The following is a 115,343-nucleotide window of genomic DNA, read 5'->3' on the forward strand; positions in this document are numbered from 1 at the left end:
AAAGATGTCCCCGCCTTTGTCATGGTTAGTGGCAATCCCGCTGCAGCCCACGGAATGAATTACGAAGGAATGCGCAGAAGGGGGTATGATAAAGAGTTGATACGCACCCTGAAGAACTGCTACAAAATTATTTACCGTCAGGGACTCCGCACTGTTGAGGCCATTGACCGGCTGGAGAGTATGAATCCCGGCCCTGAGGTCCAGTTGCTTATTGATTCCCTGAAGGCCTCTACCCGGGGGATTACCCGCTAACCCATGACTAAGCCTTTAGCTGATCAAAAAAGACCACTTCAAGTGGCAATGGTGGCCGGCGAAGCCTCAGGCGATATATTAGCTGCCGGCCTGATTAAGGAAATCAAACGTCACCACCCTGACGTCCATTGCTATGGCATTGGTGGCCCGCTGATGCAGGGGGAGGGGTTTGATAGCCTGTTTCCCATGGACAGGCTCTCTGTCATGGGACTGGTAGAAGTATTGGGTCGCTTGAAGGAGCTGGTGGGTATCCGACGGCAACTGGGGGATCAGCTGATACAAAACCCACCGGATATCTTTATTGGCATTGACGCCCCTGATTTTAACCTGGGACTGGAAAAACAACTCAAGGCCGCAGGCATTCCCACCACCCACTATGTCAGCCCACAGGTATGGGCATGGCGGGAAGGGCGTTTGAAAAAAATCAAGCGTTCGGTGGATCATATGCTGGCCTTATTGCCTTTTGAGGCCAGTTACTATCAGGGACATGATGTGGATGTTACCTTTGTGGGGCATCCACTGGCGGACAAGGTGGCTTTTTCTCCGGATAAGGGAAAAGCACGACAGTCTTTGTCTATTGCCAGGCAGGGATTGGTTGTCGGTGTGCTTCCTGGTAGCCGGAAGGCAGAAGTGGCCCGCCTGGGTGAACTGTTTTTGACCACGGCGCGGATGCTAAGGAAAGAGGTTCCCAGTGTTCGTTTTATTGTTCCCTGTGCCAATGATAAGCGAAAAGTTCAGCTCCTGCAGATGTTGGAGAACTATAAAGATCTGGATATCACCCTGTTTGATGGCAGGGCATCAGATGTTATGGCAGCATCCGATGCGATCCTGATTGCCTCGGGAACGGCAACCCTTGAAGCCGCTTTGCATAAGCGTCCATTAGTGGTCAGTTATCGTATGAGTGCGCTCACATTTGCCATTGCCAAACGACTGGTTAAGGTTGAGCATGTGGCCTTGCCAAACTTGCTGGCGGGCAGGGAGCTGGTGCCAGAGTTGCTACAGGATGAGGCCACTCCGGAAAACCTGTGTAAGGCCATGCAGCGAGCCCTGTTTGATCAGGCATATCAGAAAGAACTCGTTCATGAGTTTGAAAAGATACATCAACAGCTTAAACGCAATGCCAGTGAGCTGGCCTATGGCGCGGTTAAATCAGTGATAGAGTCTCATCATGCAACAAAGTGCGCTTGATTTTGAGGTTCACTCCCAACAGGTTTTGGTTGCTGGAGTGGATGAAGTGGGCAGAGGTCCCTTATGTGGTCCGGTGGTTGCTGCTGCCGTTATTTTGGATGCCAGTAAACCCATTGAAGGGCTTAATGACTCTAAAAAGCTGTCTGAAAAAAAGCGGGAACAGCTGTTTGATGAGATTTGCCAGAAAAGCCTGGCCTGGTGCATCAGCCGCGCCGAGGTGGAGGAGATTGATCAACTTAATATTCTCCATGCCAGTATGCTGGCTATGCAGCGGGCGGTGCTGGGCCTGAAAGTAAAACCCGGCCTGGCATTGATTGACGGCAATCGTTGTCCTTCCCTGCCCTGTCAGGCTGAGGCCATTGTCAAGGGGGACAGCAAGGTGCCCGAGATTGCTGCCGCCTCTATTCTTGCCAAAGTTGCCAGGGACAGGGAGATGGTGGAAATGGATCTGCAATATCCCGGCTATGGCATTGCAGGTCATAAGGGCTATCCTACTAAAGCGCATCTTGAGGCGTTGAGGAAGCTGGGGCCAACCCCGATTTATCGACGCTCCTTTAAGCCTGTTGCTGTTCTTTTAGGCATGGCCTGATTGTCAATGCATTGTCGTATCGGGTTGGTGGGTGAGGACGACCTGAAGGACAACGATTTTCTGTCATCAGGAGAATAAATAAGGTCAGCTCCCGGTAATCATCTGGATCACTGCTTCCCCTGACTGCTAGAATAAAGAACCTTCAAAACCTATCTCATGGATACCATGTCTGCACGCTTTGTTCATCTGAGACTCCATACTGAATTTTCCCTCAGCGACGGGTTGGTTCGCATTAAGCCGCTGCTTAAGGCGATTACCGAGGCAGGTATGCCTGCGGTGGCGGTAACCGACCAGTCAAACCTGTGCGCACTGGTTAAGTTTTATAATGGTGCCATGGGGGCTGGTATCAAGCCTATTTGCGGTGCAGACCTCTGGGTAACCCACCTGGATGATGACCATGAGCCTACCCGACTGGTTTTGCTGTGTATGGATGAAACCGGTTATCGTAACCTGACCGAGTTGATTTCCCAGGCCTTCCTTGAAAACCAGCACCATGGTAAAGCCATCGTTAAGCGAGAATGGGTAAAAGAAAAATCGGGCGGATTGATCGCCTTGTCCGGTGGTCGGGAAGGCGAAGTGGGGCAGGCCTTGCTGGCGGGTAATGAGCGCATGGCCCATGACAGTCTTGCAGAATGGATGGGGGCTTTTCCTGACCGTTTTTATCTGGAGTTACAGCGAACCCATCGCAGGGGCGATGAGGATTATCTGCACAGTGCGGTGGCACTGGCTGGCGAATACGATTGTCCGGTGGTGGCCACCAATGATGTGATGTTTTTATCCAGGGATGATTTTGAGGCCCATGAAGCAAGGGTTTGCATTGGCGAGGGAGCCGCTCTGGATGATCCCCGCCGGCTTAAGCGTTACTCGGAGGAACAGTACCTCAAGTCTGAAGAGGAAATGCTGGAGCTATTTTCGGATATTCCTGAAGCCATTGAAAACACCGTTGAGATTGCCCGTCGCTGCAATATTGATGTGAGGCTGGGAGAATATTTCCTGCCGGAATTCCCTATTCCTGAAGGGAAAACCATGGATCAGTTTTTCCGGGAGTTTTCCCATGAGGGGCTTACAGAAAGGCTGGCCGTTATCCTGGATAAAAAGGATCCGGAGTATGCCAGCAAAGAAAAAGTCTACAGGGAACGACTGGATTTTGAGCTGAATATTATCCTGCAAATGGGATTCCCCGGTTACTTTCTGATCGTAATGGACTTTATCCAGTGGTCTAAAAATAATGGTATTCCCGTTGGGCCGGGCCGGGGTTCCGGTGCCGGGTCGCTGGTGGCCTATGCCCAAAAGATCACCGATCTTGACCCTATTGAATATGACCTGCTGTTCGAGCGATTTTTGAATCCCGAGCGGGTCTCCATGCCAGACTTTGATGTGGACTTCTGCATGGATGGCCGTGACCAGGTCATTGATTACGTTGCCCGTACCTATGGAAAAGATGCGGTTTCCCAGATTATTACCTTTGGTACTATGGCGGCCAAGGCAGTGGTTCGGGATGTGGCCCGGGTTCAGGGCAAGTCTTATGGCCTGGCCGATAAACTGTCCAAAATGATTCCCTTTGAAATAGGCATGACCCTGAATAAGGCCTATGAACAGGAAGAGATGATCCGGGATTTTCTGGAGCAGGATGAAGAAGCCCGGGAAATCTGGGAAATGGCCCTGAAACTGGAAGGGGTGACCCGAAATGTGGGTAAGCATGCCGGGGGGGTGGTTATTGCCCCCACCAAGCTGACCGACTTTGCCCCGCTCTACTGCGATGAACATGGTCATGGCGTGGTTACCCAGTTTGATAAAAATGATGTTGAGTCCGCCGGTCTGGTGAAATTTGACTTTCTGGGCCTGAGAACCCTGACCATTATTGACTGGGCCCTGAAAATGATTAATCCCCGGCGTCAGCAGCGCGGGGAAGAGCCGCTGGATATCATGCAGATTGACCTGGCGGATTCTGACTCCTACAGCCTACTGAAAAAAGGTGAAACCACTGCCGTTTTTCAGCTGGAATCCCGAGGGATGAAAGACCTCATCAAACGGCTTCTGCCTGACTGTTTTGAGGATATCATCGCATTGGTGGCGCTATTCCGTCCGGGACCACTGCAGTCCGGGATGGTGGACAACTTTATAAACCGAAAACACGGCCGTGAGGAGGTTTCCTACCCTGATCCTCAATACCAGCATGAATGGCTGAAGCCCATCCTTGAGCCTACCTATGGCATTATCCTCTATCAGGAACAGGTCATGCAGATTGCCCAGGAGCTGGCGGGCTATACCCTGGGTGGAGCGGATATGTTACGCCGTGCCATGGGTAAGAAAAAGCCGGAGGAGATGGCCAAGCAGCGGGCTGTATTTGAGGATGGTGCCAAGGACAAAGGGGTTGATGGCCAGCTAGCCATGAAAATCTTTGACCTGGTGGAGAAATTTGCCGGTTATGGCTTTAACAAGTCCCACTCTGCCGCCTATGCCCTGGTCTCCTATCAAACACTCTGGTTAAAGACCCATTATCCTGCCGAATTTATGGCGGCGGTTATGAGCTCTGATATGCAGAACACCGATAAGGTGGTGACCTTTATCGAAGAGTGCCGGAGTATGGGGCTGACCGTTCTGCCTCCCAATGTTAACAGCGGCGAGTATATGTTTGGTGTTAATGACGATGGTCATATTGTTTATGGCCTTGGTGCTATCAAGGGCGTTGGCGAGGGTCCTATTGAAGCCATTGTAGAGGCGCGTTCCAAAGGTGGTGATTTTGCTGACCTGTTTGATTTCTGTGAACGGGTGGATATCAAGCGGGTGAATAAACGGGTTCTGGAAGCGCTTATTCGCTCAGGGGCTGTTGACTTGTTAGGGCCTTGTTCGGGAAGTAATGAGCAACTAGGCAAAAACCGGGCAGTGCTGGAAGCCTGTCAGGGTGAGGCGGTGAAAGCGGCAGAGCAGGCAGCGAAAAGCCTGGATTCAGGCCATGTGGATTTATTTGGTGCTTTGGTTCCTGTTGGCAAGGAAGATGTCTATGAAAAGTATACCGGTATTCATGAGTGGCCGGATAAAGTTCGTTTGCAGGGTGAAAAGGAGACACTGGGCCTTTATCTGACCGGTCACCCCATTGATGAATACGAAGGCGAAATAAAGCACTTTATCCGTAACCGGATCAAGGACCTTCAGCCGGCCCGTGGCGATAGCCAGAATATTGCCGGGTTGGTGGTGGATCTTCGTATCATGAAAAACAAGCGGGGTGATAAAATGGCCTTTATTACCCTGGATGACCGGACTGGTCGAATAGAAGTGTCTGTTTTTGCTGATGCGTTTACAGAATACCAGGCGCTGATTCAAAAGGATGCAGTGCTGGTGGTTGAGGGTGAAGTGAATCATGATGATTACTCCGGTAGTCTGAAAGTTCGAACAAGGAAAATTATGAATCTGGTGGATGCCCGTAGCCATTATGCCCGCAGATTGGTATTGCAGGTGGTTTCAGGGCAGATGGGGCAGCGCTTTACCAGTAAGCTGGGAAGCGTGCTTGGGGAGTATCCGGGACACCTGCCGGTGCAGATTGATTATCAACGGGAAGATGCTGCCGCCAGTCTGATGCTGGGTGAGCAATGGCAGGTGAGTCCCAGTGATGAGTTGGTTCAGAATCTGCGGAAATGGTTGGGTCGTGATTCAGCCAGGGTGGAGTATTTATAGGGGTAATTGTTAAATTTTCCTCTTGTTCCCGGTGTCCCGGGAGTTCCGCAAAACCCTGAAATAGACTCAATGCCGTCATCCTGTACAATCCCTGTACGGGATGACAACGGAGAAAATTCAGGCTTTCGCGACATCCTTTCCCCACTGGGAATACATAAGTGTGTTTCAACCTATTCAATAGCTGTATGGATATTTACAGCCCCTAGTGTGTGTTGCTTAGTTTATTATGACCGGAAAACAAGTGTTTTATTTTATGCCCTTTCCACATCCATAAACCGGAAATAGTCAGTAGCGGAACAATGAAAAACTGGTTAAGCAATGTAAACCATTCCAGTTGCCTCCAGGGAGAATAAATGTAAGTTCCAATGACTACGGCACTTAGTAAATGTAAAACTCTTAAAATATTTCTTTTAACTCTTGTATTCATAGATGGGAGCCTTCCATTCGGGTGTGCTTTTTATTTGATTTTGAAGTGCAAGACCTATCGTATAATAAAAAAAACAAGTAACCGTCGTTTAGTTTCGCTAAGTTTGACGTGTATCAAATAAAGTTTTGCAGACCTTCCATAAGAATACATCGCGCACTTTCTGAAAAGGATTGCATCACTGAGCCTCTCAGTTTTTGTTCAATAGTGTGATTAGAACGTGCAATTATCATTATATCTTTCGAAGGTAATCAAGGCTGATGACCGCTAAAAAAACATTACTGGCTATTTCTGTAGCGTCTATTCTGACCCTTACGGGCTGCTCCAATAATAATGATTCTGACAACAATAATCCCCTGTACGATACCAGCATGCTGAACCCCAAGGGGGAACTGGCGCTTAAATACGATAATGTGTTAAATCGCAGTGGTGATCCCGCCGCTATGAAAGACTTGGATAGTCAGGGTAATATTGCTTACAACCCCCTGTTTGACAAAGGCAGCTGGCATGGTTTTCTATTGCCTGATAGTGCTGATACAGAGGGAGCTTTTACAGGCCCCTCCATTATTGCCGAGGAATATAATGCACTGCTTGGCAAATATATGGATAAGCTAACCCTGACAGATACGGGTTCTGGCAGTGTGTATTCCATGTCTAATGCCACTGAAAAAAAGAAAATTTCGTATCCGGGTGCACTCTATCAGCGCTATGATTTTGGCGATCTGGAAGTGGCCATTGAGTTGCGCTTTGTGGATCAGCGGATCTCCCTGGTTAAGACTACGGTATTAAATAAAACCGGTAATAGTAAACGGCTGACATTTAACTGGTCTGGTGAACTCACAGAAACCTGGTTCCGGCAAAATGGCAAAGATAGCAGTACGGTGACGGAACGTTATGGTGAAGATTTCCGAATCCTGGCTGTTAATGCCGATGGAGTTGATGTTCGTTTAAACCGCCAGCGGGATACCTGGAACCTGCTGACCCAGGAGGGCGCCCGGTTCTTTATCCAGCGCAGCCTGCCCACGGTTGAACAAAGTAATGAAATTCTGGGGTATCAGGCATCATCCGCTCCGATAGCCTTGGGTGCAGGTGGGTCGACTGTGGTCTGGAGTGCACAGTCCTATGTTCATGACCAGAAGGAGTACGACCAAACCAGAATTAAGGTTGATGCTGTGCTGGGCAGTGCAGCGCAGCGCTTTGAGCAATCTGTCGCCCGCTGGGAAGGTTATCTGAACAATGCGCTTACCAATACCGAAGCGGATGAAAAAGAGCAGCGGTTGGCGGTTAAAGCCATTCAGACCCTCCATACTAACTGGCGTTCAGCCTATGGCTTCCTGGAAAAAGACGGTGTAACCCCGTCTTATACAGCGCCCTGGTTTGCGGGGGGGATCTGGCCCTGGGATAGCTGGAAGCATGTTTATGCCCTGGCTCATATTAACCCTGAGTTGGCCATGAATAATGTTCGTGCCATGTTTGATTATCAGGTGACAGATAAAGACCGTATTCGCCCCCAGGATGCCGGCATGTTGATTGATGTGGTATTCCCGAATATTGAGCCTGACCGTAAACTGAAACCGTTTAATAATGACCAGACGCGCCACTTAAAGCATAGGGAGCATTATGACGGCGGTAACTGGAATGAACGAAATACCAAGCCATCGCTGGCGTCCTGGTCAGTATGGGAGGTTTATCAGGGGCTGATTGAGCAGAAGCGGGAAGACGACGCCAGGGCCTGGATTGAGGAGATGTACCCTAAGCTGGTGAGTTATCATCAGTGGTGGTACAAAAACCGTGACCACAATGGCAATGGAATTGTGGAATACGGTGCAACCATGCATCCTGCCCATAATAATGAGCAGGGTGAGCTGAAATTCTCGTTTGAAAGCGACCTGAGTGGTATCAGTAATGAGCTGAAGGCTGATATTGCCAACTTCTGTAAGCAATCAGGTAGCAAATACCAGTGTGCAAGTACCGAATTGTATGAAGATATGGCTGATTGGGGAGAAATGGCAATCCATATCCCTGCTCAGGATGGTGCTGCCTGGGAATCAGGTATGGATAATGCTGCGCGGTTTGGCTTTATATCCGAGGCACAACTAAAAGCTTATGCTGATAAGGCCTATGGGAAAAATGATGTAGAGCACCTTAAAAAAGCCCGTGCTGACTGGACGCCACGATTCTTCCAAAACACCGATGATAAAGGTAATAAGCTGGGTTACTCCATTAATCAGGAATCCGTAGATATCAACTCCTACCTGGCCAGGGAAAAAGAGCTGCTGGCTGATATGGCTACCTTGCTGGGCAAAGACAGTGCTGCTGAACAGTTTAAAGCCGATGCAGATCAGATAAAAAACTATATCAACACTTATATGTATGATAAAGATTCTGGTTTTTATTATGACCTGGAAATAACCGGTGAAAAAAACAGTGCCCTTTATCAGCCAGGATCTGGTAGTGTGCTGTTAACTAAGCGAGGCCGTGGCCCGGAGGGCTGGTCGCCTCTGTTTAACAGGATCGCAACCCCTGAACAGGCGGAAGACGTCAGGGATGTCATGATGAATGAGGAGGAGTTTAACACCAAAGTGCCTTTGGGTACTGCGGCGTTGACGAACCCTGCCTATGGCCCGGATATATACTGGCGTGGTCGTGTCTGGGTGGATCAGGTTTATTTTGGCCTGATGGGTCTTAAAAACTACGGCTATGATCAGGATGCCAATGCCCTGATGGATAAAATCCTGATGAATGCCGAAGGGTTAATGGAAGAGGGTGCCATTCGGGAAAACTACAATCCGGAAACCGGTGCTGTGCAAGGTGCCAGTAACTTTGGCTGGAGCGCTGCCCATTTTTATATGATGTATAAAAATGTTATGCACCCAGTATCAGGTATTTAAAAAATGTCGTATATGCCGGGTAAACTTGTCATGGCGATCGATAGGGCTATTCCAGGCATGTTCTGCTGGTAGGGTAACCACCTTGCCCAGGTGTCCCAGCTCTCCGGCTATGTTGCCAAGGTTGGGCACCGGGTCACCTTTGATTTTGTAGTGGGTGACATATCGAGCTGCTGTTGCTTTTCTCTCTTCACTAATATCCCCTCTCATTGCTTTTCCTAGCTCCGCGCTGGAAAAGCAAATGGCCTCCACTGGATCTTCAAGGCACAGGGCTGCATATTCGGCTTCACCTCCCCCTTTGGAGTGCCCGGATACCTTAAGTTCAAAACCGGTGTAACGTGGATCGGTTTTTATCATATTTTGTACGTGCTGAGTGATTTCTGCGGCTTGTCTATAGCTGTCCGGGGTTTGTCCTAAAAGGGCATTTTTAGCGTTGGCTATCCACTGCCTTAGAGAAAATGCTCCATTGAGCAGGGAGCGTTTGCCCAAACCGCCGGTATGTTCTCCAGATGTGGTGCCACCAAATACCACACGTATTTCCGGAGGGACAGTGCTGGCATTTTGCAGGACATAGGCAGTTAAGCCGGATTTTTTATCAAAGATAAAGCCTTTAGCCCCTTTTGTGGGAATCCCGGCGGCTTTTCCTGCATCTTGAGCCAACTCCCGGGCCGTATCCCAGTAAGCCATGCCGGAAAAAAATTCCGGATCAGCCTCCCTGGCTGATAATGAGGCTTCGGTGATTCTATCGAAGGATCGATGGTATGGGTATGCTGCAAGTTCAGCATCAACGGCGAGCTGTGCTTTCGCATCAATACTTTCTGGTGGTGCTGCGGTTACGGCGTAAGCTTTGGCGGATTGGGGTTTTAAGTGAGGTGTCTGGCTAGCGGGATGTCTTTGAAGTGTTTGAAACCTGCCCTGGATTTTCCCGGGTAGCCCTGTAAATCCGGATTTGAACGATTTAAAGAGTTCCTGGAGTTTATCAGGTTTGGATTTTATGGATTGATTAGAATCGTTAACATTTTTATCGACATTTGTTACCTGATTTTTACTTTAGACATTGTTTGAAAAGTAGTGCTAATAGCTTAAATGTATGGAATGAATGATCTTCTTTTTCTGCTAACTAAGTTGTTATTGTTTCTGACAGGATTTGTGTGATTTACTGACGGATGAATTAATTATAGTCCCCTCGGTGGGGCTTTCATCATACCACCTGCTTTGCGGGTGGTTCTGATTATAAGTAAAAAATGGTAGATAAAGGTGTCTTTATTTGCTTGAGCTTTTTTTATCTGGCTTTGGGATGGTGAGAGTATGAAAATCGAGATTAATAAAAATTACTATGATGGAATGGATTGTGTTTTCGATGCTTCTCAATCCGTGAATGCTTGTGGTTATATGAACGGTAGAAGTTGTTCAGCAGCTAAGAGCGAGGGGCAATCTTTAGATGTTGGTCAAACAGGTAGGAAATGTATAGGTAAACGGAAGTTTTCTGATGTTGAGCCGGTAAGTGGTTGTCGAGAGCCACTACAAAAAGAGAAATGCTTTGAGTTTGAAGGTGGTAGGGATGCTAAAAAAAGAAAGCTAAGTCATAGTGGGGAGGAGCAGCCTGTAGGTGTTGACCAAACAAGGAGGGAGTATGCACGTAAACGACAGTTTTCTGAAGTTGGGGAGGAAAGTGTTTCTTTACCAGCAAATAAAAAGAAGAGAATGGCAGAAAAAGAAGAGAAGAAAGTAGTGGCACCAATAGATAACGAAAGTTCCAGTGAATCGTTATGTGCCAAAACTATCAGGAAAATACAAGAAACATCACCTCTTGCGGGAAATATAGCGAACTCGGCAGCAATTATAATGGAGGCCTTGTGGCATGGTAGAATAAAGCCAAATGCGAGTGATATTGGTAAATATGTTGAAAACTTTGGTCCACTTTCATCTAAGTTGGGGCAGCTGTTTGCTGCCAATGTAAATATCCCATGGGAAAAAAGAAAAGATTTTTTACACCTTTGTAAAAACAATCAACCAGAGAGTTTTGATTATATTGATCAGCAAATTAAACAGGCAGGGAAAGAGCTTGGTTTTGAGGTTGTTTCTATAGAAAAAAACCTATTGGGGTTGGTACTATTGCTCAGGTTCATAAGGCAAAAATAAAAGTATCTGGAGAGGTAAGAGAGTGTGCGATAAAAGTTGTAAGGAATAATATTATAGAAAAATTGGAAAGAGATTATTCCTGGCTTAAGTTTATGTTGAAGGGGGTATATCCTGGTGTGAAGTCAGAGGTTGATGGATTTATGGAATCTGTTATTGGGTTTTATGATAATGCACCGGACTTTGAATCAAGTTTTATGAAAAAGTATTTAAATGATTTTCATGAAAATTTAAAAAAAGAAGCCGACATGAAGCTTGAGTTAGAAAGAATGAATAAATATGGCGAAATGGTTAATTGGGTGAGTGCCGGAAGTGGAAGAACCCCTGATTGGGGGATGGCCTCCAAAAATGTTATGGTCATGGAGTTGGTCAAGGGGGATGTGGTCAGTGATTTGATAGAGAGAGGTGAAGGTGCTAAGGCTTCCAGGGTCTATAAAAAGGCCTGTGGTATATGGAAGGATGTGATTAAAAATAAAGGTCTGTTGCATGGGGATATTCATCCAGGCAATGTAATGGTGGTCGAGAAAAAAGGAGGAGAAGATAGTATAGTGTTTCTTGATTTTGGTTCTGTTATGCCAAATTGTCATAACATAAGTGGAATAGGTGATTTTGTCAGGCTATTAAAAGTGTGGATAGAGTCAGAAAAGAATAAAGGGTTTCCCGGGGTGGCTAGCTTTTCTTCTCGATGTGATTACATTGCTGGTCAATTGGGTGTTTTAGATAAAAGAGATGAAGTGAGTAAAGAAATAAAAAGAAGGTTTGAAAGAGATAGGGATGGGGAAGCATGTGTTAATTATTTGAACGCTCTTTATCATAAAAGTCAGGTTTTATCTCATAACGATAATAGTGAAGGTTCTATTTTGAAAGAGGCTTTTGAATTGTATTTAACCTGCTTTAAGCATCAGCCTGAAATGAGTGAGGAGGGATTGAGACGTGGTTTTATTTATCATTTAGCAGACGCAACCTCCCTTGATTCTTTGGGTGTTCTCTGTGGGTATGGGAAATATAGAGATTTGCTGAGTGAGAGTGAAATTTTAGCGTATATACATTCGGATCAACGGATGTCAGGTAAAGTGTTTTCTTGTTTAATGGAGCATTTTAGTCCTGTTTTCCCATCCGAATATAGTTACTATCTACAATGTAAAGCGAGAATTGATGCGTTTAATGCAAAGGAAATTGAAAATGGCAGCATTAATGTTAGTGGTAGTGAAAAGTCGGTTTCTGTACAACGTGAACGTGAGGAACAACGGTTTAAGCGGCCAATGCCAGAGGATAAAAATTACCTGGATGATTTAAGAAAACGCTATCGTGTTCCACCTATATTTTCAGATAAATTCGTTTGGCTGACATACCTCAATGATACCAAGCCTCCTTATGTAGACCCTGAATACTTAAGGTCAAAAAAGCCTGCTATGACTCAAACTAAAGCCTTACCAGGAAAAGATAAGACTAGAGCTGAAAAAGGGGGTGACTGTTATGGGAAGGGTTTAGTTTCAGAAAAAACAGAGAATTTAGACAGTAAGAAGGGTATAGATACTACCCTGTCAGATTTTAAAAAAAGGCTATCTGCCATTGAAGACAAAATATTCTATCTTCAAGGTGATTTAAGGGATAAGGATACTCTTTTGTCTTTACAAAAAGAATTGGATGAACTCTATACTTGGAGGGTATGGGCAAAAAGCCCGCGTGATGTTACAGGGCGTGCGCGTAACTTGCGATGGAAGATTAAAGTAAGGCTGGACTCGTTGGCTTATTTAAAGCAGGATTCGAAACAGTCTGTGGGAGGGAAAAAACACTATCAGCGTTTTGCAACGGATGACATATCAGCAGTGCAACTTGACGCTTTAATCAATGAAAAGCGAAATAATAGCTATTCTGATGGAACCCGGCTAAAAGCTTTAGAATGGTGGGTTTTGGATCGTGACCGCCGCGGTGCTCGTGCCCAATATTCAGAGTCTCATATTTGTGATTTGTATATTGATTATTTGCAAGGCATATATAATCAAAAGCGAAAAAATAACCTGTTAAAGCTGAGGCATGTTGAAGGTATGTTAGCTAAATACCATGAAGAAAAAAGAAAAACTAAAACTATCCCCTGTAATCATCAGGCAAGGCCATAGTGTGAGTGTACGATAGATAATAAACAGAGGCTGCATGAACCGCTAGCTGGCGGTGCATGCAGGAATGAATTTATATACTCTTTTCAGGCTTATCCAGCGGATCACCGGTTTCTTCATCAAAGTGGTCAGTATGGAACTCATACCAAAGCACGTTGATAATACCGAAAGAGCATGCCAGTAACACACCCAGTATCCAAGTAAAGTACCACATGTTTTCTGGCCTCCCTTAATAAAGTGAATGACTGTTTTCGGATACGTGCTCGGCAGTGACACGCCCCCACATTTTGTAGAAACACCAGATGGTGTAGCCCAGGACAATGGGTACAAACACGGCGGCTACAAAGGTCATGATGGCCAGGGTCATGTAACTGGATGTGGCATCCCATACGGTCAGGCTGACTTCCGGATGGGAGCTGGAAGGCAGAATGAATGGGAACAGGGAGAACCCGGCGGTCATGATGACACCGGCCTGGGTAATGCTGGAGCTGATAAAGGTCAGGGCATGGAAACGGGTTTTTGCCAGCAGAACCACCCCTAAAGCGCCTGCAAAGCCCAGTACCGGAGCAATCAGCATCCATGGGTACTTGCTATAGTTAGCCAGCCAGCGACCGCTTTCAACCATAGCCACTGTTTTAGCCAGCGGGTTTGACGCAGCATTGGGGTCAATCACGCTGGTAATTTCAAAACCGGGAATATTGGCAACCCAGACTCCCGCCAGGGCAAAGGTCACGATGGTAACCACCGCAAACAGACGCGCTGTTTTGGCAGCACGCTCCTGAATGGGAGATCCTGCCCGTAAGGCTTGCCAGGCCGCACCCTGCATATTCAGCATGGCGAGACTGACCACACCGCAGAGCAAGGCAAAGGGGTTGAGCAGGCCAAAGAAAGTGCCGGTAAAACTGGAGCGCATCAGGTTGTCCAGATCAAAACCATAACCCTGGAACAGGTTGCCAAAGGCGACGCCGAATACCAGGGAGGGAACCACACCGCTGGCAAACAGTCCCCAGTCGCAGGCAGCCCGCCAGCGAGGGTCGTCGATTTTGGAGCGGTAATCCAGAGCCATGGGGCGGATAAGCAAGGCAAACAGCACCAGGATCATGGCCCAGTAAAAACCGGAAAAAGCGGTGGCGTAGACCAGTGGCCAGGCGGCAAACATGGCGCCCCCGGCAGTGATCAGCCAGACCTGGTTACCATCCCAGTGCGGGGCAATGGCGTTCACCATAATCCGGCGTTCGCTGTCTGTTTTGCTCATAAAGGGCAACAGGTTGGCGGTACCCAGATCATAGCCGTCAGTAATGGCAAAGCCGATCAGCAATACGCCAACCAGAACCCACCAGATTAATTTGAGAATTTCGTAATCCACAGTAGGCCTCCTTGATTACTGAGTCTGCGCTGCAAGACGGTTGGCTTTTTGTTCAAAGTGGTAGCGCCCGGTATGCAGGCTGCTGGGGCCTTTGCGGGCATATTTCACCATCAGCCAGACTTCGATAATGGCAAAAATACCGTAGAACAGGGTGAAGCCGGCAATACTCAGGTACAGGTCGGTGGCTGTTCTTGAAGAGGCAGACAGGTAAGTGGGCAGGACACCGGAAATGGTCCAGGGCTGCCGGCCAAATTCTGCAACAAACCAGCCTACTTCACTGGCAATAAAGGGCAGGGGCAGTGCCAGCACGCAGAGTTTGAGGAATAGCGGACTCTTGTATTCGATGCGGCGGGCTGTTTTATAGAAAGCAGTAGCCAGTAATAGCAGCATCAGGACACCACAACCCACCATAATCCGGAAGGCAAAGAACAGAGGCCAGACAGTAGGAATGGCGTCTTCCGCAGCCTGGTTGACTTGCTCATCGGTGGCGCTGGGAATGTCATCGGTATAACGGGTCAGCAGGTAACCATAACCTAGGTCATCAGAGACTTCACTGAATGCCCGGCGGTTTTCAGGGGTATCCTGGCCGTTTTTCAGTTTCTGCAGCAGCTCGTAGGCCACCATGCCGCTACGAATGCGATCTTTCCTGATTTCGATCAGATCCTTGATACCCAGTACCTGTTCATCCAGGGAACGGGTAGCGATAATGCCCATGGCGTAGGGAATCTTGATGGCAAAATCAGTACGCTTTTCTTCCTGGTTGGGAATACCAAACAGAGTGAATGCGGCGGGTGCCGGTTCTGTATCCCATTCCGCTTCGATAGCTGCCAGTTTGACTTCCTGGACATCGCCCAGTTCATACCCGGATTCATCGCCAAGAATAATGGTGCAGATGATAGCCGCCAAGCCAAAACCCGCAGCCACAGCAAAAGAGCGTCGGGCAAAGCCGATATCACGGCCTCTCAGCAGATACCATGCACTGATGGATAAAACAAAAATGGCTCCGGTGGTATAGCCTGCGGCCACAGTATGGATAAACTTGACCTGGGCAACGGGGTTAAAGAACAGCTCGGCAAAGCTGGTCATTTCCATGCGCATGGTTTCGAAGTTGAACTCTGCACCGACCGGATTCTGCATCCAGGCATTGGCCACCAGAATCCACAGGGCGGAGAGGTTGGTGCCGATGGCCATTAACCAGGTACAGGTCAGGTGCTGAACCTTGCTCAGGCGATCCCAGCCAAAGAAGAACATACCCACAAAGGTGGATTCCAGGAAAAATGCCATCAGGCCTTCAATGGCAAGAGGCGCACCAAAAATATCACCGACGTAATGGGAGTAGTAGGACCAGTTGGTGCCAAACTGGAATTCCATGGTGAGGCCAGTGGCCACCCCTACTGCAAAGTTAATACCGAAGAGTTTTCCCCAGAAACGGGTCATATCCCTGTACACCTGTTTACCCGTCATGACATAAACTGACTCCATGATAGCCAGCATAAAGGTCATGCCAAGGGTCAGGGGCACAAACAGAAAGTGGTAAAGCGCTGTCACAGCGAACTGGAAGCGCGAGAGGTCAATGATTTCTTCCAGAATCATAATACTCCTCGTGACTTAAAAGGGTGGTGATTGCTGAAATTGGCTGAAAACGTCCTCATTTTCTCCCCCATTCAGCAATTGTACGTACCGGGATGTGATAGTGATCACATCTATATGTGGCACGCATGCCAGGGGGGAGTTATGGAGTTCAGTTGACAGTTATTACAGCTGAGAATTGTTTGCCAGTGAAGTTTAGACTGTTTCAATGCGTAACAATACCGGGGTAAACCGAAGTGTTGATAAATGTCAAATTATGAGTGATGGAAGTGATCAAGGGTGAGCTGGTAATGGTTTTGAATCGTGACCCTCAAGCATCAACTATCGCCTGCACTAGTTGGCCGGTAAACTGATAATAAACAGGGCTCCTCCCAGGGCAGAGTCCTTCACTTCAAGGCTGCCATCATAGTCATCCACGATATCCTTGATAATAGCAAGGCCCAGTCCATGCCCCGGGGTTTTCCGGTCAGCCCTGATACCTCTTTGCATAATCTTATCCTTAAAATCATCAGCGACACCAGGGCCATCATCTTCAACTTTTAAAACCATTAACAGGCCTCCCTTGCTGTTATTGCCAAGATGTAAACTGGTATGGACAACAGAGTTTGATAAACGGAAAGCATTTTCCAGCAGGTTGCCTGCGCACTCAAAAAAATCCTGGCGGTTGATCAGCAGTTCTATATTCTCGTTACAATCGAGATGCCATTGTACGGTACGATTGACCTGAATTCTGGCAAGATTACTACACAGTTTATGCAGAAGAGGTTGTGGCTGAAAGGGTTTGTTACCCAGGCGCTTGCTACCGCTGATCATAGCCCTCTTGAGTTGATACTGGATAATGGCTGACATTTGCTGCAACTGATAGCTGCTGGATTCCATAAATTCCTGTCGTGTATGGGCACCTTCCACTCCCGGGGTTCGTTCAATCAGTAGTTTTAGCACAGCAACAGGGGTTTTCAGGCTGTGGGCTAAATCCGAGAGAGTATTCTTGTAACGATCTTTTTGTTGTCTCTCCCGGTCAAGCAACTGGTTAAACTCTTCTGTTATGCCGCTGACTTCCGCCGGGTGCTTGCTTGATAGGCGGTCTCTGGCACCTTTTTCCAGTTCATTGAGTTCCCGGTCAATGCGCTTTAGGGGGCTGAGTCCCCATGAAATACCGACTGTCATTAGAACCGCTAAAATAACGAGTGCCAGTCCCAACCAGATAACCAGTAGCCAGAATCTGGCTATTTTTTCATCAAATTCAGCCTTGGAGTGGAGAGCAACAAAATAATAATCTTTGATCAGGTATTCAGAGGTATGCTTTACGGCAAAATAGAAAAATTCTTTTTGGTTGACGATCGTAATGCCAAATAAACGATCACCAAAGAGGGGGCTGGAAGGCAGGTTGATGATTTCGCCTATTTTGACATTTTCATCATGGGCACTAATAGTACTCCAAATCAGGTGAAGGTGCTCATCGAGCACTACACCCAGAAGATCAGATTCAATTTCACTGAATTCATCGTTGGGCGTTCTTTCCGGCATGGTGACCTTGCCATGGTTAAATCGGGCTAGTGAAAGAAGGGTGGCAACATCAGACTGCAATTTCTCATATTCTGTATAATAGGCATTTTCCCTGTAGCGCCTGAATAGGGTCAGGCAAAAAAGTATCTCGAATAATAGCAACAGGATCGCGGCTGATGCGATAATCCTAAGTCTTAGTGATGATGGTTTTTGCATGGCAGGACAAAGCAGTATCCCAGACCCCGGCGGGTTTCAATGGCATTGTTGACGTGTGCAGCTTTCAGTTTTTGCCTCAGGCGATTAAGTAACACTTCTATCACGTTGTTATCACGTATCTCTGATTCATCAGGATACATATCATATAGTCGAGCAGGTCCCGTTTGGAAACAATTTCCCCTGCGTTGCGCATGAGATATTCCAGCAGCCGGTATTCATAGGCTGTCAGCGAAACAGGCCTGTCGTTGACTTCCAGTTTATGGGCGGCAATATCCAAAGCAATGGGAGGCGCTTTTATAATTGAGCTGGCATGGCCTGATGAACGTCGAATCAATGCGTTAATCCGCGCCAGCAACTCTTCAAATATAAACGGTTTGGTCAGGTAGTCGTCAGCACCACAGTCCAGGGCATCCACCTTTATTTCCCATTCATCCCTTGCGGTCAGGATCAGGATAGGCTTGGAATAGCCACTTTTTCTCAGGCTGGCCAGTAGTTCCAGGCCATCTTTATCAGGTAGCCCCAGGTCAACAACACACACATCAACGGGGTATTCAAGGGCGTAATACTCGCCTTCAGATGCATTGCAGGTGAGGGTTGTGTTGTGTCCGCTGTTCTTAAAGCGATCTCGAAGTTCTGGGCCAAGGGTCGGGTCATCTTCAACCAGGAGGATATTCATGCAGTTCTAGCCAGTATGGAGAGGCAAGGGCCGCCTTTTGTGAAAAAAAACGGTAGTATAACTGTTCCCGGCCCGTTGGGATATGTGTGATTCCTGATTAGGGGGTACTGAATGTGCACGACAGCCTGTTGTTATGTGGGGGGGGCGACTTGTGATGGTGCGGTTGAATATCTCTGGTATAGAACTATTGGTTGTAATGGTAGGGGAGGTAAAGCTTTATAGAATTTGCCTCCACGCCAGTTAATTCCATTAAAGCGTTAATGAAGCCGGGTTGTATGGGGTACATATAGTCAGGTTGGTTAAGGTATGCAGTGCTGATATCGTATAAGGGAATATATACCCAGTATCCGGTGTAATTCTCTTGTTTGTTGAAAAACTTATAAATTACCACGTGTAATACATCTTCCAGGGCCATAATAATGGATGAAGCTGGAGGCATTTCCCTTTTAAATATTTCTACTAATCGATCTTGTTTCTCGCTGCTTTTTGGCGATTTAGTATTGTAGTTATTTACAGCTTGCATGAACTCCGGATCTACTGTCTGCATCTGTTGGTTGATTTTGAACATTCCTGTTTTATGGTCAACTTCTGCATCATTTAGTGCTGAGAGCTCTTGCTTGAAGGGTTCTATCAAGTCATCCTTTGTTTGTTCCAGGTTAATGAATAATTCCTTTTTAGTGATGGTTAAGCAATAAGCCAGGCATACTTTGCTATATGACCCTGGATAGTGCCTATAATTTTTTATAAAACCAGCGATGGAGGAAAACATAAGCTCCTCAAAGGATAGTGACACCATATGTGAAAAAAGTTTATTACGCACGCCTGCGTCAAAACGGCCTTTATGCATGGATTTTTTGGTTTCATCCCCATTAAAATGAGGGCAGTTAAGCCATGATGACCATTTGGGATAATATTTACCATGCATGATGGCGGCTATTATCGAAGTGGTTGTGACTACTGGTACTAATGTATAAGTATCTAATGTTTTACCTAGTGCCCATCCTACTCCTAGTGCAAAGACAGAAGCCAGTGCAGTTGCTTTTTTTGAGGTGGGGATGAAATTTCTCATCCATGTGCTGTTTTTAGGTAAAATCAAACAGCACTCTTTACATAGCCAATAATCTTTCTCAACGGATGTTTCAAGTGTATCGTACTGTTGGTGACACCTTGGACAGTCCATCTCCATCTCATCTTCAGCCACTGCTATATTGCCAGTGAATATAAGAAAGAGTGCAATAACAGAAAAAGAGAGACAGTAAGTTTTATACATACAAAAAAGATACAATGGCTTGGGAGTAAAAACAGGGTTAGAACGATTCATGGTTGTAAAAGGATTATGATAGGAATGAAGTATGTTGGCGCACATGTGAGTGCTGCGGGTGGTGTAGAAAATGCGCCGGTTAATGCCTATAAACTGGGTGCCACGGCCTTTGCATTGTTTACCAAAAATCAAAGGCAGTGGCAGGCAAAACCTTTGTCAGACAATAATATAGCCCTGTTTAAGGCGCGGTGTGAGCAATATGGCTATAAGCCTGAGCAAATTCTTCCCCATGACAGTTATCTGATTAATCTGGGGCATCCAGAGCCGCAGGCGCTGGAAAAATCCCGCCTTGCTTTTATTGATGAGCTGCAACGATGCATGCAGCTTGGCCTGGATCGCCTGAATTTTCATCCCGGTAGCCATTTACGAAAGATGGATGTGGGTGATTGTCTTGCCCGTATTGCTGAATCCATTAATCTGGCGCTTGATAAAACAGAAGGTGTTATAGCCGTTATTGAAAATACCGCAGGACAGGGGAGCAACCTGGGCTGGCGTTTCGAGGAGTTGGCGGAAATTATTGATCAGGTTGAGGATAAAGACCGGGTAGGCGTATGCCTTGATACCTGTCATACCTTTGTTGCGGGCTATGACTTGAGAACGGCAGAGGCCTGTGAAACAACCTTTGCAGACTTTGATCGTATTGTCGGCTTCAGATACCTGAAGGGCATGCATTTAAATGATTCAAAAGCGGCTTTGGGTTCCAGAAAAGACCGGCATCATAGTCTGGGGCAGGGCGAAATTGGTTGGGATGTTTTCCGCTATATTATGCAGGATGATCGCTTTAACGGCATTCCAATGGTACTTGAAACCATAGACGACACGATTTGGGCAGAAGAAATTCAGGCATTGAGAAAACTGGAATCAATTTAGTAGTAAGTGGGAATAGGGAATGGGGAATGGGGAATAGCAGTTCATACTATTCCCCATCAGCCATCAGCCATCAGCCATCAGCCATCAGCCATCAGCCATCAGCTTGCCTTGGCAATAATATTGTCGGCAGCTTTCTGATAGGTTTCCAGTTTGTTGAAGTTCATGTAGCGGTAGATATCGTCAGCCATGCTGTCAATATTTTGGGCAAAGGTCAGGTACTCAGCAGCAGTGGGTATCTTTCCTAAAATAGCACCCACTGCAGCCAGCTCGGCGGAGCAAAGATAGACGTTGGCCCCATCGCCTAACCGGTTTGGAAAGTTACGGGTGGATGTTGATAGCACTGTTGCTCCGGCATCCACCCGGGCCTGGTTGCCCATGCATAAAGAGCAGCCAGGGATTTCGGTTCGTACACCGGCCCGGCCATAAATATTGTAATAGCCTTCTTCCATCAGTTGCTCCTTATCCATTTTGGTGGGGGGCGACATCCAGAATCGGGTCTTTAATGGCTTGTTGTTTTGTTCCAGTAATTTACCGGCAGCACGGAAATGACCGATATTAGTCATGCAGGAGCCGAGGAAAACTTCATCAATAGTGTCTCCAGCCACATCAGACAATGTTCGTGCATCATCCGGGTCATTGGGGGCGCACAGAATCGGCTCATTAATTTCGCTGAGGTCAATATCGATCACGGCCTTATATTCAGCATCAGTGTCTGCTCTCATCAAGCTAGGGGCTGCCAGCCATTCTTCCATTTTCTTCGCGCGGCGCTCAAGGGTTCTGGGATCGCCATAACCTTCATTGATCATCCAGCGCAGCATGGTGATATTGGATTGCAGGTACTCAGCAACTGATTCTTCTGAAAGGGTGATGGTACAGCCTGCGGCAGAACGTTCGGCAGAGGCATCGGAAAGCTCAAAGGCTTGTTCTACGGTCAGCTCTTCAAGCCCTTCAATTTCAAGAATGCGACCGGAGAATATATTCTTCTTGCCCTTTTTTTCCACTGTGAGCAGACCCTGCTTAATGGCATAGAGCGGAATGGCGTGAACCAGGTCCCTTAAGGTAATACCTGGCTGCATTTGTCCTTTAAACCGCACCAGTACTGATTCCGGCATATCCAGGGGCATCACCCCGGTGGCAGCAGCAAAAGCAACCAGGCCGGAACCTGCCGGGAAGGAAATACCCATTGGGAATCGGGTATGGGAGTCGCCACCGGTACCCACGGTATCAGGCAATAGCATTCTATTGAGCCAGCTATGAATAATGCCGTCACCGGGGCGCAGTGCTACTCCTCCCCGGTTCATAATGAAGTCAGGCAAGGTATGCTGGGTTTCAATATCAACGGGTTTGGGGTAGGCGGCAGTATGACAGAAAGACTGCATCACCAGGTCGGATGAAAAACCAAGACAGGCCAGGTCTTTCAGCTCATCCCGGGTCATGGGCCCCGTCGTATCCTGGGAGCCAACGGTGGTCATTTTGGGTTCACAATATTGGCCAGGGTGAATGCCCTCCACACCACAGGCCCTGCCAACCATCTTCTGGGCCAGGGTAAATCCCTTGTTTGAACCGCTGGTGGCCGCTGGACGACGAAATACCTCTGACGGCTCGAGGTTAAGTGACTCCCGGGCTTTTTCTGTCAGGCCCCGGCCAATAATAAGGTTGATTCGGCCTCCGGCCTGAACCTCATCCAGAAGGACATCAGATTTCAGGGAAAACTCAGAAAGAATATCGCCTTTTTCTGACAGTATCTGGCCATCATAGGGGCGAATCTCAATGATATCCCCCATATTGATTTTTTCTACAGGAGCCTCGAAGACCAGGGCGCCGGCATCTTCCATGGTATTAAAAAAGATGGGAGCTACTTTTTCACCGATACAGATACCGCCGGAGCGCTTGTTGGGTACGCCTGGCATATCATCTCCGAAAAACCACAGTACCGAGTTGGTGGCTGATTTACGGGATGAGCCGGTACCCACCACATCACCCACAAAGGCAACGGGTAGTCCTTTGCCTTTAATGGCTTCTATCTGGCTGATGGGGCCAGTGGTTCCCGGGTCTTCCGGCTTAAGGCCATCACGGGCCATTTTATACATGGCATTGGCATGCAGGGGGATATCTGGCCGGGACCAGGCATCAGGTGCCGGGGACAGGTCATCGGTGTTGGTTTCCCCAGTTACTTTAAAGACGACTGTTTTTATACTGTCAGCGACTTTGTCCCTTGAAGTGAACCATTCGGCATCTGCCCAGGATTGTAAAATAGCTTTCGCATGGTTATTGCCGGCAGAGGCTTTCTCTTCAATATCATGGAAGGCGTCAAAGATTAACAGGGTGTGCTTAAGTTGTTCTGCTGCCAGGGGAGCTAAGCGGTCATTATCCAGTTGTTGAACCAGGGTGGTAATATTGTAGCCACCGTGCATTTTACCCAATAGCTCCAGGGCCTGTTCTTTAGTAATTAATGGGGAAGAGGCATCGCCATTAACGATGGCTGACAGAAACCCTGCCTTGACGTAGGCGGCCTCATCCACGCCAGGTGGAATTCTGTGCTCCAGGAGTTCCAGTAATGTCTGCTCATCACCCGCCGGAGGCTGTTTGAGTAATTCGACCAGCTCAGAAACCTGCTCCGGATTTAGTGGCTTGGGTGGAATTCCGGCGGTAGCACGCTCCTGAACATGTTTTCTGTAGGCTTCTAGCACAAATTATACCCTCATCATCTGTGGCTGGCCTGAACGATCCTTCTTTGAGTTAGCAATATTTTGACTGTTGGTCATTCCAGGCAGTGATAACAGGAAGTGAATGTTCGATATACTTCTTGTTTTGGTTGTGGTGGCATTATAGCGAATAGCAGTATTTAAGTTAAGTAATTGCCGAAATGGCTGGTATTTATCGGGTGAATAGCAGTTTTTTCCAAGCTCTCCTCGTTTTCGGAGAGCATAAAAGAGGCTTTATTCAAGAAACAGGCACAGAGATTTATTTTTTAAAGATATGAAAAAGTTGTGTTCTCTGCGCCTTATATTAAGCACTTTAGGGGCTGTGGTGAAAAGAGTAAAATTCAACTTGTTATGTACAGAGTTGGATTTAGGTTATTTCACAATTTGATAACAGGGTTTGTATTCACTGCCAGGCAGCTTCATTCGACACTGCTTGACAAATGACTCCAGCAGTTTATCCATATACTGCATCAGTTCGGGATCTCCGGTGATTTGATAAGGACCGTGCTTTCTGATGGCTTTAACGCCATCTTCCTTAATATTACCAGACACAATACCAGACATGAGACGTCTTATATTGGCCGCCAGTAAATGGGTAGGCATATCAAGACTGAGTTCAAGGTTTGCCATGTTTTCATGGGTCGGCTCAAAGGGGGATTGAAACTCCCGGTCGATTTCCAGAAGCCAGTTGAAGTAGTAGGCATCCCCGTGTTTTCGTCTGAACCGGGTGACTTTCTCCAGGCCCGTCCGCATGGTTCGAGCCACCTCCACCGGGTTATCTATGATTATTTTATAGCGTTTTCGGGCTTTTTCTCCCAGAGTCTGGCCAATAAAGTGGTCGATTTGCTCAAAATAGGCTTGTGCAGATGCCGGGCCTGTAAATACCAATGGCAGGGGGATATCTTTATTTTTAGGGTGTAAAAGGATTCCCAGGATATACAGAATCTCCTCACAGGTACCGGGGCCGCCAGGGAAAACGACAATGCCATGGCCAAGCCGGACAAAGGCTTCCAGTCGCTTTTCAATGTCAGGCAGAATTACCAGTTCGTTTACAATGGGATTGGGGGATTCTGCTGCAATAATTCCAGGTTCGGTTAAACCGATAAAACGTCCTTTTGATACCCGCTGCTTGGCATGACCAATATACCCTCCTTTCATTGGGCCTTTCATTGCTCCGGGGCCACAGCCTGTACAGATATCCATATACCTCAGACCCAGTTGATAACCGACGGTTTTTGTGTATTCATACTCCTCCCGTGAAATGGAGTGCCCACCCCAACAAACAACAATGTTGGGGGGTTGTTTTATGATAAAAGCGTTGGCATTGCGGAGGATTTCAAATGTCAGGTGGGTAATATCGGTGGAGCGGTTGGTATCAAAGCGGGGGTCATCGGTAATATGAGAAGAAACGTATAAGATATCTCTCAACACTGAAAAAAGGTTTTCCCTGACACCAAGAATCAGCTTTCCACCCACAAAGGCATTGGCTGGCGCATTGAGTAATTCCAGTTTCAGGCCACGGTGTTCCTGAACAATACTGATATCAAAGTCTTGGTAGTCAAGCAGTAGTGCTTCAGCATTATCTCCTTCTTTCTCACAGCTTAGGACAGCCAGGGCACATCGGCGGAATAACCGATGGAGTCCTGTTTTGCTGGTGTCCTGCAGGCGGCTCACTTCCCGGCTTGAAAGCACGCGCATACTGCCAACCGGGTTGACTATTGCTGAAACAACACTCTTTTTACTCATAATGCCTCCAGGGACTTTTTATGTTTTTTACCGGCTATTGGTAGAGTGGTTGCCGGTGGGTTTTATGTATTGATTGTTTTTACCTGTGCTCCGTTTTGATCACTTGTCCTTGATTGTGGTGCAGATGACGTTTTCCTTTGACGCCTCTGTGACTCTTTTGCTTCATTTATCAGAGAGTGTGCGGAGTACCATAGTATTATATAAGTTATTGCTATGAGTTATCAGTCTTGACGAAAATCTAATCATCTGACAAATTTCAACAGATTGTATTGAGAACATTCTCTAATTTATCCCTGCAAAAAATCCCGCTAAAGCACAGCTTTGAGGTAAGTGGTATGCTCACCAAAGAATTATCTGACTACCTGAATAGTGGCTGTGTCCTATATAGCACTAAACGTCATCCGCCTGCTTATAGTGCACAGGAAGTCGCCAGGCAGGTTCATATGCCGGGTCGATGGGTGGCTAAAACTGTTGCTGTAAAGCTTGATGGTGAATTGGCTTTATGCATTATTCCGGCTTCTGAGCGGGTTAACTTCGGTATTCTTGGACTGGTTGCCGGTGCCCGAAGTGTTGAGTTGGCATCAGAGGAGGAGCTATCTGCTTACTTTCCTCATTGTGAGCCAGGAGTTATGCCGGCTTTTGGTAATCTTTATGGGTTATCCGTATTTTTATCGGAGTCCCTTAAGGGGGATCAGCCGTTGGCATTTAGTAGCGATAATGCGTCAGAACGGGTTGTACTATCATGGCTGGATTTTACCAAACTGGTTAAACCAGTGATTTTGTCAGATAGATTACGTAACACCATTGGATAAATTTGCTCATGTTGGGATAGTATGATTCCAAAATATAATAATATGACCGCTTAAGCGGGGAAAAAGGAGGACCATTGGGTGTCTGAAGAATATGTGCTATTAGTTGATGATCATAATCAGGTGGTTGGCACTGCCCCTCGTGGTAAGATGCGGCAGGAAAAGCTGTGTCACAGGGCAGTTTACATATTTGTCTTTAATGGTAAAGGCCAGCTGTTAGTACAAGAAAGAACGCTGAACAAGGATATCTTTCCCGGTTATTTTGATATCACCGCGGGAGGCGTGGTTGCCCAGGGAGAAAGTTATAATCAGGCAGCTTGCCGGGAGCTTGAAGAAGAGCTTGGTATTCGCAAGGTGGAATTGATTCCTCACTTTCATTTTTATTTCCATAGCGATGACTGCCGGGTCTGGGGAAGGGTTTACAGCTGTTGCTATGATGGATCAGTGGTTTTACAGAAAGATGAGGTGGCTAATGTGGTGCTGGAGTCACCGGAGGATATCCTGGAAAATCGATTCAATAGAAATTATACCCCGGATAGTCTGGTGGCTCTTGAGCGTATGATACAGACTCAACAAAGAGGATTTTGAATAGCATGTTTACAGGAATTGTTAAAGGTGTCTTTCCTGTTGCTCATTGAGTTTATGGCAGGCTCTATCTCAATATTGCCTGATTGTAGAGCCTCGGGATTTGATTGAAAAACTAAACTCTCGGTCATTTTTGAAGAACTATAAGGGCTGAATAATATTCTCATACTCTTTGGTAAGTTTATCAAGTACATGAGAGCAGGTTAGATTATCTTCGCTTTTTGTAGTGTATGGGTAGATATCTATTTGCTGTAAGCCAATGATGGTGAACATATCAGAAGCAACTGTTGCGGTTCTGAGCCTAGTACCTGATCCTTGATCAGATGTAACAGCTATGCCTCTTTTTATGTCCAGCGAATCAGGTTCGTCAAATCCACCTGCCGCAATTTCAGAAGGACCATCGGTTTCTATTGCATGGTCAGATAGTCTTTCACCTCTGATGATAGCGATGAAAACGGTAATTTTATTTTCTGGATGGTTATGGAATGATTTGTTGAATGCGGCTTGAAAATGTTCTTCTCCTCTTCGGTCATAAGGCTTGATGTTGAAATAATTATCAGAACGTTCCTTTGCGGATATTTCAGTGAACGTTTCTACTGACTGAGTATTTCTTGATTTCATTTTCGTTATATCGAATTGCCAATCGCTTCCAAATGATCTCCTTAATTTTGCAAGATAGTATTCATTGTTTCTATTGTTTAATATGTTTCTATACCCGCCTGGGAAAGCTACTTTTACCATTATGTTTGGTTGTTCTTGATCAACAAGGACGAAGGCATCTCTAGTATCAACTGGAGAGGATGCATCACTGTCTTCTAGCCAGCGAACAGGTTTTCTGCAATTGCAATAGTGAGCAAATGTATTTGAGATTCTTTCTTTTATTCTTTGCTTGAATGTTTCTGAAGGTATATATCCCATTGTGTTTTTAACTGGGCCGCATAAATATTGAGGTTGCTGTTCATCGAATACCTCCATGCTCTCTCTTGATTGTCCAACTAGAATAGGTAGGCTTCTTTGTTTTTTATCTGTTATTTTTATCCAATATTTAGGAGTATTTGGTAGGTTCTGATGGGGGCACAGTTCGACACACTTTAATAAGCGGCCACTGCCATCGTGTAATCCACCAGGGTTACCATCAATATGATTCAATAAAACATCAAATCTTTGCACATGAACAGGTATGCATTGAGTTATATGATTAGTTCCCATTGAAAAGAAATTACCAAAATTTTCTATACCAGTAATATTACCTTTTTGTACAAAGGTATTAGGAATTGTATGAAGAGGATTGTTCCAGATATTTCTGTTTGGGGTATCTTTTGCAACCTGAACTGCACGCTGCAGTTCAGACTGACTACTGGTTGAGGTATTGGTCATTGTTGTGGATCTAGTGTACGGTGTAACTATTTTTTTTTTCCAAGTTCCTCAAGTCTTCCTTCGGTCATAAGGCTCACATGCAGTTTTATAACTGGCTTAACCTTATATTCGGCATGTTCTACGCACTCATATATAAAATCCATTAACAATGGTTCATAAATAATATTTTCTGCTTCATCTTCTCCAGAGTCATCACTATTCACAGGGTTACTATTACTGGTTTTTTCTTTCTCTTTATTTTTTGCAGACTCTAATACTGCTTCTAGGATTTTTGTGCTTACTGCGGTGGCATTTTCTTCAAGGGCCATGGTAAGTGCTGCCTTAAAAGATTTTTTTCCAAGATTTAATGCTTTTAATGTTTTTGCACTATTTTTTTCATGTGGTTCTCGGCTGTTTTCTAAGCCGTTGATAACAAAACCCCAAAAGCCATCGGCTTCTGATAATTGGAAATCTCTATATTCTGATCCTGATTTTTTTTCTAAATGATTTTTTAGTGTATTTGCAAATGTTGTGGGTAAATTTTTCCACCAATACGGTACTGTAAAGTGTTCTTTAGATTCTTTATCCATGACCTGATCTTGAAGCCAGTCTGTTGAGTACATTTGACCTTCGTCATCTGTAATTTCTTTTTCGTTAAACCACTCACATGCAGCTCTAGTAAAATCAGTTTCTTGGCTCTTTGACGATAATGCTATAAATACCAGCGTTGCTTTACCCATCTCATCATCAGAGAATGCCTGTTGGAAACCTGATTCCCAGCCCTTGCGAAATTTTTGTCTTCTGCTTTTACCAAAAGTATATAGCTCGATAATCCTATCAACCTGATTAGCAGAAAAACCATCAGGGCATGTTGTTGATAATGCTCTAAATAATAGGTGGTAGTTAAATGGGATTTCTCTACTGTTGTGTTTCCATTTTAATAAACCGTCCTTTGCCTGCCATAGCTTTTGGGATAGACTGGTCATCTCATCTTCGAATCCCATGCTAAGCCCTTTTCTGTCATCTTCATGCTTTCGGTTGATTGTTTTTTTTCTGTCAGTTTTATCTTTAAGTTCTTTTACGTGGTCAACTAATTGTTGAAGAATTTGGCTTTGTTGTTGCGTGTTGTTGTTTTGCTGTTCAAGCATCCTTTGAAACATAGCCTCCATATTATTTTCACCATTTCTGCTTGATCCTGGTCGCGCCCGTTTTCGTGTGGTTGGGTTGCTGTCTTCATCCTCTGACTCTGAGTTTTGTTCATCTTGTTGGTTAGTTGAATGTGATTGGCTGGCAGAGGCTCTGGATTCCATATGAGGCCTTTTATTTCCCCTGCCAGCTAATGCATCAAAACTGCTTATTGCTATTGCAGTGCTTAGCAAGTATATAAATAGTGATCTTTCTGTTTTCATCCTTACGGCTCCGATCAGTTAAGATATATTGCCTTTAATATTTTTTACAAATCAAACACTCTTTTCTTTTTAGAAAGCTAGCCTATTTAAGTATGGAGAAAAGATATTTAGGGAATAAAAAAAATTTTATTAAAGCAATATGAGGTGATATTATTTGTTGGCTGTTGTTTATAACTGATTTTATTGGGATAGCTGAGAGATTTAACTAACTACTTTTATATAAATATAAAGTATTATTAAAGGTTTGATGTATAGTACAGCAATGATTATACTTTGCTTGCTCACTTAAGTGTCCAAACGGAGATAGACTTCGTTGTTTAGAGCTTTATACTGTGCCGCCTCAGACGAGGCGGCACAGTTCGTTTATATAGCCTATTTTTTCCTGGAGCGGTTTTCCTTGCCTTTCTTTTTTGCAGGAAAAACGATGCTGCAAACATCGTCATAGTGAGTGGCAAAATGAACCTGCATCCCTTTTTTTATGTAGTCCGGTAGCTCTTCGTAATCTCGCCTGCACTCTTCGGGCAGTATCAGCTCCATAATTCCCTGTCGCCGTGCGGCAATGACTTTTTCCCGGATACCGCCCACAGCCAGCACCTTTCCGGTGAGCGTGAGTTCGCCGGTCATGGCAATAGGCTTTGGCCTGGATCGCCGGGCCATGGATAACAGAGCGGTGGCCATGGTGATACCGGCACTGGGTCCGTCTTTCGGTGTTGCCCCTTCAGGAACATGAAGGTGGATAAAGGCTTTCTCAAAGAAGTCCGGGGAAATATCCAGCTGTTTTGCCTTGCTGCAGATATAGCTGTAGGCAATTTCTGCAGACTCTTTCATGACATCCCCAAGCTTGCCGGTTAACCTGAACCCTGCCCGTTGCTGATGAATAAGGCAGGCTTCTACAGGCAGGGTTGCTCCGCCCATGGCTGTCCACGCAAGGCCGGTTACTATACCAACACCCTGAAGCTGTTTTTCTTTTCTGAAATAGGGAGCCCCGAGATAATCTTCCAGATCCTTGGTGGTTACACTGATGCTTTTTTCCTTTTTATTTAGCAGTTTTACCACCACTTTACGGATGATTTTCTGTAGCAGCTTTTCCAGGTGTCTGACACCCGCTTCACGGGCATAGCCTTCTATTACCTTTTTCAGGGTGGCGTCAGAAATCTTGAGCTGACTTTTTTTCAGGCCAGTGGCATTGAGTTGCTTTGGCCAAATATGGTTTTTGGCAATGGCCAGCTTTTCTTCTGTGATGTAGCCGGATAGCCGGATAACATCCATCCTGTCGAGCAAGGGGCCAGGAATGGTATCCATCTGATTGGCGGTACAGATAAACAACACTTTGGATAGATCTATGCGCATGTCCAGATAGTGATCAAGAAATTCACTGTTCTGCTCGGGGTCCAGCACCTCCAGTAAAGCCGAAGCAGGATCTCCCCGGTAGGATGCACCGATTTTATCGATTTCATCCAGCATGATCACAGGGTTGGCTACTTCGACCTCCTTTAAAGCCTGCACCAACTTACCGGGCAATGCACCAATATAGGTACGTCGGTGGCCTTTGATCTCGGCTTCATCTCTCATGCCGCCAAGGCTAAGTCGGTAGAATTTTCGGCCCAGTGCCTTGGCCACTGAACGGCCAATAGAGGTTTTACCCACACCGGGGGGGCCAACCAGCAACATAATGGATCCAGAAACTTCCTGTTTAAATGCCCCTACCGCCAGAAACTCGATAATTCGGTCTTTAACATCATCCAGGCCATCATGATCCTGATTAAGTACCCGCCGGGCATTTTTCAGGTCATGAATATCTGTTGAGTAATTACCCCAGGGGACTGAGGTGGCCCAATCCAGATAGTTGCGGCAGGTAGCAAACTCAGGGGATCCGGTTTCCAGAATAGACAGTTTTCTTAATTCATCATCTATTTTTTTTCTGGCAATCTCGGGAATATCAAGACCTTCCAATCGTTTTTCAAAGACTTCTATTTCAGCTGTACGGTCATCCTTTGAAATACCCAACTCTTTTTGAATAACTTTCAGCTGCTCTTTTAGAAAGAACTCCCGCTGATGCTTGCTGATTTTGCGGTTTACTTCAGCATTTATTTCGGTTTGCAGGCGGGCCACTTCCTGTTCTTTTCTGATGAGCACCAGCACTTTTTCCATCCGTCGCTGAATGGATAGGGTTTCCAGGATTTCCTGCAGCTCTGAGCCAGGGGCTGTAGTAATGGCTGCGGCGAAATCAGCCAGGGGAGAGGGGTCTTTGGGATTAAACCGGTTAAGATAGTTTTTGAGTTCTTCACTGTATAAAGGGTTCAGGGGAATCAGTTCTTTAATAGCCTGAATCAGGGCTAATGCATAAGCCTTGATTTCATCACTGTCTTCAGAAGGTGCCTCAGGGTAGTCGACTTGTGCCAGGTAAGGGGGTGTTCGCCTAAGCCATTGCTTGATTCGAAAACGCTGGATACCCAGGGCAATAAATTGAATTTGTTCGTCATCTGATACAATGTTATGAACTTTAACGACACAGCCGGTATCAGGAAAGTCTTCCGGAGGTACTTCCGAGCCAGGCATACCTCCCACAAAGCTGAGACCTAGCACTTTTTGGTTGCTTTGCTCAACTCTCTGCAGGGTTTCTTCCCACAGATCCTTGCTGAAGACCAGGGGCTGCACCTGGGCGGGGAAAAACGGCCGATTTGAAACGGGGACGAGATAGAGCTTATCTGGCAGACTTTGTTGTGGCAGGGCAAGCTCTTTATTGTCACTGTCAATGGTTTGACTGTTCCCGGGAATGACTTCCGGGTTGTTGGGATCCTGTTCTGTCATGATATGTCTGTATTTTTTCCGGGTAGAATGTTGAAATGTTTAATGACTATCTGGAGTCATGCGGTCTTTTTTTCAATACTGGGTATAACTAAGTATGGTAGAGATAGGCACTATTGGCACTTTGGGCAAAAGATAAATAACAAGGGTTAAGTTTTATGGATGTGGATTATCATGAGGTGCTGGAATTCTGGTTTGCTGGCGAAATATTGGGCAGTGAGCAGAGAAGTCGCTGGTGGCAGAAAAAAGAGGCAGTAGACTTGAGCATCAAGCAGCGGTTTGCCTCATTAATTCCGCAAGTGCACGATGGTTTGCATGAAGAATGGGCGCAGACCCCTGAGGGTAGGTTGGCTGCTATTATCTGCCTGGATCAGTTTCCACGAAATATATACCGTAATTCAGCCAAGGCCTTTAGCTTTGATGACAAAGCGTTGTTTTTGACATTGGAGGGGTTGAATTCAAGTCATGATATCAAGCTGGATCTACTGGAAAGAACTTTTTTTATGATGCCGCTGATGCACGATGAGTCACTGGATAGTCAGGATCGGTGTGTGGAATTTTATGAGGATGCTGTGACCGCAAGTTCCGGGGAACTTCAGCAGTATCTTAAGGGATCCCTTGAATTTGCCTTACGACACCGGGAAATTATCGAGCGCTTTGGCCGCTACCCCCATCGAAATAAAGTGCTGGGCAGGCAAAATACGGCTGAGGAAGAGTATTTTTTGACACAGCCTGGCTCTTCATTCTAAGACTTATAAGGTGAAGGTGGGCTGGATTTCTCCGCTAACTATTTCTTTATAGGAAAGCGTCGGGTGGTTTCCGGGCTGATTCCAGGCAGCAGTTGGTAAGGCAGTTCTGTATTCTGGTATTGGCAGGCCTGTTCCAGGGTGGCAAAGCTTAACGCAATAGACTGACTTGATCGGCAGGGGCTTCGATACTCGACATATAGAAAGTAGCGTTTTCTAGCGGGCTTTTTCCTGTTTTTTATCCAGCCTTCCGCCAGCCAGGAATAAATGGGGCAGTGATAGGTCTGGTGAAAAATCGATTTATTATAGATATCCAAACTTCGCCAGTCAGAGTGTTCTGGTGGTGGCTCATTTTTTGGCGCATCTGGCAGTAATAAGGAGGAAAGTGCAATAGTCATCAATAATTAGACACTAATATCAGATCCGTCATCCATTCGAGATAGGTCATCATGTGCTCTACGAAATCTGCTGCAAGAGAGATTTCACCAGAATAAAGCAGCAATGGGTATTAGAGCAGCGTTATAGCTTGAGAACAAGCAGGGTTTTCCGTGTTGCTGGTATTAAAGTGATGCACGGGTTCTTACGGTTGTTTGTTTGGTCATCTTTCTATATAGTACGACGCGTCCCCAAAGTCGGGGGTGAAGTCTGGTGAGGTGTCCGAGTGGCTGAAGGAGCACGCCTGGAAAGTGTGTATACGTTAGCGCGTATCGAGGGTTCGAATCCCTCCCTCACCGCCATATTTCTTCCCTGAGCTGCTATTTCTAAAGCAATTAAAATTCCTCAAAATCTTAATTTTCCCCATTTGTCCACTAAGTATCTATTTTGTTCAAGGGATTACCCAAGGTGTGACAGAAACGCATCAGATTTTGTTTGGTTCTGATGTTATCAGCAAGCTCTATACCTCTGGCCTGATACCAGATATCAATGATGGAACTCAGGTTGCGATCATCCTTCTCTGTTTTCTGATAGCCTCTTGTAGCAATTACCTCATCACGGTACTGGAGACACTCTATTTTTGTCTTTGCCGTGTGTCGGTATCGCTTACTGCCAATCCTGAAATCAATTTTCCATTGGTGGCCTGATTTTTTGATTGCCATAGGCATTGCTCCATTAAAGCTTTTTGTTCTTACGTTTGATTAAAGGTTTCTTTTTTTTAAGAATTTAGTTTGGCTCCATCGTTTGGGTCTGAAAAATAAGCAAAATTGGCTATCTTGGCTATGATTCCTATGCAAGTGGCTCGTTTATGACTCGCTGCTCATATTTTAAGCTGATTGCAAAATATTCTGTCATCGAATAAGTACTTTATGCATAGAATATCAGAAAAAATCAGAAATCCTTTTATAACCTGTTTATGTGTTATAGTGTTATTCGCTATTGCTATTCTACAGCCTGCTTTTGGTGCTAATCATTGTAAAGTCTGCCATAATCCAAGAGTCCATGATGTTGATAGTTTAATGAGGTTTGTTTCAGGCGAAGGGGAGATTTGCATAAAGTGTATCTCCCTTGATAAGTTGAAAGAAATTCTGCACAAAGAGACTCTCTGTATATTCTCTAAGTGGGTATCAGAGAAAAACCAGCTTGCTGCTTTGTATGGTTCCGCAGGAATTAAGCTAATAAAAGTGGGTAAAAAAGATGCATTAGCTACAAAAGATCTTGATTTTCTAATGACAAGTCGTGAAATGGCAGATGACTTTTTAATAGAAGTTGACAGAGTAATACGCCCTGTCATCTTCCTAAAAATGGCTAATGATATACCAGGGAGTGATAAGGCACTGGAACTGAGTCCATCACGCAGGCCTGCAGGTCGAGGGCCTGGTATGCTTTCATTAGCGCCTGACTGTGGGCAGTTTACCGTATTTTCTGAAAATGAACCATGGTTCATGGTTGAAGTTTCTGTAAAACCTGAATGGATGGCACCTTTAGATTTTTCTAGCACCCAGTACCTGCAGAATAAAGAAATTATTTCGGGGTTCCATATTCCTGTACTCACTCTGGAAGGGTTTTGCTGCTTGGATGCACTGGTGCTAGAAAATGAGTGTCAAACCTTGAAAGCCTCCAGGCAGCCATCACCAGAACTCATTCTCTATTCAATCTATTCATTATTAAAGTCATCTAAAAAACGAGCCTATTACAAAGAGTATTTTCAGCGACATGGGGAATCAGGAACATTTGGTCACTATCAGACTTCATTTAATAACTTGCTGCAAACTGTAAGGATGCAGCAAGGTGTATTTCAACAGTCAGTCGATAGCTCGTTACTGGCTATCCCGCAAAAACAGGAAAGAGAACTTGTGATATGGGAGAAGCGGTATGAAAGCCAGTTTTCAAAAAAGCAAAAAGCCATCTTAGACTATATGGATGAGTCTAAAAGACAGCAGGAGTATCAAGACAGCCTTATACAGTTTATGCTTTCCTCTTACTTTAAGGTGGGGGGGTTTGATCGATCGGGTAACTGTTTTTATTGGGCTGCAGCAGCAGTAATTAACCGAAGTAAGGTAGCTTCAGACCGAGTGAAGCAGTGGTTTTATAAGAAGAAAGTAAATAGAAAAACAGAGGAAATTTCCCCCAATCAGGTACGGTATCTTATTGATCGCTGGATAAGGGATGCCCGAGATTTACTTGCGAAAGAAGATATGAATCTCTCTGCTGGAGAGCATGATAGCGCTTTATTCGACAGCTTGTCATTTTTACTGGGTATATCCCAGGGGCAAACGGTACAGTCAATACTGGATAACGAGTTTATAAAGAAAGCTGCCCCTTCAGCCGATGCTACCCAATTTTATGGTTGGAATACGTTGTCTTTTCCTGTCTCTCTGGTGCTCGGTATGCCCATGTCAGTGATTACCCGACCAGGCAGAGAATCCCTGTTTATGCCTGAAATATACTCTTATGAAAAGGCCAAAGAGCTATTTCCAGACTTAATCGATCAATTGCAAAAAAATCCTGACCTGGTTAATCCTGATCAGACCAGACATCTTGTAGACGACATGTTAGTACTGATTCATTCCGGAGGTGATCATTACTATTCAGCAGAACCTTCCGGGAAGCTCAAAAGAAAGGTAAAGCAGTATCAAGAAGCTTTTACTGTATTTTCAGAAATTGCACCTGTTCCTGACCTCGATAAAAGCAAGATCACCTCTCAGCCACCTGTCAAATACTTAGCGTATCGAATACCAAGGAAGGCCTCTGCCAAGACCTTGGAAAATGATGATGCCGATGGACGAGAAATAGCGGAAGATAACCCTGTAACAGCAAAGGGAGAAGAGCCTATGGTGCTTTTCTTACCTGAAGAACAAACGGAATTTTCCTCGCCAGAAGTTGTATCTCATAAATCGTTAACCGAGAAATTAGCTATAAACAAACGCCGATATGATGCTCTGCAAGAGCAAGAGCAAGAGCAAGAGAAAAATACTCTGCTTAATGCTTTCTACTCCGAGGTGCTGAAAATAATATCCACTACCGTTACAGATTTGGGAAGCCCCCCCGGTACCCGGTACAAAGTATACCTGGATCGCTGTAGTCCTGCCGTGATTGAGGCTTTAGTATTTTTGGAGGATAAGGGGCATGCCTCCTCTGGCATTATCTTGGGGATGAATGAACTGGTTAAGTCTGAAGGAACCTTATCAATCAACACTATATTAAAAGTTATTCACTACTTTTCCAGGGCTGCTATGGGAGGTCATATGTATGCCTCTGCTTTGTTATATTGGCTTGCGGAGATAACAGGTAGCCCAGAGGCATTTATAGCTAGTTTGCAGTTTGTGGAAAATAGCCCGCCTCAACTGTTGGGAGAAACGCATACGATGCTTTCATTTTTCCACCCTCAAAAAACACTTCCCTCTCCAGTAAATAACGATATTCCAATTCACTTTGGCAATATGATACAGAGTTTTGAAAAAGGCCAGTTTTATTGGCATGACTGGCATAACATTTACAAGCTGTATCAAAATAACAATGATCTTGATGCCATGCTGGATCCCTCGGCATTGTACCAACCCGAAACCTTGTTGACATCATTCTCTGAAGAGGTAGTCAATAACTCAGTTATCTACCATACACTGTTAGCCTGTTTTTACCTGAAGACTCATCAGCCGGTAAAAGCATACAGAGAGTTTTTAATGGCAGCCACTGCTTTTTATGGGCTAAAGTCGGGCATAAAGCAGACTAATCTGATTGTAAAAGCTGCTGGGGAGGCAGCTGTTTATCATTGTTTTAAGGGGATGAAGGTGCTTGGTCATGATGAACACTTAAAAGGGGAGAGTGCATTTTTTAAGGAGTGGGGTTATTTGTTGCCTGCATTCAGGGATCAGTTAATGCTTCAGGACAGTGCTAACTATCTTTATTCTGCCCTTGCAGAGTTTGATGGTGAATTTTTGTATCCGGAACAGGTAAATGAAACAAGAAAAATGCTGGCATTTATGCTGCTTCATGGGCATGCAAGCAAACAATATGCAAGAATTCCTGAGTCTGTAGATAGAGCAAGAACGTTTCTTATACGCTGGATGGGATCACTCGCCCTTGATATAGAGGAAATAGAAATACCCACTAATGATGATGACTTAGTGGAGTTAAAGCCCTCGGAGGAGGTTTTGGTATTCAGGCAAAGCAGGAAAAAGAAAGAGGCCACAAAAGTATCTGATAGAAAGATGTCAGATAACGCAGCAAAAAAACTTAGAGGCAAACTTGAAATGTTTGCAGACAGAAGTGCAAGTGCAATGCTCAATTTGCAAGAAAAAGTCAAATGGCACTATCAAAAGAAAGGTAATAAATGTATTGATGATGACATTTTCAGAGAGACGGTATCCTTGTTTGAGGATATTGTTCAACGATTAGAGTCAATCAGGGAGAATATGCATCTATATAGGGATAGATCCTTTTTTGATGAGATTTTATGTAACCAAATGCAGCCAGCTTCTATTGCCTTGAGAGTGTTTAACTGTGAGGCCCTTTATGGAAGGGTTCTGCCAACAACCTTACCAGCCCTTTTGTATCGATTCCAGAGTTGCATTTTTAAAGAATATTTATCTTTTTTTCCGAAAAAGATAAAAAAAGGAAAAAAAAAGATGGATCATGGACAAATTAAGAGAGTAGGCTCATTATCACAGTATCATGAAGTCAGTGAGGATGATATAGAAGATATTCCATCTAAAATAGGCAACTGCCTCTGTACCCTGCTTTGCCCAAGTTACTATGAAGATATAACTGTGGAAGGTTTAGATTACTTGTTTGGGGTATTAACCGCAACAGGTGATCTTATTACTATCAATATGCTAAAAGAGAAAAGTGTTTTTTTCTACCAGCTACTGTTTCATTATAGTAAATTTCTTAATGACCACGAGATTATCCTATCACTGTTGGATATGATGATAAGGGTGAATAAGCCTTATGATGGCCTTTCGTATATAATGCAAGAAATAATTCACAGAGCTTGGCTATCAGTTAAATCATGCAGTGATATTGATATTGCTGAAAAAAAGGAAAAGCTTCAGGAACTGAGAAGTAAATTTGAACAACTGCCAGACTTTGATGATAAAGAAACAATATTGCTGTTTTTGGCTGAAGATATAAATGAATTTTACCAAGATCAGCATGAACTTTTAAAAGAAAAGCAACAGCGTGCAAAAGAAAATTATGAGTCTGCACTCCTGGCGTTGAAAAATATGAGGCTTGAAGAAAGGGGTGATGACACCCAAAAAATGGAGCATAAAAAAAAGCAAAAACAAAAAAAAAAGAAAGGAATAAAAAAAACAGCTCCTCCTAAAGAACAAAAAAAAGTATCAGAGCCACGGGAACAAAAAGAAGAAATTGCTGAGCTGCTTGCTATAGATCAGCCGTTGCTTGAGGCTCATAAATTGACTAAAGAAAATAAGTTTCTGGAATCCATTGCTCACCTTGAACAGCTTCGTAAGGAAAGGGAAAAAACTAATAACCTGATTCAAGAGGCTATATTGATTTTGCTGATCTCAGAAAATAGAGTTTTATATTTAAAAAGTGTTTCCAAGGCTTTTAGAGACTGTGAGAGTAACTTTGATACTATTACTTTATATAAAATGGCCTTAGAAGAATGGGGTGATGATAATCCGAGAACCCCTGGTTGGTTGTCTGTTTCTGCAATGAACTCTATTCTTGAAACGGTAGATTTATTGGATGACATAAAGTTTGATAAAGATGTCAGTATGCTTGAAAAAGCTCTTAGTGAGCAAAATGAAGCTGTAGACAGGCTAGAGCTTGCGTTAAGTGATGACTATACTGATCTTTCAGAGGCAAGCAGTCAACTGAAGATACTGAAAAAACAACATGCTGACTTACTGGACATATTCTACTATTCAAAGCAAATATGTCACCATATTGGAGATATTCTTGATATTAAAAGGGAGATTTCAAGAGGAGACCGATATAAAAGAGATAGAGACCGCCGTCGTCGAATATTTCATTTTGCAACACCAACCGTAACGCTAACCATTAAATTAAAAATGAATCTAAACAGTGTAAAGGAAAAGCTTAGAAATCTTGAAGAGAAAACCATAAATCTTAATACTATTAATTATCTGGATGCTGCAATTAGTCATTTTTGATTGGTGCTATATGTTTCCGTTCGCTCACTTGATAAAAAAACTGTATGGGTAAAACCTGATCTTCATCAAAACCAGCCGCCTTACCAAGCTTCTATCCGAGTATTTATAAGATGATGAATACCAGATGTTGCAGTGGCACCTTCTAAAAAAGATAGCGGAGGCCATTGTTACCACCAGACCTTAAAGTCCCAAAAACACCAGTTTGAGATGTCCTCTCAACCAACCCGGCCGATTTCCGTTGTGTTGAAGCAATGGAAAGGACGCCATGATCAGTCGAGAGGACTATCTTATGATACGGGATTTACGCAGCCGTGGCTGCTATATCAAGGACATTGCCAATAAACTCAATGTATGCAGTAAAACGGTTAGCCGGGCCCTCAAGCGTGAAGGACCACCTTCCAAGCGAAAGTCCGGAGTCCGAAAAGGGAAGCTCAATGACTATAAAGCCCGCATTGACCAGTTGCTAGCCGATGATGTCTGGAATGCGGAAGTTATTTTTAAAATCCTTCAGGAAGAAGGCTATACCGGTAGCCGCTCACTGTTAAGGGAGTATATCCAACCCAAACGGGCGCTTCGTCAATCAACAGCGACCACTCGCTTTGAAACACAGCCAGGGCAACAGCTGCAACATGACTGGGGTGAAATACAAGTGATGTTGTCAGGTCAGCCAACTCGCATCTATTTCTCAGTCAACACACTGGGGTTCTCCCGCCGGTTCTTTGCCTGGGCAGCCCTGAAGAATGATGCTGAGCATACTTATGAAAGCCTGATTCGTAGCTTTGAATGGCTGGGAGGCGTTCCGAGACAAATCCTTGTCGACAACCAAAAAGCTGCGGTTATCAGTCATCCTGCTAATGGGCAAGTGCAGTTTAATCAAGGGTTCCTGTTGCTGGCGTCACACTATGGCTTTATGCCCAAAGCCTGCAAGCCTTACCGGGCAAGAACAAAAGGTAAGACTGAACGCATGGTGCGCTACGTGAAGGAAAACTTCTTTCAGCGTTATCGCCACTTTGAAAGCCTTGCACACCTGAACCAACAGCTTGAACTCTGGCTGACTGACATTGCCGATCAACGTATACAGGGCACATTACAGGAGCAGGTAGCCGAGCGCTTTAAAAGGGAAGTCGATGTTTTACACCCCTTGCCTGCTATCCGCTTTGACACCAGTTATATGGAAACCCGTAAGGTGCCTATTGATTGCTATATCAACCTATTGGGCAATCGTTACAGTGTCCCTGCTGCACTGGCTGAGCAAACCGTTCGTATCCGCATCGGGCTGAATCAGCAGTTGAAGATTTACGACAGGGATGAGCAGTGGGTCGCTACCCACCTGCTCAGTGACAGCCAAAATCAATGGGTCTGTAACCGGGAGCATCATCAACCGCTTTATCAGGCGGTTCATGTTGAAACCCGAGACCTCAGCCAGTACGAGGAGTTTGCCTGATGGAATTACAGACACTGGTGGAAAAACTCAAGCTGGATTATCTGTCCGACAGCCTTGATACACTCTGCGAGCAGGCCAGCAAGAAAGATCTGGGTTATCGGGAATTCCTGCACACGGCGCTTTCCAGTGAATGGGCTGGGCGTCACCAAAAAGGATTGGAAAGTCGTCTAAAACAGGCACGGCTCCCATGGGTAAAAAGCCTGGAACAGTTTGATTACAGCTTCCAGCCCAGCGTTGACAAAAAAGTGATGCGTGAACTCTCAGGGCTTGGCTTTATAGAGCGTGCAGAAAACGTTGTTTTGCTAGGACCTCCCGGTGTAGGCAAGACCCATCTGGCTATAGCCCTGGCAGTTAAGGCGGCTGAAGCAGGCCATCGCATTATGTTCCTGAGTCTTGAAAAGCTGATGACCACACTGAAAAAGGCTCAACAGGAAAACCGTCTGGAAAGGCAGATGCAACTACTGGTTTACCCTAAGCTGTTGGTATTAGACGAAATCGGCTATCTGCCCATGAACCGCGAAGAAGCCAGCCTGTTCTTTCGTTTAGTGACCCGACGCTATGAAAAAGCCAGCACTATATTGACGTCAAACAAAAGCTTTAGCGACTGGGGTGAGATCTTTGGTGATCAGGTCATAGCGACAGCGATCCTTGACCGTTTGCTGCATCATGCCACTACTGTCAACATTAAAGGCGAAAGCTACCGGCTGAAAGAAAAGCGTAAAGCTGGGCTCATAAACAGCAAAAAGTAAGCAATGCAGGCATTTACCCAGCAAAAATGGGATAACCTGTTATTGTTAAAAAGTGGACATCTCAAGCTGTTGAAATAGGGACATTAAGGGCTGGCGTTAACAGCCATTAAGCATGGGTGAACGAGATATTGGTCAGGAAATACTGGATGGGCTGGAAGAGATCAAAGCCTACAAGTCAGGCAAGGGTGATCTGAAAACCACGGTGTTATCGGAGCCTTCCCCGGCAAAGACAATCCGTGAAAAGCTCCAGCTGTCACAATCAGCTTTTGCCTCTTTTATGGGTGTCAGTGTCAGGACGCTTCAGGATTGGGAGCAGGGACGGCGTAATCCTCAAGGGCCAGCTAAAGCCTTGTTGCGCGTAGTTGAGCAGCACCCCGAAGTGTTTCAGAATTTGCGTTAGCAGTGCCTGTCTCCATACGAGTAAAATCTTCCCGTTTGCCTCTATATAGCTTTCCTTCATTTATATATTGTTTGCACTGCTGACCTGGAGAGCACTGCTTTAGGGCTTCTGAAGCTTGAAGTTGATAGTTTCAAGATGTACAAAAAGTGTCCACGAAATAACCTGATAATGGTTTTTATTGGCAAAAATGGACACGTTGCGGTAAATTTTGCTCCTGTAAGTGTTTGATATATAAGTGCTTAGCGGGTGTAGAGAAGGATTCGAATCCCCTCCCTCATCGCCTGCTTCTTTCTTAATCTGTTGATTCTGCAACAGTTAAAAACTCCCCAAATTTCTATCTGCATCAGCTTTTGAAAACCACCTCATAGTGGCTCCGTAGGGCTGTAAAAGGTGTTTATTTATCATAAGGTTGTTGGCTATCTTCTCTGATGCCGGGCTTCCATGCTGGATGAACTACTATAATTAAAGATCATAAATAATAAGATTTAGGAATGAAAAGCTATGCCTTATCCTACAGGTAGAGGGAACGGCCCGAATTCGGCAAGTATTTCTGCTGATGGTGATAAGAAGCCTTCCTCTGGTGACGATGCACAAAGTGGGACTTATAAGTCCTGGAAAGTAAAAAAACATAATGGAAATGATGGGGGGGGTGTCAGGGAGAATGCTAATTATTTAATGAAACATCAAAATAATTTGATGAATCCAGTGAGTCATACAAATATGCAGCAATTCCCGCAAACCAGATTCCGGCTGGCACATTTTCAGTTAATTAAAAATGATTTTATCGCGGATGAACAGAGCCAGACTGCTGCTATATCGGCAGTCGGTTTTAATGACAGGTAACACAGGTCACAGGGCTAACATCAACGCTCTATGTCGTATCGACAGTCAGCAACTTCAAGCTCACACTTCGCCCTTCAATGATAGCTGTAAATACGTCTGTCCAGTTATCAATGCAGAACCAGTCAAACAGCCCTCGTATGGCATGCCAGAATGCCTTTTTAGACTTTTTTATCTTGAGCGCTTCCTGGAAGAGCTTGCAAGACAGTTGTTCTATCTGGTTGATGAGGAAGGCCGTAAAAGTCAGGCATGCCAGATTGCTGGCCAGATGCTGCTTTCCGTGCCCGTAATTGTGTTCGAGATGGTAGCCCTGTGTTTTCAGTGTATTGAACGTTTCGTTTTCAATTTTCCATTTAGCGCGTGCTCCTCGCATGAATTTATTCACGTTCTCGGCTGAAAGCTCAATGTCCGTGACCCAGGTGTTGACGTACTTCTTGTTGCCCTCTGGATCAATTTCTATATATTCGAGAAAGTTAACCAGCACATCCGGGTGTGACTTGTTAATGGGGGCACCATTCACAAACCGGAACCAGTGCGTAAACCCTTTATCATCGGTATATTCATAGCGCACCACTTTGTCTGCACAATCCAGCTCATCGACGGCCTGGTATAACGACTCATGGGTTGAATCCTTTGCCACCATAATGAAGCTATAGCCAAAGGACTTTACCAACTTGATGGTCGGTCCATCTGAGTACAGGTCATCAAAAGTCAGAACCAGTGGCAGGTGCGGATGCTCTCTGGATAAATTCGCCAATAGCCGCTTGAGCGCTACCTTCTCACAATCATTCTTTGACGCATCAACTTGTTTGATGATGGGTTCAGGCATTAAAGGTAATACTTCTTTCTTGCCCGGCTTTACCAGACAGCAGGCCAGTAACTGATGGTAGTATTGCGGATTTTTGCTGCCTGGCTTTTTTACACAACACTCAGGACAACTAATCTTCCCTGAGCAAAAGTGCCCCGTACCATCGATAGGCGCAAGATACCCTTCCTCAAAATAAGTGAACTGCTTAAGCCGCCCAGATCGTTGCACAAAGGCAAACAGGCGGGTAAAGAACTTCCTTAAATAGCGTGTTTCGATAGGGTCAATCAGATCCCTCAGATAGGTATCACTGGGGACACAGCTGACATTGTACATCGACTTTAAGTTCTTGAGCCTATCTGGGTTATTGACACAATCCTGATCAAAAGCCAGTAATGAAGGGTATTTCAGGTGCATGACTGCCAGGCCACTCATGACCGCATCATGAAGGACAATTTTGTCATGTTGGCTTTTCTTGCGAAAGTCTGGAATTTGACCCGCTTCATCAGAGACTATTTTGAGCAGTTTTTCAGCAATGGTTCTTGGTTTCGTTAGCGGCACAACATGAGCATCGTTATTATTATTGTGGTGAAATTCTACCGGATAGTCTGCGATTTTAGCAAGAGGCTACCAAGCTACAGCCCTTGTTATTAAGGGCTTTAATCAAGTCTGCGGGAATTGCTGACAAATATGGGTGATAGAGATGTCAGAATTTTTCATGATTCTGACTCTGAACCTGAGGTGGATTCTGATCGCGATAGCGTTTATTTCTCGGATTCAGATAGTATTTACTCCTCCAGCTCAGATTCAACCAGTGTTTACTCCTCCGGCACAGATAGTGATTACTCTTCCGACTCGGATCTAGACAGCACTTACTCCTCTGATAATGAATCTTCCAACCCTCTTGATAAAGGGGGGAGTATTGGCGCTGCTGGACACGCAGATACTTTTGTAAGGGTAGGTGATAAATATATTGGGAAATTAACAGTGGCGAGTGAGGCTGATGTTTATGAGAATCGAACTCGGCTGAATTTAGATAGTGTTATACCAAAAACAAAAAGCCTTGAGCAGTTAAATCAACACGAGCTTGATGCGCTTTCGCCTTTAATGTCAAGAGCAAAAGAAAATGAGTCTATGCGGGTTATTGTTCCTGAAATGCTTGGATGTGATATACCGGAAGAACAAAAATTAGAAATGGATATCAAGATAGGGTATAGAACAGCATCGACAGAGCAACTTAGATTAGATGGCCATAAGTCTCCATTGAAAAAAACAGCCAAACATATGGTGATGGATACCGCATACGGTTCAAAAGCTAGAGGGTACAGGGTTGAAGGAGTTAAAATAAGAGGTAAAAAACCCAAAGCCAAAAGATTAGCCCTGACAAGACATTCTAAAGGATATGTTAAAAAGTTAATAGGTATGGCGGGACCTGAAAATACTAATAAGATACTGGTTGATCTAAAAGCTATTAGAAATAATCAGTTGTTTTCTGATGTTTCCTTTGTTGCAAGTAGTGTTCTTATTTTAGTTGATGAGAAAAATCCTGAGAATACGGTGGTTAAATTAATTGATTTGGCGCATCCTATTTACTCTGACGGAAAAGATTTTTCAGCTGTCAGGGATGAGAATAAAGCTGCAATGAATAAGTTGATTGGTTATTTTGAAACCCAGAAGAAAAAGAGAGGGTGGTGATTTAGTTTTATTTTTATGCGTTTATTTGTGAATGCTTTATTTGAAATGAAAAATAATAAAGTTGTATTTTTTATCATGCGGGGTAAGTATGGGTATTAAAGTAAATAATGGTCAGCCCAGTACAGTGAGTGTTGGTAATGATAAAGGCGCTGATAAAAATAGCGAAGTAAATGACAAAAAAAGAGGATATGGTTTTTTTAGGACTGTTGGAAAAAAAATAGGTAAGAAATTGCTTGGTAGTATGAAGACATCTTCTGAAGTGGGTGGGAAAAGTATTTCACAGGGATTTAATGTAAAAAGCACAAAGGCAACAACTTTCTTTAAAAAACAGTCACCAGCTGATAATAAAGAAATTAATGGAGTAGATGGCTCGCGTGTATCGATAGAGGCTGAATCTCAACAGGGTAAAACGAAATCCTTAAGTCAGGAAAATATTAGTGAAAAAGTACCTGAGGTGATGGATTCCCCATCAGAGGATCAGGATTCTGATATGGGGATAAGTAAGCAAGCTTCAAGGCCGGTATCTACTAATGAAACCCCAGTTATTAAGGATGTATTTAACCGGGCTAATCATTACTCATTTCGTAAACATGAACAAAAAGGGAAGGGGCATTTTGCAAGTGTCATCAGAGTTCGAGACAAGTTTACTGATAAATTTTATGCGGCAAAGGAAAAAAAGGAAGATGAGTCTACAAAGCGGGAAGTTGAGGTTATGACTCAGCTTAGTAAACATAATAATCCAAGAATAACCAACCTTGTTTCCATAGAAAAACATGAAGGTGTGGATTATATTGTTATGGAAATGGGAGGGGAGTCACTACAATCCCGGATGCAGAGGCAAGATCCTTTATTGAAAGAACATCAACTAAAAGTTATTGATCAGCTCCTTGATGGTGCTGAATTTATTTCTGACACAGGTTATATCCACCAAGATTTGAGAGTGGATAACCTGCTTTTAGATGATGAAGGGAATTTGAAAATATGTGATTTTGGTGTGACTCAACCTAAGGAAGGCCACATTACAACTAAAGTTCCTATCACTCATATGCCTCCGGATTTTATGGATGGGTCTCGCTCTCCGAATACATTAGATACAGTGGATTCATGGGGTATTGGTTGTACCATGGCAGAAGTGATAACAGGAGAGCTTTTAATTCCTCCAGTTATACAGCGAGTTATTTATAATGGAGGGGATTTTACAATATCAGATTATAGGAAACTACTAGTAAATATAGATAGGCAAATGGGAGAAGATGCTGATTTTGCAAAAGCAAAATTTCAAGAAATAGTGGGTTTTAACCAAGAGTCCCCGCTAACCCCTGATCAACTGGACGATAAATTATTAAGTTGGCGTAATACCATGATTGAGCATCGAGTTAAAAATGCCGCATTAAAAGTGAATAAAGAACTTGGGTCAGAAGCTGCAGATCTTTTTAAGGGGCTTCTTGCTATTAATCCTGAGGAACGCCTTACCCCCAAGAAGGCGAATGAACATCCTTTCTTACTTACAATCAGAAGGCAGGATTCAGCCAGCCAAGCAGGTGGGAATAAAGCCGAACCGGTAGTTGATGTTAACAAGCCAGAAAATAACGTGGAGTCTGTAAGTCAGCCAGTTTATATGAACTTGTCTTTTGAAGGTTCTTTAACAGGCCGGTCGAAAAGTAGCACTTCGGCAATGGGTTCTGTAACCATGAAACCTCCTATGTAGTTGTCTGAATCCCGGGGGGAGTGAGAATATTCGGAATATTCAGCGCGCTGAGATAAACCGCCAAGGGTTTAAAGGTGACAGCCCTATACAGAAGTATGTATCTGTTTCACTATTTTTCCATCATCAATCAGACCTTCAGTGACATGAATGTCACCCTGCTTTGAAATCACCACGGCTTCAATGTCAGCTTGTTGATTCAGGTATGGAATAGTGTAGGTGATGGAGGGTAAAAAACCGGCAGTGCTCCAGATTTCACCCGTTATCGAATGCTTGGAGATAATACTAATACTGGCTATATCGGTTGAAATGGGCATGCCTGTTTGAGCGTCAAGCAGGTGATGGTAGCGTTGTCCATTGGCATGAAAAAAACGTTCGTTGATACCAGAGGTCACCATAGATACGTCTTTAAGTGGTACAACGCGAACCACTGAACCGCGATCTGATAAAGGGTTTTGAATGCCCACATTCCATGCCTGGTGACCTGAGTTCGACATAAGAAACTGATTTTATATAGCATAGCTACCACGCTGATTAGGGGTGGAGTAGTGCTGTGCTGACCAAGGTATTTTGCAGGGTAGACGATTTTTGCAAGCAATTTGAACCAAAGCTAAACCAGTATCTGATCGAGCATTGTGGCCGCAAGCGCATTCGTAAACAGTCTCTATCAATCAGCGAAGTGGCAACGATCGTCATCCTATTTCATGCTAAAGGCTATCGTTGTCTGAAGCACTTCTATATTAATCATGTCTGTAAATACTGGCATAAGCACTTTCACGGGCTAGTCAGCTACAATCGGTTTGTTGAGCTGATGCCACAAGCGCTTATGGTACTCTCAGCTTTCTTGCAGACACGATATGGCAAGGTGTCTGGCATTTCTTATATAGATTCAACCGGCATCGCTGTCTGTGAAAAAAGTCGGGCTCTGCGCCATAAAGTGTTTAAAGATGAAGCAGGCTGGGGTAAGTCTTCTACACACTGGTATTACGGCTTTAAGCTTCACCTGATTATCAATGATACCGGTGAGTTGCTGGCGGTTAAGTGTACATCAGGTAATACCGATGATCGTGCTGTTCTTGAAGATATGTGCTGCCACTTGTTTGGTAAGCTGTTCGGCGACAAAGGCTATATATCCAAGGCCAAAGCCCAGCTTTTAAAAGAAAAATACGATGTTGACCTGATTACGACGCGCAGGAAAAACATGAAACCTCAGAACCTGCCTGCTTTTGATAAAGTACTGCTGAGAGGGCGTGCAATCATTGAGACGGTCAACGATCAGTTGAAAAATATCTCTCAGATAGAGCACACCCGCCACCGCTCAAAGTTCAATTTTATGGTGAACTTGCTGGCAGGGCTTATAGCCTATACGTTTCAAAAAAAGAAGCCTTCTCTGAGCATTCAGCATACGGGGCTGGTTGAGTTGGTTGCTTAACCGTTATGTCGAACTCAGGTCATATAAAATGCACCTGCAGAATTGCTTTTTTATGCAGCAGGTGTTTTTTATATGAAAAAAATGATGCTTTTATGGAGGGGAGGGGGTAAAAGCCTGTATCTCCTATTTTATTGTTTTTCAATTATGAGTAAAGTGCATGTTTTGCATTTATACTATGATTTTTTTGCAATGCTTGACCGGCGCTTTAAGAATCCGGGAGCTGATTTTTCATCAGGTTTGGAACGAAATACATTCTGGCTGCTTGTGATGAAAATTAATGATTGTGGAGGGAATATGGAAAAAAATATGCACTTATGGGAAGAGTATTATCAAAAGATTCTTGCTAATCCCCATAGAATACAAACTGAAATTGCAGAGGCTCTCAATAGCTCAGGAAATTTTAAAGCCATTGATTGCGGTTGTGGAACGGGAGCCGATATTTCATTTCTTGTTGAGAAAGGTTATGAAGTATCTGGTTTTGATATGCATCAAGAGTCAGTGAAAATATGTAGCGACAGATTTCACGGTAATCCAAATGTTGATATTTCACAGAGTCATTTTATTGATTTTAACTATTTTGACTGTGGATTAGTTCTTGCCAACTTAAGTTTATTCTTTTGCGAGCCAAAAGATTTTTCTGAAGTATGGTCTAAAATCGATGATGCGATTCTACCCGGTGGTGTGTTCTGTGGCGATTTCATGGGGTTCAGGGATTCCTGGGTGACTGACTGTGATACTACCGTTTGTCCTCTGACAGAAGAGCAAGTGAATGGTTTATTTTCTGGCTATAAAGTGGAACAGTTCAAAGAGAATGACAGTCAGGGGGTCACGGCGCTGGGTGTAACCAAGCACTGGCATATATATCAGGTCATTGCAAAAAAAGCGCAGTGAATCGGTTATGAATGATAAAACCAAGCCGTTTAACAAACGGAAAAAAGGAGTAAATTTTGACGGGTATATTTTGTAGGGGTACTTACCTACTACACATTTTAATCCCGGTTATATACTATCTCCGCTGTGTGGCAAGCATTCACTGGGTGTCAGAATGTTTAACAGGTCAATAAAAGCCTTATTGATCAAGGTGGATATTTTGAAGTAAGGTTGCTGCCCTAACTGATTGATTAATCAGTGTTCAGTTATTATAACGCGCTCGTAGCTCAGCTGGATAGAGTACCTGGCTACGAACCAGGCGGTCGGAGGTTCGAATCCTCCCGAGCGCGCCATTTCTTTATCTTCCGTCTTTGCCTCCTGTTTATATTTGTTTAGACAGGGCTGGTTTCTCAAACAGAAGTATCGTTGAGTATTTAGAGGTCAAATAAGTGATCTTTATCCCGTCAATGATGTATATCACTTGTGTATCTTCCTACTTTCCTTATTATTAGGCTCCTTTGTACTTGATCCTGTTTTCTAATAGAAAGGTGTCAGATAACCCATGCTGGACCCAAAATACGTTCGCAGCAACCCGGAACAAGTGGCTGAACAGCTGCGTAAAAAACACTACACCCTGGATGTGGAAGCCCTTAACGGTCTTGAAGAGCGTCGTAAGTCCCTTCAGGTTCGCACAGAACAGCTGCAGAGTGAACGGAAATCCGGCTCCAAAGAGTTTGGCAAGCTAAAGGCTACCGGTGGCGATATTGCTGTATTAAAAGAGCAAATGGATCGCATTAATGCCGAACTTAAAGCTTCTGAGCAGGAGTTGTCCGGGCTTCAGGAGGCGCTGAATAGCCTTATGTTGGGTATTCCAAATCTGCCCCATGAGTCTGTGCCTGAAGGCCGGGATGAAGAGGATAACCTGGAAGTCCGCAAATGGGGTGAGCCTAAGGAACTTGGCTTTGAGGCCAGGGATCATGTGGATTTGGGTGCGCGTTACGGACTGGATTTTGAAACAGCAGCCAAATTGTCCGGCGCCCGTTTTGCTATTATGCGTGGGCCTGTTGCCCGTCTGCACCGGGCAATTGCCCAGTTTATGCTGGATACCCAGGTGGGTGAGCATGGGTATGAAGAAGTGAATACGCCCTATTTAGTGCATGATCATGTTCTGCAGGGAACGGGTCAACTGCCCAAGTTTGGGGAAGACCTCTTTAAGACCACCTGTGAAGGTGCGGAAAAACCATTCTACCTGATTCCAACGGCAGAAGTGACGCTCACCAATATTGTGCGTGAGCAGATTCTTGATGAAGCTGAGCTGCCACTGCAATTAACAGCACACAGTGCTTGTTTCCGCAGTGAGGCGGGCAGTTATGGCAGGGATACACGGGGTATGATTCGTCAGCATCAATTTGAAAAAGTCGAGATGGTGCAGATCGTTCATCCGGAAAAATCCTATGAAGCGCTGGAGGCTATGACCGGCCACGCTGAAGCTATTTTGCAAAAGCTGAACCTTCCGTATCGGGTTGTGGCGCTTTGCGGTGGTGACCTTGGCTTTGGTGCAGCCAAGACTTATGACCTGGAAGTATGGCTGCCCGGGCAGAACAAATACCGTGAGATCTCTTCTGTGAGCAACTGCCTTGACTTTCAGGCGCGCCGTATGAAAGCGCGTTTCCGTAATGAAAAAACCGGTAAGCCTGAATTGGTTCACACCCTGAACGGCTCTGGTCTGGCTGTGGGCAGAACCCTGGTTGCCGTGCTTGAGAATTACCAGGACGAGCAGGGTCGTATTCATGTGCCAGAAGCTCTCCAGCCTTATATGGGTGGACTGAAAGTGATCGGTTAATAGATCCGTTTTATAAAAAATGAAAAGGTCGGGAGCAGGATACTGTTTCCGGCTTTTTTTATTGCTATCAAGCGCTTTAAACGGGTGTTTAAAAATAAGGCTGAGTTCGGCGTCTTTGTGATAGAGTTGAGTCCAGTAAAATGAAAGTGACATGAATGGGGGGAATTTATGCGGAAGGGTACAACCATCCACCTTGAGGCTTTTCGTGTTTTAACCAAGTGCTTCCCGCATATGACGGCCAGGGATATGATGTTTCTCCTGGAGATATATTGGCGACCAAGGCAGTCACCACAGGAACTCTGTGAAAGAACCGGTTATGCTTCTCATGAACTGGGGGAATTCCAGCGGCGGTTTGGTTGTGTTAAAGAGCGTCCCGTGGAAGGTGCTTTGATTGTTTTGGTGGCCGGGAAGGTGTCCGGAAGGCAGGAGTTTCAGCTAACCCCTACCGGTGAAGGGGTTGCCCGTTCATTGTTGTATGGTAAGTACGATAATAGACAATCAGCCTGATTCCTGTTGAACCGGAATTTTTTCTGGTGTTGATACCACCAGATTTTTTAACCAGCGCCGGGTTACAATCCGGTGCAGTACTAATACGGCTTTTGTGACCTCTTCCATGAGTCCACAGATAAAAACAAGATAAAGAGGGAGTTGCCAGACAGTTGCTGCAAGCCATGCCAGCGGTAAGCCTACACACCACATGCCGATGATATTAATCAGGGCTGTGGCATTTACATCCCCGCCGCTTCTCAATACACCCACGATACCAACCAGATTGATCACTCTCAGGCAAAGTGCCATGCCTGCCACAATGACAACCTGTTTGGCTGCAAGAATGGTAGCTTCCCTCAGTTCACCCAAAAGCATTATTACATGAGCATTAAACAGAATGAGAATTAAACCGATTAACAGGGCTATGATGGGGGAACCCATCAGAAATAGCCGACCTTGTTTCCAGGCGGCATCAAATTGGCTGGCACCCAGCTCATGGCCAAGGATGATGGAGGCGCCAATGGCAAATCCAATAAATAGAGAGATAAGTAGTCCTTCAATAGCGGACACTGCACTCATAATAGCTAATTCATCAACTCCCATTTGCCCATAGATCAAGTGATATAAGACGACACCAAAGGCCCAAAGTCCATCCTGGAAAATAATGGGAAGGCTCACCTTCAGGTAGCGTTTCAGCTCTGTACGACGAAATGCCTTTGATAGATCCCTGGCTGTGGGTATCAGGTAAGTTCGGAAATTGAGAATGCAATAGCATAAAATAACCAGTTGAAGGAGTCGGGCCAATGCGGTTCCCAGGGCTGAGCCGGCAACACCCATGGCAGGAATACCAAAAGCACCGAATATAAAAATATAGTTGAGGGCAATGTTTACAAGAATGGTCAGAAGACCAATTCGTGTGGGGGTTGTTGCATCATTGCTGGCTCTCAATGCCGCCTCCAGGGGCACCACTATAGCTGTACATAGAATCGATGGCGCAGTAATCAATAGATAGTCACTGCCGAGACTAAGGAGTTCCGGGCTGCTACTGGCAAACCCTATAATTGCATCGGTAAAAAGGAGGTAGACAATAATAAATGGAATAGTAATAAGTATGGAGGCTGCGAGAGACAGAGCCAGTGTTCGGCGGACACCGCTGGTATCCCTGGCACCTATATACTGGGCGGCCAGTATACTAAGTCCTCCGCCCAGGGAGGCTGACAGGATAAGGTTGAAAAAGAATATTCTGTTTCCTAGTCCAACGGCAGCTACGGCAGACTCTCCGAGCTGTCCGACCATCAGGATATCAATAAGTCCCAGCAGGGAAAACATCATACACTGGATAGAAATAGGTATTGCCAGCTGCCAGAGCTTTTTCAAAAAATCTTTATTGGTGTGAGCAGGCTGTTCTTTGTAATTATTCATTTGTAAACAAGTGTTTATTAGTAACTGGAAGTTGTTGTTTTTGGTCAACAGCCCCTAAAAGACTGGTTTTTTATTTTGCATCGTCAGTGATGGATTGCATAGCTATCAGGGTAGAGAAACATTGTATTAAGTGGTTTTTCATTGTAAAAGAAACAATGAAAAACTATAAATAAAGTTCCCCTTTAAATAATCAACCTGGATTTTAATAAGATATCCGGGTTAAGTAATAATGAAAAATCATGAGTGCAATACAACGAATTTCCTCGAATAGAGCGTTTATTTTAGCTATTGCCGGTGCTGCAATCGGTCTGGGTAATATCTGGCGGTTTCCCTATGTTGCCGGAGAAAACGGGGGGAGTCTGTTTTTTCTGGTGTACCTGCTGTTTGTTATCGTGATGGGACTGCCTGTGATGATAGCGGAAATCAGCCTTGGGCGTGCCGGGCGGGCTTCTCCTGCCAGCAGCTTTCGTCAATTAGCTGTTGCCAGCGGGCGCTCAAGGCAGTGGTCAAAAGTGGCGGCTCTGGGAACACTGGCGGCAACCCTGGTACTTTCTTTTTATAGTGTGGTTTCAGGCTGGGCTATTTATTATTTTATTGAGGCTGTCAGTGGTGATTTGAGTGATCTGTCGATAACTGAAGCGAATCATGTGTTTGAGGAATTTTTGGCCTCTCCTTCACGGCTGATATTATTTCACTCCCTGTTTATTGTAATGACGATTCTGGTGAGTGGCAGTAAGGTTTCTCAGGGTATTGAAAAGCTGAATGCCTGGTTGATGCCGCTTATGTATTTTATTTTGCTGGCGCTGGTGGTATATGCCAGTGGCTTCAATGGTTTTAGTCAGGCTATCGACTATCTTTTCGCAGTCAGGATGGAGGCTTTGGAGTGGTCTGTTTTTCTTGAGGCCATGGGGCATGCATTTTTTACCCTGGCTATTGGTGCCTGTTGTTTGATGGCGTATGGCGCCTATATGCCGGAGCGACAATCCATTATAAAGGCTGTCTGTATTGTTGCGCTTTTGGATGTTCTGGTTGCGGTTATGGTAGGGATAGCCAGTTTCTCTGTTGTATTTACTGAAAGTATTGAACCCGCTGCCGGGCCGGGTCTGATGTTTATTGCCTTGCCTGTTGCCCTGGGTAGTATGCCCATGGGGGACTGGGTACTGCCTTTATTTTTTCTATTGATGATTATTGCCACCTGGACCTCATCGGTTAATCTTGGAGAGCCTCTGGTGGTATTAGCTGCCAGGTGGCTGGGTTCCAGATGGCGAGGCGCAGTATTAACGGGTTTGGTTGTCTGGCTCGCAGGTATTGTACCAGCCCTGTCTTTCAATGTTTTTTCAGGTATTAGCCCTCTTCCGGGTAAGTCTCTTTTTGATGTGTATACAGCTTTTCCAACGCAGATTTTGCTGCCTGTCACAGGGTTATTGATTTTGCTGTTTGCAGGCTATGTGCTGGATCAAAAACGTTTACAGGAGCAGCTGGGTTTAACAGGGATTCAGTTTAAATGCTGGTTGATACTGATTAGGCTGGTCAGTCCACTGTTGGTGGTAACGGTACTGGTTAGTGGGATTATTAAATCACAGGCAGGGTAATAATTTAATAAAATACCTGTTATCTGACCACGATAATTTCATTGGTGCAGTCCCCGGGATAATTTTCATGGTTGGAATCCATACTGCAAACACCGCTGAGTAAGGAAAATCGTGACTGATTACTGGTGTTGGCTTGAGACCAGTGCACCAGGTAGGGATGCATCATCAAGGCATCACCTGCCTGTAATCGCGGAGAAATTGCCTTTTTCTTCCAATCCGGGTCGAAGTTGTCACAGGCTGGCACAATGCTTTCGGGGGTCAGATTGTGGTGGGAACCGGGTACAACCTGCAAGCCGCCATTTTCCGGCCCTGCTGCATCAATGGCAATCACTGCAACCACATAGCTGCCCCAGCCGTTAATATCCTGCCAGTTGGGGTCGCAGTGCAGTCGGAACTCAACGTCCCTGTGGGGCTGGAAGCTGACGCTGTCTCCTGGCTCCTTGGGATGAAATTGGCAAATAATGTGTTCGAAGGTTTTTGACAATATGACATCGGCAAAGGCTTTAAGAAGCTTGGGGTGTCTGGAGGTGGCGAGTAATGTAGGATCACTGCTGCCACAACCACATACCCGGTAAAGCCTTTGCAGCTGGCTTTGGCTATTGTTCTTTAAGACGAAAAGGGAACCCTGGTGATTGACCCGTCCATCAAAATCCGGTCCCAGGGTGCTGGCCAGTTTTCTGGCATCACGAATCAGGTTTTTTAGTGCCTTTTTGTTTTCGGTGACTTCCTCGGGGGAAAGCAGGTTTTTGATGATGCAATAACCCTCATTGAAGAATCCTTGCCAGTCTTGCTCTGACAGGGGGGACCCGGTGCCAAGATTGCGGGGAGGGAGTGGAGTTGCCATGGCAGACCTCTGCTCATTGAGTGCTTATGGTAGTTAAAAAAACAGAGCTGGACAGCGTACTCACTTATTGTGTTTTAAAAAACTGCTATCACTTTTCCTTATTATGTGGTCAACACCTATTACTTGAAGTATATCAATATTTGAAAGGATTCGCTGTGGTACCTTCTGTGCTGCTTGCAGCTGCTCTGTTTTAGGGGCTGTTGACGTTTGATCGTGTGTTCAGCCAAAACCAGCGGTTTCGTGGCTAGACGCAGTAGCGCAGGAATACTCACGTCTTTCAAGCTACTGCAACGACGGCACGGAATCGCTGGTTTTGGCCCTTCGGGTGGCTCGTAAAGCGGCTTTCCGACTGCGTTGGACTGGCTTGACGTAGAATAACTATGCCTGCACCAGTCCGCCTTGCGGAAAACCGCTTTACGAGCCACTGAACTCACGATCAAACGTCAACAGCCCCTAGGGTATTTAAAAGAATTCTATTCATAAATGTCATGGCTGCAGGGTAGCGCTACTATCGAAGGAGTTTTTTGTGCAAAGTTTCATGTCCAAGTTTCCCAGGATGGCGCGGGTATTAATCCTGCGTCAGCTGCTTTGGGGGGCAGCGTATTATGGTGTTTATGTTCTTTTAACTAAATATTTTCTGAATGAGCTAAATTACAGCGAAGCAGATACCATTATGATGCTGGGAGCCTTCGGAGCTGTGGGTCCTGTGTTTTCTGCTGTGGGTGGTTTTGTTGCAGACCGTTATATAGGCTCCTTTCGGTCGGTCTATATTGGCTATACCATCTATACCATCGGTTTCTTCCTCCTGGGTATTGGTGCCTCAACCCTGAATATCCCGCTGAGTATTTTCTCCATTGCCCTGATAGGTTATGCCCGTGGGCTTTCAGCAACCAGTCCCACAGTCTTGCTGGGTAATTCCTACCCTGAAGACAAGCGGGTGGAATTCCAGGAAGGCTTGACCGTCAACTACTCAATTAACAATTTGGGTTCCTTTGCTTCCCAATATCTGTTTCCCTTTTTTGTGGCCTATGTGGCCTATCAGGGAAACTTCTTTATCTCAGCAACTCTGATGTTTATTACCCTGGTTCTATTCTTTACCTTTAGAAAGGAGCTTGCGGAAGTGGGTAATGAGGTTGACAGAAAACCGGTAAGCCTGAAAATTTGGGCTGCTTTCATAGTGGGCTCCATCGCTATGCTGGGACTGGTTTATTGGGTTTTTGCCAATCTTGATGAAGGAAAATACCTTTTATATAGCCTGGGTGGTTGTGCCATTCTTTATTTTATTGTTGAGATGTTCAAGGCAACCACCGCCTATAAATATAAAATGGGTGCTGTTCTGATCACCCTGTTTATTCTGATCTGTTTTTATTTTTACTATGGTCAGATGACAACGTCGATGAATATTTATGCCATTAACCTGATGAGCGAGCATTTATTGGGCTTTATTCCGATTCGTCCTGAAGCCAATGCAGCGTTCAACCCCCTATGGTGTTTTGTGCTGGGTGCACCGGTTATTTATATCTACTCATGGCTTGATAAAAAAGGGATTTCACCTTCTATTCCAACCAAGTTTGCTGCCGCTTTCCTGTTTAGTGCAACGGCGTTTGCCCTGCTGGCTCTTTCTACTCAACATGTCGATGGACAGGGTAAAATAGCCGCTGACTGGATTCTCTGGGTTCACTTCTTCCAGTCACTGGCGGAATTGATCGTGGGAGCCCTGGGTGCCGGCTTTATTTTTGAGATGGTGCCCAGGTATCTGTCTGCCTTTGCCATTGGTCTCCGTTCTGTGACCCTGTCCTTAAGTGGTATTTTGGCTGCCGTTATTTCAACCAAGATAGCCTTGCCTAAAGATCAGGTATTAACCCCTGAAATCATTGATGGTGTTTATGCAGGTTACTTTACCAACCTGGCTATTTTTGCGGTGGTGATGGCGATTGTGACCCTGCTACTATCCAGGTTGATCGGTAAGCTCATTGCCAGGGGTGAAGCCCTGGAGCAAGAAGCTCAGCTTGATCCCGCAACTGCAAACTGATCATTAATAGGCTGGTTTTTGAGTGCTGGTGGTAGGAATGCTAGCGCTCAAAACCAATATCCTCTGCGGTAATCTCAATAATACGGTGCTCCCAGCTCTCGCCATTTAACCGGGTTTTGACACAAACCTGAATGGATGTGGGCGCGTGGAGTACGCCGTTCTCTTTATAGATGGCGTTCTCTGCCATCATATCTGTTGCCTTCTTCAGGCCGCGCTGAATACCTTTCTCATACCATTCCATGGCTATTTTCTTAATCATTTCTGGCAGCGTATCCAGGGTGTTGGCGCAATGGCTGTGGGGCAGGTGGTAAACCCTCGTATTATTTTGCCTGGGGGAGGGGAGGGGTATTGTCTGCTTCTGCTTTTGTTTTACAGTATTTCGACGACTTGACCGGGTTCTTGTGGCCATGGCTGGGCATCCTTCCTTGGTGCGCATAGGGCTGATTTCAGAATACCATGTCCACCTGTCAGATAAAAACACGCATATAGTGGAAAAACCGTAGTCTGATATGAGTCAATAGATGGTTAGTTGCAGGTAATCATAAATTGTAACCATTCTCATTTGCGTGTATTCTTAATCCGAATTTTAATCTCCGCGGTTAATGTAACCAGGGTCTGCCAACAGAGCCCAATGATCAGTACTGATTTTCTTTTTCATTAACTGCGGTTATTTGCTCACTTACCTTTATTGAGTCTTTGCCACACTAACTGCCAATTTGATTGTCCGGTTTTGACCCGGGTCATAATAAGTCGTGGTGGAATGGGGAGATACACATGACAGCAACACTGGGTGAATTAAAAACAGGTGATAGCGGTATAGTCAGCGCTTTTTGTGATGCCGGTTCTGCCTATCGACGCAAGCTCCTGGCTATGGGGCTCACACCCGGAACCCGGTTTAAAGTGTGTCGTGTAGCGCCTTTGGGAGACCCTATTCAGCTTCAGGTTCGAGGCTTTCAACTCAGTGTTCGTCGAGATGAAGCCGCCTCTGTGGAGGTTAGCTTCGCATGACCGAGCATGTCATTGCCATTGTTGGCAATCCTAACTGTGGTAAAACCACCTTATTTAATGCCTTGACGGGAGCCCGCCAAAGTGTGGGTAACTGGCCTGGCGTCACCGTAGAGAAGCGCAGTGGTGAATACCGTTACCAGGATTACTCGGTGGAAGTTGTTGACCTTCCGGGCACCTACTGTATTGATGTGGTGGACGATGAAGTTTCTCTGGATGAACGCATTGCCCGTGACTATATTCTGGCTTCCGAGGCCAAACTGGTTGTTAATATCCTGGATGCCTCCAACATTGAAAGGAACCTGTATCTGACAACCCAGTTGCTGGATATGGAGGTGCCCGTCCTTGTTGTGTTGAACATGATGGATGTTGCAGCAGACAAGGGGGTTGTTATTGATGTGGATGCCCTGTCTGAGCAGCTGGGGTGTCCGGTTATGACGGTGGTGGCCAGTAAGGGCGAAGGTGTTAAAGCGCTTAAGGAAGCGCTTGATGGCTATTTGAAAAAGGGGTTAAAGCCTGCCTGCCCTTTATCCCTGGGAGAGGATATTGAAGGAAGCCTGAAGTCTGTCCAGTCCCTGATAACCGCTGAATCTGACCAGGAATCCTCCGCTCGCTGGTACAGCTTAAAGCTGCTGGATGATGAGTCCGGGGTTCATGCACAGTTTTCCCGGGAAGCCGTGCTGGAGGCTGAGCGCCAGCGATTGATACTGGAAAGCCAGCATCAGGTGGATATGGATATTCTGATTGCCAACAGCCGCTATCAGGCTATTGGCGAGATAATGGCCAGGATTGTGAGCTGTCGGGGGGAAGCCAGCCATAAGCTGAGTGAGCGGATCGATAAGTTTGTATTAAACCGCTTTCTCGGGTTGCCGGTATTCTTTGCTGTGATGTACCTGATGTTTATGTTCTCCATAAACATTGGCAGTGCATTTATTGACTTCTTTGACGGGCTATCCGGCACCTTGCTGGTGGATGGCGTCGGTCACTGGCTCAATAACCTGGGGGCTCCGGCCTGGTTGGTGACTCTACTGGCCAATGGTGTCGGTGGGGGTATCCAGACAGTCTCGACCTTTATTCCGGTTATTGGCTGCCTGTTCCTGTTTTTGTCCCTGCTGGAAGATTCTGGCTATATGGCCCGTGCCGCTTTCGTTATGGATCGTGCCATGCGATTTCTGGGATTACCGGGTAAGGCCTTTGTGCCCATGGTGGTTGGTTTTGGCTGTAATGTGCCTGCCATTATGGCAACACGTACCCTGGAAAGTGAAAAAGACCGGTTGCTCACCATCTCCATGGCTCCCTTTATGTCCTGTGGAGCCCGCTTACCGGTTTATGCACTGTTTGCGGCGGCCTTCTTTCCTGCCAGTGGCCAGAATGTGGTCTTTGTACTTTACCTTGTGGGTATCGCGGCGGCTGTATTTACTGGTCTGGTGATCAAGCGGAGCCTGCTGGCGGGTGATAGCTCTCCCTTTGTAATGGAGCTGCCCAACTATCATATGCCGTCTCTCAAGCAGGTGTTGCTTCGTACCTGGGATCGCCTGAAGGCTTTTATTATTCGTGCGGGTAAGGCCATTGTTCTGGTGGTGGTCGTTTTGAACACGCTGAACGCTGTGGGCACCGACGGTTCTTTGGGCCATGAGAATACCGAAGCATCCATGTTGAGCAAGATTGGCCAGAGTATTACCCCTGCCTTTGCCCCCATGGGAATGAGCGAGGAAAACTGGCCTGCTGCGGTGGGTATTTTTACCGGAATTCTGGCGAAAGAGGCGGTAGTGGGCACTTTGGATGCCATGTATCATGCCATCGCAGTTTCTGAAAACGGTGGGGCCGGAGAGGAAGATGACGCATTCGACCTCTGGGCGGGTATTCAGGATGCCCTGGCAACCATACCTGAAAATCTGGCGGGTCTTTCTGGCCTGGTAACCGATCCCATGGGAGTTGATGTGGGCGATCTGACTGACCTGGAAGGTGTTGCCGAGGATCAGGGAGTCACCATGGATGCCTTCTCGGTGATGCGAAACCTGTTCCCGAGCAATGCGGCAGTGATAGCGTATCTACTGTTTATCCTGCTGTACACACCCTGTGTCGCTGCGCTGGGTGCGGTCTATCGGGAGACTAATTTACGCTGGACCTTATTTGTTGCCGGCTGGACCTTTTTCCTGGGTTACTGTGTAGCGACCCTATACTATCAGCTGTCTTTGGTTAGTACCCACCCTGTGACCAGTGTGTTGTGGGTTGCTGCAATAGTTGCAATCATGGCCCTGGTGTTCGTTTTGATGAAGCGGATGGGGGGTGTTGCCCTGGAGGCAGCATCAGCCAATGGCGCGCTGGCAGCTTCTGGTGGAACCGGTGGCTGTGGCAAGGGGTGCTCATGCTCATAGCCATCCGTGACTATATTTCTCACCGGGGAGCTTGCTCCCTGGCGGAGATCAGCATGCACTTTAAAACCTCCCCCGATGCCATGCGGGGGATGCTTTCCCACTGGGTTCGCAAAGGAATCATCACCACTGAAAACTCGGGCTGTGGTAAGGGGTGCGTCAGTTGCTCCCCTGAGCAGCTGGAGCTGTATCGGTGGTGTCAAAATAAGAATCAGTTTATTCCCGTCTGTAACTTATCTTAGAAGGCTGGATTCAGGCAATCAGTGTAGGCGACTCCCTTGGTGTTGCTTTCAAGATGATGTTGGCTTGGAGGTTTTATCATCTTCTACTCCGTAACAACAAAATACTAAAAATAATATATTCTTATATGTCATAAAAGTATATACAGATGTTGATACTAAATGGTGGTGTGTATAGTATATATGTATGTAGATACAAAAGGGTAGAGAGATGGAGTCAGAAATTAAGCGCTGGGGAAATAGTGCTGCCGTGAGAATACCTTCCAAAGTGCTTGCTCGTGCTGGTTTGGAGGTTGATAGCCCTATTGAGATAAAGGCAAAAATGGGTGAAATCATCCTCAAGGCTGCTTCTCCTGAAAAGGGTTATTCTCTGGAAGAATTACTTAAGGCAAGCCCAAAAGAATCCTTTGATTTAAGTCCCGAAGATCAGGAATGGCTTAATGATAACGCTAAAGGTTGGGAGGTTTTCTAGTGGCTTATATTCCTGATCGTGGCGATGTTGTCTGGTTGGACTTTGATCCAACTAAAGGTCATGAGATCCAGAAATTAAGACCTGCACTGATTGTATCAACCAAACCTTTCAGTAAGCTAACCCGGTTGGCGATGGTGGTTCCAGTGACTTCTACGGTCAGGGGGAATGCCTTTGAAACTGAGTTATCAGGAAAAAAGGTTTCAGGGGTTGTGCTATCCCAGCAACTTAGGACAGTGGACTATGTGAGCCGTCAGGCAAAACTGGTAGAGAAAGCACCTAAGGCTGTGGTAGAAGATGTGCTTGCAAAGATTCGGGCAATATTAGCCTGAAGCTAACCAAGGGAAGCTGGCTTATTAATTGGTGGAAAAACCTGAAGCCAGGACAGTAACTTCCAGCTCATAATCGGGTGTCAGAAATCTCTGCCCTACAGTATCAGTGGTACGCTTGATAATGCGAATAATCAGACGCTGGTTACCATAGTTGGTTTCATAGACGGTTGAGAGTGTCGCATAACTCTTTCCTGGACGCGACTCCTCCCATTTGACTTGCTTTTCTTCAAAAATGGGGAGCCAGTGTTCCTTGGTGTGATACTTTCTTGGGTTGAGCTTGATAATGTGATTCACACCTTTGAACCCGGCGATTTCCCGGCGCGATTCCTCAGCATCGTGGCCACTATCAAGGCGAACCAGAATAGGCGCTCGGGTCAAACGTCGGCTGCGGTGCAGCACTGCTTGTAAAAAGCCAATAAAATCATTCTGGGAGTGCTGAGAGCCTGGGCGTAATTCACATCCCAGGCACCAGCCTTCGCAGCCAAAGTAAGCGGCAATAGGGGCATAACCAAAGAATTTTTTATACGTGTACTCGACCCCCTCCTTTTTGGTATTGCTGTTATCCATAGGGAATACGTCGATATCCAGTGGTATGTGCTGCTTCTTATCGAGTTTTTTCGGAAGGGGTGTGACGGGCACCTGAAGATTAACCAGGACATCGGTAAGGCTGTCCTCGATGAACGGAACCAGTCGTTATCCCGGTTATTATCAACATTATCAAAATCACTTTTACCCTGAGCCAGTTGGCCGCAGTAAGCTCTGATCAGGTCGATATGAGTGATACGGTGCCTTTTTTTTATTTTGCGCAGGGATTTGCTTAACGCTGTCTTTTTGTTGAGTGCATGACCAACGAAATAAAGCCCTGCGACCGGTGTATAAAATTCCGTCTGTGATTGTTCAATTTTCAGTTTCACAAAAATGCACCCAGGTGGTGAAAATTAGAGTGGGTGCATTTTAACTTGGAACTTACGTTTTGTGGTTGATCCAGAGGAGTTGGGCTACAGTGAACTCACGGATTCAGGTATTATTGCTGTTAGGTGGTAAAAGATGAAGGTTGTTGCTACATAAACAACCATGTGTATAAAACTTGTTGGGTGAAAGTCTCATATTGACCACAACTAAACACTGCCACCTTTCTCAGGGAATGGTATGACATTGCTTGTAGCAGCCTTGGTGACTTTCTCGCAATAAATTGCAGCAAATAACTTCCAGCCATTTTCAAACCAGTGGCTCTGAACTAATGACCGAAGCGTCAATATGCCCTGACCACCCGGATTTCTCCAGCGCATACCTGAGCACTTCATCCGCTGGGTAACCAAGGTTTTACAGGCTGCCTCTACCACACCAGAGCCGATCGGAAGGTTATTCGACAAGTGTTCAGCATAGCGCATACGCTGGCGATTTTTTCTGAAATACTCCAGCTCGGTCTTTAATTTTGAGCGGCGCGGATGCTTTTTATGCTGATAAGCCAGGGCTTTAATAATGCGCTCAACCCCATCAAGTTCCTCTTTGAGGACGTGTCGGTAAGTGACAAACTTTTCTTTGGACTTGATGCTGTTTTCTCCATAAGCCTGGTCAAATGCTTTCTTCAGGTGATCGGCTGCGTGGTAGTAATCAATAACCTCAACACCCGCTGGTAGTTCCCGGGAAAGGTATGACCAGTTGTCCTTGGCGCCATCAGCGACTTTGACCAGTGACAGCTGTGGCTTTTGTCGCAACGCTTCTTGCAATAGTGCTGACAAAGACTGCTTGAGTGTGAGTTTTTTAGTTTCTGGCATTCGTCCTATGCGGACTGTTGATAAACGCTCCCCCTGTTGATCGTAAAACGACAAAGTTCCGCAACTGGCCTCCTTGCAACCTGTTGGCCCTTGAGTCCGTTTGCCTTCAGAAGCGCTCCTGGCTCGCTTTTCTACTCGTTTGCCATCTTTCATGGGCAGCATAACGCCATCCAGGGAGGCGGCTACTGTGACCGCATTGGTGGGCACGTTAAGTTTCTCAATAAGCATCTCTTCAAAAGGCTCACGGTGCTGTTCCCACTGAGTATTAAATTGCCTGGGGAAACGAGCAAGACTGCTTTCTGAGGGAGACATACCTCCCATGAGATCAAGGAGGCTTTTTGCTTCACCGGGAGACATTTGAGCAACAACCCAGGCAGCTTGCTTTGCAGCCCGAGGCGTCCAGAAGCCTTCCACGATCCCGGCTTTCAACTCCATGGGCACGATACACGGCTCTTTGCCGTTACGGTAAAGTGTTCGCATAACCCGGACTGAACCAACCGCTGTCTGGTAGGTTTTATAACTGCGCAACACCTGCTTATAAGTGATCCCGCTGACCTCAATAGCTGGGGTATCAATATCAAGCTCAGCCAGCGCCTCTGCTAAAAAATCTTGCTGAGCTTGATTAAAGAGAGCATTAACGGTCTGCTCAAACTCTTCAAAGTGCCTGATAGGATTGCCAGACTCTCGCAGAGCCTGCAATTGGTGGCCTAACCGTTGAATCGCATCACAAGAAATGGTGGCGGCTTCAGTCCGTAGCTGACATACTTCCATGGGGCGGCCTCTCACTGGCAAGGTGTTGTGTGCTATCAACATCATACCTGTGATTGGCTGCCTTCTGTTTAAGCATTGAAAAAATAGCTGCCTACTACTTTCCCCGGTTGGCAAGCTGAAGAAGCTCGGTCAATTTGAGACTTTCACCCAACTTGTTTTGCTCTTTTGTTTATATCTCTCAGCCGTAAATTCTTGGAGTAATGATGTTTTGGAGACTCTAATTATTAAAGATGAAGTTGGTAGAATATTTATCGCTAAGCGTGAGAGATCCAATATCAGTTTTAACGGGTCTGAGTACAGTGAAGTGTATTTCTTATATGACTATAGCACCCATGAATTTATCACTAGAGTTGATAATGGGGAAGTTAAAGAGGAAAAAGGGTTTCTCTTTTTTAGCGGTGTGCTCCCATCTCCGCTTTTACAATTCAAACTTGAAGTATTAACTTGCTGGGATGGTGATCCTTTCCCGTCGTAGACTATGCCGTTACTTCAAGGCTGTTGCCTAACAATTTACATCAATCCACCTAACAAGTGCATGGTGTGGGACGCTCACTGCGTTCGCGCCCCGCATACAGGTGTTAAGCTTCAAAGTATTTCCACTGTACTATGCTTAGATTCTTTTTGAGATCCTGAAAATTGAAAAGAATTTTATTTTTAGCTGTGTTGATGTTTCTAATTCCACACTATAGCTTTGGTGATGGGGACTGCATAATTTGTATGGAAGTTATTGAAGACGGTGAGTGCCGAACGTTGGAGTGCTTCCACTCTCACCACAAGGATTGCATAAAAAAATGGTTGAAAATAAAACCATTGTGTCCCATCTGTAATTTTAATGTGATCACTGGTGAATATGGACTTGATGAATCAGAAGAGTTGGAGCTTGATGAATCAGAAGATTCAGGGTTTGAGGAATCAGAGTCAGAAGATTCGGGGGGTGATGAATCAGAGTCAGAAGATTCGGGGGGTGATGAATCAGAATTAGAAGAGTCAGGGCCTGATGAATCAGAAGAATTAGAATCAAGATGCCCTATAGGGTGCATCATCATGTGATTATAATGAAAAAGTAGAGGGCTGTATTCAGTCTCTTTGCCTGGTTCTGGAATATGAATCAGCGCTATCCCGTCATTTTGATCAACAAGTCTAACAAGAGCGATAGTTTTATGCGTTGGTTCTATTCCTGCGTACTCAAATACAGGCGATTAAATAAACAGGTTTCTGCTGCCCTGTTTGCGGTGTAGAGGGTTGCCGGTCGATTGCTACCCCGGCGTAGGCGGCCAGTATCAATCAGTAATCCGCCCTTTAGGAAGCGGTTTCTGATAGAGCGCATAGGAGGTGACTTTTCCAAAATGGCAGAGAAGACTTTCTTGATATCCGATAATACAAACTCATCAGGAAGCAGGTAGATGGGAACCGAGCTGTACTGAACTTTATTCTTCAGGCGTAACCAGGCTTCCTGAACAAGTGATTCGTGGTCATAAGCCAGGGGGGCTGCTGTCTTTCCTGCGGTAACATTCAGCCATTGTGAGTCATCAGAATAATCCGCCTCATTGCCATTGAGCAGTCCATAGTAAACCACTGTTAAAGACCATCCCCGGGAATCCCGGTTGCTATCACCAATGGTAACAACCTGCTCCAGGTAGGATGGTGAGTGATTGGTTGCGTAAGAGAGTAGACGTTTGGCTGTAGCATCAAGGCTGTCATCATGGTCAGGCTCAATCCGGCCTGAGGGCAAGACAAGCGCCGAGCCTGAGGGCGTGGTTTTTTTGCGGGTAAGAATCTGTAGTTGCTCATCATGCAAGCGGAAGACCACCAGGTCAACGGAAATGAGTGCGGTGCCGAGATGCATGCGGTTATTCCTCTTGCCCGGTTTGGTTGAGGACTCTTTCAGGCTGGGAGCCAAGTGTCAGTCGCCTTGAATCGTGAATAAATGACAGTGCCCAGGAGTGACTTTGCTGGGATAATGAACTATATTCACTATGATAGTAAACCTTGTTCCTTTTGTCTTCATCTCTCTGTCAAGGCGGGAATTTCTCATGATAATCATCGGGCCACCTGAGCGGGTTGTGGCATTTGATATTGATGCACAAAATTGCTTTACCCCGTTATGCCCTGATGAATTGCCTGTGCCTGGTGGCCATGAAATTGTGCCGGAATTGAACCGGCAGGCTCTATTGGCGGGCTGGCGAGTCGGGTCGAAAGACGCCCATTCTCCACATTCTATTTGGGTGGCTGATAAAAAATGTCCTCAGCTTACTGCTATTGAAGGCTATGAAAACCTGGACGTACGCTGGAATCTCCATGCAGTGCCGGGTACTTATGGTTTTGACTTGTTGGAAGGGCTGCCAGCTGTTGCCAGTTATGATTTTTTTATCTGGAAAGGCGTGGAGCCGGATATGCACCCCTATGGGGCCTGTTACCATGATCTGGCCTGCAAGAGAAGTACCGGGATTATTGAGTTTTTGCAAAACAATCAGATTGATACGGTTATTGCCGGGGGGCTGGCGTTGGATTTTTGTGTCAAGGTCACTGTTTTTCAGTTACTGGAGGCGGGATTCAGGGTGATTGTAAATCGTGGGGCAACACGCAGTTTGCTTCAGGATACAGGGGCGCGGGCGTTGGTCGAAATGACCGCTGCGGGTGCTGAATTTGTTGAACACTCTGGTCAGTTGCAATTTAAGGCTGGTCAGCGAGAGGGGGTCTGAAGGAGTTGTTATGCAGGATCCTATAATTCAGTCACTGCTGGATACCGATCTTTATAAATACACTATGCAGCAGTCGATGGTTCGGCGCTACCCTGGCGCGACGGCTAAAATGGCGTTTCGGAGCCGGGGGCATCTGCCTATTAATCTTTCCCTGGTTGAGTTGCGTAGAGAAATTGAATGTTTGGGGGAGCTAAGGTTATCAGATCAAGAGCTTAACTGGCTTGCCGGGCTGCCTTATATTTCAGGGCAGTTTCTGGATTATTTAACCACATTTCGTTTGGATCCGGGCGCAGTAATGCTGGCCTTTCGGGGTGGCCAGCTTGATATTGAAATTAATGGTAACTGGGCCAGCATTACTCATTTTGAAATATTTCTTCTTTCTATTATCAGTGAGTTGCATTGCCGTAATACCTATGGTCTTGATGGAGAGTATGATGTTGAGCAACAGGGTCGTGACAGGCTGGAGCAAAAGCTGCTTTGCCTGAATAGCTTGAAAAGCCGGTCAGGTTTTGAGGGATTTCAATTTGTTGATTTTGGTACCCGCCGCCGGTATTCACGGGTTTGGCAGGAGCATGTAGTGAGGCAGTTTCAGGCGAGGGCATCTGAATTTTTCGCAGGCACCAGTAACCTGGATTTGGCGCGCCGATTGGGATTGATGCCGGTGGGCACCATGGCCCATGAATGGCTCCAGTCTCATCAGGTGCTTGGTCAGTCGCTGCTTTCCAGCCAGAAGGATGCCTTGAAAGTATGGTTGCAGGAGTATCAGGGGCAGTTGGGGATTGCCCTGACTGATACCATTAGCATGAATGCTTTTCTTCGGGACTTTAATGGTGAGCTGGCCCGGGCTTATGCGGGTGTCAGGCATGACTCTGGTGATCCCGTAGCCTGGGGTGAACAGGCACTGGCACATTATCGGGCGCTGGGCATTGATGCCAGGGATAAAATGCTGGTATTCAGCGATAAGCTGGATCTGCAGCGGGCTATTGAAATATATAGCCACTTCAAGGGGCGGATTAATGTGAGCTTTGGTATTGGGACCTATCTGACGAATGATATGGGGTATCAGGCGCCGAATATTGTTTTGAAGTTGGTTGAGGTCAATGGCCTGCCGGTGGCAAAGCTGTCCGATAGCCCGGGTAAAACCATGTGCCAGGATGCCGACTTTATCAGTCGGCTAAAAACAACGTTCCAATATCGACAGGCGTCTTGAAGAGAACTAGAGGGGGAGTGGGTGGTGGATCAAATGTGTGCTTTTGCTTGAATATTTACCCAAACTCCGCCTCATCTCATAGGCTTTATGATGACTTTACTGTCTTTTACTGGATAAAAGTTTGTAGATCAGAGGGTTTACCTGAATCAGGGTGGATTCCTTGCTTTTCAGTATTCGCGTTATAACTTCCTCTTTTATCAATTACCTGAATCCGTGATTTCTTGATTTGCCCGGCAGTTTTGAAAATGTGCTGATTAATTTTTTCCTTTGAAAATAACTCGGGTTATTGATTGAAGTGTTTTTATGTCGTTTTTAAGCATAAATGCTGATCAAAATATCATCAAACTTGAAGACAGGTTGAAAGAAGCCCTACCGTTATCAATACAGTACTTTCTCATTTATGGCATTTTTTTCTATCTCGCTATTCAATCAACAAAGTGCATGCTGGCTTATTAATTGATGGAAAGACCTGAAACCAGGACAGTAACGACCAAAGCGTAGCCGGTATTGATGTCCTTTTTTCAGAAGACGGGCAGCCAGGTAGATGAGTTCCTGTATCACGGTTTTTAACCGGCGTCGTTTGGCTTTATGACGTACCGGCGCATCTGGCCCGAGCAAGCAACTCTGCCCCATGTAGCGCAGAATGTTATAGACCAGTGCACCCAAACACATCACCAGGTCGTTGGTGTCAAACTTGCCTGAAGGCAGGCGCTCTAAATCCATATCAGTCTTCAACTCACTGTGAAACTGCTCGCTGGTCGCATGATCCTCATAAAGATTAATGATCTGATCATCGCTGTAGTCAGCTTCGCTGAGTGTTGTCCACCATCCTTCCAGCTCATAATCGGGTGTCAGAAATCTCTGCCCTACAGTATCAGTGGTACGCTTGATAATGCGAATAATCAGACGCTGGTTACCATAGTTGGTTTCATAGACGGTTGAGAGTGTCGCATAACTCTTTCCTGGACGCGACTCCTCCCATTTGACTTGCTTTTCTTCAAAAATGGGGAGCCAGTGTTCCTTGGTGTGATACTTTCTTGGGTTGAGCTTGATAATGTGATTCACACCTTTGAACCCGGCGATTTCCCGGCGCGATTCCTCAGCATCGTGGCCACTATCAAGGCGAACCAGAATAGGCGCTCGGGTCAAACGTCGGCTGCGGTGCAGCACTGCTTGTAAAAAGCCAATAAAATCATTCTGGGAGTGCTGAGAGCCTGGGCGTAATTCACATCCCAGGCACCAGCCTTCGCAGCCAAAGTAAGCGGCAATAGGGGCATAACCAAAGAATTTTTTATACGTGTACTCGACCCCCTCCTTTTTGGTATTGCTGTTATCCATAGGGAATACGTCGATATCCAGTGGTATGTGCTGCTTCTTATCGAGTTTTTTCGGAAGGGGTGTGACGGGCACCTGAAGATTAACCAGGACATCGGTAAGGCTGTCCTCGATGAAAGGAATCAGTTGGGCGGCATCTTCATTGAAACGCTGTCTTAAGCGGCTGGCTGAAGGCATTTGTTTAATGCCCATTGCCAACCGGAACCAGTCGTTATCCCGGTTATTATCAACATTATCAAAATCACTTTTACCCTGAGCCAGTTGGCCGCAGTAAGCTCTGATCAGGTCGATATGAGTGATACGGTGCCTTTTTTTTATTTTGCGCAGGGATTTGCTTAACGCTGTCTTTTTGTTGAGTGCATGACCAACGAAATAAAGCCCTGCGACCGGTGTATAAAATTCCGTCTGTGATTGTTCAATTTTCAGTTTCACAAAAATGCACCCAGGTGGTGAAAATTAGAGTGGGTGCATTTTAACTTGGAACTTACGTTTTGTGGTTGATCCAGAGGAGTTGGGCTACAGTGAACTCACGGATTCAGGAATTATTTTTTCAATTTATAGGCTCTCATGGTGCTATTTTTAGAAAGCTGCCCACAGTGTTGAGGCCTGATAATGTTTAAAAAACACAAGCGCATCAAAAGATTTAAAAAAACATCTAACAGAATCAATGGGTTTAACTTCATAATATTTTTTTTATTTTTAATGATAATCTCTCTGGTTAAAGCAAATCCACCCGCTCCAGGAGATTTTAAATTATTAGTGCTAACTGGTGATAGTGAGCGACAAGGAGTTGGATTGGAAGAAATGTCTTTTGAAAATGCAAAAAAAATAACATATGCACTTACTGCGAATAAAAAATGGAATAGAACAATTGCCGTATTTATAGCTAATTTTTTTGATAATAAAAAAACAGGTCATGATGTTATTGGTGAAGAAATGGGGAGTATTTACAAAAACATGAAAAAATTATTTGATACCACATCTCTTCCTGTTTATGTGACGGGTATTAATTTGCTTTTTGATATATTTTATGATGACTTACTGCCTATAATGCTGACCATTTCAAATATGCAGGGTCTCATGGATAATCTGTTATCTCTTCCTGGTGATAGTGGTAATAATGATAAAACTGATGCTTTGATTTGGTTAGACAAAGATAAGCAGTTGGCTAATATTGAAAAGGATTTAGAATCTCAACTAGCTGTAATGTATACAAAATGTGAGAAGCATTTTAAAGAATTAATGCAATCTCATATGGGTAAAAGGTATTATCCTTTTCTTCAAGATATGAATCTGGAATCGAATCATCCATGTTTGCGCTTAATCGAAGTATATGGACAAATGATGATCGATGGTGTGTTAGGTATTCCATCTTTATTTTATCAGCTTCCCAGTCTTGATGAAATTACCCCACCCTTAAAAAGGTTTGGTGAAATTATCCGTAATAGAATGTTGTTATCTCAAGATAGTCAGTGCGGCAGTGAAAAATGTCTGGAACAAAATATGATCACTATTGTGGCATTTACTAATGCAGTTCGGTCTAAGTTGGATGGTCTTGCCAGAATGGTTAGGTCTAGTGCAGTGGCTGAAGCTCGTCATGGAGAAGATGTCGTAGCACAGTTAACTAAAGTGAAAGATTTATTTGAAGAAAAACAAAAAAATATAGAAGAAAAAAATGCTCAACAAATGAAGGAGTTAAAAGGCGATATCAAAAAACTGCATGAAGAATTAAAAAAAGAAAAGTCAAGGTCGACTAGTCTTTTGCATCAATTAATAGAGGTTAAAGAAATGTATAAAGCTAATGAAAGGGAGTTGGAATTGGCGAAGTCTATGTTTGGATTAAATGCAGAATCATTTGAAGAGCTGTCAGAGGGGGTTAGAAATACCCGCTATGATGGTGTTTGTTCCTGGAAAATAGAAAATTTTGAATTGCGTAGAAAAGCTGCAAGTGGCGTAAAAAAAAGGGGGGTGACCTATATGGAGAGCCATCCTTTTTACACAAGCAGGGATGGTTACAAAATGTGTGTGCAACTACATTGCAATGGTTCGGATAATAAAGGAAGAAGTATTTCAATATGGATTGTTGTGATGAGAGGTAAATTTGATTCCTGTCTGGATTGGCCTCTTAGGGCTGAAATTAAATTTGAAATTTTAAGCCAAAATAGAAGAGAGGATAAAGATTACATTAAAACCTTTCAGTCGGATCCTAAAAATGCTTCCTTCAAAAAACCAAGAATAGATAGAAACAAAGCTTATGGTATTAGCAAATTCTGTTCTTTTGAAAAATTAAGGGAAGGCAGCTTGTTATTAGATGGATCGTTATACATTAGAGTCACTGTTACTCCTGGAGAAAGTGAGGAAACAGTTGTGGATCATCCTTTGCACCATGGCTTAGAGTCATCAGGCAGCAATAGACTGGGAAATATCGACGATCATGATGAAGAGGCTAGCACTACTCAGCTTCAAACAAGTGATAAGTAGGTCATAGTTTGGTTTCAAATAAACTGGATGTTCGGCCAGTACGAGAAATCTACTTCTTGATCTAACGATCAGATAGCTATTGAATGATACATTTACTCTATTATAAAGAGAGTACTGGTCTTTAAATCCCTCTCCCTATGAAGTACGTCACTACAATCACTGATGAAGCTGTTTTATTAACTTTGAAATTCGCCAAACACTACGGACCTCTGAGATGTATAAGGGAAAGAGCCCATAGCCTTTTATTGAGCAATCGTGGCTTTACCCTTGAGCAAATTGCCGAAATACTTGAAATTAGATATCAAACTGCTTCTCAGTGGATTGATGATTGGGAAGAATATGGTATTCGTGCCTTGTACAAGGGGCATGGTGGCGGTAGGCCGTGCATATATGACGAATCCGAAGTGCAACGCATAAAAGAATTAGTGGCTGAAGAGCCTCGTCGCTTATCGTATGTCAAATCCAAGATCGAGGATGAAACCGGTAAATCTTCATCAAAAATTACTCTGGCAAACATTGTAAAAAAGCAGGGCTGGTTTACAAAAGACTCCGTAAATCATGCAAACATAAACGGGACGAAGAGCAATTCCATGACTGTAAAACTGCTCTGAAAGATGCCCAGGAAGCCGAGAGCAAAGGGTTAATCAATTTATTTTATTTTGATGAGTCCGGCTTTACCCAGGAACCTTGTGTGCCATACGGTTGGCAGGAAAAAGGAAAGCAGCTCAGAATACCATCAGTCAAAAGTAAACGCATCAACGTACTGGGGTTTATGAACCGAAGCTGTGAGCTATTTCATTATCCTGTTGTGGGTTCAGTGAATAGCGATACGGTGATTGCGGCCTTTGATGACTTTGCAGAGAAAATGGCAGATGAAAAATACAGCTCAAATGATCGTTACACGGTAGTTATGGTGGATAATGCCAGCATTCACACCAGCAAAAAGTTTTGTGCCAGAATTGATGACTGGATGATTGAAAAGAAATTGCTGGTCTGCTTTCTGCCAACATATTCACCTGAGCTCAACCTGATTGAAATCCTGTGGAGGAAAATAAAGTATGAATGGCTCAACCTCTTGTCAATCAAGAGCTTTGCGGAATTTGAAAAAGAAGTTGAACGGGTGCTTTTTTCATTTGGAGAGGAGTATATGATCTCATTTTCTAATACTGTCCGACTGGATGGTTAAATTATTCGAAAGCAATCTATACACTACTTACGTATGACGACATTGAAGCGAAAGACCTTAAGCTGACATCAGACAAAAAAGAAGAACAATCAGATGATGACGAATTTGAAGACGCAAGTGATCAGCTGTTTGAAAATCGAGGGGCTGGCACGAGTGCTGCTACGCTTTAATCTCATCCCTCTGAGCAACCAGTATCCAGAGGTTACTCGAATGGCCTGACTGCCGCGGACAAAAGTCTATCCGTAAGGTTTCACCATTGGGCAACGATATTTGCGGCAGTCTACTTTTTTGACTTGACCTGAAAGGAAGGTTGTGGATAATACGCTGCATCCAGGCACGACGCCTGTTTTTATGGCGGACCCTGTCGGTCCCCCCGCAATGATTAGCTGTGAACCCCGCCAGGCCCGGAAGGGAGCAACGGTAGCAGTGAAATCATGTGCCGGGGTGTTGGCTGGCAGGGGACGTCTCCAAATCTTCCAATCGTCCCTCCAGTCGTGCATTCTCTCGACATCTCCGTTAGCATAGTTAATCATTCTTTACTGCCAGGCTGGCTCTTGATCCATTGCTTAATGGGTTTAAAGTGATATTTCTGCGTACTCAGGCTGTTTTGGGTGGTTTTTCCGGGTTCTTTTGATATTGGTTAGTCTCAGTTATCGACTTATGCCAAAAGAATCCAGGACAGTGGTATAACTTTTAAGCTGTTGAATGAGGGGTGTTAAAGCGTTTATGGGCTATCAGGTTCTTGCACGTAAGTGGCGGCCGCGATCGTTTGCCGAACTGGTTGGACAGACCCATGTCCTTCAGGCTTTGGTTAATGCCCTGGACCAGAATCGCCTGCATCATGCTTATCTGTTCACTGGCACCCGGGGTGTGGGCAAAACCACTATTGCCCGGATCTTTGCCAAATGCCTGAATTGTGAGTCAGGGGTCAGTTCTACCCCCTGTGGTGAGTGTCCTGCCTGTCGAGAAATCGATGAAGGTCGTTTTGTAGATTTGATCGAGGTGGATGCGGCTTCCCGGACCAAGGTGGAAGATACCCGGGAGTTACTGGATAATGTTCAATACGCGCCCACTCGTGGCCGCTACAAGGTTTATCTGATTGACGAAGTGCATATGCTGTCTACCCACAGTTTTAATGCACTGCTAAAAACCCTTGAAGAGCCCCCTCCCCATGTTAAATTTCTGCTGGCCACTACAGACCCGCAAAAACTCCCTGTAACCATTCTTTCCCGCTGTCTGCAATTTGCCCTTAAGAATATGACTCCGGAGCGTATTGTGGGTCATCTGGAAGCGGTGTTGGCAGGCGAGGATGTAAAGTACGATCAGCCTGCTCTCTGGCAGTTGGCCCGTGCTGCGGATGGCAGTATGCGCGACGCCCTTAGTCTCACAGACCAGGCTATTGCCTTTGGTAATGGCCGTGTCAATGAGTCAGAGGTCAGTGTTATGCTGGGTACCATTGACCAGGGGCAGGTCATGAAAATGGTTCAGGCTTTGGCTTCTGCATCGGCGGTGGATATATTGAATGCCGTTTCCGGTCTTGCTGAATTTGCCCCGGACTATTTATCGGTGCTGGATGATATGCTGTCTGTGCTGCACCGTGTGGCCATTGCCCAGGCGGTGCCCGAGGCGGTGGATAATAGCCAGGGTGACCGGGCGCAGGTATTACAACTGGCATCAGCGATGACTGCGGAGGATGTACAGCTTTATTATCAGGTGGGCCTGGTGGGCAAGAAGGATTTGTCACTGGCTCCGGATCCCCGTAGTGGTTTTGAAATGGCCATGCTGCGTATGCTGGCTTTTCGTCCTGATGTGGGGCCGGTAGAGGGAAGTTGTGTTTCCGGACAGGGGCGGGAGCAGCAAGTGGCTTCCGAGGTTAATGATCCGGTGCCAGCAGCTGAACCAGAACCTGACCCTGGACAATCCACGGGGAAGGCAGAGACTGTTCCGTCGGATCATCATATTGCCGAGGCTGAATCTAAAGCGGAGGAGAAAGTTCCGGAGCCGTTGCCGGTTAGGGAGGAAATCCCGCTGTCAGCCTATGATGACCTGGAGCCAGCGGGGATGTCTGCTCCTGAAGCTTATAATGATGCAGGTACTCCTCTGGCTGTTCAGTCCGAGGCTGAAATAATGATGCCTCCTCCAGCCGTTGGTGAAGAGGTGCATATTGAGGCGGGTTCCGGCTATATTGCGCCTGATGTGCGTCTTGCAGAGGGACAAAGGGTTGAGCTCGGTCAGCTTGATCCGGGGCACTGGATTGCTGTTTTCAGAAGTCTCTCCCTGGGTGGGGTGACGGGTACTATTGGTTCTCATTGTGAGTATGTAGAGCAAAGCAATGATGAACTCAGGTTAAGGCTTGATAGTCAAAGAAGCACTCTGTATAACGAGATGCACCGGGGACGTATTGAACAGGTTTTATCTGATTATTTCGGTAGACCCTTGAAATTACACGTCGATATTGGTGTTATTCAGACTGAAACCCCGGCAGGGTGGCGTGAGCGAAAAATCAGGGAGCGATTGCAGCAGGCCAGGGACAGTATTTATAGTGACCCTTATGTACAGGGGTTGGTGACGGATTTTTCTGCCAATGTGTTGGAACAAAGTATTGTACCCATTGGTGATGTAATAAACTGATTTAGCCGTCTGTTCCGAAACTGTTTTTCGGTACGGACTTCTGGTTGTCAATCAAGGAAATGGAGAGGTTGTAATGTTTAAAGGCGGTATGGGCAACCTGATGAAGCAAGCCCAGAAAATACAGGAAGATATGCAGAAGGTTCAGGAAGAGCTGGCCAATGCGGAAGTGGTGGGCGAATCTGGCGCGGGTATGGTGAAGATCACCATGACCGGGCGTCATGATGTCAAGCGGGTCTGGATTGATCCTGATCTGCTCCAGGAAGATAAGGAAATGCTGGAAGATTTGTTGGCTGCTGCCGTCAATGATGCAGTGCGTCGTGTTGACAGCAACAATAAAGAAAGAATGTCTGAAATGACATCAGGCATGGGATTGCCTGACGGTTTCAAGATGCCGTTCTAGGCAGACTGCTTCTAAAGGGATATAGCGATTACTTATGTTTAGTCCTCGAATCAGGGAGTTGATGGAAGCGCTTCGCTGTTTGCCTGGGGTAGGGCCTCGCTCTGCCCAGCGAATGGCATTGCACTTGCTGGAGCGTGACCGGGACGGTGCCCGGCGGTTATCCCGGGCGCTTGCTGATGCTGAAGAACATGTGGGGCGCTGCCAGTCATGCCGTACGCTTTGTGAGGATGCGCTCTGTCAGATCTGTAGCAGTTCGGCCCGGGATGGCTCTATGCTATGTGTTGTGGAGAGTCCTTCTGATGTGTTGGCCTTTGAGCAGGCTGGCGGGTTTTCAGGCCGTTATTTCGTGCTTATGGGGCGGTTGTCCCCTATTGATGGCATTGGTCCGGCAGAAATTGGTGTGGATAAGCTGCTTGAGCGGATTCATGGGGAGCAGGTCTCTGAAGTGATACTGGCTACCAATGCTACCGTTGAGGGTGAGGCCACTGCCCATTATATTGCTGAAGAGCTAAAGGGGGCAGGGGTTGAAGTGAGCAGGATTGCCCATGGTGTGCCCTTGGGTGGAGAGCTGGAATTCGTTGACGGCGGAACGCTGGCTCATGCCCTTGCCGGACGTAGAAAGGTTTAGTGGTTTTTTTAAGCAATAAAAAAAGGAGACATTAAGTCTCCTTTTCTATATTGGTCGGAGCGAGAGGATTTGAACCTCCGACCCCCACAACCCCATTGTGGTGCGCTACCAGGCTGCGCTACGCTCCGATGGCTTTGAATTATCCATAATTCAGGGGGTTATGCAAGTTCTGGTTTTTATGTGTTTACAGGACGTGAGATTTCTTCAAAATAAAGTGCCCGGAAAACACTTGCCTTATCATTATGCGGGTGTGTATGGGCCAAAAGCAGAGCGAGGTGAGGGAGTCGAAGAATTTATACCGGGGTTGGAGAGTGTTGACAAAAAAGCCTGGCAGGAGGTTCTGGAAATAAACACTATTGCACCATTAATGCTAACCCGTGCGCTGCTGCCATGTATTGAACAGGGTGCCGGGAAGAAGGTTTTGTTTATCTCATCTATGCTAGGTTCCATCGAAGGTAATAACCTGGGTGGAGGGTATATGTATAACTCTTCGAAAGCAGCACTGAACATGGTTGGCAAGAGCTTGTCTGTTGACTTGCTGGATAAGGGTATCACAGTTGCAATGGCACATCCCGGTTGGGTTAAAACTGAGATGGGGGGGCCCAATGCCGAGATCACCGCGAAACAATCTGCCGAAGGGCTGAGAGCCATCATTGATAAAATGGAGCTGGGCAGTACGGGGCGCTTCTGGAATTACGATTGTACAGAGATGGCATGGTAAAGAGTTGACTGATTATGAAGCTAATTTATAAGTATGTTTTATTGGCCTTGGGTCTGTTCGCAATAGCAGCTTGCAGTCCACCTAAGGATTCTGTCACACCAGATGTCCCATCAGATAAACCGCAAAGTGCTATAGAAAGTCAGGGTTCGGGAAAAACAGCTATTGAAAAGACCAGGCCGGTTGTTAGCCTCAATACCTCAATGGGTAATATTGTTATAGAGTTTGATCCTGTCAAGGCGCCAATAACCGTCAAAAACTTTTTGGGCTATGTTGAAGGTGGATACTACGACGGACTGATTTTTCACCGTGTGATCCCGGGGTTTATGATTCAGGGTGGTGGAATGAAGGACGATATGGCCAGTGCCAGCCCGGGCAAAGCCATTAAAAATGAGTCAGATAACGGCCTGAGTAATATGCGGGGAACCATTGCCATGGCCAGAACCAGTGATCCTGATAGTGCAACATCACAGTTTTTTATCAACCAGGCAGATAACACTTTTCTTGATTATAAGCCGGGTAAGCCGGGTTATGCTGTGTTTGGCCATGTTATTTCAGGTATGGATGTGGTTGATAAAATCGCTAAAGTGGATACCGGGTATAAAAAAGGCCACAGTGATGTGCCTGAGAAAGCTGTGTTTATTACCAAGGTTGCAATTATAAAGGCCGGGTCTGATCCTGAGGCGGTGGAAGAGTAGGCTGACTGCGCGTTGCCGGCGAAAGGAAACTGTCACAAAAGGCGTTTTTTCAAATTCTTGGTACTCTTAGTGTCCTTTGTGGTTCCAAAAAAACAGCCCATTGGGCTGAGTCTTTTGCGGTATTCTTGAGACGCCGGGAACGGGTTTTTGTTATATCACTTAGCGGGCCTGTTTTCTTTTTCTTGCTAACTGAAATGGAGTATCTGCCTTGGAGCAGGCGTTGAGTATTCGGGCAATTGTAAAAATACTAAGGGAAGAGGCCAGAGCCAGTAGGCAGCGCCGCTTGTTGGTCCTATCGGGTTCACAGCGCTGGTGTTTTGAACAGGCAGAAAGCGCTATCAATGAGATAGACCTTCAATCCATGCTCTGGGTCGGTGGTGAGCCTGGCCTGCCGGTAAAGACCATTCAGCCCTGCCAGGCTAAACAATGGCTGGGACAGGAAACTGACCTGATTGTCATTAATGCCTGGGCTGGCTTTGATGTGGATGCCTTCGGTGCCTTAAGTGGCACTGTAAAAGCAGGAGGGCTATTGTTATTACTAACGCCGCCCCTGCATCAATGGCATCGTTTTAATGATCCCGAGCATCAGCGCATTGCCGTTTATCCCGAGGGTGAAGCGGCTGTTTCCGGGCGCTATCTGGCGCGTCTGGCCCGGCTTATTAATGGTGGGCAAGGATTATCTTATCTAAGCGAAGACGGTGGCCTTTATGTGGATCAGCCGGAAATTAGAACCCCAGCCAATTACAGCGACGCTCAAGGCTGTATAACCAAGGGGCAGGCCAGTGCTGTTGAGGCAATAAAGAAAGTAGCTCAAGGCCATAGGAAAAGACCTCTGGTTTTGACTGCCGACCGAGGTCGGGGAAAAAGTTCAGCACTGGGTATTGCTGCGGGCCAGTTAATACAGGAGGGCATTAAAAAAATTATTGTAACGGCACCCTCTCTGGTGGCAGCTGAGCAAGTGTTTTGTCATGCGGCCGGGGTTCTGCAAATCCCGGATGGACAAAAAAATGAAGTTCTGTGGCAAGGGGGGCAGATTATTTTTCGGGCGCCCGATGAACTTATTCGATCCAGGGACGCCTGTGATTTGTTGCTGATTGATGAAGCGGCAGCCATTCCCGCCTCGTTGTTACAAAAGCTATTAATGTCCTATTCCCGTACTGTTTTTTCCTCCACTATCCATGGCTATGAGGGCACGGGACGGGGGTTTGCGGTTCGATTTCGTAAAATCCTGAATCAATTGACACCGCAATGGCGGGCCATGCATATAGAGGAACCTGTACGATGGGCATTGGGCGACCCCCTGGAAACATTTACCTTTGATGCCCTTATGCTAAAGGCTATGCCTGCAACCCGTGATGAATTATCGATCATGCAGGAACAGGGATATCGATTTGAAAAGCTGGATCGAGATCAGTTAGTGGGTAATGATCGTTTATTAAGTGAGCTGTTTGGCCTTTTAGTGCTTGCCCATTATAAAACCCGGCCATTTGATTTAAGGCACCTGCTGGATGGCTCCAATATAGAGATCTATGCCTTACGGGCTGGCGAGCATATTCTGGCAACGGTACTTGTTGCCATGGAAGGAATGATTGAATCAGCGCTGGAGAAGCCTATCTGGCTGGGTCAGCGAAGGATTAGAGGCCATTTGATACCTCAATCCCTAAGCAATCATGTGGGTATTAGTTCAGCTGTATTTTTAAAGGGGGCCAGGGTTATACGGATTGCAGTACATCCTGACTTCCAGCGACAGCAACTGGGCTTGCGATTGCTTGAAGGGGTTTGCAGGGAGTTAAGTCAGCGAAAGATTGATTATATAGGGAGTGTATTCGGTGCTACACCGGAATTGCTGGCCTTCTGGAAAAGGGCTGGACTTATGCCGGTTCGACTGGGGCTGAATAGGGAAGCGTCCAGTGGAGTTCATTCCGTGATGATGCTGAAACCGCTTTCTGAGGCTGGGTTGACTATGACCTCCCAGGCCAGGGAGCGCTTTTCAGAGCAGTTCAGCTACTTATTATCCGATGTGCTCGGGAATCTTGAAGCGGATATTGTATTGCCTCTGCTTAAGGGGCTTCAGAAAGATAGTGGTCACCTGACAGATATGGACCGGCAGGATATTCAATCATTTGTGCAGGGAGCAAGGCTTTACGAATGTTGTATTGCTGCAATAAAAAAAATTGTCTGGCAAGTGCTTTCAGGCAGGCAGTCTGGTCTTGCACTAGAGCGTTTCGAAGAAGAGCTGCTGGTGGTAAAAGTGTTGCAAAATAAATCCTGGACCGGGACTGCCCGTTTGCTGGAGTTAAAAGGGAAAAAACAGGCGCTGTCCTCCTTAAGAAAGGCGCTCGGTCATTGGCAGCAGTGGGAGGTAAAGGGGGAATAGGAACTCATACTACCCCCATTAACCACTCCCTGTATCTTTATTCTCTTTATCAGGTTTTTCTGCTTTTTGAGAAGGGCGTGGCAGTGGGTCAATGGTATAGGCCTGGTGGATGCGATAGGTCACTGAGCAGCCACCACTGGGTAAGTCCTTGAGAAGGGCATTGATCCCGCCCTGATTTTGGGTCCAGGTAAAATCAGCGGCTTTTCTGATTTCCTGCCACTGGGGGTTTTCGGATTTAAAGGAAGTGCAATCAGTGGGGAAGGTTGAGCCTACCAGGCTATAGGCCAGACAGCGACGTCCAAATTTAATAAAGGTGGTGTTTTTCCAGATACTGTCTTTATCCTTTCCCCAGGTGGCCATGACGCTGAAACTTCGGTTATTGAAATAACCGGTTGAGGCCACACCTTCGCCATTCTCTGACAGACCTTTAAACTCTTCCAATATGGCTGAATCACACCGGTTAAACCCGGCCTTATGGGCCATGGACAGAAGATCGGTGGCGCTGGCTGGCAGTGATAAAGGGAATATTGTTAGCAAGGCCAGTAGAATGCCGATCCGTGGCATAGTGAATTCCTCTGCTGTATCCACTATCAGATTATCAGTCCTGTATATTGGAGACAACCGTGTACCGGAAGTTAATAAGTACCCAGCCTGATGAAATCCTATATTTCTGACTACTTGCTCAGATGCGCTGCTTCGTTGCAACTCTGGTTACATAGGCCAACTATGCGCCCGTCGTTGCGCCTTGCATCACACCTAATCAATCAGCCAGAAATATAGGATTTCATCAGGCTGGGTACTTAGCGATTAAAAATGGGGTTGATAGATATTATTAAATTTATTAATTTCTACCAACAAATTATAGTGACGCCATTCATTACTTTTCAGGAGTAGATATTGATGGAACGTTTTACCGTTTTTGGTCGCCCCGGTTGTGGTTTTTGTGTCCAGGCCAAAACTGTTCTTGAGAGAAAGGGACTGCCTTTTCGTTATGTGGATATTCACGAGGAAGGCCTGACCGCTGAAGATCTGGAAAAGACAATAGGCAAGCCGGTGAAAACCGTACCACAGGTGTTTCATGGCCAGCAATATATCGGTGGCTTTCAGGAACTGGATGCTTACCTGAAAGAACTGGCATAGGTTATTTTTCAATGCTTGAGAATGGGGAGTGGCAGCCTATACTGCTCCCCATTCCCCATTCCCCATTCCCCATTCCCCATTCCCCATTCCCCATTCCCCATTCCCCATTCCCCATTCCCCATCACCCATCACTCACCTCAGCACTTTCATACCGATAAATTCTGGAATGTGGATTGTCACTGATTTTAACCAGTCTGGCATCGCTTCGCTGTAGTCTCTCTTGCTTTGCCAGGGGGTCAAATGGGCGAATCCGGTTGAATTCAGGCAGTGGCTCTCCGGGAGCCAGTGTTAGAAATAGCGGTAAGGGTGTGTTTATTTGCCCGGGATAACGTTTTTTATTCTCCGGTTCTTTAAGTCGCAATGCAGTAATAGTTTTCGACCAGGTAAGATTAGCCCGGAGGTGTGGAGCCAGTATCCGCTTAATGACCACTATTTGATCTTCGGGCATTTGCTCCAGCACCTGGATATCACTGCCGATGGCCCCGGATGCCAGGTATTTTTTTCTGAGATGATCAATGGCCTCCGGAGCACTCAGGCGAACTGTACCGCTATGACTGGCGGCCCAGCTGAAGCCAACCCGTCGGGGTGGCTTTGCAAAAAGCTTCAGTTGCCGGTAGCTTTGAACAAAGTGAATATGGTGGATTTTTAAGCCACCCAGTATCCCTTCCCTTAACTCCTCGGACGTTTGTTCAATGGCTTCAATGCTATCGCCAAACAGCTTCCGGTATTCTCCCATGGCCTGTTTAAATTCAACCCTTGATGTGTTTAATCTCAGGCCGCACTGATAGGTTTCTGGTGATATGCCAATGAGTCCTGGTAACCTGGCGGTTTCCTGCTTACTTTGGTTGGGCTGATACGTTAGCCGTGTGGTTGTTTCTGCGGCCAGTTCCCTGTCGGTTTTCTGGGTATCAGAGTCACTGGTCTCATCTCTCATTACCCAGGCAGGCAGATGACTATCAGCCAGTACAGCCTTTTTAAAGGTCTGGTTGGCTTCTACCAGTTTGACAAGGGTGTCGCGAACTGCAAGTTTTGCTGCTGTTTCCTTGCTCATAACTTAAGCTCTCTTGTCAGGGAGCCAGACGCGCTATATGCCAGCCCGGCCCTGAGGTTTCAGTCTTGTTATTTTGGTGGGTTTGCCGGGAATATAGAAAGCGGTCATGGAGCCGGTTAGGGCGACCCTGCCAAAACTCAATTTTCTCGGGAACCACGCGATATCCACCCCAAAATGATGGCAGGGGAACCTTTCCTTCAGTAAATTTGCGCTTCATTTCATCCAGTTTCATTTCCAGTAGCTTTCGCCCGGTGATCACTGAACTCTGGTGTGAAACCCAGGCGCCCAGCTGGCTGCCATGGGGGCGGCTGGTGAAATAACGAAAGGACTCTGTTTTGGATATTTTTTCAGCCCTGCCTCTGATAATGACCTGTCGTTCTAATTGTAGCCAGGGAAAGAGCAGTGCCACCTGAGGGTTTTTAGTGATATCTTCAGCTTTGCTACTGGCGTAGTTGGTAAAAAACACGAAGCCGTTTTTGTCCACATACTTTAACAGCACTGTCCTGAGTCCGGGCATACCGTCAGAATCTACTGTTGCCAGGCTCATGGCATTGGGCTCCGGCAACCTTGCTTCCTGAGCCTGCCTGAACCATAAGGCAAACTGGTCAAAAGGGTCATGCTGGAGATTTTCCCTGCTTAGACCTGACTGGGTATATTCCTCTCTAAGATAGCTGACATCCACGGGTTTGTACTCCTTTATACATCCGGCCGCTTTGTGGGGGTAATCATCGCACAGGTTGCCAGTAACAGGAATAGATTGTTGCTACAGACACTACTTCTTAGTCAGCTTCTTAAGCTGTGATTATTGATCTGGTGTTGATTGAAAATACCAGTTAAATCAGCTAAAACAAAACTGGCTTTGATTATTTGTTAGGGTTGTTATGTTTAAGATAAAGAGTTGTTGTTTCTTATTGTTGTTTATTTGGCTTTTCAATTTTAATAATGCTTTTGCAATGAAAAGAGGGCATGATGATGAATGTGCTACGGCAACTGAAGATCAGGCCAAAGCAAAGAGGTTAAAGGTTAAAGCATGCCTTGAAGAAGAAAATGAAGATGATTTTATGAGTCGCCTTGATACGCTGAGTACAAAAGAAAAAGGAGTACAAGATTGGCAGAGAAAGTATTTATTGAGGTTTTTACTTTCTGATCCTGGCAGTAGCCTTGCTGTAGTTGATGCTTTGCTATCTGATAAGAATATAATGGATTTGTTTCAGCCTGTATCAGATATTTTGTTTCCGTCGAAGAAGGTTCCTGAATTTATAGCTAGATCTAATGGAGAACTTAAGGAACTTTTAGATGGAGAATCAGTAAAAAGATTATATTACCTAGATAAGTATGGATGTATGAATATTCTCAATAAGTGTGAAAGTGATACTTTAAGATATATTGTACTAAAGAATAGTGGAGGGGTGGGTGATACCGAGTATCGAGATGACGGCGCTTTATGTTTTCGGGGTAAAGCCTTACCACAGGGGATGGAAAGTGAAGATCAGAATGATTCAAGGTATTTTGTAGTCTGGGATAATGAGCAAGAAAAACCTGTGCTTTTAACTGATGAGAAAGTGAGAGCCTGTCAGGCGCTGGATATGAAAAGTGCTCTTAAACCCGTGATAGAAAAAGTTGAGGAAGTGGCTAAGAGTATGCCTGCATTAAAAAATAGTCATACTATTTTATCCGATGAAGGGGGGGAAAGGCTTGGTGTGGTTCAAAGATTTGAGACGGGTGTTGATGCAATAACCGGATTAACTTATCGCTACTTTTTGGTAAAGAATCAGGGTGAAGTGTTAAGTTTATCTTTGGCTGAAGTAGCCACTGGTAGCGCAGAAGTAAAATGGATTGACCCTGCCATTTTAATTAATCCTCCACGTCCAGGGGTTGCCTTAATAGAATATGATTTGAATGCTGAGGATAATAGGAATGTTATCATTACTGCAAAATATAGTAATGGAGAAGCCAGTGAAGGCTATGCATATGTTTTTAGCAGGATGCCTGATGGTGGTTGGAGGGAGTCTGCAAGGTTTGAAAGTGGTAGCCAGTATAAAATTGGCTCTATTTCCATTGATTATCCAATGTTACGCCATTCAAAATATATGATGGGTGTTTTTATAGTTAAAAATGACAGGTTGGAGTATTGGTTAAAACAAGAGCAAATAATGATGTTTGAAAGGAAGTTAAATCTACCTGTTAGAGAAGGCCTTGAAATCGAGGATGAGAAACCTGAAATATCATTAGAGGGTGGCTATGTTATTGTTGATGATAAAATAAAATCTATCTCTCATATGTGGGATTTGTTAGATAGTTCAGGGCAGAATACGGTAGGAGAAGTTATTGAATTGCCATTAACAACCTATCAAAGAGAAGGGGATTTAATGATGCCAAGATAGCGGTAATAATAGTTGTACCGCTATCTCGTGAACAATTATTTTTCCCAATAAGTCTCTTCCAGGCAATCCTCTCGCTCGGGCAAGCTGCGGGACAGGCGAGGTGAGCTTTGTGCCAGTACTTCATAGCTGACCCGGTTGGCATATTTGCATACCTGGGAGAATGAAGAGTAAGTTAGCCAGGGATGCTTGTGCTTGCTGGAGGTGGGTAGAATCTTCCTGTGGAAGTGGTTAGCGGCCAGGTCATGGATAACGGCAGATAATGCGCCATCACCGGCGCCATTGGTATTATTGATTTTGTCCGGGCCTCCCATATAGGGTGAAATATGGGAGTAAACCTTGATGGGGTGTTCACAGTCCCCCTTTCTTAGAGGACGGCTGAACTCAAACTGGTTAAAATCACTGACACCTGCTGACCGAATGGGATTATCCGTTTGGCGAGCCATTTTTTGCTCGGTATAACCGCTGAGATAAAGCCCTTCGGGTCCGGCAGTTAACAGTGCCATATCGGTCATTTCAAGAATTTGTTCAGATGCCAGTAACGGGTCTTTATGGCCAGTTAATGCTTCAGCTTCCTCTTCATTCATGGCCACCACCGTAACGTAATCCGAGATAAACTGAACCAGTCGCTTCTGGATGGCAGAGACCAACCCTCGGGTGCCCAGGGTTAATATCACCGGAATATCATGTTCTTTGGCAACCTGTGCTGCTTTTAAGGTGGCTTCATAAATGGGCAGGGATTCATTGCCCAGGGTATAGGCCGTCAGCACCAGGGCGGATGAATTTTTGATAATATCATCATAGATATACTCGGGCGTCAGGTCATTCATCTGGCCAGGGCTTATGCCAAAGGTTCTTTCGCCTCCGGGGGTGATCAGGGCAAAGCAACGGCCAATGGAGCCATTCACTGGCTGCAGGCAGGTCAGGTCCACTTTGCTACTGGTATCGCAGAGGTAACGATAGGAGGCGTCACCCACCTTAATGTTCTGGCTCATAACACCAAACTGGATCGCCCGGTCTTCTGACAGGGTGGAATAGTTATGCAGTGTGTTGCCAATGGTTCCCCCGGCATACTGGTTTTCAATCAGCTGCTTTTCTTTCAGAAGCTTATAGAGCCTGTCGGCAGTATCATTATCAATCCACTGGGACGCGCCCTTATCCAGGCCAAAATCACTTAGCAATGAGGTATCGACATTGGCGGTAATATCGACCAGATTCTGGTCGATGCCGCATACCGTCGTGTTGACGTGCCCAAAAACAGTGCTTTCCAGGTCAAAACGGTTGTCTGCATTGACAGGAAAATAGTGCTTTGTCTTACGTCGGCCGGGAAACTTCATGGGCGTGTAATCAATTGAGTTGTTTGGTAAGGACGCGGATTATTGAATAAATCAGGGTTAATTGCCACCGGATAACATACTGCACCTGTAGGGAGTAACCGTATTCTCTGCCCTGCCATTTCTCCATAAAAAAATAAAAAGAACAGCGGATAGCCTATGGTTATCTGTCAATTACAGGCATAATCATTTTTCAAGCCAGTTACAGTAGAATCGAAGTGGAATACGCAAAAATAGCCAGGTAGCTATCGGTATTTTATACATAGCTGAAATAAAACCTGACTCGAGTTGCCCATAGATAGTATGTAAGGTGGATGTATTTAATGTTAAGAGCCAGTTTGGCCCGGGCTGCTATAACGATAGCGGGAGTCGTGGGTATGGTTGCAATAGGTGGTTGTTCTATGCCAGTTGAAAGGGAGATAGCCCCCCCGGCTACATATTTAGGTCATGTTATCAAAAGTCCGGCAGATACCCGGGACTATCGCCATCTAACCCTGGATAGCGGTCTCAAGGTGCTGTTGATATCCGATCCTGATACGGATAAAGCTGCCGCAGCCGTTGATGTGGGGGTAGGAAGTTATAATGATCCGGATAATCGCCTGGGTCTTGCTCATTTTCTGGAACACATGCTGTTTTTAGGCAATAAAAAATACCCGGAGGTTGATGGTTATTTCCAGTATATAAAAGCCAATGGCGGCAGTGCCAATGCCTATACAGCGGATGTCCGTACTAACTATTTCTTTGATATTAACAGTGACAAACTGCAGCCGGCACTGGATCAACTGGCCCAGTTTTTTGTCTCGCCGACACTGGACCCGAGCTATGTGGACCGTGAACGCCATGCCGTGGATTCAGAATACCAGCTGCATACCCGCGAGGATGGCTGGCGTTTGCTGACAGCGCTCAATGCGACGTCTAATCCCGAGCATCCGAAGAGTCGTTTTTCCATTGGTAATCTTGAGACCCTTAATAATGAAGATGGCCAGTCTCTATGGAAGGATCTTAAAGCCTTTTATGACCGGTACTATGTGGCTGAGAATATAGGGGTAGTGGTTTATGGTAAGGAGAGTACGGACACTCTGGAAAAATGGGGCAGGGCTTCCTTTAAAGGGCTGCCGGCTCATCAATCGCCGGATACTGCCATTGGTGTCACTCCTTATACCAGTAAAGAACTGGGGGTGCGTATCAATGTGGTTCCTTTGAAAGAAACCCGGGTACTGTCCCTTAACTTTCCCATGGAAAGTGTCTACCCCTACTATAAAAAGAAACCACTGGGCTACCTTGCCAGACTATTGGGGTATGAAGGAAAAGGCAGCCTCCATAGCCTGCTGAAGGAACAGGGGCTGATCGATTCACTGGCGGCCTATAGCAGTGATGTACCTAACGAGTACAGCGAGTTTGCCGTTCGAATGGAGCTAACACCCAAGGGGTTGGATAAGGTTGATGAAATATCAGCTATGGTATTTGACTACCTTGATTTAATTCGCCGGGAGGGCCTGCTAAAGCGCCTTTATGATGAAAGTCATGATATTGCCCAGCTAGGATTCAGGTTCCAGGAAGATAGAAGCCCTCAGCAAACAGTATCGGCACTGGCAGCACGAATGCACTATTTACCGGCTGAAAATATACTGGATGCCAATTACCTTTATGAGCAGTATGACCCGGAACTGATTGGTCAGTTTCTTGATAAAATGACGCCGGAGAATCTGCGCCAGGTGGTCATTGCCCAAGGGTTGGAGACCGATAAGGTTGAACCCTATTTTGATACCCATTACAGCGTCAGGCCTTTGAATGCTGCGCTGGTAAAGCGTTTAAACACTCCGAAGCGGCAGGCAGGGCTGACCATTCCTGCTCCCAATACATTTATTGCCAATGATTTTGAGATGCGTCACAAGGACGCTTCTGTCAAAGAACCCCGGCATATTGTCCATAAACCCGGTATTGATGTCTGGAGCATGACGGACACCAGCTTTACCATGCCCCGGGCCAATGTCCGGATTAAACTGACCACACCAGCCGCTTCCGATTCTCCGGAAAGCATTGTGCTGCTGCAGCTCTACCGGGCACTGTTATCCCGTAGCCTGAATGAATATGGCTACCCGGCCAAGGAGGCAGGGCTTTACTATTCCATTGCCGCAGGTCGTGAGGGCATGATGATCAGCCTGGCAGGCTATCAGGATAAACAAAGTACGCTGCTTAAAGATATTCTGGCGGGTGTGGAGCAATTCAATCCGGATAAACAGGCATTTTTACAAGAGCGTGCCCAGTTAATCCGGGGACTGAAAAACAAGGCGTTCCAGCCACCCTATCGCCTGGGAATGGATGCCCTTAATCAGGTGATTTATCGCAATTATCCTGATGACGAAACCCTGTTGAAAGCGGCTGAATCAGTGACTTTTGAATCACTGGTTGGTTATGTCAGGGCCTTTTTCAATACCGGGCATATCGAGATGCTGGTTCATGGTAATCACAGCCAGCAGGAAGCCCAGGCCCTGGCTCGTATGGTTGAAGCCACACTGATGAAAAAAGCGGGTGAGCGGTATTCTGACCCATACAATCTTCTGACAGATCAGAGCAGAGTGTATGAGCTGAATGTCAAGCATAACGACTCGGTGTTTATAGCGTACTATCAGCGTCCGGAAACAGATAACCATGAGCGGGCCCGCTATGCCTTGCTGGGACGTCTGCTGGCCACACCATTTTTCAATTCCCTGAGAACGGAGCAGCAGTTGGGTTATGTAGTGCTGGCGGGCGCACGACCCGTGGAAAAACACCCCGGTATGATCTTTGTGGTGCAGTCACCAAAGCTTGATCCACTGGGACTGGAGGCGCGGGTTGATACGTTTCTTAAGCAGCAGAAAGACCGCATGGCCAAGCTGACGGAAGAAGAGCTGAAACAGTATCAACAGGGGCTGATGGGCGATCTGCTCAAGCGGGATGCCAATCTGGATGAGCGGGGTTCCCGTTTCTGGCAAGCTATCAATAGTCAGGAGACCTTTGATAACCGGGAGAAAATTGCAGAGGAAATTAGCAAAATGACCGTGGCTGATATGCAACAAGCCCTGGCTACCCTACTGGAAGGCAAGGGGCGTTTGGTGGTTCGCTCATTTGGTGAGGGGCATCAGCAGGCGAAAAAAGACCTGGTGGATGACACTGTCTGCCACGATTTGAGTTGTTTTAACGATTTACCCAGAGGAAGGTAGGTTGAAAGAGCTTTTTTCGGACTGGCCTCTGCGCCATTAAAAACCCATGCCTTCCCCCCATAACTGCCGGTTCTGGGGGGATACTCTACTTTTGATTCTTTGGGGGGTTGTAAGGGTATTTTAAATCAATGGTTACTTCAGTAGTCTCTTTATTGACATGTAATACGGCTTTTTTGAAATCAGGTTCGGCAGTATTTGAAAAACCATACCCTTCGGTGGGTATGCCCAACAAATTCTTATCCAGGACACCATTGTTATTTTCATCATGAAAAATTGATATGGCATAATTTCCCGGCGTCTCCACCAGGAATTTCTGCTTCATTACACCCTTTTTCGCTTGTGCTTTGATGTATATTAAGGCACCGCCCTTGCCCGGGAATGTGTTGCTTTGGTTGTGCAGGGCAGCCATAAGGTAACCCTGGTTATTTCGAATATTCTGGACTGTGAAAATAATTTCGTATGAAAAGGCAGTGCCAACCACGTTTGATAAAAAAAAGGCCAGGCTGGTTTGGAGTCCTCTAAGTGTGCCCATTGGAATTCCAGTCATATCTGCGAGCCAATGTAAATAATAGTTTAATTCAGGCGGCAGTTTTTAATTTTTTACCCAGATAACTGGCAAATTTGGCCACCAGGCCATAGACGGATAGTTGTGGGTTGGCACCAATACTGGTGGGAAAGACCGAGCCATCCATAATGGATAGGTTGTCAATATGATGATGCTCTCCCAGGCTGTTAACCACTCCTGTTTTCGGATTTTCACTCATGGGACAGCCACCCATCAGGTGAGCCGAGCCCACCCGGGTGAGGAATGGAGTCATTTTGAGGGTGTTGAGCTGTTCCCGTGCACCCTTCATGGATGACACAAAGCCAGCGTCCTGGTGCAATGGCATGACCTTCCGGGCACCTGCAGCAAACTGGATTTCTGCCTGGGTAAGCAAAGCCTGTTTGGCTCCTGCCCAGGCATACTCACTGAGTTCATAATCCAGCAGTCCGGAGCCATCCTTTCTAATGAATACCCGTCCGCCTTGACTCTCTGGATGGAAACCATCCCTTAATAAGGCAAGCAGGCAATTGGTATTTGGGTATTGCTCCATTCGTTCTGTCAAGACACGTCCACGACTGCCAAACAGGGTGCCTGTCAGGGCAGGATGTAATGGCAATGCTTCCAGTTTGTAACCCATTGGGTCGGTCGTACCTTGGCGCCATTGGAATTGATCGGAATAAATGGACTGGGGAGCTCCGCTGTAAGCGGCTATCTTGTGGGGAAATTGCGCCATGCTGGCCACAACCGGGTGAATAAAGGTTCGTTTGCCCACTAAGTTATAGGGATCAAGTATATCAGAGCGGAGTAATAACGCCGGGGTGTTGATGGCACCTCCTGCAGCCACATAGTGTTTTGCCTGGATAAATACTTTTTTCCCATTGGGGAATGCGGCGTGTTTATCCATGGCAAGGCACTCAAGAGCCTTTACCGAATCCTTATGAAACAGAAACCGTTGTGCCTGACAGAAAAAAACAAGCCGGGCTTTGTTATCCAGGGCAGTGGGGATGGTGGTAACCAGCATGCCCTGCTTGGCATTGGTAGGACAGCCTGTGCCGCAGTAGCCAAGGTTCCAGCAGCCCCGGACATTTCTGGGAATGGCTTTCCAGCTATAACCCAGCTTTTCACAGCCTTTTCGCAGAATATCATTGTTGTGATTGGGAATGGCCTGCCAGTGGGCAATATTCAGGCGCTGCTCCATCAGGGTAAACCAGGGATGCATGGTTTCGGCAGAGATGTCTTTAACATCGAAGTAATCAGTCCAATAATTCAGGGTCTGCTCAGGGGTTCTGAAACTGGATGTCCAGTTGATAGTGGTGGAGCCTCCCACTGTTCGGCCCTGAAGTAGGGTAATGCTGCCAGATTTATTCATGCGGGCAGCGGATTCCTGATAAAGGCTACTGTAGGCTTCACCTTCTGCCATATTGAAATCATTGCTGGACTTCAGGGGGCCGTGCTCAATCATAATCACTTTCAACCCGGCCTTTGCCAGTATTTCAGCGGCAGTCCCACCACCGGCCCCGGTGCCGACAATGGCAATATCCGCTTCCAGTGTAAGATCCTCTTCAAGGGTGGCGGCGTTGATAACCGACCATTGGCCACTGTTAATCCCTTCAGCAAAAATATCTTTTATAGCCATGTGTGGCGACTCCATAACGACAGTTTTACTTTTAACGAGCAATCAACCATCAGTCATTGATTAATAATTATTGGGGCGAGTGATCAGTTGATGCTTATAAGGTGGTCCGGGATAACTAATATCAGGCCAGGATTGCTCAAGGCCGTACCATTGCATCAGGCTGAGGTTTATTAAACTGCCATAGGCTTTTTTGAGAAGCTCGAGGGAGCTGGTTCGCCACCCTTCCAGGAAGTGCTCAATGGCGTGCCGGGAGGCGTGCTCCCATTTTTTCCAGACGCCGGTTATGGCACCTTTTATCGGTGAGGTGAGCAGTGCAAGAAGATCCCGGAATTCCTGCTGGCTAATAGGGGGAAGGGTCTTTAGATAAGTATCAATAGTGTGAATAAATAGGTTTAACACTTTGTGTTCAGCCAGGGGGGCGCCAATAATAACCGGCAGGGTTGCCGAGAAGAATGCATGGTCTTCACGGGTAAGCCAGGCATCCTTGCCGGTGGTTAAGGCCTGGCTATCGTTGCTTATAACCAGGGAGCAGCTGCCGCTGAAGGCCAGCAAGGTTAACCCCAGGCTGCTTTGACGGATAAAGTTTCTTCTCGACAGGTTGTCAGGCTGATTATTTTTTATTTTTTCCATGATCAGCTTTATGGCTATAGGTCTTGTTGTGCATGAATTGTTGATCAAAATGCATGGGAAAATAAAGTTTTTTGTGATTTTTTGCTGAATTTAGTGGATATTTGCGGTTAATTGTTTGAAATGATGACCAATGTTTCATAAGCTGGTGGCGTTATGAGCGTGGGCAGACAGGCTTTAGCTTACTGTCGCCTGAATAAAAAAATGCCGAACCAGGAAGACAGGTTATCAATGTCCCCTGTAAGATAATGGTTACATAATCCTGCGCCGGTTACTTGCCGGGCAAGCTATGGAGGGGTGTTTATATGAACGAAGCTGTTCTGTTCAATGAACTTGCTACGGATAAAGGTCAGAAGATAGGTGTTATTTCTCTTAATTCTGAAAAAACACTCAATGCCCTTGACCAACCGATGATCGATGAAATCTATGACAAACTGCTCGCCTGGAAAAGCAGCAGCGAAATTGTCTGTGTCTTCCTTGAAGGAAGAGGGGAGAAGGCTTTCTGTGCCGGGGGTGATATCCGTATTTTGCGTCAGACAGTGGCTGAGGGCGGCCAGGATGCCCCTCTGCGTTTCTTTTCCAAGGAGTATCGCCTTGACTATCTTATTCATACCTACAACAAACCGGTGATCTGCTGGAGTAATGGCTTTGTGATGGGAGGGGGGCTTGGCCTGATGGCAGGGGCAACCTTCCGGGTGGTCACCGATACCTCGATTCTGGCAATGCCTGAAATCAGTATTGGCCTTTACCCTGATGTGGGTGCCAGCTGGCTATTAGGGCGAATGCCGGTAAGGGTCGGGTTGTTTATGGCTCTTACAGGCTGTCGTCTGAATGCGGGTGATGCCATTTATCTGGGATTGGCAAACCGCTTTATTGATCATGCCTTTCGTCCAAATGTTCTTGAAGCCTTGCAAGGTGCCGAGTGGAAGCACGGTGACCATTATGAGACGGTTTATAACGTACTGGATAAATATACAAACAATAGTGCAGGCTGGTTACCTTATTCAAAAATAAGGGCGCTTCGTGACACCATTGCCGGCTTGATGGACCAACCCTCCCTGCCAGTGATTATGGATCAGCTGGAGGCGCTGCAGTCTGAAGATGCCTGGCTGATGTCCGCCAGGGACACGGCTTTGGCGGGTTCTCCCCTGTCTGCGGCTATTGCCTATGAGCAGTTAAAACGAACCCGTCATGCTTCCCTGAAGGAGGCATTTATGAGTGAGCTGGTGCTGTCAGTGAACTGTGCCCTCAGGGGGGATCTGAATGAGGGGGTCAGGGCGTTATTGGTGGATAAGGATAAACAACCAAAATGGCAGTTTGATAACGTTCGTGATGTTGACTCGGATGCCCTGGAGCAGTTTTTCCAGCCTCCGTGGGGAGAGGCAGAGCACCCGCTGGCAGATATGTGATCTTAACCCGGGTATAAAGTACCCGGGCTAAAAAAATAATAATGACACTATGAAAAATATTAAACGAGAAAAGGATTTCTCATGAAGGACCTATTGGCCACAGTGTTTTTTTCTGTGGGTGTTTTTATTTTGACTGGGCTATTGGATCACCACTTTTATCCCAGAGTGGGAGTGCCGATGACCCGGGACACACTTTTTCTGGATTCGCTGATTGACTCGCTGCATGCAGAGCCGGATTCCGTTAAGCTGCAAGGGTCTGCCGGGCTTCCAGCGTGGCGATGATGGTCTTGGCGAGTTCCCGTTCGCAGCCGTAATCATTCCAGTCTATGGTAATGAGTGGTGTTTTCATTGACCGGCAAATCTGCGGCAATATGGCCTCGTGGTAATGATGGATATCGCGAATATAATCAAGGGGGGTGCCGCTCTCGGCTATTCTGGCTCTTTTCAGCAGCCGGTCATGGGCAACCTCGGGTGTTGTCTTCAGATATACCACAGCACCGATGGTGGGATAATCCTTTAGTCGCTTCTGTATTTCACAATAGTGCAGCATATATCGTTCATCCGGCTGATCCATAAACAGGAAGTTAGCCTGGGTGAAAATCAGGTCTGAATACAGGGATCTTTCAATCAGATAATTTCTGTTGGTAGGCAGGCTTTCAACAATGGATGCCCGACGCTCAGTAATGTACTGCTGAAACTCAATCCTGCGAAGGGAGTCTGTGGGGTTGCGGGTAAATGCTTCCAGCAGGCGGGTAAACTCGGGGTCATCAACGGGTTCCTGTATGGGGTCCCAGTCCAGCTCGGCAGCCAGTTTTGGCAAGAGCGTGGACTTGCCAGCGGCAATATTGGCTTCGATAGCGACAAAATAATTGGTTTGTTTCATTCAGGAACCCGGCTGTTGATGTCCAATGATTACCTTGCGCTGAGCGGTGGCAATTCAGTGGTACTAGAACCCATAGAAAATGGCGCTCAACTTTAGGGCGAGGCTTGCTTTCCCGCAATAGGTAATCAAACGACTACAACAGCCGAAAAACGCTATCGACTTGATTAAAAGCAATGGGTTGGCCGTGGGAGTCCGGCGATCAAAGCGGCTACTTTGGCAGGGCTCTCGGGAAACAACTGCATCAGGTAAATGCTATTGCCTTTTTCTTTACCCAGGGTATTGGCGATATGTTTAACAAAGGGACGCTGGCTGGGTGCATGTTCGTATTGGTGGTAGAAATCCTGCAAGCAGCCAATGATCTCCCAGTGAGCCTCTGACAGCTCAATATTTTGTTGTCTGGCAAGTATTCTGGCCACCTCGGGACTCCAGTGGGTAAGGTCTTTGAGATAGCCATCCTGATCAAGTATCAAATCTGTCATAACGATTAAAACCAGCTAATAACCTTGTCATGTTCTGTGGTTAGATGAACGAATTGACCGTAGTCAACTGCAGTCACCGGTAAAGTGGATGGTGTGACTCCCCGGGCTAAATGATCAGTTTCCAGGCAATAACAGGAGACTGTGCACGCAAGTTTTTTGATCTGTTCCGCGGCAGCCTGTAATAAGTAGACGCCATCCTCTATTAGCAGGATGCTATCATCGGGTGCCAGGGCCTGCTGGCATAAGGTAAAAGGCTGACCGGGTTTGTTGATAAGATGAAGTGTGGTCATTAAAAACTCAGTATCTTGCCATGTTGATTTATAAATTCCGGCAGCTTCTCCGGTGATACCAGCTGAAATGAGGTGATAAGGTGGGTGGTGGCAATATGACGCTCTTCCAGGGACTGGCTATCAACATAGATATGTTCCACGCCATATAAAGGGAGTGATTGTAACAGGGCCGTGAGTTTTTTTCTGGGAAGCTGTTCCGGTGCCTGGTGGCCCAGCAACTGATAAACGCCATCCCCCATAAGCAGCAGGGAGGTTGGGATATCATAGGATGCTGAAATAAAAACAGCATCCAGGGCTTCCCTTGCTGCCTGTCCCTGATAGGGAGCCTTGGTGGAGATAATGCAAAGTGAGCTGGTCATATTATGCCCCAAAGGTAATTAAACGATCGGCTTCCATTGAGGCTTCCACTAGCTGGCCGAGTCCTGATAACTGATAGGTGTCAGCCAGATTATTGCTGGTTAGCTGATAACGGGTGGACTCACGGTCATCAACAATACCTCTCCGCAGAGCCGCTGCGATGCACACAACCGCATCAATACTGTGAGTACGGATAAATGACTGCCACTCCTTTGGAATGTTTTGTTCATCCTGGGGCGGGACAGAGAGTGTTGTTGCCGTATTGACACCATCCTGATAAAAAAAGATACGGATGATTTCATGCCCGGCGGCAAGGGTGGCTTTAGCAAAGTGCAAGGCAGACAAAGGCGCCTGGCTATTACTGGGAGAGCCATAAATGGCTAGAGCGAATTTCACCTAATTACTCCAGAGCGATAAAAAAAGCCCCGCTTAGCGGGGCTTAACTATAAGTAGATCAGCCTTAATCGTCACTCATACCGAGCAAGGCCAGTAAATGGATGAATAAGTTATAGATATCAAGATACAGGGAAACAGTTGCCCGGATATAATTGGTTTCCCCGCCATGAATAATGCGGCTGGTATCAAACAGGATCATACCTGACATCAGCAGTACAATACCCGCTGACAGGGCCATCTGAGCTGCCGGGGCATGGAAGAACATCAGGGCGATGCCTGCAACCAGGGCTACTATTAAGCCAACAAAAAGGAAGCCTCCCATAAATGAGAAGTCTTTTCGGGTTGTCACCACATAGGCGGACAGGGCGAAAAAGACTAATGCGGTGCCACCAAGGGCCTGCATAATAAGCTGTGAGCCATTGGCCAGGGCCAGATAGTGGTTCAGCATGGGCCCCAGGGCCGCGCCGAGTACACCTGTGAAAGCAAATATCGCCACAATGCCTTTGCTGGAGTCTGCAGTTTTATTGACTACAAACAGCAGGCCAAAGCCCACCAGGCTCAGAACCAGGCCGGTGATATGACTGATTTGCAGGGCCATGGCAACACCGGCGGTGACGGCACTGAAGAGCAGTGTCATGCCCAGTAACATATAGGTGTTACGGAGCACCTTATTGATTTCTATGCCAATGCCGGGTGCGGTATGGGCTGTTGCTATTGCCGGTTTACGTTCCATATTATTAATATCCTCACGTCAGGTGGTACTTATAGTATATCAAACCCTGGGAGCAGGGTTATAGCCCAGTGTAAAGGGTACATGATGTTATTATCGGCTCATTATGGGTCAATCCCGAATGTTTATAAAGTAATCTATAGAAAAAGATGGGCTAAGAAGTTGACAGAAAACGAAAAATCATTATTATTTGCCTCGCCCTGAAGCACAGGGCAACACCGGAGGGATGGCAGAGCGGTTGAATGCACCGGTCTTGAAAACCGGCATAGGTTAGTAGCCTATCCAGGGTTCGAATCCCTGTCCCTCCGCCATATTGAAAACCCCTTGTAAATCAGCGATTGCAAGGGGTTTTTTCGTATCTGTGATTATTCGTCCGGTGAAAATGTTATTTCGGCTGGATTTGTAGATTCTGAAGTAGTTACTTTCTGGTAGTTTGGTAGCTGCGCTGTTGTCATTTCTTTTTTATAAGACAAAGAGTTACAGCAGTGATTGCAATACACACTACAAGCACCGCACCCACAATAGATGCTCCTGTGACAGTTCCTGAACTTACACCACTTCTAGCAACATTCATTACAGTAGAAGTGCCATTACCTACGACTGTTGTAGTCATTATTGTGGATGCGTTCTGAGCAAATAAACCAGATAATCTTTTTATGAAAAATAAAGATATTGATAGTTGAGAGGTCAATACTTTGGCAGCAGAACATAAACAGTACTTTAGTTTTTCTTTATAACTATTTATGATGCTGTATACCTTAACTCAATAAATCTAATAATAATTAAGTGTTATGAAAAAGTTAGGATCATCGATATTTGATTGGTTATTTGATGTACGGGGATGGCTGGATTCAATAGGAAATAACGCAGTGGCAATAATGCTGCTGGCCCTGATGGTTGTTGCCTATGGAATGATGTCAGAAATAGGCCCCTGTGAAGAGGCGTGCATTGACTGGGACCTCAAGTTGAAAACCATAGCCGTTTCGGGGTGAGCTGCTCTTTGTAAAACCTTTGGAAGCGCTGAATAGATGGTGGATGCGGTATAGGGAAGTAGAAAACTACTAATAAATAGGGCGCTGTTTTTAGCCCATACCCAGCGCACCACTAAACTTCGGTGGCTTCCCAGCCACTGAATTTAGTAAACGCATTGAAATAAAGTGCTAATTATACTGTAGCGATGATTTTTTATTCTTTCGTGAATCAATTTTTTGCGTGTCATGGCTATTACTTTCTTGTTAGGCAATGATATTTCATGGTTTTCATTATTTAATCATTTGCTAGATATCAAATTGATTACTTCATTTTGGTGAGACAATGGAGTCGTTTTTTAAAGGTAATGTTGAGTGATGAGGATTTAGTGAAAGAAATACCTGATTATTACAAGTATTGGGGAAAGGCTGGAAAGTCTGATGGTCAGTATGGTGATAAAAGTTATCACTTATTGCCTTACCATTGCTTGGATGTCGCTGCTGTTGGCTACTACTTGCTCGATCCAAATAAAGCTCTATCTCGACAGCTGGCAATGTCACTAGAGGTTGATACGGGGTGGTTGCAGAACTGGTTTACCTTTTGTTTGGCCTTGCATGATGTAGGTAAATTTTGCCGGGCATTTCAGAATTTAGTGCCTGGTTTATCTGAGCAGCTGGTGCCTTATGAAGAAAATTGTGAACTTTATGATTCCAGCAAGGCCAGGCATGATTCTCTGGGGTTTGGCTTATGGCAGAAAATATTAGTTAAACGCCTTAGAGACGTTGTGCCTGTAAAGAGTGCTGTAATTAAAAGTTGGCTGGAAGTGGTGTGTGGTCACCATGGCCAGCCACCTAAAAATAATATACATATTCGATCATTACTGCTTGCTGATGATGAACGATCTGCTGAAGCCTTCGTTCGGGATTTGATAACTTTATTGGAGCCAGATTTTACTCCCCTTGAGAAGATTGATAGAAATGCATTAGCACGGGGTTCATGGCAGCTGGCTGGTATAGCTGTATTAGCGGACTGGCTTGGATCAGATCAAACAGTTTTTCAATATAAGCCTGACCCTATACCTCTGGAAGATTATTGGGAAAAAATCGCGATAAAACAGGCTAAAAAAACGCTGGATAAAGCTGCATTTAAACCTCGTCAGGTAGAGGCATTTACCTCTATTCAACAGCAATTTGATTTTATTGAAACACCTACCCCTCTTCAGGATTTTGCTCAGAAGGTGATGATTGTTAATGAACCACAGCTTTTTATTCTGGAGGATGTAACAGGTGCAGGTAAAACCGAGGCAGCAATGATACTCACTCACCGGTTGATGAGTGTTGGCCTTGCGCAGGGGTTGTATGTAGGGCTTCCGACTATGGCAACTGCCAATGCTATGTATAGCCGGTTAGCGGCAAGCTATCGGTCACTTTATTCCAGTACGGAGCGAGAGCCACCTTCACTGGTGCTCGCTCATGGTGCAAGTCAATTATCTGAGGCCTTTCGGCAATCTGTACAGATTAATGAGCAACCGCAAGATCAGGATTATGATAAAGATGATTATTCGGCCTCAGCTTACTGTAATGCCTGGCTGGCTGATAGCCGAAAAAAAGCGTTATTGGCAGATATTGGGGTAGGTACTATCGATCAGGCTTTGCTGGCAATTTTACCGGCTAAACATCAGTCCTTAAGACTCTTAGGGTTATCGGGCAAGGTATTACTGGTAGATGAAGTTCATGCCTATGACACGTATATGCAGCAGCTACTTTCTGTTTTATTAAAGGCTCATGCGGCACAAGGAGGCAGTGTTATTTTGATGTCCGCGACCTTGCCTAGTGCTCTCAGGAAAAAACTGGTAGATGCTTATGCTTCAGGTCTACATAGTGATGCGTATTCAGTGGCATTAAATGAAACAAGTGCTTACCCATTGGTATCTCATTACCGGCGCATGTCGGGTTTGCTTGAATACCGGGTGGATACCCGGGATAGTGTTCGTCGATCCGTAAAGGTAAAACATATTACCAGTGAAGAAGATGCTATTCAGGTAATAAAGCAGGCAGTAAGAGTTGGCCGCTGTATTTGCTGGGTTCGAAATACTGTTAATGATGCTCTTTCTGTATTTCAAAAGTTAAGTCAGGATCAAACGCTAAAAGACTGTTTGACATTGTTCCATAGTCGATTTGCGATGATAGATCGCCAATCTATAGAATGTGATGTAATTGATCGCTTTGGTAAACGGTCAAAACAGGAGGTGCGTAGGGGGCAAATCCTGATTGCTACTCAAGTTGTGGAGCAAAGCCTGGATCTGGATTTTGATGTAATGATATCAGATTTGGCACCCATTGATTTACTCATTCAGCGAGCAGGGCGGCTACAAAGGCATATCCGTGATAAATCAGGAAATCCTTTGGAAGGTAGTCAAAATGATCTTCGAGATGGGCCCTGTCTTTATCTGCTTTCTCCAGATCCTGAAGCAGTAGAAGATAAAAACTGGCTACGTTATGTGTTACCGGGAACACAGTCTGTCTATAAACATGTAGGCCAGCTCTGGCTAACCAGCAAGCTGCTTCGAGATAAAAAAGGTTTCAGGATGCCTGAAGATGCGCGTTATCTTATTGAGGGAGTTTATGGTGAAGTGGCACAAGACTTGATACCTGCCGTTTTGGAGGAGGTGTCGCAGGAAGCGGAGGCTGAAGAAATCTCCCGGCGTAATATGGGGAATTTTAACCGGCTTCTCATGGAAAAAGGGTATAACCTGGCCAGTGGTGGGAAATGCAGTGGTTGGGATAATGATATCAATATTCCTACTCGCTTATCGGCAAATAGCATAACTGTTGTGTTGGTAAAACCTGATGGGCAGGGTGAATTACAGCCCTATGCAGAAAGGGGTGATCATCCATGGGCGCTGAGTCAGATTAATTTACCGATAGAATTGTGGGAGCAGGCTAAAGAAAAAATTCCAGGTGATTGGGTAATAACAGTAGAGCAATTAAAACAGAGTCAACCATCCGTGAAATGGCTCCCGGTATTTCCCTTGATTGGAGATATAGTGAATAACTATTGTCCAAATAGAGGTTGGTTGCCGGATAAATAACCCCGCGATAGCGGGGAACATTTTTAATGGAATACCACGACGGTTCATTCCCAGAGAGCTGGGGTACAGGCTCCGATAATAATTGCTCTTGTGTGTTTTGAAAAGCAGGTATACTATTCTGTGCCATTAGAATAACACGACTTATTTATAATAAGGTCAATCAGTATGAATAGTATCGAAAGCCAGTGGCTCGATGCTCTCAGGGAAGATGGCAGTCAGCACAAAATAGCTCCCTGGCAAATTGCGGAGCAGGAAAACCCGGTGATAGAACTGGTGGCATCTCGCCCGGATTTTCTAGGAGGCAATTATCAATTTCTCATTGGGTTATTACAAACTGTATTCTCGCCAGAAGATCATGATCAATGGTTGGAGTATTGGGAAACACCACCAACAGCAAAAGAATTAAAAACGGCTCTTCAGCCATTTGCCCCATATTTTGAGCTGATCAATCCAGATGGTCCCGCGTTTTTGCAGGATTTCGACCTGGCAGAAGGTGAAAAAAAGCCTATTGCAGCATTATTAATTGATGCTCCAGGCGGTAAAACGATAAAAGACAATCTAGATCATTTTGTTAAGCGAGATAGCGTAACCGGTTGTTGCGAAGCGTGTGCCGCTACGGCGCTGTTTACTTTGCAAAGCAATGCTCCTTCCGGTGGTGTTGGCCATCGTGTGGGTCTTCGAGGTGGCGGGCCTATGACCACTTTATTGTTACCCCAAACAACCGCACCCTTATGGAGAAAAATCTGGCTGAACATTCTGCCACAGGATCATGCCGAAGGTTATGAAACTGTTGAGCCAGGCTGTACTTCTGTCCTTCCGTGGCTGGCTTCTACACGTTTATCGGATAAAAAGGGGAGGGCAACCTATCCTGAAGATGCCAGCCCCTTACAGGCATACTGGGGAATGCCAAGGCGAATTCGTCTGGAAGTGGCAAATAGGCAGCCGGGCCAGTGTGATTTGTGTGGCAGTCAAGTTGATGAGTTAATAACTCATTATCGGACAAAGAATTATGGGATCAATTATGAGGGAGCTTGGGTTCATCCTCTTTCACCTTACAAGCGTGATCCTAAAAACGAAAAGCCACCTTTGAGTCTCAAGGGGCGGCAAGGAGGGTTGGGTTATCAGCATTGGTTAGGATTGGTCTGGAAGGATAATGATAATAATGAAGCCGCACAGATTACGACTGAATTTAATAACTCCAGGGTTAGTGAGGCCAGCGATGATAGCCTTGATACTGTGCGTTTATGGTGCTTTGGCTACGACATGGATAACATGAAGGCACGTTGCTGGTATGAGCAGCGAATGCCGCTTCTTAATATCCACTCAGATTATCGCGAAGACTTTATTCACTTTGTTAGCCAGTTAATAGATGCAGCAAAAGACACCGTAAAACTGCTGCGAAGTCAGGTTAAATCAGCCTGGTTTGAACGACCTAAGGATGCCAGTGGTGATATAAGCAGTATTGACCAATCTTTCTGGCAAGCGACGGAAACCTCCTTTTATGAATTACTACATGGCTTGGTCGTTCATATAGGTAAGAGTCGCTTGATGCCTATATCGATTGCAGAAAAATGGCTGATAACCCTTAGAAAGACAGCTGAAACTCTGTTTGATCACTGGGTGTTGGAAGGAGAGGCTGAGGACATGCCCATGAAGCGTATTATGGGGGCAAGGCGCTTGCTTATAGCCAGGCTTTATAACGCCAAGTCAATGCCAAAATCATTAAAGGGATTGGATCATATTACTCGATCTGGCAAAGAGGCTGCTTGATGAAAAAGTTAAAAACTGAGGATTATAAAGCGCTCCAATCATGGTGGTCAGCACTTCAAGGCAATAGGGGAGATCGTGCTCAATTACGTAGGGCACAGGCTCCTGATGATGTTTTACTGACCCCTGCATTTGCTCGATTTTTACAGACCATGCCTTCGTACTGGTCAGACAATAAACCCTGGATGCCGTTAACTGACAGTGCAATGGTCGCAGCGGTTTTGGCACGAGTTAAATACAAGAGTGAAAATGACCGTATTAGCTTTGCCAGGGCGCTTGCTATGCCCAAGGAAGGAGCAGGTAAAGCGGTAATGAGTGAATTGCGATTTCAGCAGTTACAAAAAAGTCATACAGAAGAAGATTTTTTCCGGCGTATATGTAGGGCGATTGCGTTACTGGATGGGAGAGTCAATATCACCTCATTAGCTAATGATATTTTGCATTGGTTAGATGAGTCACGGCAGGGACCGGCTAATAAGCCAATGGATAGACTGGCTGTTCGCTGGGCATCAGACTATTACGCTGCTTTTAAAGAGTAGGCGAGATTATTGGTTATAACAGGAGTAAATAATGAGTCGCTTTATCCAATTACATATTCTTACCTCTTATCCGCCTGCTAATTTAAACAGGGATGATAATGGCCGACCTAAAACAGCCAAAATGGGTGGAGCTGATAGGTTGCGTATTTCTTCCCAGTGCATTAAAAGAACATGGCGCACATCAGACCAGTTTCAGCACTCAATGCAAGGGCGTTTGGGGACTCGAACAAAAATGCTGGGGGTTGAAATATACCGTTCCCTAATTGATGGCGGTATTGGTGATAAACAAGCACTGGTCTGGTCTCAAAGTATTGCTGGACAGTTTGGAAAGTTCAAGAAAGGAGAAAAGGATAACCCGTTAATAGGATTAGAAATAGAACAACTGGTACATGTTAGTGCTGCTGAAAAAAAAGCCATTGATGTACTTGCTCAACGTCTGATTACTGAGCGAAGGGCACCTGAGAAAGAAGAGTTGGAACTATTGCGGGCGGAAGAGCAGGCTGTAGATATTGCGCTTTTTGGTAGGATGCTGGCATCGAAAACAGCACATAATGTTGAGGCAGCATGTCAGGTTGCTCATCCTATCAGTGTTCACTCAGTCACTATTGAAGATGATTACTTTACTGCGGTTGATGACCTTAATGACACCTCTGAAGATGTAGGGGCGGCTCACATTGGGGAAACGGGTTTTGCTGCGGGACTGTTTTATTCCTATATCTGTATTAATAAAGAGCAGCTTATTGATAATTTAGGTGGTAATAAAGCTTTGGCTGACAGAGCTGTTGCTGCACTGACTGAAGCAGCATTGAAAGAATCACCTCATGGAAAACAGAATAGCTTTGGTAGCCGTGCATATGCATCTTATGTGCTGGCAGAGAGCGGTGATCAGACTCCCCGTTCGCTTGCGGTTGCTTTTCTTAAGCCGATTGGAAGGCAGGCAGGTGATTACGGTTTAGCCGCAGTCAGTGCGTTGGAACAACAGTTGGATGGTTTTGACAAAGTATATGGAAAATGTGCTGATGCCCGGTATTCTATGAATGCTTTTAACGGGAACGGGAGAATGGATGAACTGTTAGCATTTGTTAGCGAATAAGAGGTTGTCATGAACCACCTTGTTTTTCGCCTTTATGGAGCAATGGCAAGCTGGGGGGAAATAGCTGTTGGTGAAAACCGTCATACAGCAACTTACCCAGGTAAGTCAGCCATTCTAGGATTGTTAGGAGCCGCTCTGGGTCTTGACCGAAATAATGAAAAAAAGCAAACAGAGCTTGCGACTGGTTATACGACAGCGATAAAACTAGTGAACTCTGGACAGCTGCTCAAGGATTATCATACATCACAAGCACCTGATTCAGTGGGTAAGTTTAGCTATCGCACCCGTCGGGATGAGTTGGTAGTAGGTAAAGAACGGTTGAAAACAGTGCTGTCTTCCCGTGAGTACCGCACTGATTTTCATGCCATTGTAGCCGTCACAACAACGCCTTCTGCTTGTTGGACATTGCAGGAATTGAAGGAAGCGTTACTAAAGCCCAAGTATCACCTATATCTTGGACGTAAATCATGCCCTTTATGTGCTCCCCTCAATCCCCGGGTTGTTGATGTCAATAACTTTCGGGAGGGGTTGGACTGTTATCAACCTGGAGCTTTGTTATCTGATGAGGAGCGACCTGAGTGGAGTTGTCAATCTCGATGGTTGGCTGAAGATCGTATCACTCATTATTACTGGGAGGGTGATTTGAATGCTTTTTCAGAATCAGTGGCAGGATTTGATCCATCACAGGTACACGTACTGACTCGCTATGATCAGCCATTCTCACGTAATCGTTGGCAATTTCTTCCCAGGCAGGAAAATTGGTGGATGTGCAACAGGGAGAAAGATTGATGTACCTATCCCGAATACAGCTGACACCAGCTATCGCAAAACACTCTCAATTGGGCCATATTCTCAGGGATAGTTGTTATGCCATGCATCGACTACTGTGGGACTTATTTGACCAAAACGAGCGTTTTCTTTTTCGTGAGGAGCAGGTCAGAGACCAGCTTGAAGAATACAGGAATTTGCCGCTTTATTATGTGCTTTCACGCACTAAACCAAAAGCAGACAATCCATTTTTTAACATAGAAAGTAAATGTTTCCAGCCAAAGCTTAAAGAGGATGATCAATTAAGTTTTTGCCTGAGAGCTAATCCGACTATAACCCGCCGGGTTGAGGGCAAGAAAAATTCTACTCGCCATGATGTGATTATGGATGCGCAATATCAGTGGTTGAAGAAAAACTGTATTGAGCGGGGAATACCTATGTCTGGTAGTAAAAGTAATTTACGGTGTTTATTAGCCAGCCATGATGATTTCTCTGGAGAGGAAGGATTTCAGAGAATGAGCGATGCTATCCAAATAGAAATGACCAATGCTTCGGTGCAATGGCTATCTAAGCGGGGAGTCGCTAATGGTTTTACTGTAATGGAGGGTTCGGTTCAGTCATCAGGATACCAATGGCATGCTTTGCCAAAAAAAGGGCGCAATGCTGGTTTTAGTGCATTGGACTATGAGGGGGTACTTGCAATAACAGAACCTGAGAAATTTATCTCTGCTTTGTTTAGAGGTATAGGTCCCGCTAAAGCGTTTGGCTGCGGTTTGCTACTGATCAAGCGGACATAATGGTTATTGGGATAAAGAAAGGAGATCAGGGGTGTCATATATCCCTCTAAAGCCCATTCCGATTAAAGATCGGGTATCGATGGTCTTTGTATATTTTGGCCGAATTGACGTTAAGGAGGGGGCATTTGTTGTACTGGATGAAGTGCATGGGGAGCGCAAGCACATCCCTGTAGGGTCTGTTGCTTGCATCATGCTTGAGCCTGGGACACGGGTGAGCCATGCTGCCGTTAAATTAGCTGCTACAACAGGGACTTTACTGATCTGGGTTGGAGAGGCTGGGGTGCGCTTATACTCCGCTGGCCAGCCTGGCGGAGCTCGTTCCGATAAGCTGCTGTACCAGGCAAAACTGGCATTAGACGAAGATCTCCGGCTAAAAGTTGTTCGGAAAATGTTTGAGATTCGTTTTGGGGAAGCTGCTCCTGCTCGTCGCTCTGTGGATCAGCTGCGAGGAATAGAGGGAGCGAGAGTTCGTAAAACCTATCAATTGATGGCAAAACAGTATGGGGTAAAATGGCAGGGGCGTAAATATGACCCAAAAGACTGGGCTGCCGGGGATATAGCCAATCAATGCATAAGTGCGGCGACTTCATGCTTATATGGAGTGACCGAAGCAGCTGTGCTTGCGGCAGGATATGCGCCTGCCATTGGTTTTTTGCATTCAGGAAAGCCATTGTCGTTTGTTTATGATATCGCTGACCTATACAAGTTCGATACGGTGGTTCCTGTTACGTTTCAGACTGCTGCTAAAAATCCAGTCCATCCTGAACGGGCTGTAAGAATTGCCTGCCGGGATGCTTTCCGCACTACAAAGCTATTAAAAAAAATCATTCCAATGATTGAAGAGGTTTTGGCGGCAGGGGAAATAAATCCTCCGGTATCTCCAATTGATAGTCAGCCTCCAGCTATTCCAGACCCGGTTAAGCTTGGTGATCAAGGACACAGGAGTGGCTAAATGTGAGTATGATTGTTGTTGTGACAGAAAGCGTTCCACCTCGCTTAAGGGGACGTTTGGCGATTTGGCTACTTGAAATTCGGGCCGGTGTTTATGTTGGAGATGTATCACGTCGAATTCGGGAAATGATTTGGCAACAGGTCAGTGCTTTAGCTGAAGATGGGAATGTTGCCATGGCTTGGGCTACCAATACTGAATCAGGGTTTGATTTTCAGACCTATGGAATTAATCGTCGAGTGCCTGTTGATTATGATGGCCTTCGCCTGGTTTCATTTCTTCCGGATGCTGACTCTCATTGACCCTTCCGGGTCATATTGTTCTTTAACAATGAGATGAAATTTTTTCAAGATACAGATACTGGATTCTGGTGGAATTTGTAATATCCAATTATTGCATATAAATCAATAGCATACGTTTAGAGTGTTCCCCTCACTCGAGGGGATGAACCGGTGCCTGCATTGTACTCACCGATAACCTGACTGTGTTCCCCTCACTCGAGGGGATGAACCGCTATCACTGGTGAAGATGAGGTAAGGATCAGGCGTGTTCCCCTCACTCGAGGGGATGAACCGCTAGTAAGCAGGAAGGCCAAAGGCGCACCAATCGTGTTCCCCTCACTCGAGGGGATGAACCGATGGTAATAGCACTGTCACCAGAAAGACCGCCGTGTTCCCCTCACTCGAGGGGATGAACCGCTACACCCCTTGATTTTAAAGGGCTGTAGCGTGTGTTCCCCTCACTCGAGGGGATGAACCGGTGTTTCCGTCGGAGTGCGAAGTCCTGCCCATGTGTTCCCCTCACTCGAGGGGATGAACCGCTGAAAATAGCACACAAAGCCTATTACCTCATGTGTTCCCCTCACTCGAGGGGATGAACCGGCCGACCAGAAACCCTTGCAAATGGATTTTATGTGTTCCCCTCACTCGAGGGGATGAACCGGCCTCCAGAAATTCACAACCCGTACCCAACCCGTGTTCCCCTCACTCGAGGGGATGAACCGGACAACCGTGTCAGCATATCCAAACAGGTTGTGTGTTCCCCTCACTCGAGGGGATGAACCGGTTTGATCTGTTTCTGGTGCTTCTGTGATATTGTGTTCCCCTCACTCGAGGGGATGAACCGCCTTGATATATAAGGGCTATAGAGAATAATAAGTGTTCCCCTCACTCGAGGGGATGAACCGGGGGTTGACTCTGTAGAGATTTGCCTACCCCCGTGTTCCCCTCACTCGAGGGGATGAACCGTCATATTGAGTCCTGTGGGCTTGATATGCCGGGTGTTCCCCTCACTCGAGGGGATGAACCGAAACTAACCTTGCGATTTCGGGCAGGCTGTTTGTGTTCCCCTCACTCGAGGGGATGAACCGGTTTCCATTAACTGACTATTTCTATAATTCTGGTGTTCCCCTCACTCGAGGGGATGAACCGTCAAGTATGCAGGAGTATAGGTAAAGCCTCCCGTGTTCCCCTCACTCGAGGGGATGAACCGCCTATCAGCGATGAGGACGCTATCTCCCTGGTGTGTTCCCCTCACTCGAGGGGATGAACCGATAGCCAGTTGTAGAACCGATTACCTCCATAAGTGTTCCCCTCACTCGAGGGGATGAACCGCGATTCTCCAAATTCTTTTGCGCTCTTGGGTTGTGTTCCCCTCACTCGAGGGGATGAACCGAAGGGATACGATACAAAATTTCGTTGCGCGCAGTGTTCCCCTCACTCGAGGGGATGAACCGGCACAACATAATTAGCTTGTCTGTTGTGTGTTGTGTTCCCCTCACTCGAGGGGATGAACCGTCAAAAGGCGAGCCAATAGATGACAGGATAACGTGTTCCCCTCACTCGAGGGGATGAACCGCATGGACGGCAATACACTGGAACGCATTAATACGTGTTCCCCTCACTCGAGGGGATGAACCGTGTTAAATACTCACGGCTAACACAAGAGGTACGTGTTCCCCTCACTCGAGGGGATGAACCGTGTATGTTTGTATAATACATACACTTTATACAGTGTTCCCCTCACTCGAGGGGATGAACCGGTTTTGTTGTTCCCGATCTGGAGGACAGACTCGTGTTCCCCTCACTCGAGGGGATGAACCGAATGCTGATGGTGTTATCAGCTATCAGACAATGTGTTCCCCTCACTCGAGGGGATGAACCGTAAAAATGTGGTTCTGGGTAAGTGTGGCGTGTGTGTTCCCCTCACTCGAGGGGATGAACCGATTATTAACTTTTTGCCATTTATTTGCAGGTGGTGTTCCCCTCACTCGAGGGGATGAACCGTTATCCAGTTGTGTCAAGTGGGCTTATAAGCAGTGTTCCCCTCACTCGAGGGGATGAACCGTTTGCTTTCCAGGCTTGAGACTCGCCTCAGTAGTGTTCCCCTCACTCGAGGGGATGAACCGATCATAACCGGGCAGTGGGCGGGCTTGATGATGTGTTCCCCTCACTCGAGGGGATGAACCGATAAAAATCAACAAACCGGGTCTGGCGAGCGTGTGTTCCCCTCACTCGAGGGGATGAACCGGCCGATGTTGAACCAGCATAGGCTATGCAAAAGTGTTCCCCTCACTCGAGGGGATGAACCGGAATCGTGTCAATTTAAACGTAAGTGTATAGTGTGTTCCCCTCACTCGAGGGGATGAACCGTTCGGGAAATCATTTCGGGGCGGTCACGTTTGGTGTTCCCCTCACTCGAGGGGATGAACCGAATTACATTTAAATGCTGAGGACAACGTAGTAGTGTTCCCCTCACTCGAGGGGATGAACCGCCTATTCGGTCTTATAAAACCGTCGCTGATATGTGTTCCCCTCACTCGAGGGGATGAACCGTCCCCAGTCTCATCATCCAGACGACCTTCAAGCGTGTTCCCCTCACTCGAGGGGATGAACCTTACCAGTCGTTCAAAATACCGGCTGGCCGTTCGTGTTCCCCTCACTCGAGGGGATGAACCGTTAATTTCTGTCGTATGCTGTTTTCAGGGATGGTGTTCCCCTCACTCGAGGGGATGAACCGCCATCTGTTAACTGTATTTTTGTTTGTTTGTAGTGTTCCCCTCACTCGAGGGGATGAACCGTAAGGGGGCGGTAATGTTTGGAACACTCACAGGTGTTCCCCTCACTCGAGGGGATGAACCGGTGGCTGTCTTTTGGGTAGAAGTCAGTGGTGAGTGTTCCCCTCACTCGAGGGGATGAACCGCCGCCACCGCTGCCATCATCAAGCGCATCATCGTGTTCCCCTCACTCGAGGGGATGAACCGCAGTAGCAGCAGTTCAAATACGACACATAATACGTGTTCCCCTCACTCGAGGGGATGAACCGGCACTAATTGCGAGGCACTTCTAACGAAAATTGTGTTCCCCTCACTCGAGGGGATGAACCGCCTGCTGTGTAGTTTTTAATGCCTTTAGTATAGTGTTCCCCTCACTCGAGGGGATGAACCGGCAGAAATCGCTATTCATGGCATCCATGATTAGTGTTCCCCTCACTCGAGGGGATGAACCGTTGCCAGCCAATTATTAAACAATACGTGTTCCCCTCACTCGAGGGGATGAACCGACTATCAGAAAGTAACCGCCTTGAAAATCGCCGTGTTCCCCTCACTCGAGGGGATGAACCGGCAGTTTGTGATTGACGCCTGTTTTTTTGATCGTGTTCCCCTCACTCGAGGGGATGAACCGGCCGATGTTGAACCAGCATAGGCTATGCAAAAGTGTTCCCCTCACTCGAGGGGATGAACCGGAATCGTGTCAATTTAAACGTAAGTGTATAGTGTGTTCCCCTCACTCGAGGGGATGAACCGTTCGGGAAATCATTTCGGGGCGGTCACGTTTGGTGTTCCCCTCACTCGAGGGGATGAACCGAATTACATTTAAATGCTGAGGACAACGTAGTAGTGTTCCCCTCACTCGAGGGGATGAACCGCCTATTCGGTCTTATAAAACCGTCGCTGATATGTGTTCCCCTCACTCGAGGGGATGAACCGTCCCCAGTCTCATCATCCAGACGACCTTCAAGCGTGTTCCCCTCACTCGAGGGGATGAACCTTACCAGTCGTTCAAAATACCGGCTGGCCGTTCGTGTTCCCCTCACTCGAGGGGATGAACCGTTAATTTCTGTCGTATGCTGTTTTCAGGGATGGTGTTCCCCTCACTCGAGGGGATGAACCGCCATCTGTTAACTGTATTTTTGTTTGTTTGTAGTGTTCCCCTCACTCGAGGGGATGAACCGTAAGGGGGCGGTAATGTTTGGAACACTCACAGGTGTTCCCCTCACTCGAGGGGATGAACCGGTGGCTGTCTTTTGGGTAGAAGTCAGTGGTGAGTGTTCCCCTCACTCGAGGGGATGAACCGCCGCCACCGCTGCCATCATCAAGCGCATCATCGTGTTCCCCTCACTCGAGGGGATGAACCGCAGTAGCAGCAGTTCAAATACGACACATAATACGTGTTCCCCTCACTCGAGGGGATGAACCGGCACTAATTGCGAGGCACTTCTAACGAAAATTGTGTTCCCCTCACTCGAGGGGATGAACCGCCTGCTGTGTAGTTTTTAATGCCTTTAGTATAGTGTTCCCCTCACTCGAGGGGATGAACCGGCAGAAATCGCTATTCATGGCATCCATGATTAGTGTTCCCCTCACTCGAGGGGATGAACCGTTGCCAGCCAATTATTAAACAATACGTGTTCCCCTCACTCGAGGGGATGAACCGACTATCAGAAAGTAACCGCCTTGAAAATCGCCGTGTTCCCCTCACTCGAGGGGATGAACCGGCAGTTTGTGATTGACGCCTGTTTTTTTGATCGTGTTCCCCTCACTCGAGGGGATGAACCGCAGTGATGTTTTCATAATGACAGGCAGGCAGGCGTGTTCCCCTCACTCGAGGGGATGAACCGATAAATCAAATGCTTATCGGGAGGGTTATTATGTGTTCCCCTCACTCGAGGGGATGAACCGATTCAAGTATTGAACAATATTTGAATTTAGACGTGTTCCCCTCACTCGAGGGGATGAACCGGTACTTATATGCTTTGGAGAGATGGTCATGATGTGTTCCCCTCACTCGAGGGGATGAACCGGCAGGAAATCGAGAAATGCCAACCGATTTATGGTGTTCCCCTCACTCGAGGGGATGAACCGTTACCGAGCAACTGGGCAACGCCTGACTCTTTGTGTTCCCCTCACTCGAGGGGATGAACCGTCCGCCACTACCTCTTCGCGTATTACTCCCAGGTGTTCCCCTCACTCAAGGGGTTGAACAGTATTTAATTTTGACGCATTAACGAACCTAACCGTGTTCCTCTCGAGGGAGGGGCAGGGCCGGATCAAGAAGAGGAGTGGTAGAATACGCTAAAGTATTCCCCCTTCAGTTACTCCATTCCCAATTAGGTCAGTTAGGCTGGGAATAGTTGTGCAGGAAGGTAATGTATTGGATAAGCAGTCAAAGTGAATGGGTTTGATCTAAACTTGGATCATCGTGGATCTTTGCTGTTATCTCAATGATGTTATTCAGAGCTTTTTCATTCTCAATGATAGTCGTATTTTTCCTGTTCTCTGCTCATGCTAAGTGCAATTTTATCTGCCGAATTTGTGGGTTAAGCTTTCTTACAGAGCAACTGTTCTAAGTAGTCACTCAAACGAAATCAGATATTTTTGACCAAATAGATCAAATATACGTTTGACCTCTTGTTCGAATTCCTTGAAATCCATTATTGACAGCAGGTTCAGCCATTCATACTTCACTTTTCTCCACAATATTTCTATCAGGTTTAGCTCAGGTGAATAGGTTGGTAAAAAACAGACTAAGAGCTTTTTCTCAATTGCCCAGTCTATTACTCTTTCTCTGAAAAGTTTGCTGGTATGAATGCTGGCATTATCCACCATGACGATGGTATAGCGCTCATTAGAGCTGTACTTGGGTTCTTCCATCCTGGCGGCAAAATCATCAAAGACACTGATAACTGTTTCGCTGTTAACACAACCTGTTACTGGGTAGTAGAAAAGGTCATTGGCACGATTCATAAATCCCAGCACATTGATACGCTTACTTTTTACAGAGGGTATTTTTAGCTGTGAGCCTTTTTCTTGCCAGCCATAGGGGACACAAGGCTCTTGACTAAAACCAGATTCATCAAAGTAAAACAGATTGACAAGCCCTTTATCCTCAGCATATTGGGCCTCTTTCAAGGCAGACTGGCAACATCTGAATTGCTCCTCATCGCGCTTATGGCTGCAAGCTTTACGAAACCGCTTATAAACAAGTCCCAGCTTTTTTTAAAAGTCTCGACAGGGTTTGCTTTGAGGCAACCTTACCGGTTTCCTCTGCAATCTTTGTTTGAACATAAGACAGCCTGCGAGGTTCCTCGGAGACAATCTCTCTAATGCGTTGTGCTTCCTGGTCAGTATAGATAGGTGGTTTTCCACCTTCATGTTTTTTGTACAAGCCGCGAAGGCCATAATCATCCCAGGCATCAATCCAGTCAGAGACTGTCTGATATCGAACTTCAAATATTGCAGCAATCTCGCTCATAGAATAACCACGTATGCTGAGTAAAATAGCATGAGCCCTTTCCCTTAGGTACGGATATGGCCCATGTCGAATAGCTTCTCTCAATGTTTTTATGACAGCGACATCGGTTACTGGATCAACAGTTTTCATCGTGACAACAGCGAAATTAACGATATTAGGCAATGAGTATAGCCAAATTGGAATGGGGAGTTATTAAACGGTCGTACAGTTATTTTTATCTATTAGCGGTTGCGTGAGTACTTACATGCATAATTGTGTTGGTGTATCTATACAACTTGCTCAGCATTTTCAACAGCTACAACTAAACCAACAGCCAGTGCTTATGCCATTGCAACATATTCAAACTCAACAACTATATGTTCAACCTCCCCCTGTACAATCGTTAAACTTGCAGGGTCAATGTTTGGAGAATAAGAAACATGTGGTGATGAAGGAAAAAAAGTCAATTGTTAGTAAAGCTGGGGCTAATGATTTATTCGAAAACTCTATATCAGAATTGCGACAACTTGATGGAGAGGAAGGTAGTAAGAAGTGGAGAGATATGTTTCGCTCTGCCAAAGAAAATGCGGTATTTGATGGATATTATCAGGTAGAGGTTCTTTTAAGAGTAGCTCAAGATAATAAAGGGCTTAATGTTGAGTATGAATTCTGTGAAGTTGCGGCTTTGATTTTTCTCGAAGAATGGTCTGTTGTAATGAAAATGCTTGCAGCTATTAAAGCGAATCATGCTGAAAATAAAAATATTGTTAGGCGGGCAAATGGTCAACATGGTTTCGCATTTTTTCAAATGAATAATTTTGGTAGTGCTTTATATTGGTATTCACAAGCATATTCCGCAGGTTCCTATGTGTCAATCAAAACATATAATATTATTAAAGTTGCATTAACAAAACTTCAAGATCAAAACTACATGCCGTGGTTTAATAATTTGCGAATAAAACAGCAATAAATACAACTGGTACGATTCGTATACGCTAATGTAATGATCCTTGTCTGTCTGTCATTTTCCGTACAAACAGGAGGTTAAACGACGATGTTTTGCTCTTGAAAACCGGCATGGGTTGATAGCCTATCCAGGGTTCGAATTTCTATCCCTCTGCGATTTTAAAGGCCTTGATAATCAAGGCCTTTTTTATTAGTTTGACAGGAGTTTTAACGGTTTGTTTTGCTTTTCTGATTTACTGAACAGGAAACGTGGTATAAAGACAATAAACAGAAAAATTATGACGCCAATGGTAAGGTTGGCAGCAATATGAGCAGGAGGCTGTTCTGTGTGGATGGCGCTACCCATGCAGGAAAATGCGATAATACCTGGTATTGTACA

General features: G+C 45.8%; 94 protein-coding genes, 4 tRNA genes, 1 other RNA gene and 1 CRISPR repeat array (2 of these 100 only partly in view). Of the genes, 59 read left to right on the top strand and 40 right to left on the bottom strand.

Annotation, left to right across the window (positions count from 1 at the left end):
* The 5 genes from lpxA to ygjK all read left to right on the top strand — a co-directional run.
* Positions 1–252: the 3' end of an acyl-ACP--UDP-N-acetylglucosamine O-acyltransferase gene (lpxA, locus tag MJ595_RS15540; protein WP_263078880.1), read on the top strand. 552 nt of this gene lie to the left of the window's left edge; only the last 252 of its 804 coding nucleotides appear in the window; the start codon falls outside the window, past its left edge; it ends in the stop codon at positions 250–252.
* Between the two features lie 3 nt (positions 253–255).
* Positions 256–1,440 carry a lipid-A-disaccharide synthase gene (gene lpxB, locus MJ595_RS15545; protein ID WP_263078881.1) on the top strand — a complete coding sequence of 395 codons (1,185 nt, stop codon included), beginning with the start codon at positions 256–258 and terminating at the stop codon, positions 1,438–1,440.
* Positions 1,421–2,029, top strand: a complete 609-nt coding sequence (rnhB, locus tag MJ595_RS15550) for a ribonuclease HII (RefSeq protein WP_263078882.1) — start codon at positions 1,421–1,423, stop codon at positions 2,027–2,029. Before lpxB ends, rnhB begins: the two co-directional genes overlap by 20 nt.
* A gap of 165 nt (positions 2,030–2,194) precedes the next feature.
* The gene (gene dnaE, locus MJ595_RS15555; protein WP_263322523.1) at positions 2,195–5,704 is read left to right on the top strand and encodes a DNA polymerase III subunit alpha; all 3,510 of its coding nucleotides are present in this window, start codon (positions 2,195–2,197) and stop codon (positions 5,702–5,704) included.
* Positions 5,705–6,388: 684 nt separating this feature from the next.
* Positions 6,389–9,019 carry an alpha-glucosidase gene (ygjK, locus tag MJ595_RS15560; protein WP_263078884.1) on the top strand — a complete coding sequence of 877 codons (2,631 nt, stop codon included), beginning with the start codon at positions 6,389–6,391 and terminating at the stop codon, positions 9,017–9,019.
* Here the strand turns inward: ygjK and MJ595_RS15565 are convergent.
* Positions 9,008–9,703, bottom strand: coding sequence for a hypothetical protein (locus tag MJ595_RS15565; protein WP_263078885.1), 696 nt, complete (start codon positions 9,701–9,703; stop codon positions 9,008–9,010). The two genes, ygjK and MJ595_RS15565, sit on opposite strands and share 12 nt — an antisense overlap.
* A 621-nt stretch (positions 9,704–10,324) precedes the next feature.
* Between MJ595_RS15565 and MJ595_RS15570 the strand changes: the two genes are divergently transcribed.
* Together MJ595_RS15570 and MJ595_RS15575 are read left to right on the top strand one after the other, a co-directional pair.
* A complete protein-coding gene (locus tag MJ595_RS15570; RefSeq protein ID WP_263078887.1) occupies positions 10,325–11,158 on the top strand; it encodes a hypothetical protein in 834 nt (277 codons plus the stop codon).
* A complete protein-coding gene (locus tag MJ595_RS15575; RefSeq protein WP_263322524.1) occupies positions 11,155–13,275 on the top strand; it encodes an AarF/UbiB family protein in 2,121 nt (706 codons plus the stop codon). The genes MJ595_RS15570 and MJ595_RS15575 overlap by 4 nt, the downstream gene beginning before the upstream one ends.
* Before the next feature lie 70 nt (positions 13,276–13,345).
* On the opposite strand, the gene cydX is transcribed toward MJ595_RS15575, so the two are convergent.
* From cydX to MJ595_RS15605, 6 genes are all read right to left on the bottom strand, one after another.
* Positions 13,346–13,486, bottom strand: coding sequence for a cytochrome bd-I oxidase subunit CydX (gene cydX / locus MJ595_RS15580; protein ID WP_263078888.1), 141 nt, complete (start codon positions 13,484–13,486; stop codon positions 13,346–13,348).
* A 15-nt stretch (positions 13,487–13,501) separates the two neighbouring features.
* A complete protein-coding gene (gene cydB, locus MJ595_RS15585; RefSeq protein WP_263078889.1) occupies positions 13,502–14,638 on the bottom strand; it encodes a cytochrome d ubiquinol oxidase subunit II in 1,137 nt (378 codons plus the stop codon).
* A gap of 15 nt (positions 14,639–14,653) precedes the next feature.
* Positions 14,654–16,231, bottom strand: a complete 1,578-nt coding sequence (locus tag MJ595_RS15590) for a cytochrome ubiquinol oxidase subunit I (RefSeq protein WP_263078891.1) — start codon at positions 16,229–16,231, stop codon at positions 14,654–14,656.
* A 330-nt stretch (positions 16,232–16,561) separates the two neighbouring features.
* Complete coding sequence (locus MJ595_RS15595; RefSeq protein ID WP_263078892.1) at positions 16,562–17,950, bottom strand: ATP-binding protein; 1,389 nt, start codon at positions 17,948–17,950, stop codon at positions 16,562–16,564.
* Positions 17,951–18,050: 100 nt separating this feature from the next.
* Complete coding sequence (locus MJ595_RS15600) at positions 18,051–18,626, bottom strand: response regulator (protein ID WP_263078893.1); 576 nt, start codon at positions 18,624–18,626, stop codon at positions 18,051–18,053.
* Between the two features lie 184 nt (positions 18,627–18,810).
* Positions 18,811–19,827: a hypothetical protein gene (locus MJ595_RS15605; protein ID WP_263078894.1), complete on the bottom strand. Its 1,017-nt coding sequence runs from the start codon at positions 19,825–19,827 to the stop codon at positions 18,811–18,813.
* 144 nt (positions 19,828–19,971) lie between these two features.
* Between MJ595_RS15605 and nfo the strand changes: the two genes are divergently transcribed.
* Complete coding sequence (nfo, locus tag MJ595_RS15610; RefSeq protein WP_263078895.1) at positions 19,972–20,817, top strand: deoxyribonuclease IV; 846 nt, start codon at positions 19,972–19,974, stop codon at positions 20,815–20,817.
* A 98-nt stretch (positions 20,818–20,915) separates the two neighbouring features.
* Here nfo and MJ595_RS15615 read toward each other — a convergent pair whose 3' ends face one another.
* Both MJ595_RS15615 and ppnN read right to left on the bottom strand, forming a co-directional pair.
* A complete protein-coding gene (locus tag MJ595_RS15615) occupies positions 20,916–23,507 on the bottom strand; it encodes a bifunctional aconitate hydratase 2/2-methylisocitrate dehydratase (RefSeq protein WP_263078896.1) in 2,592 nt (863 codons plus the stop codon).
* Positions 23,508–23,894: 387 nt separating this feature from the next.
* Positions 23,895–25,268 (bottom strand): nucleotide 5'-monophosphate nucleosidase PpnN, encoded by a 1,374-nt coding sequence (ppnN, locus tag MJ595_RS15620; protein ID WP_263078897.1) that lies wholly within the window; start codon positions 25,266–25,268, stop codon positions 23,895–23,897.
* A gap of 335 nt (positions 25,269–25,603) precedes the next feature.
* Between ppnN and MJ595_RS15625 the strand changes: the two genes are divergently transcribed.
* Together MJ595_RS15625 and yfcD are read left to right on the top strand one after the other, a co-directional pair.
* Positions 25,604–26,080 carry a YbaK/EbsC family protein gene (locus MJ595_RS15625; RefSeq protein WP_263078899.1) on the top strand — a complete coding sequence of 159 codons (477 nt, stop codon included), beginning with the start codon at positions 25,604–25,606 and terminating at the stop codon, positions 26,078–26,080.
* A 78-nt stretch (positions 26,081–26,158) separates the two neighbouring features.
* Complete coding sequence (gene yfcD, locus MJ595_RS15630) at positions 26,159–26,665, top strand: NUDIX hydrolase YfcD (protein ID WP_263078900.1); 507 nt, start codon at positions 26,159–26,161, stop codon at positions 26,663–26,665.
* A gap of 138 nt (positions 26,666–26,803) precedes the next feature.
* Here yfcD and MJ595_RS15635 read toward each other — a convergent pair whose 3' ends face one another.
* The 3 genes from MJ595_RS15635 to lon form a co-directional block, all read right to left on the bottom strand.
* On the bottom strand, positions 26,804–28,039 hold the full coding sequence (locus tag MJ595_RS15635; protein WP_263078901.1) for a hypothetical protein: 1,236 nt from the start codon (positions 28,037–28,039) through the stop codon (positions 26,804–26,806).
* Positions 28,040–28,065: 26 nt separating this feature from the next.
* The gene (locus MJ595_RS15640; protein ID WP_263078902.1) at positions 28,066–29,427 is read right to left on the bottom strand and encodes a hypothetical protein; all 1,362 of its coding nucleotides are present in this window, start codon (positions 29,425–29,427) and stop codon (positions 28,066–28,068) included.
* A gap of 372 nt (positions 29,428–29,799) precedes the next feature.
* Positions 29,800–32,238, bottom strand: a complete 2,439-nt coding sequence (gene lon / locus MJ595_RS15645; RefSeq protein WP_263078903.1) for an endopeptidase La — start codon at positions 32,236–32,238, stop codon at positions 29,800–29,802.
* A 155-nt stretch (positions 32,239–32,393) separates the two neighbouring features.
* Between lon and MJ595_RS15650 the strand changes: the two genes are divergently transcribed.
* On the top strand, positions 32,394–32,984 hold the full coding sequence (locus MJ595_RS15650; protein ID WP_263078904.1) for a DUF924 domain-containing protein: 591 nt from the start codon (positions 32,394–32,396) through the stop codon (positions 32,982–32,984).
* Between the two features lie 38 nt (positions 32,985–33,022).
* On the opposite strand, the gene MJ595_RS15655 is transcribed toward MJ595_RS15650, so the two are convergent.
* Complete coding sequence (locus tag MJ595_RS15655; protein ID WP_263078905.1) at positions 33,023–33,379, bottom strand: hypothetical protein; 357 nt, start codon at positions 33,377–33,379, stop codon at positions 33,023–33,025.
* A 249-nt stretch (positions 33,380–33,628) separates the two neighbouring features.
* Between MJ595_RS15655 and MJ595_RS15660 the strand changes: the two genes are divergently transcribed.
* A tRNA-Ser gene (locus tag MJ595_RS15660) sits at positions 33,629–33,718 on the top strand.
* Between the two features lie 72 nt (positions 33,719–33,790).
* Here MJ595_RS15660 and MJ595_RS15665 read toward each other — a convergent pair.
* A complete protein-coding gene (locus tag MJ595_RS15665; protein ID WP_263078908.1) occupies positions 33,791–34,078 on the bottom strand; it encodes a hypothetical protein in 288 nt (95 codons plus the stop codon).
* 207 nt (positions 34,079–34,285) lie between these two features.
* Here MJ595_RS15665 and MJ595_RS15670 point away from each other — a divergent pair, with 207 nt between their 5' ends.
* From MJ595_RS15670 to MJ595_RS15690, 5 genes are all read left to right on the top strand, one after another.
* A complete protein-coding gene (locus MJ595_RS15670) occupies positions 34,286–39,556 on the top strand; it encodes a hypothetical protein (protein ID WP_263078911.1) in 5,271 nt (1,756 codons plus the stop codon).
* A 265-nt stretch (positions 39,557–39,821) separates the two neighbouring features.
* Positions 39,822–41,000 carry an IS21 family transposase gene (istA, locus tag MJ595_RS15675; protein WP_263078912.1) on the top strand — a complete coding sequence of 393 codons (1,179 nt, stop codon included), beginning with the start codon at positions 39,822–39,824 and terminating at the stop codon, positions 40,998–41,000.
* On the top strand, positions 40,997–41,749 hold the full coding sequence (istB, locus tag MJ595_RS15680) for an IS21-like element helper ATPase IstB (RefSeq protein ID WP_263322525.1): 753 nt from the start codon (positions 40,997–40,999) through the stop codon (positions 41,747–41,749). The genes istA and istB overlap by 4 nt, the downstream gene beginning before the upstream one ends.
* 112 nt (positions 41,750–41,861) lie before the next feature.
* Positions 41,862–42,149 (top strand): type II toxin-antitoxin system MqsA family antitoxin, encoded by a 288-nt coding sequence (locus MJ595_RS15685; RefSeq protein WP_263078913.1) that lies wholly within the window; start codon positions 41,862–41,864, stop codon positions 42,147–42,149.
* Between the two features lie 501 nt (positions 42,150–42,650).
* A complete protein-coding gene (locus MJ595_RS15690) occupies positions 42,651–42,992 on the top strand; it encodes a hypothetical protein (RefSeq protein ID WP_263078915.1) in 342 nt (113 codons plus the stop codon).
* A 28-nt stretch (positions 42,993–43,020) separates the two neighbouring features.
* Here the strand turns inward: MJ595_RS15690 and MJ595_RS15695 are convergent, their stop codons facing one another.
* Positions 43,021–44,355 carry a transposase gene (locus MJ595_RS15695; RefSeq protein ID WP_263078000.1) on the bottom strand — a complete coding sequence of 445 codons (1,335 nt, stop codon included), beginning with the start codon at positions 44,353–44,355 and terminating at the stop codon, positions 43,021–43,023.
* Positions 44,356–44,484: 129 nt separating this feature from the next.
* On the opposite strand from MJ595_RS15695, the gene MJ595_RS15700 reads away from it, so the two are divergent.
* Positions 44,485–45,489, top strand: a complete 1,005-nt coding sequence (locus tag MJ595_RS15700; protein WP_263078916.1) for an inositol polyphosphate kinase family protein — start codon at positions 44,485–44,487, stop codon at positions 45,487–45,489.
* A gap of 88 nt (positions 45,490–45,577) precedes the next feature.
* Positions 45,578–47,197, top strand: a complete 1,620-nt coding sequence (locus MJ595_RS15705) for a protein kinase (protein WP_263078917.1) — start codon at positions 45,578–45,580, stop codon at positions 47,195–47,197.
* Positions 47,198–47,280: 83 nt separating this feature from the next.
* Here the strand turns inward: MJ595_RS15705 and MJ595_RS15710 are convergent, their stop codons facing one another.
* Positions 47,281–47,691: an FAD:protein FMN transferase gene (locus MJ595_RS15710; RefSeq protein WP_263078920.1), complete on the bottom strand. Its 411-nt coding sequence runs from the start codon at positions 47,689–47,691 to the stop codon at positions 47,281–47,283.
* A 56-nt stretch (positions 47,692–47,747) separates the two neighbouring features.
* On the opposite strand from MJ595_RS15710, the gene MJ595_RS15715 reads away from it, so the two are divergent.
* From MJ595_RS15715 to MJ595_RS15735, 5 genes are all read left to right on the top strand, one after another.
* Complete coding sequence (locus MJ595_RS15715) at positions 47,748–48,626, top strand: IS982 family transposase (protein ID WP_263078216.1); 879 nt, start codon at positions 47,748–47,750, stop codon at positions 48,624–48,626.
* 144 nt (positions 48,627–48,770) lie between these two features.
* The gene (locus MJ595_RS15720; protein WP_263078921.1) at positions 48,771–49,517 is read left to right on the top strand and encodes a methyltransferase domain-containing protein; all 747 of its coding nucleotides are present in this window, start codon (positions 48,771–48,773) and stop codon (positions 49,515–49,517) included.
* A gap of 255 nt (positions 49,518–49,772) precedes the next feature.
* Positions 49,773–49,849, top strand: a tRNA-Arg gene (locus MJ595_RS15725).
* Between the two features lie 209 nt (positions 49,850–50,058).
* Positions 50,059–51,339: a serine--tRNA ligase gene (serS, locus tag MJ595_RS15730; protein ID WP_263078922.1), complete on the top strand. Its 1,281-nt coding sequence runs from the start codon at positions 50,059–50,061 to the stop codon at positions 51,337–51,339.
* Between the two features lie 168 nt (positions 51,340–51,507).
* Positions 51,508–51,846: a hypothetical protein gene (locus tag MJ595_RS15735; RefSeq protein ID WP_263078923.1), complete on the top strand. Its 339-nt coding sequence runs from the start codon at positions 51,508–51,510 to the stop codon at positions 51,844–51,846.
* Here MJ595_RS15735 and MJ595_RS15740 read toward each other — a convergent pair.
* Positions 51,838–53,250 carry an MATE family efflux transporter gene (locus tag MJ595_RS15740; RefSeq protein ID WP_263078924.1) on the bottom strand — a complete coding sequence of 471 codons (1,413 nt, stop codon included), beginning with the start codon at positions 53,248–53,250 and terminating at the stop codon, positions 51,838–51,840. The genes MJ595_RS15735 and MJ595_RS15740 overlap by 9 nt on opposite strands.
* Positions 53,251–53,489: 239 nt before the next feature.
* On the opposite strand from MJ595_RS15740, the gene MJ595_RS15745 reads away from it, so the two are divergent.
* Positions 53,490–54,842, top strand: a complete 1,353-nt coding sequence (locus tag MJ595_RS15745; protein ID WP_263078925.1) for a sodium-dependent transporter — start codon at positions 53,490–53,492, stop codon at positions 54,840–54,842.
* 19 nt (positions 54,843–54,861) lie between these two features.
* On the opposite strand, the gene MJ595_RS15750 is transcribed toward MJ595_RS15745, so the two are convergent.
* Complete coding sequence (locus MJ595_RS15750; protein ID WP_263078926.1) at positions 54,862–55,686, bottom strand: phytanoyl-CoA dioxygenase family protein; 825 nt, start codon at positions 55,684–55,686, stop codon at positions 54,862–54,864.
* A gap of 526 nt (positions 55,687–56,212) precedes the next feature.
* Here MJ595_RS15750 and MJ595_RS15755 point away from each other — a divergent pair.
* Complete coding sequence (locus MJ595_RS15755; RefSeq protein ID WP_263078927.1) at positions 56,213–57,718, top strand: peptide MFS transporter; 1,506 nt, start codon at positions 56,213–56,215, stop codon at positions 57,716–57,718.
* Between the two features lie 40 nt (positions 57,719–57,758).
* On the opposite strand, the gene MJ595_RS15760 is transcribed toward MJ595_RS15755, so the two are convergent.
* Complete coding sequence (locus MJ595_RS15760; RefSeq protein WP_263078928.1) at positions 57,759–58,154, bottom strand: hypothetical protein; 396 nt, start codon at positions 58,152–58,154, stop codon at positions 57,759–57,761.
* A 338-nt stretch (positions 58,155–58,492) separates the two neighbouring features.
* Between MJ595_RS15760 and MJ595_RS15765 the strand changes: the two genes are divergently transcribed.
* The 5 genes from MJ595_RS15765 to MJ595_RS15785 all read left to right on the top strand — a co-directional run bounded on the left by MJ595_RS15765 (position 58,493) and on the right by MJ595_RS15785 (position 62,138).
* Positions 58,493–58,726: a ferrous iron transport protein A gene (locus tag MJ595_RS15765; RefSeq protein ID WP_263078929.1), complete on the top strand. Its 234-nt coding sequence runs from the start codon at positions 58,493–58,495 to the stop codon at positions 58,724–58,726.
* Positions 58,723–61,101, top strand: coding sequence for a Fe(2+) transporter permease subunit FeoB (feoB, locus tag MJ595_RS15770; protein WP_263078931.1), 2,379 nt, complete (start codon positions 58,723–58,725; stop codon positions 61,099–61,101). Before MJ595_RS15765 ends, feoB begins: the two co-directional genes overlap by 4 nt.
* Complete coding sequence (locus tag MJ595_RS15775) at positions 61,092–61,340, top strand: FeoC-like transcriptional regulator (RefSeq protein ID WP_263078933.1); 249 nt, start codon at positions 61,092–61,094, stop codon at positions 61,338–61,340. The genes feoB and MJ595_RS15775 overlap by 10 nt, the downstream gene beginning before the upstream one ends.
* Before the next feature lie 208 nt (positions 61,341–61,548).
* The gene (locus tag MJ595_RS15780; protein ID WP_263078934.1) at positions 61,549–61,809 is read left to right on the top strand and encodes an AbrB/MazE/SpoVT family DNA-binding domain-containing protein; all 261 of its coding nucleotides are present in this window, start codon (positions 61,549–61,551) and stop codon (positions 61,807–61,809) included.
* Entirely contained in the window at positions 61,809–62,138 is a 330-nt protein-coding gene (locus MJ595_RS15785) for a type II toxin-antitoxin system PemK/MazF family toxin (RefSeq protein ID WP_263078935.1), read from the top strand. The genes MJ595_RS15780 and MJ595_RS15785 overlap by 1 nt, the downstream gene beginning before the upstream one ends.
* 24 nt (positions 62,139–62,162) lie before the next feature.
* Here MJ595_RS15785 and MJ595_RS15790 read toward each other — a convergent pair whose 3' ends face one another.
* Positions 62,163–62,777 (bottom strand): transposase, encoded by a 615-nt coding sequence (locus MJ595_RS15790; protein ID WP_263078936.1) that lies wholly within the window; start codon positions 62,775–62,777, stop codon positions 62,163–62,165.
* A 479-nt stretch (positions 62,778–63,256) separates the two neighbouring features.
* On the bottom strand, positions 63,257–64,732 hold the full coding sequence (locus tag MJ595_RS15795; protein ID WP_263078937.1) for a hypothetical protein: 1,476 nt from the start codon (positions 64,730–64,732) through the stop codon (positions 63,257–63,259).
* A 621-nt stretch (positions 64,733–65,353) separates the two neighbouring features.
* Between MJ595_RS15795 and MJ595_RS15800 the strand changes: the two genes are divergently transcribed.
* Entirely contained in the window at positions 65,354–65,737 is a 384-nt protein-coding gene (locus tag MJ595_RS15800) for a hypothetical protein (protein ID WP_263322526.1), read from the top strand.
* Between the two features lie 121 nt (positions 65,738–65,858).
* Here MJ595_RS15800 and MJ595_RS15805 read toward each other — a convergent pair whose 3' ends face one another.
* A complete protein-coding gene (locus MJ595_RS15805) occupies positions 65,859–66,587 on the bottom strand; it encodes an NUDIX hydrolase (RefSeq protein ID WP_263078939.1) in 729 nt (242 codons plus the stop codon).
* 133 nt (positions 66,588–66,720) lie between these two features.
* Between MJ595_RS15805 and MJ595_RS15810 the strand changes: the two genes are divergently transcribed.
* Positions 66,721–67,389 (top strand): isochorismatase family protein, encoded by a 669-nt coding sequence (locus MJ595_RS15810; RefSeq protein ID WP_263078940.1) that lies wholly within the window; start codon positions 66,721–66,723, stop codon positions 67,387–67,389.
* 10 nt (positions 67,390–67,399) lie between these two features.
* Positions 67,400–68,599 (top strand): nicotinate phosphoribosyltransferase, encoded by a 1,200-nt coding sequence (gene pncB / locus MJ595_RS15815; protein WP_263078941.1) that lies wholly within the window; start codon positions 67,400–67,402, stop codon positions 68,597–68,599.
* A gap of 429 nt (positions 68,600–69,028) precedes the next feature.
* On the opposite strand, the gene MJ595_RS15820 is transcribed toward pncB, so the two are convergent.
* Complete coding sequence (locus MJ595_RS15820; RefSeq protein WP_263078015.1) at positions 69,029–70,366, bottom strand: IS1380 family transposase; 1,338 nt, start codon at positions 70,364–70,366, stop codon at positions 69,029–69,031.
* A gap of 180 nt (positions 70,367–70,546) precedes the next feature.
* Between MJ595_RS15820 and MJ595_RS15825 the strand changes: the two genes are divergently transcribed.
* The 7 genes from MJ595_RS15825 to recR all read left to right on the top strand — a co-directional run bounded on the left by MJ595_RS15825 (position 70,547) and on the right by recR (position 77,260).
* The gene (locus MJ595_RS15825; RefSeq protein WP_263078942.1) at positions 70,547–72,415 is read left to right on the top strand and encodes a hypothetical protein; all 1,869 of its coding nucleotides are present in this window, start codon (positions 70,547–70,549) and stop codon (positions 72,413–72,415) included.
* 137 nt (positions 72,416–72,552) lie between these two features.
* The gene (locus tag MJ595_RS15830) at positions 72,553–73,026 is read left to right on the top strand and encodes a helix-turn-helix domain-containing protein (RefSeq protein WP_263078037.1); all 474 of its coding nucleotides are present in this window, start codon (positions 72,553–72,555) and stop codon (positions 73,024–73,026) included.
* Positions 72,948–73,601 carry an IS630 family transposase gene (locus MJ595_RS15835; RefSeq protein WP_263322427.1) on the top strand — a complete coding sequence of 218 codons (654 nt, stop codon included), beginning with the start codon at positions 72,948–72,950 and terminating at the stop codon, positions 73,599–73,601. The genes MJ595_RS15830 and MJ595_RS15835 overlap by 79 nt, the downstream gene beginning before the upstream one ends.
* A gap of 362 nt (positions 73,602–73,963) precedes the next feature.
* Positions 73,964–74,061: signal recognition particle sRNA small type (gene ffs / locus MJ595_RS15840), an RNA gene on the top strand.
* 266 nt (positions 74,062–74,327) lie between these two features.
* On the top strand, positions 74,328–76,232 hold the full coding sequence (dnaX, locus tag MJ595_RS15845; RefSeq protein WP_263322527.1) for a DNA polymerase III subunit gamma/tau: 1,905 nt from the start codon (positions 74,328–74,330) through the stop codon (positions 76,230–76,232).
* 73 nt (positions 76,233–76,305) lie between these two features.
* Positions 76,306–76,632, top strand: coding sequence for a YbaB/EbfC family nucleoid-associated protein (locus MJ595_RS15850; protein ID WP_263078943.1), 327 nt, complete (start codon positions 76,306–76,308; stop codon positions 76,630–76,632).
* 34 nt (positions 76,633–76,666) lie between these two features.
* The gene (gene recR / locus MJ595_RS15855) at positions 76,667–77,260 is read left to right on the top strand and encodes a recombination mediator RecR (RefSeq protein WP_263078944.1); all 594 of its coding nucleotides are present in this window, start codon (positions 76,667–76,669) and stop codon (positions 77,258–77,260) included.
* Between the two features lie 51 nt (positions 77,261–77,311).
* On the opposite strand, the gene MJ595_RS15860 is transcribed toward recR, so the two are convergent.
* Positions 77,312–77,388 (bottom strand) — tRNA-Pro (locus MJ595_RS15860).
* A gap of 32 nt (positions 77,389–77,420) precedes the next feature.
* On the opposite strand from MJ595_RS15860, the gene MJ595_RS15865 reads away from it, so the two are divergent.
* The 3 genes from MJ595_RS15865 to MJ595_RS15875 all read left to right on the top strand — a co-directional run bounded on the left by MJ595_RS15865 (position 77,421) and on the right by MJ595_RS15875 (position 81,053).
* Positions 77,421–77,981 (top strand): SDR family NAD(P)-dependent oxidoreductase, encoded by a 561-nt coding sequence (locus MJ595_RS15865; protein WP_263078945.1) that lies wholly within the window; start codon positions 77,421–77,423, stop codon positions 77,979–77,981.
* Positions 77,982–78,112: 131 nt separating this feature from the next.
* Positions 78,113–78,676, top strand: a complete 564-nt coding sequence (locus tag MJ595_RS15870; RefSeq protein ID WP_263322528.1) for a peptidylprolyl isomerase — start codon at positions 78,113–78,115, stop codon at positions 78,674–78,676.
* 208 nt (positions 78,677–78,884) lie between these two features.
* Entirely contained in the window at positions 78,885–81,053 is a 2,169-nt protein-coding gene (locus tag MJ595_RS15875) for a GNAT family N-acetyltransferase (protein WP_263078946.1), read from the top strand.
* 18 nt (positions 81,054–81,071) lie between these two features.
* On the opposite strand, the gene MJ595_RS15880 is transcribed toward MJ595_RS15875, so the two are convergent.
* Positions 81,072–81,617: a hypothetical protein gene (locus tag MJ595_RS15880; protein WP_263078948.1), complete on the bottom strand. Its 546-nt coding sequence runs from the start codon at positions 81,615–81,617 to the stop codon at positions 81,072–81,074.
* 336 nt (positions 81,618–81,953) lie between these two features.
* Here MJ595_RS15880 and MJ595_RS15885 point away from each other — a divergent pair, with 336 nt between their 5' ends.
* Positions 81,954–82,193, top strand: a complete 240-nt coding sequence (locus tag MJ595_RS15885; protein ID WP_263078949.1) for a GrxA family glutaredoxin — start codon at positions 81,954–81,956, stop codon at positions 82,191–82,193.
* 121 nt (positions 82,194–82,314) lie between these two features.
* On the opposite strand, the gene MJ595_RS15890 is transcribed toward MJ595_RS15885, so the two are convergent.
* Entirely contained in the window at positions 82,315–83,244 is a 930-nt protein-coding gene (locus MJ595_RS15890) for a DNA replication terminus site-binding protein (RefSeq protein ID WP_263078950.1), read from the bottom strand.
* Between the two features lie 16 nt (positions 83,245–83,260).
* A complete protein-coding gene (gene pdxH, locus MJ595_RS15895) occupies positions 83,261–83,926 on the bottom strand; it encodes a pyridoxamine 5'-phosphate oxidase (protein ID WP_263078951.1) in 666 nt (221 codons plus the stop codon).
* Between the two features lie 199 nt (positions 83,927–84,125).
* On the opposite strand from pdxH, the gene MJ595_RS15900 reads away from it, so the two are divergent.
* On the top strand, positions 84,126–85,628 hold the full coding sequence (locus MJ595_RS15900; RefSeq protein ID WP_263078953.1) for a hypothetical protein: 1,503 nt from the start codon (positions 84,126–84,128) through the stop codon (positions 85,626–85,628).
* A gap of 35 nt (positions 85,629–85,663) precedes the next feature.
* On the opposite strand, the gene MJ595_RS15905 is transcribed toward MJ595_RS15900, so the two are convergent.
* Positions 85,664–86,962, bottom strand: coding sequence for an inosine/guanosine kinase (locus MJ595_RS15905; protein ID WP_263078954.1), 1,299 nt, complete (start codon positions 86,960–86,962; stop codon positions 85,664–85,666).
* Positions 86,963–87,336: 374 nt separating this feature from the next.
* On the opposite strand from MJ595_RS15905, the gene MJ595_RS15910 reads away from it, so the two are divergent.
* Positions 87,337–90,162: an insulinase family protein gene (locus MJ595_RS15910; RefSeq protein ID WP_263078955.1), complete on the top strand. Its 2,826-nt coding sequence runs from the start codon at positions 87,337–87,339 to the stop codon at positions 90,160–90,162.
* A gap of 85 nt (positions 90,163–90,247) precedes the next feature.
* Here MJ595_RS15910 and MJ595_RS15915 read toward each other — a convergent pair whose 3' ends face one another.
* From MJ595_RS15915 to MJ595_RS15925, 3 genes are read right to left on the bottom strand one after another with little or no spacing between them, the layout of a single operon-like run.
* A complete protein-coding gene (locus MJ595_RS15915) occupies positions 90,248–90,694 on the bottom strand; it encodes a DUF2141 domain-containing protein (RefSeq protein WP_263078957.1) in 447 nt (148 codons plus the stop codon).
* A 46-nt stretch (positions 90,695–90,740) separates the two neighbouring features.
* A complete protein-coding gene (locus tag MJ595_RS15920) occupies positions 90,741–92,342 on the bottom strand; it encodes a GMC family oxidoreductase (protein WP_263078958.1) in 1,602 nt (533 codons plus the stop codon).
* Positions 92,343–92,402: 60 nt separating this feature from the next.
* Complete coding sequence (locus MJ595_RS15925; protein WP_263078960.1) at positions 92,403–92,972, bottom strand: hypothetical protein; 570 nt, start codon at positions 92,970–92,972, stop codon at positions 92,403–92,405.
* Positions 92,973–93,274: 302 nt separating this feature from the next.
* Here MJ595_RS15925 and MJ595_RS15930 point away from each other — a divergent pair, with 302 nt between their 5' ends.
* Positions 93,275–94,378: an enoyl-CoA hydratase/isomerase family protein gene (locus MJ595_RS15930; RefSeq protein ID WP_263078962.1), complete on the top strand. Its 1,104-nt coding sequence runs from the start codon at positions 93,275–93,277 to the stop codon at positions 94,376–94,378.
* 241 nt (positions 94,379–94,619) lie between these two features.
* Here the strand turns inward: MJ595_RS15930 and MJ595_RS15935 are convergent, their stop codons facing one another.
* The 6 genes from MJ595_RS15935 to MJ595_RS15960 form a co-directional block, all read right to left on the bottom strand.
* Positions 94,620–95,261: a deoxynucleoside kinase gene (locus tag MJ595_RS15935; RefSeq protein WP_263078964.1), complete on the bottom strand. Its 642-nt coding sequence runs from the start codon at positions 95,259–95,261 to the stop codon at positions 94,620–94,622.
* 164 nt (positions 95,262–95,425) lie between these two features.
* Positions 95,426–95,740, bottom strand: a complete 315-nt coding sequence (locus MJ595_RS15940) for a TusE/DsrC/DsvC family sulfur relay protein (protein WP_263078965.1) — start codon at positions 95,738–95,740, stop codon at positions 95,426–95,428.
* 5 nt (positions 95,741–95,745) lie between these two features.
* Positions 95,746–96,030: a sulfurtransferase complex subunit TusB gene (gene tusB / locus MJ595_RS15945; RefSeq protein WP_263078966.1), complete on the bottom strand. Its 285-nt coding sequence runs from the start codon at positions 96,028–96,030 to the stop codon at positions 95,746–95,748.
* Entirely contained in the window at positions 96,030–96,389 is a 360-nt protein-coding gene (tusC, locus tag MJ595_RS15950) for a sulfurtransferase complex subunit TusC (protein ID WP_263078967.1), read from the bottom strand. Before tusC ends, tusB begins: the two co-directional genes overlap by 1 nt.
* A gap of 1 nt (position 96,390) precedes the next feature.
* Positions 96,391–96,783, bottom strand: a complete 393-nt coding sequence (tusD, locus tag MJ595_RS15955) for a sulfurtransferase complex subunit TusD (RefSeq protein ID WP_263078968.1) — start codon at positions 96,781–96,783, stop codon at positions 96,391–96,393.
* Positions 96,784–96,847: 64 nt separating this feature from the next.
* Positions 96,848–97,516: a Bax inhibitor-1/YccA family protein gene (locus MJ595_RS15960; RefSeq protein WP_263078969.1), complete on the bottom strand. Its 669-nt coding sequence runs from the start codon at positions 97,514–97,516 to the stop codon at positions 96,848–96,850.
* Between the two features lie 217 nt (positions 97,517–97,733).
* On the opposite strand from MJ595_RS15960, the gene MJ595_RS15965 reads away from it, so the two are divergent.
* From MJ595_RS15965 to cas2e, 10 genes are all read left to right on the top strand, one after another.
* A tRNA-Ser gene (locus MJ595_RS15965) sits at positions 97,734–97,824 on the top strand.
* Positions 97,825–98,304: 480 nt separating this feature from the next.
* Entirely contained in the window at positions 98,305–98,505 is a 201-nt protein-coding gene (locus MJ595_RS15970) for a hypothetical protein (RefSeq protein WP_263078970.1), read from the top strand.
* Positions 98,506–98,870: 365 nt separating this feature from the next.
* Positions 98,871–101,573 (top strand): CRISPR-associated helicase Cas3', encoded by a 2,703-nt coding sequence (gene cas3 / locus MJ595_RS15975; RefSeq protein ID WP_263078971.1) that lies wholly within the window; start codon positions 98,871–98,873, stop codon positions 101,571–101,573.
* A gap of 165 nt (positions 101,574–101,738) precedes the next feature.
* Positions 101,739–103,343 (top strand): type I-E CRISPR-associated protein Cse1/CasA, encoded by a 1,605-nt coding sequence (gene casA / locus MJ595_RS15980; protein WP_263078973.1) that lies wholly within the window; start codon positions 101,739–101,741, stop codon positions 103,341–103,343.
* Positions 103,343–103,879 (top strand): type I-E CRISPR-associated protein Cse2/CasB, encoded by a 537-nt coding sequence (gene casB / locus MJ595_RS15985; RefSeq protein ID WP_263078974.1) that lies wholly within the window; start codon positions 103,343–103,345, stop codon positions 103,877–103,879. Before casA ends, casB begins: the two co-directional genes overlap by 1 nt.
* 31 nt (positions 103,880–103,910) lie before the next feature.
* Complete coding sequence (gene cas7e, locus MJ595_RS15990) at positions 103,911–104,972, top strand: type I-E CRISPR-associated protein Cas7/Cse4/CasC (protein WP_263078975.1); 1,062 nt, start codon at positions 103,911–103,913, stop codon at positions 104,970–104,972.
* 9 nt (positions 104,973–104,981) lie between these two features.
* On the top strand, positions 104,982–105,761 hold the full coding sequence (gene cas5e / locus MJ595_RS15995) for a type I-E CRISPR-associated protein Cas5/CasD (RefSeq protein WP_263078977.1): 780 nt from the start codon (positions 104,982–104,984) through the stop codon (positions 105,759–105,761).
* Positions 105,761–106,537 (top strand): type I-E CRISPR-associated protein Cas6/Cse3/CasE, encoded by a 777-nt coding sequence (gene cas6e / locus MJ595_RS16000; protein WP_263322529.1) that lies wholly within the window; start codon positions 105,761–105,763, stop codon positions 106,535–106,537. Before cas5e ends, cas6e begins: the two co-directional genes overlap by 1 nt.
* Positions 106,538–106,568: 31 nt before the next feature.
* A complete protein-coding gene (gene cas1e, locus MJ595_RS16005; protein ID WP_263078978.1) occupies positions 106,569–107,489 on the top strand; it encodes a type I-E CRISPR-associated endonuclease Cas1e in 921 nt (306 codons plus the stop codon).
* A 2-nt stretch (positions 107,490–107,491) separates the two neighbouring features.
* The gene (gene cas2e / locus MJ595_RS16010; protein WP_263078979.1) at positions 107,492–107,788 is read left to right on the top strand and encodes a type I-E CRISPR-associated endoribonuclease Cas2e; all 297 of its coding nucleotides are present in this window, start codon (positions 107,492–107,494) and stop codon (positions 107,786–107,788) included.
* Positions 107,789–107,909: 121 nt separating this feature from the next.
* Positions 107,910–112,751: a CRISPR direct-repeat array (repeat unit 29 nt; unit sequence GTGTTCCCCTCACTCGAGGGGATGAACCG).
* A gap of 367 nt (positions 112,752–113,118) precedes the next feature.
* Here cas2e and MJ595_RS16015 read toward each other — a convergent pair.
* On the bottom strand, positions 113,119–113,757 hold the full coding sequence (locus MJ595_RS16015) for an IS630 family transposase (protein WP_263322441.1): 639 nt from the start codon (positions 113,755–113,757) through the stop codon (positions 113,119–113,121).
* On the bottom strand, positions 113,741–114,148 hold the full coding sequence (locus MJ595_RS16020) for a helix-turn-helix domain-containing protein (protein WP_263078176.1): 408 nt from the start codon (positions 114,146–114,148) through the stop codon (positions 113,741–113,743). The genes MJ595_RS16015 and MJ595_RS16020 overlap by 17 nt, the downstream gene beginning before the upstream one ends.
* A 115-nt stretch (positions 114,149–114,263) precedes the next feature.
* Between MJ595_RS16020 and MJ595_RS16025 the strand changes: the two genes are divergently transcribed.
* A complete protein-coding gene (locus MJ595_RS16025; RefSeq protein WP_263078980.1) occupies positions 114,264–114,968 on the top strand; it encodes a hypothetical protein in 705 nt (234 codons plus the stop codon).
* A 186-nt stretch (positions 114,969–115,154) separates the two neighbouring features.
* On the opposite strand, the gene MJ595_RS16030 is transcribed toward MJ595_RS16025, so the two are convergent.
* Positions 115,155–115,343 carry the final stretch of a TVP38/TMEM64 family protein gene (locus MJ595_RS16030; protein ID WP_263078981.1) on the bottom strand. Its footprint extends 537 nt past the window's final position, so only the last 189 of its 726 coding nucleotides appear in the window; its start codon lies off the right edge, out of view — the gene reads right to left on this strand; the stop codon is at positions 115,155–115,157.

The organism is Endozoicomonas sp. Mp262 (assembly GCF_025643335.1).
Lineage (GTDB): Bacteria > Pseudomonadota > Gammaproteobacteria > Pseudomonadales > Endozoicomonadaceae > Endonucleibacter.

Excerpts from the sequence above, each read along its gene's own strand:
- MJ595_RS15825 (WP_263078942.1), top strand. The coding sequence starts at position 70,547 with ATGTTTAAAAAACACAAGCGCATCAAAAGATTTAAAAAAACATCTAAC.
- MJ595_RS15920 (WP_263078958.1), bottom strand. The coding sequence starts at position 92,342 with ATGGCTATAAAAGATATTTTTGCTGAAGGGATTAACAGTGGCCAATGG.
- lon (WP_263078903.1), bottom strand. The coding sequence starts at position 32,238 with ATGACAGAACAGGATCCCAACAACCCGGAAGTCATTCCCGGGAACAGT.
- MJ595_RS15795 (WP_263078937.1), bottom strand. The coding sequence starts at position 64,732 with ATGATGTTGATAGCACACAACACCTTGCCAGTGAGAGGCCGCCCCATG.
- MJ595_RS15905 (WP_263078954.1), bottom strand. The coding sequence starts at position 86,962 with ATGAAGTTTCCCGGCCGACGTAAGACAAAGCACTATTTTCCTGTCAAT.
- MJ595_RS15760 (WP_263078928.1), bottom strand. The coding sequence starts at position 58,154 with ATGCGCACCAAGGAAGGATGCCCAGCCATGGCCACAAGAACCCGGTCA.
- MJ595_RS15590 (WP_263078891.1), bottom strand. The coding sequence starts at position 16,231 with ATGATTCTGGAAGAAATCATTGACCTCTCGCGCTTCCAGTTCGCTGTG.
- MJ595_RS15925 (WP_263078960.1), bottom strand. The coding sequence starts at position 92,972 with ATGGAAAAAATAAAAAATAATCAGCCTGACAACCTGTCGAGAAGAAAC.
- dnaX (WP_263322527.1), top strand. The coding sequence starts at position 74,328 with ATGGGCTATCAGGTTCTTGCACGTAAGTGGCGGCCGCGATCGTTTGCC.
- MJ595_RS15780 (WP_263078934.1), top strand. The coding sequence starts at position 61,549 with ATGGAGTCAGAAATTAAGCGCTGGGGAAATAGTGCTGCCGTGAGAATA.
- cas6e (WP_263322529.1), top strand. The coding sequence starts at position 105,761 with ATGTACCTATCCCGAATACAGCTGACACCAGCTATCGCAAAACACTCT.
- MJ595_RS15850 (WP_263078943.1), top strand. The coding sequence starts at position 76,306 with ATGTTTAAAGGCGGTATGGGCAACCTGATGAAGCAAGCCCAGAAAATA.
- casB (WP_263078974.1), top strand. The coding sequence starts at position 103,343 with ATGAAAAAGTTAAAAACTGAGGATTATAAAGCGCTCCAATCATGGTGG.
- recR (WP_263078944.1), top strand. The coding sequence starts at position 76,667 with ATGTTTAGTCCTCGAATCAGGGAGTTGATGGAAGCGCTTCGCTGTTTG.
- MJ595_RS15830 (WP_263078037.1), top strand. The coding sequence starts at position 72,553 with ATGAAGTACGTCACTACAATCACTGATGAAGCTGTTTTATTAACTTTG.
- MJ595_RS15595 (WP_263078892.1), bottom strand. The coding sequence starts at position 17,950 with ATGCAAAAACCATCATCACTAAGACTTAGGATTATCGCATCAGCCGCG.
- MJ595_RS15600 (WP_263078893.1), bottom strand. The coding sequence starts at position 18,626 with ATGAATATCCTCCTGGTTGAAGATGACCCGACCCTTGGCCCAGAACTT.
- pncB (WP_263078941.1), top strand. The coding sequence starts at position 67,400 with ATGCAGGATCCTATAATTCAGTCACTGCTGGATACCGATCTTTATAAA.
- MJ595_RS15765 (WP_263078929.1), top strand. The coding sequence starts at position 58,493 with ATGACAGCAACACTGGGTGAATTAAAAACAGGTGATAGCGGTATAGTC.
- MJ595_RS15735 (WP_263078923.1), top strand. The coding sequence starts at position 51,508 with ATGCGGAAGGGTACAACCATCCACCTTGAGGCTTTTCGTGTTTTAACC.
- MJ595_RS15935 (WP_263078964.1), bottom strand. The coding sequence starts at position 95,261 with ATGAAACAAACCAATTATTTTGTCGCTATCGAAGCCAATATTGCCGCT.
- MJ595_RS15655 (WP_263078905.1), bottom strand. The coding sequence starts at position 33,379 with ATGACTATTGCACTTTCCTCCTTATTACTGCCAGATGCGCCAAAAAAT.
- MJ595_RS15720 (WP_263078921.1), top strand. The coding sequence starts at position 48,771 with ATGAGTAAAGTGCATGTTTTGCATTTATACTATGATTTTTTTGCAATG.
- MJ595_RS15640 (WP_263078902.1), bottom strand. The coding sequence starts at position 29,427 with ATGAAAACAGAAAGATCACTATTTATATACTTGCTAAGCACTGCAATA.
- MJ595_RS15865 (WP_263078945.1), top strand. The coding sequence starts at position 77,421 with ATGCAAGTTCTGGTTTTTATGTGTTTACAGGACGTGAGATTTCTTCAA.
- MJ595_RS15750 (WP_263078926.1), bottom strand. The coding sequence starts at position 55,686 with ATGGCAACTCCACTCCCTCCCCGCAATCTTGGCACCGGGTCCCCCCTG.
- MJ595_RS15885 (WP_263078949.1), top strand. The coding sequence starts at position 81,954 with ATGGAACGTTTTACCGTTTTTGGTCGCCCCGGTTGTGGTTTTTGTGTC.
- MJ595_RS15570 (WP_263078887.1), top strand. The coding sequence starts at position 10,325 with ATGAAAATCGAGATTAATAAAAATTACTATGATGGAATGGATTGTGTT.
- MJ595_RS15880 (WP_263078948.1), bottom strand. The coding sequence starts at position 81,617 with ATGCCACGGATCGGCATTCTACTGGCCTTGCTAACAATATTCCCTTTA.
- nfo (WP_263078895.1), top strand. The coding sequence starts at position 19,972 with ATGAAGTATGTTGGCGCACATGTGAGTGCTGCGGGTGGTGTAGAAAAT.
- MJ595_RS15900 (WP_263078953.1), top strand. The coding sequence starts at position 84,126 with ATGTTTAAGATAAAGAGTTGTTGTTTCTTATTGTTGTTTATTTGGCTT.
- MJ595_RS15740 (WP_263078924.1), bottom strand. The coding sequence starts at position 53,250 with ATGAATAATTACAAAGAACAGCCTGCTCACACCAATAAAGATTTTTTG.
- MJ595_RS15890 (WP_263078950.1), bottom strand. The coding sequence starts at position 83,244 with ATGAGCAAGGAAACAGCAGCAAAACTTGCAGTTCGCGACACCCTTGTC.
- dnaE (WP_263322523.1), top strand. The coding sequence starts at position 2,195 with ATGTCTGCACGCTTTGTTCATCTGAGACTCCATACTGAATTTTCCCTC.
- tusC (WP_263078967.1), bottom strand. The coding sequence starts at position 96,389 with ATGACCAGCTCACTTTGCATTATCTCCACCAAGGCTCCCTATCAGGGA.
- MJ595_RS15650 (WP_263078904.1), top strand. The coding sequence starts at position 32,394 with ATGGATGTGGATTATCATGAGGTGCTGGAATTCTGGTTTGCTGGCGAA.
- MJ595_RS15665 (WP_263078908.1), bottom strand. The coding sequence starts at position 34,078 with ATGGCAATCAAAAAATCAGGCCACCAATGGAAAATTGATTTCAGGATT.
- MJ595_RS15810 (WP_263078940.1), top strand. The coding sequence starts at position 66,721 with ATGATAATCATCGGGCCACCTGAGCGGGTTGTGGCATTTGATATTGAT.
- istA (WP_263078912.1), top strand. The coding sequence starts at position 39,822 with ATGATCAGTCGAGAGGACTATCTTATGATACGGGATTTACGCAGCCGT.
- ygjK (WP_263078884.1), top strand. The coding sequence starts at position 6,389 with ATGACCGCTAAAAAAACATTACTGGCTATTTCTGTAGCGTCTATTCTG.
- lpxB (WP_263078881.1), top strand. The coding sequence starts at position 256 with ATGACTAAGCCTTTAGCTGATCAAAAAAGACCACTTCAAGTGGCAATG.
- rnhB (WP_263078882.1), top strand. The coding sequence starts at position 1,421 with ATGCAACAAAGTGCGCTTGATTTTGAGGTTCACTCCCAACAGGTTTTG.
- MJ595_RS15635 (WP_263078901.1), bottom strand. The coding sequence starts at position 28,039 with ATGACCAATACCTCAACCAGTAGTCAGTCTGAACTGCAGCGTGCAGTT.
- MJ595_RS15710 (WP_263078920.1), bottom strand. The coding sequence starts at position 47,691 with ATGTCGAACTCAGGTCACCAGGCATGGAATGTGGGCATTCAAAACCCT.
- MJ595_RS15910 (WP_263078955.1), top strand. The coding sequence starts at position 87,337 with ATGGTTGCAATAGGTGGTTGTTCTATGCCAGTTGAAAGGGAGATAGCC.
- MJ595_RS15705 (WP_263078917.1), top strand. The coding sequence starts at position 45,578 with ATGGGTATTAAAGTAAATAATGGTCAGCCCAGTACAGTGAGTGTTGGT.
- MJ595_RS15625 (WP_263078899.1), top strand. The coding sequence starts at position 25,604 with ATGCTCACCAAAGAATTATCTGACTACCTGAATAGTGGCTGTGTCCTA.
- tusB (WP_263078966.1), bottom strand. The coding sequence starts at position 96,030 with ATGACCACACTTCATCTTATCAACAAACCCGGTCAGCCTTTTACCTTA.
- MJ595_RS16020 (WP_263078176.1), bottom strand. The coding sequence starts at position 114,148 with ATGAAAACTGTTGATCCAGTAACCGATGTCGCTGTCATAAAAACATTG.
- MJ595_RS15685 (WP_263078913.1), top strand. The coding sequence starts at position 41,862 with ATGGGTGAACGAGATATTGGTCAGGAAATACTGGATGGGCTGGAAGAG.
- MJ595_RS15960 (WP_263078969.1), bottom strand. The coding sequence starts at position 97,516 with ATGGAACGTAAACCGGCAATAGCAACAGCCCATACCGCACCCGGCATT.
- MJ595_RS15690 (WP_263078915.1), top strand. The coding sequence starts at position 42,651 with ATGCCTTATCCTACAGGTAGAGGGAACGGCCCGAATTCGGCAAGTATT.
- casA (WP_263078973.1), top strand. The coding sequence starts at position 101,739 with ATGAATAGTATCGAAAGCCAGTGGCTCGATGCTCTCAGGGAAGATGGC.
- MJ595_RS15565 (WP_263078885.1), bottom strand. The coding sequence starts at position 9,703 with ATGGCTTACTGGGATACGGCCCGGGAGTTGGCTCAAGATGCAGGAAAA.
- feoB (WP_263078931.1), top strand. The coding sequence starts at position 58,723 with ATGACCGAGCATGTCATTGCCATTGTTGGCAATCCTAACTGTGGTAAA.
- MJ595_RS15970 (WP_263078970.1), top strand. The coding sequence starts at position 98,305 with ATGAAAAAGTTAGGATCATCGATATTTGATTGGTTATTTGATGTACGG.
- MJ595_RS15745 (WP_263078925.1), top strand. The coding sequence starts at position 53,490 with ATGAGTGCAATACAACGAATTTCCTCGAATAGAGCGTTTATTTTAGCT.
- MJ595_RS15915 (WP_263078957.1), bottom strand. The coding sequence starts at position 90,694 with ATGGGCACACTTAGAGGACTCCAAACCAGCCTGGCCTTTTTTTTATCA.
- cas7e (WP_263078975.1), top strand. The coding sequence starts at position 103,911 with ATGAGTCGCTTTATCCAATTACATATTCTTACCTCTTATCCGCCTGCT.
- MJ595_RS15700 (WP_263078916.1), top strand. The coding sequence starts at position 44,485 with ATGGGTGATAGAGATGTCAGAATTTTTCATGATTCTGACTCTGAACCT.
- ppnN (WP_263078897.1), bottom strand. The coding sequence starts at position 25,268 with ATGAGTAAAAAGAGTGTTGTTTCAGCAATAGTCAACCCGGTTGGCAGT.
- MJ595_RS15775 (WP_263078933.1), top strand. The coding sequence starts at position 61,092 with ATGCTCATAGCCATCCGTGACTATATTTCTCACCGGGGAGCTTGCTCC.
- cas5e (WP_263078977.1), top strand. The coding sequence starts at position 104,982 with ATGAACCACCTTGTTTTTCGCCTTTATGGAGCAATGGCAAGCTGGGGG.
- MJ595_RS15940 (WP_263078965.1), bottom strand. The coding sequence starts at position 95,740 with ATGACAGATTTGATACTTGATCAGGATGGCTATCTCAAAGACCTTACC.
- MJ595_RS16025 (WP_263078980.1), top strand. The coding sequence starts at position 114,264 with ATGCATAATTGTGTTGGTGTATCTATACAACTTGCTCAGCATTTTCAA.
- MJ595_RS15930 (WP_263078962.1), top strand. The coding sequence starts at position 93,275 with ATGAACGAAGCTGTTCTGTTCAATGAACTTGCTACGGATAAAGGTCAG.
- MJ595_RS15800 (WP_263322526.1), top strand. The coding sequence starts at position 65,354 with ATGTTTCTAATTCCACACTATAGCTTTGGTGATGGGGACTGCATAATT.
- cydX (WP_263078888.1), bottom strand. The coding sequence starts at position 13,486 with ATGTGGTACTTTACTTGGATACTGGGTGTGTTACTGGCATGCTCTTTC.
- MJ595_RS15670 (WP_263078911.1), top strand. The coding sequence starts at position 34,286 with ATGCATAGAATATCAGAAAAAATCAGAAATCCTTTTATAACCTGTTTA.
- serS (WP_263078922.1), top strand. The coding sequence starts at position 50,059 with ATGCTGGACCCAAAATACGTTCGCAGCAACCCGGAACAAGTGGCTGAA.